At 52.6% G+C, this 109,693-nt stretch carries 121 protein-coding genes, 4 tRNA genes and 3 pseudogenes; 67 read left to right on the top strand and 61 right to left on the bottom strand.

Going from position 1 to position 109,693, the window contains the following annotated elements; all coding sequences use genetic code 11:
* Nucleotides 1–309: 309 nt before the first annotated feature.
* Entirely contained in the window at nucleotides 310–792 is a 483-nt protein-coding gene (locus tag ACGYLY_RS27555) for a DUF3995 domain-containing protein (protein WP_395285977.1), read from the bottom strand.
* An 807-nt stretch (nucleotides 793–1,599) separates the two neighbouring features.
* Nucleotides 1,600–2,226, bottom strand: a complete 627-nt coding sequence (locus tag ACGYLY_RS27550) for a hypothetical protein (RefSeq protein WP_395291314.1) — start codon at nucleotides 2,224–2,226, stop codon at nucleotides 1,600–1,602.
* A 266-nt stretch (nucleotides 2,227–2,492) separates the two neighbouring features.
* Here ACGYLY_RS27550 and ACGYLY_RS27545 point away from each other — a divergent pair, with 266 nt between their 5' ends.
* Entirely contained in the window at nucleotides 2,493–3,143 is a 651-nt protein-coding gene (locus ACGYLY_RS27545) for a helix-turn-helix domain-containing protein (RefSeq protein WP_395285979.1), read from the top strand.
* Between the two features lie 148 nt (nucleotides 3,144–3,291).
* Complete coding sequence (locus ACGYLY_RS27540) at nucleotides 3,292–3,666, top strand: DoxX family protein (protein ID WP_395285980.1); 375 nt, start codon at nucleotides 3,292–3,294, stop codon at nucleotides 3,664–3,666.
* A 587-nt stretch (nucleotides 3,667–4,253) separates the two neighbouring features.
* Here the strand turns inward: ACGYLY_RS27540 and ACGYLY_RS27535 are convergent.
* A complete protein-coding gene (locus ACGYLY_RS27535) occupies nucleotides 4,254–5,609 on the bottom strand; it encodes an FAD-dependent oxidoreductase (protein WP_395285981.1) in 1,356 nt (451 codons plus the stop codon).
* Nucleotides 5,610–5,943: 334 nt separating this feature from the next.
* Here ACGYLY_RS27535 and ACGYLY_RS27530 point away from each other — a divergent pair, with 334 nt between their 5' ends.
* Both ACGYLY_RS27530 and ACGYLY_RS27525 read left to right on the top strand, forming a co-directional pair.
* A complete protein-coding gene (locus tag ACGYLY_RS27530) occupies nucleotides 5,944–6,186 on the top strand; it encodes a hypothetical protein (protein ID WP_395285982.1) in 243 nt (80 codons plus the stop codon).
* 384 nt (nucleotides 6,187–6,570) lie between these two features.
* On the top strand, nucleotides 6,571–7,005 hold the full coding sequence (locus ACGYLY_RS27525) for a DoxX family protein (RefSeq protein WP_395285983.1): 435 nt from the start codon (nucleotides 6,571–6,573) through the stop codon (nucleotides 7,003–7,005).
* A gap of 102 nt (nucleotides 7,006–7,107) precedes the next feature.
* On the opposite strand, the gene ACGYLY_RS27520 is transcribed toward ACGYLY_RS27525, so the two are convergent.
* Nucleotides 7,108–7,181, bottom strand: a tRNA-Thr gene (locus ACGYLY_RS27520).
* 161 nt (nucleotides 7,182–7,342) lie between these two features.
* Here ACGYLY_RS27520 and ACGYLY_RS27515 point away from each other — a divergent pair.
* On the top strand, nucleotides 7,343–7,840 hold the full coding sequence (locus ACGYLY_RS27515) for a hypothetical protein (RefSeq protein WP_395285984.1): 498 nt from the start codon (nucleotides 7,343–7,345) through the stop codon (nucleotides 7,838–7,840).
* A 486-nt stretch (nucleotides 7,841–8,326) separates the two neighbouring features.
* A complete protein-coding gene (locus tag ACGYLY_RS27510) occupies nucleotides 8,327–8,494 on the top strand; it encodes a DUF1931 domain-containing protein (RefSeq protein WP_395285985.1) in 168 nt (55 codons plus the stop codon).
* A gap of 392 nt (nucleotides 8,495–8,886) precedes the next feature.
* Here ACGYLY_RS27510 and ACGYLY_RS27505 read toward each other — a convergent pair whose 3' ends face one another.
* Together ACGYLY_RS27505 and ACGYLY_RS27500 are read right to left on the bottom strand one after the other, a co-directional pair.
* On the bottom strand, nucleotides 8,887–10,320 hold the full coding sequence (locus ACGYLY_RS27505; RefSeq protein WP_395285986.1) for a S8 family serine peptidase: 1,434 nt from the start codon (nucleotides 10,318–10,320) through the stop codon (nucleotides 8,887–8,889).
* 823 nt (nucleotides 10,321–11,143) lie between these two features.
* A complete protein-coding gene (locus ACGYLY_RS27500; protein WP_395285988.1) occupies nucleotides 11,144–11,830 on the bottom strand; it encodes a helix-turn-helix domain-containing protein in 687 nt (228 codons plus the stop codon).
* A 591-nt stretch (nucleotides 11,831–12,421) separates the two neighbouring features.
* Here ACGYLY_RS27500 and ACGYLY_RS27495 point away from each other — a divergent pair.
* Both ACGYLY_RS27495 and ilvC read left to right on the top strand, forming a co-directional pair.
* Complete coding sequence (locus ACGYLY_RS27495) at nucleotides 12,422–12,775, top strand: hypothetical protein (RefSeq protein ID WP_395285989.1); 354 nt, start codon at nucleotides 12,422–12,424, stop codon at nucleotides 12,773–12,775.
* 175 nt (nucleotides 12,776–12,950) lie between these two features.
* Nucleotides 12,951–13,958: a ketol-acid reductoisomerase gene (ilvC, locus tag ACGYLY_RS27490; protein WP_395285990.1), complete on the top strand. Its 1,008-nt coding sequence runs from the start codon at nucleotides 12,951–12,953 to the stop codon at nucleotides 13,956–13,958.
* A gap of 320 nt (nucleotides 13,959–14,278) precedes the next feature.
* On the opposite strand, the gene ACGYLY_RS27485 is transcribed toward ilvC, so the two are convergent.
* The 4 genes from ACGYLY_RS27485 to ACGYLY_RS27470 form a co-directional block, all read right to left on the bottom strand.
* Nucleotides 14,279–14,533, bottom strand: a complete 255-nt coding sequence (locus ACGYLY_RS27485; protein ID WP_395285991.1) for a cyclase family protein — start codon at nucleotides 14,531–14,533, stop codon at nucleotides 14,279–14,281.
* A gap of 449 nt (nucleotides 14,534–14,982) precedes the next feature.
* Complete coding sequence (locus ACGYLY_RS27480) at nucleotides 14,983–15,147, bottom strand: hypothetical protein (RefSeq protein ID WP_395285992.1); 165 nt, start codon at nucleotides 15,145–15,147, stop codon at nucleotides 14,983–14,985.
* 29 nt (nucleotides 15,148–15,176) lie between these two features.
* On the bottom strand, nucleotides 15,177–15,548 hold the full coding sequence (locus ACGYLY_RS27475; RefSeq protein ID WP_395286019.1) for a type II toxin-antitoxin system death-on-curing family toxin: 372 nt from the start codon (nucleotides 15,546–15,548) through the stop codon (nucleotides 15,177–15,179).
* 362 nt (nucleotides 15,549–15,910) lie between these two features.
* Nucleotides 15,911–17,218, bottom strand: a complete 1,308-nt coding sequence (locus ACGYLY_RS27470; RefSeq protein ID WP_395285993.1) for a cytochrome P450 — start codon at nucleotides 17,216–17,218, stop codon at nucleotides 15,911–15,913.
* A gap of 88 nt (nucleotides 17,219–17,306) precedes the next feature.
* Between ACGYLY_RS27470 and ACGYLY_RS27465 the strand changes: the two genes are divergently transcribed.
* A complete protein-coding gene (locus ACGYLY_RS27465; protein ID WP_395285994.1) occupies nucleotides 17,307–17,954 on the top strand; it encodes a helix-turn-helix domain-containing protein in 648 nt (215 codons plus the stop codon).
* 148 nt (nucleotides 17,955–18,102) lie between these two features.
* Nucleotides 18,103–18,318, top strand: coding sequence for a hypothetical protein (locus ACGYLY_RS27460; RefSeq protein ID WP_395285995.1), 216 nt, complete (start codon nucleotides 18,103–18,105; stop codon nucleotides 18,316–18,318).
* An 88-nt stretch (nucleotides 18,319–18,406) separates the two neighbouring features.
* Here the strand turns inward: ACGYLY_RS27460 and ACGYLY_RS27455 are convergent, their stop codons facing one another.
* The gene (locus ACGYLY_RS27455) at nucleotides 18,407–18,652 is read right to left on the bottom strand and encodes a hypothetical protein (RefSeq protein WP_395285996.1); all 246 of its coding nucleotides are present in this window, start codon (nucleotides 18,650–18,652) and stop codon (nucleotides 18,407–18,409) included.
* 202 nt (nucleotides 18,653–18,854) lie between these two features.
* Between ACGYLY_RS27455 and ACGYLY_RS27450 the strand changes: the two genes are divergently transcribed.
* The 3 genes from ACGYLY_RS27450 to ACGYLY_RS27440 all read left to right on the top strand — a co-directional run bounded on the left by ACGYLY_RS27450 (nucleotide 18,855) and on the right by ACGYLY_RS27440 (nucleotide 21,290).
* Complete coding sequence (locus ACGYLY_RS27450; RefSeq protein WP_395285997.1) at nucleotides 18,855–19,022, top strand: DUF1931 domain-containing protein; 168 nt, start codon at nucleotides 18,855–18,857, stop codon at nucleotides 19,020–19,022.
* 134 nt (nucleotides 19,023–19,156) lie between these two features.
* On the top strand, nucleotides 19,157–19,924 hold the full coding sequence (locus tag ACGYLY_RS27445) for a TrkA C-terminal domain-containing protein (RefSeq protein ID WP_395285998.1): 768 nt from the start codon (nucleotides 19,157–19,159) through the stop codon (nucleotides 19,922–19,924).
* Nucleotides 19,925–20,633: 709 nt separating this feature from the next.
* The gene (locus ACGYLY_RS27440) at nucleotides 20,634–21,290 is read left to right on the top strand and encodes a hypothetical protein (protein ID WP_395286000.1); all 657 of its coding nucleotides are present in this window, start codon (nucleotides 20,634–20,636) and stop codon (nucleotides 21,288–21,290) included.
* Nucleotides 21,291–21,320: 30 nt separating this feature from the next.
* On the opposite strand, the gene ACGYLY_RS27435 is transcribed toward ACGYLY_RS27440, so the two are convergent.
* Nucleotides 21,321–22,127 (bottom strand): hypothetical protein, encoded by an 807-nt coding sequence (locus ACGYLY_RS27435; protein WP_395286001.1) that lies wholly within the window; start codon nucleotides 22,125–22,127, stop codon nucleotides 21,321–21,323.
* A gap of 149 nt (nucleotides 22,128–22,276) precedes the next feature.
* Between ACGYLY_RS27435 and ACGYLY_RS27430 the strand changes: the two genes are divergently transcribed.
* Nucleotides 22,277–22,516: a hypothetical protein gene (locus ACGYLY_RS27430; RefSeq protein WP_395286002.1), complete on the top strand. Its 240-nt coding sequence runs from the start codon at nucleotides 22,277–22,279 to the stop codon at nucleotides 22,514–22,516.
* Between the two features lie 97 nt (nucleotides 22,517–22,613).
* Here ACGYLY_RS27430 and ACGYLY_RS27425 read toward each other — a convergent pair whose 3' ends face one another.
* The 3 genes from ACGYLY_RS27425 to ACGYLY_RS27415 form a co-directional block, all read right to left on the bottom strand.
* The gene (locus tag ACGYLY_RS27425) at nucleotides 22,614–24,008 is read right to left on the bottom strand and encodes an ATP-binding protein (RefSeq protein ID WP_395286003.1); all 1,395 of its coding nucleotides are present in this window, start codon (nucleotides 24,006–24,008) and stop codon (nucleotides 22,614–22,616) included.
* Between the two features lie 716 nt (nucleotides 24,009–24,724).
* The gene (locus tag ACGYLY_RS27420) at nucleotides 24,725–25,087 is read right to left on the bottom strand and encodes a hypothetical protein (RefSeq protein ID WP_395286004.1); all 363 of its coding nucleotides are present in this window, start codon (nucleotides 25,085–25,087) and stop codon (nucleotides 24,725–24,727) included.
* Nucleotides 25,088–25,599: 512 nt separating this feature from the next.
* A complete protein-coding gene (locus ACGYLY_RS27415; RefSeq protein ID WP_395286005.1) occupies nucleotides 25,600–25,794 on the bottom strand; it encodes a hypothetical protein in 195 nt (64 codons plus the stop codon).
* 221 nt (nucleotides 25,795–26,015) lie between these two features.
* On the opposite strand from ACGYLY_RS27415, the gene ACGYLY_RS27410 reads away from it, so the two are divergent.
* Nucleotides 26,016–26,585: a hypothetical protein gene (locus tag ACGYLY_RS27410; protein ID WP_395286006.1), complete on the top strand. Its 570-nt coding sequence runs from the start codon at nucleotides 26,016–26,018 to the stop codon at nucleotides 26,583–26,585.
* A 10-nt stretch (nucleotides 26,586–26,595) separates the two neighbouring features.
* Here ACGYLY_RS27410 and ACGYLY_RS27405 read toward each other — a convergent pair whose 3' ends face one another.
* Nucleotides 26,596–27,138 (bottom strand): universal stress protein, encoded by a 543-nt coding sequence (locus ACGYLY_RS27405; protein WP_395286007.1) that lies wholly within the window; start codon nucleotides 27,136–27,138, stop codon nucleotides 26,596–26,598.
* Nucleotides 27,139–27,345: 207 nt separating this feature from the next.
* On the opposite strand from ACGYLY_RS27405, the gene ACGYLY_RS27400 reads away from it, so the two are divergent.
* Complete coding sequence (locus ACGYLY_RS27400) at nucleotides 27,346–27,567, top strand: SWIM zinc finger family protein (protein ID WP_395286008.1); 222 nt, start codon at nucleotides 27,346–27,348, stop codon at nucleotides 27,565–27,567.
* Nucleotides 27,568–27,875: 308 nt separating this feature from the next.
* The gene (locus ACGYLY_RS27395; protein ID WP_395286009.1) at nucleotides 27,876–28,076 is read left to right on the top strand and encodes a hypothetical protein; all 201 of its coding nucleotides are present in this window, start codon (nucleotides 27,876–27,878) and stop codon (nucleotides 28,074–28,076) included.
* A 455-nt stretch (nucleotides 28,077–28,531) separates the two neighbouring features.
* On the opposite strand, the gene ACGYLY_RS27390 is transcribed toward ACGYLY_RS27395, so the two are convergent.
* Together ACGYLY_RS27390 and ACGYLY_RS27385 are read right to left on the bottom strand one after the other, a co-directional pair.
* Nucleotides 28,532–28,990: a DUF86 domain-containing protein gene (locus ACGYLY_RS27390; protein ID WP_395286010.1), complete on the bottom strand. Its 459-nt coding sequence runs from the start codon at nucleotides 28,988–28,990 to the stop codon at nucleotides 28,532–28,534.
* Nucleotides 28,987–29,469 (bottom strand): nucleotidyltransferase family protein, encoded by a 483-nt coding sequence (locus tag ACGYLY_RS27385; RefSeq protein WP_395286011.1) that lies wholly within the window; start codon nucleotides 29,467–29,469, stop codon nucleotides 28,987–28,989. The genes ACGYLY_RS27390 and ACGYLY_RS27385 overlap by 4 nt, the downstream gene beginning before the upstream one ends.
* Nucleotides 29,470–29,763: 294 nt before the next feature.
* Here ACGYLY_RS27385 and ACGYLY_RS27380 point away from each other — a divergent pair, with 294 nt between their 5' ends.
* The 3 genes from ACGYLY_RS27380 (at nucleotide 29,764) to ACGYLY_RS27370 (ending at nucleotide 31,028) form a co-directional block, all read left to right on the top strand.
* The gene (locus tag ACGYLY_RS27380) at nucleotides 29,764–29,943 is read left to right on the top strand and encodes a hypothetical protein (protein ID WP_395286012.1); all 180 of its coding nucleotides are present in this window, start codon (nucleotides 29,764–29,766) and stop codon (nucleotides 29,941–29,943) included.
* Between the two features lie 614 nt (nucleotides 29,944–30,557).
* Nucleotides 30,558–30,642: transfer RNA gene (locus tag ACGYLY_RS27375), tRNA-Leu, on the top strand.
* 125 nt (nucleotides 30,643–30,767) lie between these two features.
* Entirely contained in the window at nucleotides 30,768–31,028 is a 261-nt protein-coding gene (locus tag ACGYLY_RS27370; RefSeq protein WP_395286013.1) for an ArsR family transcriptional regulator, read from the top strand.
* Nucleotides 31,029–31,311: 283 nt separating this feature from the next.
* On the opposite strand, the gene ACGYLY_RS27365 is transcribed toward ACGYLY_RS27370, so the two are convergent.
* The 5 genes and pseudogenes from ACGYLY_RS27365 to ACGYLY_RS27345 all read right to left on the bottom strand — a co-directional run.
* Entirely contained in the window at nucleotides 31,312–31,989 is a 678-nt protein-coding gene (locus tag ACGYLY_RS27365; RefSeq protein WP_395284633.1) for an IS6 family transposase, read from the bottom strand.
* Nucleotides 31,990–32,128: 139 nt separating this feature from the next.
* Entirely contained in the window at nucleotides 32,129–32,596 is a 468-nt protein-coding gene (locus ACGYLY_RS27360; RefSeq protein WP_395285841.1) for a hypothetical protein, read from the bottom strand.
* Nucleotides 32,597–32,783: 187 nt separating this feature from the next.
* Nucleotides 32,784–32,857 (bottom strand) — tRNA-Thr (locus tag ACGYLY_RS27355).
* Nucleotides 32,858–32,933: 76 nt separating this feature from the next.
* Nucleotides 32,934–33,266 (bottom strand): annotated as a pseudogene (locus ACGYLY_RS27350) (helix-turn-helix transcriptional regulator); the annotation flags it as partial.
* Nucleotides 33,267–33,380: 114 nt separating this feature from the next.
* Nucleotides 33,381–33,557: pseudogene (locus ACGYLY_RS27345) on the bottom strand (helix-turn-helix transcriptional regulator); the annotation flags it as partial.
* A 128-nt stretch (nucleotides 33,558–33,685) separates the two neighbouring features.
* Between ACGYLY_RS27345 and ACGYLY_RS27340 the strand changes: the two are divergent.
* On the top strand, nucleotides 33,686–34,243 hold the full coding sequence (locus ACGYLY_RS27340) for an NAD(P)/FAD-dependent oxidoreductase (protein ID WP_395285842.1): 558 nt from the start codon (nucleotides 33,686–33,688) through the stop codon (nucleotides 34,241–34,243).
* A 1,057-nt stretch (nucleotides 34,244–35,300) separates the two neighbouring features.
* Here the strand turns inward: ACGYLY_RS27340 and ACGYLY_RS27335 are convergent.
* A complete protein-coding gene (locus tag ACGYLY_RS27335) occupies nucleotides 35,301–35,936 on the bottom strand; it encodes a hypothetical protein (protein WP_395285843.1) in 636 nt (211 codons plus the stop codon).
* A gap of 194 nt (nucleotides 35,937–36,130) precedes the next feature.
* Between ACGYLY_RS27335 and ACGYLY_RS27330 the strand changes: the two genes are divergently transcribed.
* The 4 genes from ACGYLY_RS27330 (at nucleotide 36,131) to ACGYLY_RS27315 (ending at nucleotide 37,640) form a co-directional block, all read left to right on the top strand.
* Nucleotides 36,131–36,475 carry an SWIM zinc finger family protein gene (locus tag ACGYLY_RS27330; protein WP_395285844.1) on the top strand — a complete coding sequence of 115 codons (345 nt, stop codon included), beginning with the start codon at nucleotides 36,131–36,133 and terminating at the stop codon, nucleotides 36,473–36,475.
* A 103-nt stretch (nucleotides 36,476–36,578) separates the two neighbouring features.
* A complete protein-coding gene (locus ACGYLY_RS27325; protein WP_395285845.1) occupies nucleotides 36,579–36,881 on the top strand; it encodes a CopG family transcriptional regulator in 303 nt (100 codons plus the stop codon).
* Nucleotides 36,882–37,385, top strand: a complete 504-nt coding sequence (locus ACGYLY_RS27320; RefSeq protein WP_395285846.1) for a hypothetical protein — start codon at nucleotides 36,882–36,884, stop codon at nucleotides 37,383–37,385.
* 63 nt (nucleotides 37,386–37,448) lie between these two features.
* Nucleotides 37,449–37,640 carry an SWIM zinc finger family protein gene (locus ACGYLY_RS27315; RefSeq protein WP_395285847.1) on the top strand — a complete coding sequence of 64 codons (192 nt, stop codon included), beginning with the start codon at nucleotides 37,449–37,451 and terminating at the stop codon, nucleotides 37,638–37,640.
* Between the two features lie 1,334 nt (nucleotides 37,641–38,974).
* Here ACGYLY_RS27315 and ACGYLY_RS27310 read toward each other — a convergent pair.
* Nucleotides 38,975–39,595, bottom strand: a complete 621-nt coding sequence (locus ACGYLY_RS27310; RefSeq protein WP_395285848.1) for a thermonuclease family protein — start codon at nucleotides 39,593–39,595, stop codon at nucleotides 38,975–38,977.
* Between the two features lie 565 nt (nucleotides 39,596–40,160).
* On the opposite strand from ACGYLY_RS27310, the gene ACGYLY_RS27305 reads away from it, so the two are divergent.
* The 4 genes from ACGYLY_RS27305 (at nucleotide 40,161) to ACGYLY_RS27290 (ending at nucleotide 41,402) form a co-directional block, all read left to right on the top strand.
* Nucleotides 40,161–40,245: transfer RNA gene (locus tag ACGYLY_RS27305), tRNA-Leu, on the top strand.
* Nucleotides 40,246–40,353: 108 nt separating this feature from the next.
* Nucleotides 40,354–40,635, top strand: coding sequence for an ArsR family transcriptional regulator (locus tag ACGYLY_RS27300; protein ID WP_395285849.1), 282 nt, complete (start codon nucleotides 40,354–40,356; stop codon nucleotides 40,633–40,635).
* A 127-nt stretch (nucleotides 40,636–40,762) separates the two neighbouring features.
* Nucleotides 40,763–40,888 carry a hypothetical protein gene (locus ACGYLY_RS27295; RefSeq protein ID WP_395285850.1) on the top strand — a complete coding sequence of 42 codons (126 nt, stop codon included), beginning with the start codon at nucleotides 40,763–40,765 and terminating at the stop codon, nucleotides 40,886–40,888.
* Nucleotides 40,889–41,108: 220 nt separating this feature from the next.
* A complete protein-coding gene (locus ACGYLY_RS27290; protein ID WP_395285851.1) occupies nucleotides 41,109–41,402 on the top strand; it encodes an SWIM zinc finger family protein in 294 nt (97 codons plus the stop codon).
* 8 nt (nucleotides 41,403–41,410) lie between these two features.
* On the opposite strand, the gene ACGYLY_RS27285 is transcribed toward ACGYLY_RS27290, so the two are convergent.
* Nucleotides 41,411–41,896, bottom strand: coding sequence for a M48 family metallopeptidase (locus ACGYLY_RS27285; protein WP_395285852.1), 486 nt, complete (start codon nucleotides 41,894–41,896; stop codon nucleotides 41,411–41,413).
* Nucleotides 41,890–42,477 (bottom strand): M48 family metallopeptidase, encoded by a 588-nt coding sequence (locus ACGYLY_RS27280; protein ID WP_395285853.1) that lies wholly within the window; start codon nucleotides 42,475–42,477, stop codon nucleotides 41,890–41,892. The genes ACGYLY_RS27285 and ACGYLY_RS27280 overlap by 7 nt, the downstream gene beginning before the upstream one ends.
* A 205-nt stretch (nucleotides 42,478–42,682) precedes the next feature.
* Here ACGYLY_RS27280 and ACGYLY_RS27275 point away from each other — a divergent pair, with 205 nt between their 5' ends.
* From ACGYLY_RS27275 to ACGYLY_RS27225, 11 genes are all read left to right on the top strand, one after another.
* Nucleotides 42,683–43,090 (top strand): nuclear transport factor 2 family protein, encoded by a 408-nt coding sequence (locus ACGYLY_RS27275; RefSeq protein ID WP_395285854.1) that lies wholly within the window; start codon nucleotides 42,683–42,685, stop codon nucleotides 43,088–43,090.
* A 276-nt stretch (nucleotides 43,091–43,366) separates the two neighbouring features.
* Complete coding sequence (locus tag ACGYLY_RS27270) at nucleotides 43,367–43,741, top strand: cupin domain-containing protein (RefSeq protein ID WP_395285855.1); 375 nt, start codon at nucleotides 43,367–43,369, stop codon at nucleotides 43,739–43,741.
* A 292-nt stretch (nucleotides 43,742–44,033) separates the two neighbouring features.
* Complete coding sequence (locus tag ACGYLY_RS27265) at nucleotides 44,034–44,696, top strand: helix-turn-helix domain-containing protein (protein ID WP_395285856.1); 663 nt, start codon at nucleotides 44,034–44,036, stop codon at nucleotides 44,694–44,696.
* Between the two features lie 80 nt (nucleotides 44,697–44,776).
* On the top strand, nucleotides 44,777–45,199 hold the full coding sequence (locus tag ACGYLY_RS27260) for a hypothetical protein (protein ID WP_395291313.1): 423 nt from the start codon (nucleotides 44,777–44,779) through the stop codon (nucleotides 45,197–45,199).
* A gap of 242 nt (nucleotides 45,200–45,441) precedes the next feature.
* Entirely contained in the window at nucleotides 45,442–45,816 is a 375-nt protein-coding gene (locus tag ACGYLY_RS27255) for a transcriptional regulator (RefSeq protein ID WP_395285858.1), read from the top strand.
* Nucleotides 45,816–46,280, top strand: coding sequence for a type II toxin-antitoxin system VapC family toxin (locus ACGYLY_RS27250; protein WP_395285859.1), 465 nt, complete (start codon nucleotides 45,816–45,818; stop codon nucleotides 46,278–46,280). The genes ACGYLY_RS27255 and ACGYLY_RS27250 overlap by 1 nt, the downstream gene beginning before the upstream one ends.
* A gap of 127 nt (nucleotides 46,281–46,407) precedes the next feature.
* Nucleotides 46,408–46,566 (top strand): hypothetical protein, encoded by a 159-nt coding sequence (locus ACGYLY_RS27245; protein WP_395285860.1) that lies wholly within the window; start codon nucleotides 46,408–46,410, stop codon nucleotides 46,564–46,566.
* A gap of 101 nt (nucleotides 46,567–46,667) precedes the next feature.
* A complete protein-coding gene (locus tag ACGYLY_RS27240; protein ID WP_266082512.1) occupies nucleotides 46,668–46,952 on the top strand; it encodes an AbrB/MazE/SpoVT family DNA-binding domain-containing protein in 285 nt (94 codons plus the stop codon).
* Entirely contained in the window at nucleotides 46,945–47,406 is a 462-nt protein-coding gene (locus ACGYLY_RS27235; protein ID WP_395285861.1) for a type II toxin-antitoxin system VapC family toxin, read from the top strand. Before ACGYLY_RS27240 ends, ACGYLY_RS27235 begins: the two co-directional genes overlap by 8 nt.
* A 40-nt stretch (nucleotides 47,407–47,446) precedes the next feature.
* On the top strand, nucleotides 47,447–47,737 hold the full coding sequence (locus tag ACGYLY_RS27230; protein WP_395285862.1) for a hypothetical protein: 291 nt from the start codon (nucleotides 47,447–47,449) through the stop codon (nucleotides 47,735–47,737).
* Between the two features lie 493 nt (nucleotides 47,738–48,230).
* Nucleotides 48,231–49,739, top strand: coding sequence for a HalOD1 output domain-containing protein (locus tag ACGYLY_RS27225; protein ID WP_395285863.1), 1,509 nt, complete (start codon nucleotides 48,231–48,233; stop codon nucleotides 49,737–49,739).
* A 56-nt stretch (nucleotides 49,740–49,795) separates the two neighbouring features.
* On the opposite strand, the gene ACGYLY_RS27220 is transcribed toward ACGYLY_RS27225, so the two are convergent.
* Both ACGYLY_RS27220 and ACGYLY_RS27215 read right to left on the bottom strand, forming a co-directional pair.
* Nucleotides 49,796–50,641: a mechanosensitive ion channel family protein gene (locus tag ACGYLY_RS27220; protein WP_395285864.1), complete on the bottom strand. Its 846-nt coding sequence runs from the start codon at nucleotides 50,639–50,641 to the stop codon at nucleotides 49,796–49,798.
* A 115-nt stretch (nucleotides 50,642–50,756) separates the two neighbouring features.
* Nucleotides 50,757–51,170 carry a DUF2391 family protein gene (locus ACGYLY_RS27215; protein WP_395286014.1) on the bottom strand — a complete coding sequence of 138 codons (414 nt, stop codon included), beginning with the start codon at nucleotides 51,168–51,170 and terminating at the stop codon, nucleotides 50,757–50,759.
* A 692-nt stretch (nucleotides 51,171–51,862) separates the two neighbouring features.
* On the opposite strand from ACGYLY_RS27215, the gene ACGYLY_RS27210 reads away from it, so the two are divergent.
* Nucleotides 51,863–52,366 carry a SprT-like domain-containing protein gene (locus tag ACGYLY_RS27210; protein WP_395285865.1) on the top strand — a complete coding sequence of 168 codons (504 nt, stop codon included), beginning with the start codon at nucleotides 51,863–51,865 and terminating at the stop codon, nucleotides 52,364–52,366.
* 1,828 nt (nucleotides 52,367–54,194) lie between these two features.
* Nucleotides 54,195–54,638, top strand: a complete 444-nt coding sequence (locus ACGYLY_RS27205; protein ID WP_395285866.1) for a hypothetical protein — start codon at nucleotides 54,195–54,197, stop codon at nucleotides 54,636–54,638.
* Here the strand turns inward: ACGYLY_RS27205 and ACGYLY_RS27200 are convergent.
* A complete protein-coding gene (locus tag ACGYLY_RS27200; protein WP_395285867.1) occupies nucleotides 54,626–54,805 on the bottom strand; it encodes a hypothetical protein in 180 nt (59 codons plus the stop codon). The genes ACGYLY_RS27205 and ACGYLY_RS27200 overlap by 13 nt on opposite strands.
* Nucleotide 54,806: 1 nt before the next feature.
* On the bottom strand, nucleotides 54,807–55,061 hold the full coding sequence (locus ACGYLY_RS27195; RefSeq protein WP_395285868.1) for a hypothetical protein: 255 nt from the start codon (nucleotides 55,059–55,061) through the stop codon (nucleotides 54,807–54,809).
* A 118-nt stretch (nucleotides 55,062–55,179) separates the two neighbouring features.
* Here ACGYLY_RS27195 and ACGYLY_RS27190 point away from each other — a divergent pair, with 118 nt between their 5' ends.
* From ACGYLY_RS27190 to ACGYLY_RS27175, 4 genes are all read left to right on the top strand, one after another.
* Entirely contained in the window at nucleotides 55,180–55,566 is a 387-nt protein-coding gene (locus ACGYLY_RS27190) for a hypothetical protein (RefSeq protein WP_395285869.1), read from the top strand.
* Nucleotides 55,567–55,762: 196 nt separating this feature from the next.
* The gene (locus ACGYLY_RS27185) at nucleotides 55,763–57,106 is read left to right on the top strand and encodes a hypothetical protein (protein ID WP_395285870.1); all 1,344 of its coding nucleotides are present in this window, start codon (nucleotides 55,763–55,765) and stop codon (nucleotides 57,104–57,106) included.
* Between the two features lie 3 nt (nucleotides 57,107–57,109).
* Complete coding sequence (locus tag ACGYLY_RS27180; protein WP_395285871.1) at nucleotides 57,110–60,232, top strand: VirB4 family type IV secretion system protein; 3,123 nt, start codon at nucleotides 57,110–57,112, stop codon at nucleotides 60,230–60,232.
* A complete protein-coding gene (locus ACGYLY_RS27175; RefSeq protein WP_395285872.1) occupies nucleotides 60,232–63,813 on the top strand; it encodes a type IV secretory system conjugative DNA transfer family protein in 3,582 nt (1,193 codons plus the stop codon). The genes ACGYLY_RS27180 and ACGYLY_RS27175 overlap by 1 nt, the downstream gene beginning before the upstream one ends.
* Nucleotides 63,814–63,928: 115 nt before the next feature.
* Here ACGYLY_RS27175 and ACGYLY_RS27170 read toward each other — a convergent pair whose 3' ends face one another.
* The 5 genes from ACGYLY_RS27170 to ACGYLY_RS27150 all read right to left on the bottom strand — a co-directional run bounded on the left by ACGYLY_RS27170 (nucleotide 63,929) and on the right by ACGYLY_RS27150 (nucleotide 66,546).
* Nucleotides 63,929–64,375, bottom strand: coding sequence for a hypothetical protein (locus tag ACGYLY_RS27170; protein WP_395285873.1), 447 nt, complete (start codon nucleotides 64,373–64,375; stop codon nucleotides 63,929–63,931).
* A gap of 252 nt (nucleotides 64,376–64,627) precedes the next feature.
* Nucleotides 64,628–64,867, bottom strand: coding sequence for a hypothetical protein (locus ACGYLY_RS27165; RefSeq protein ID WP_395285874.1), 240 nt, complete (start codon nucleotides 64,865–64,867; stop codon nucleotides 64,628–64,630).
* Between the two features lie 135 nt (nucleotides 64,868–65,002).
* Nucleotides 65,003–65,713 carry a phosphoglycerol geranylgeranyltransferase gene (locus tag ACGYLY_RS27160; RefSeq protein WP_395285875.1) on the bottom strand — a complete coding sequence of 237 codons (711 nt, stop codon included), beginning with the start codon at nucleotides 65,711–65,713 and terminating at the stop codon, nucleotides 65,003–65,005.
* A gap of 57 nt (nucleotides 65,714–65,770) precedes the next feature.
* Nucleotides 65,771–66,220 carry a type II toxin-antitoxin system VapC family toxin gene (locus tag ACGYLY_RS27155; RefSeq protein WP_395285876.1) on the bottom strand — a complete coding sequence of 150 codons (450 nt, stop codon included), beginning with the start codon at nucleotides 66,218–66,220 and terminating at the stop codon, nucleotides 65,771–65,773.
* On the bottom strand, nucleotides 66,217–66,546 hold the full coding sequence (locus ACGYLY_RS27150; RefSeq protein ID WP_395285877.1) for an AbrB/MazE/SpoVT family DNA-binding domain-containing protein: 330 nt from the start codon (nucleotides 66,544–66,546) through the stop codon (nucleotides 66,217–66,219). The genes ACGYLY_RS27155 and ACGYLY_RS27150 overlap by 4 nt, the downstream gene beginning before the upstream one ends.
* A 292-nt stretch (nucleotides 66,547–66,838) precedes the next feature.
* On the opposite strand from ACGYLY_RS27150, the gene ACGYLY_RS27145 reads away from it, so the two are divergent.
* The 3 genes from ACGYLY_RS27145 to ACGYLY_RS27135 all read left to right on the top strand — a co-directional run bounded on the left by ACGYLY_RS27145 (nucleotide 66,839) and on the right by ACGYLY_RS27135 (nucleotide 68,366).
* Complete coding sequence (locus ACGYLY_RS27145) at nucleotides 66,839–67,315, top strand: hypothetical protein (protein ID WP_395285878.1); 477 nt, start codon at nucleotides 66,839–66,841, stop codon at nucleotides 67,313–67,315.
* Between the two features lie 76 nt (nucleotides 67,316–67,391).
* Nucleotides 67,392–67,760, top strand: coding sequence for a HalOD1 output domain-containing protein (locus tag ACGYLY_RS27140; protein ID WP_395285879.1), 369 nt, complete (start codon nucleotides 67,392–67,394; stop codon nucleotides 67,758–67,760).
* Between the two features lie 249 nt (nucleotides 67,761–68,009).
* On the top strand, nucleotides 68,010–68,366 hold the full coding sequence (locus ACGYLY_RS27135; protein ID WP_395285880.1) for a HalOD1 output domain-containing protein: 357 nt from the start codon (nucleotides 68,010–68,012) through the stop codon (nucleotides 68,364–68,366).
* Between the two features lie 15 nt (nucleotides 68,367–68,381).
* Here the strand turns inward: ACGYLY_RS27135 and ACGYLY_RS27130 are convergent, their stop codons facing one another.
* The gene (locus ACGYLY_RS27130) at nucleotides 68,382–68,573 is read right to left on the bottom strand and encodes a hypothetical protein (protein ID WP_395285881.1); all 192 of its coding nucleotides are present in this window, start codon (nucleotides 68,571–68,573) and stop codon (nucleotides 68,382–68,384) included.
* 333 nt (nucleotides 68,574–68,906) lie between these two features.
* Between ACGYLY_RS27130 and ACGYLY_RS27125 the strand changes: the two genes are divergently transcribed.
* Both ACGYLY_RS27125 and ACGYLY_RS27120 read left to right on the top strand, forming a co-directional pair.
* On the top strand, nucleotides 68,907–69,203 hold the full coding sequence (locus ACGYLY_RS27125) for a HalOD1 output domain-containing protein (protein ID WP_395285882.1): 297 nt from the start codon (nucleotides 68,907–68,909) through the stop codon (nucleotides 69,201–69,203).
* A gap of 165 nt (nucleotides 69,204–69,368) precedes the next feature.
* Nucleotides 69,369–69,701, top strand: a complete 333-nt coding sequence (locus ACGYLY_RS27120; RefSeq protein ID WP_395285883.1) for a hypothetical protein — start codon at nucleotides 69,369–69,371, stop codon at nucleotides 69,699–69,701.
* 65 nt (nucleotides 69,702–69,766) lie between these two features.
* On the opposite strand, the gene ACGYLY_RS27115 is transcribed toward ACGYLY_RS27120, so the two are convergent.
* The 4 genes from ACGYLY_RS27115 to ACGYLY_RS27100 form a co-directional block, all read right to left on the bottom strand.
* Nucleotides 69,767–70,075 (bottom strand): HalOD1 output domain-containing protein, encoded by a 309-nt coding sequence (locus ACGYLY_RS27115; protein ID WP_395285884.1) that lies wholly within the window; start codon nucleotides 70,073–70,075, stop codon nucleotides 69,767–69,769.
* 173 nt (nucleotides 70,076–70,248) lie between these two features.
* Nucleotides 70,249–70,617 carry a hypothetical protein gene (locus ACGYLY_RS27110; protein ID WP_395285885.1) on the bottom strand — a complete coding sequence of 123 codons (369 nt, stop codon included), beginning with the start codon at nucleotides 70,615–70,617 and terminating at the stop codon, nucleotides 70,249–70,251.
* 685 nt (nucleotides 70,618–71,302) lie between these two features.
* Nucleotides 71,303–71,680 (bottom strand): HalOD1 output domain-containing protein, encoded by a 378-nt coding sequence (locus tag ACGYLY_RS27105; protein WP_395285886.1) that lies wholly within the window; start codon nucleotides 71,678–71,680, stop codon nucleotides 71,303–71,305.
* Between the two features lie 1,150 nt (nucleotides 71,681–72,830).
* The gene (locus ACGYLY_RS27100; RefSeq protein WP_395285887.1) at nucleotides 72,831–73,127 is read right to left on the bottom strand and encodes a HalOD1 output domain-containing protein; all 297 of its coding nucleotides are present in this window, start codon (nucleotides 73,125–73,127) and stop codon (nucleotides 72,831–72,833) included.
* 663 nt (nucleotides 73,128–73,790) lie between these two features.
* On the opposite strand from ACGYLY_RS27100, the gene ACGYLY_RS27095 reads away from it, so the two are divergent.
* Nucleotides 73,791–74,054 (top strand): HalOD1 output domain-containing protein, encoded by a 264-nt coding sequence (locus tag ACGYLY_RS27095; RefSeq protein ID WP_395285888.1) that lies wholly within the window; start codon nucleotides 73,791–73,793, stop codon nucleotides 74,052–74,054.
* 359 nt (nucleotides 74,055–74,413) lie between these two features.
* Nucleotides 74,414–74,785, top strand: coding sequence for a hypothetical protein (locus ACGYLY_RS27090; protein WP_395285889.1), 372 nt, complete (start codon nucleotides 74,414–74,416; stop codon nucleotides 74,783–74,785).
* A 116-nt stretch (nucleotides 74,786–74,901) separates the two neighbouring features.
* On the opposite strand, the gene ACGYLY_RS27085 is transcribed toward ACGYLY_RS27090, so the two are convergent.
* On the bottom strand, nucleotides 74,902–75,243 hold the full coding sequence (locus ACGYLY_RS27085) for an ArsR family transcriptional regulator (protein ID WP_395285890.1): 342 nt from the start codon (nucleotides 75,241–75,243) through the stop codon (nucleotides 74,902–74,904).
* On the opposite strand from ACGYLY_RS27085, the gene ACGYLY_RS27080 reads away from it, so the two are divergent.
* Nucleotides 75,215–75,418 carry a hypothetical protein gene (locus tag ACGYLY_RS27080; RefSeq protein WP_395286020.1) on the top strand — a complete coding sequence of 68 codons (204 nt, stop codon included), beginning with the start codon at nucleotides 75,215–75,217 and terminating at the stop codon, nucleotides 75,416–75,418. The genes ACGYLY_RS27085 and ACGYLY_RS27080 overlap by 29 nt on opposite strands.
* Before the next feature lie 343 nt (nucleotides 75,419–75,761).
* Here ACGYLY_RS27080 and ACGYLY_RS27075 read toward each other — a convergent pair whose 3' ends face one another.
* Nucleotides 75,762–81,317 (bottom strand): GAF domain-containing protein, encoded by a 5,556-nt coding sequence (locus tag ACGYLY_RS27075; protein ID WP_395285891.1) that lies wholly within the window; start codon nucleotides 81,315–81,317, stop codon nucleotides 75,762–75,764.
* Nucleotides 81,318–81,436: 119 nt separating this feature from the next.
* Between ACGYLY_RS27075 and ACGYLY_RS27070 the strand changes: the two genes are divergently transcribed.
* Nucleotides 81,437–81,838, top strand: coding sequence for a HalOD1 output domain-containing protein (locus ACGYLY_RS27070; protein WP_395285892.1), 402 nt, complete (start codon nucleotides 81,437–81,439; stop codon nucleotides 81,836–81,838).
* Between the two features lie 288 nt (nucleotides 81,839–82,126).
* Here ACGYLY_RS27070 and ACGYLY_RS27065 read toward each other — a convergent pair whose 3' ends face one another.
* The 4 genes from ACGYLY_RS27065 to ACGYLY_RS27050 all read right to left on the bottom strand — a co-directional run bounded on the left by ACGYLY_RS27065 (nucleotide 82,127) and on the right by ACGYLY_RS27050 (nucleotide 84,111).
* Entirely contained in the window at nucleotides 82,127–82,360 is a 234-nt protein-coding gene (locus ACGYLY_RS27065) for a HalOD1 output domain-containing protein (protein ID WP_395291312.1), read from the bottom strand.
* Between the two features lie 247 nt (nucleotides 82,361–82,607).
* Nucleotides 82,608–82,943 carry a hypothetical protein gene (locus tag ACGYLY_RS27060; protein WP_395285894.1) on the bottom strand — a complete coding sequence of 112 codons (336 nt, stop codon included), beginning with the start codon at nucleotides 82,941–82,943 and terminating at the stop codon, nucleotides 82,608–82,610.
* A gap of 212 nt (nucleotides 82,944–83,155) precedes the next feature.
* Nucleotides 83,156–83,635, bottom strand: a complete 480-nt coding sequence (locus ACGYLY_RS27055) for a hypothetical protein (RefSeq protein ID WP_395285895.1) — start codon at nucleotides 83,633–83,635, stop codon at nucleotides 83,156–83,158.
* Nucleotides 83,636–83,814: 179 nt separating this feature from the next.
* Nucleotides 83,815–84,111 (bottom strand): HalOD1 output domain-containing protein, encoded by a 297-nt coding sequence (locus tag ACGYLY_RS27050; RefSeq protein WP_395285896.1) that lies wholly within the window; start codon nucleotides 84,109–84,111, stop codon nucleotides 83,815–83,817.
* Between the two features lie 200 nt (nucleotides 84,112–84,311).
* On the opposite strand from ACGYLY_RS27050, the gene ACGYLY_RS27045 reads away from it, so the two are divergent.
* Nucleotides 84,312–85,091, top strand: a complete 780-nt coding sequence (locus ACGYLY_RS27045) for a hypothetical protein (protein WP_395285897.1) — start codon at nucleotides 84,312–84,314, stop codon at nucleotides 85,089–85,091.
* 514 nt (nucleotides 85,092–85,605) lie between these two features.
* Nucleotides 85,606–85,881 carry a HalOD1 output domain-containing protein gene (locus ACGYLY_RS27040; protein WP_395285898.1) on the top strand — a complete coding sequence of 92 codons (276 nt, stop codon included), beginning with the start codon at nucleotides 85,606–85,608 and terminating at the stop codon, nucleotides 85,879–85,881.
* Nucleotides 85,882–85,906: 25 nt separating this feature from the next.
* On the opposite strand, the gene ACGYLY_RS27035 is transcribed toward ACGYLY_RS27040, so the two are convergent.
* A complete protein-coding gene (locus ACGYLY_RS27035) occupies nucleotides 85,907–86,887 on the bottom strand; it encodes a succinylglutamate desuccinylase/aspartoacylase family protein (RefSeq protein WP_395285899.1) in 981 nt (326 codons plus the stop codon).
* Nucleotides 86,888–87,116: 229 nt separating this feature from the next.
* Between ACGYLY_RS27035 and ACGYLY_RS27030 the strand changes: the two genes are divergently transcribed.
* Complete coding sequence (locus tag ACGYLY_RS27030; protein ID WP_395285900.1) at nucleotides 87,117–87,416, top strand: HalOD1 output domain-containing protein; 300 nt, start codon at nucleotides 87,117–87,119, stop codon at nucleotides 87,414–87,416.
* Between the two features lie 274 nt (nucleotides 87,417–87,690).
* On the opposite strand, the gene ACGYLY_RS27025 is transcribed toward ACGYLY_RS27030, so the two are convergent.
* Together ACGYLY_RS27025 and ACGYLY_RS27020 are read right to left on the bottom strand one after the other, a co-directional pair.
* Entirely contained in the window at nucleotides 87,691–88,356 is a 666-nt protein-coding gene (locus ACGYLY_RS27025) for a helix-turn-helix domain-containing protein (RefSeq protein ID WP_395285901.1), read from the bottom strand.
* A gap of 793 nt (nucleotides 88,357–89,149) precedes the next feature.
* Complete coding sequence (locus tag ACGYLY_RS27020) at nucleotides 89,150–89,320, bottom strand: hypothetical protein (RefSeq protein WP_395291311.1); 171 nt, start codon at nucleotides 89,318–89,320, stop codon at nucleotides 89,150–89,152.
* Nucleotides 89,321–90,112: 792 nt separating this feature from the next.
* Between ACGYLY_RS27020 and ACGYLY_RS27015 the strand changes: the two genes are divergently transcribed.
* Nucleotides 90,113–91,075 carry a DUF4184 family protein gene (locus ACGYLY_RS27015; protein ID WP_395285902.1) on the top strand — a complete coding sequence of 321 codons (963 nt, stop codon included), beginning with the start codon at nucleotides 90,113–90,115 and terminating at the stop codon, nucleotides 91,073–91,075.
* A gap of 507 nt (nucleotides 91,076–91,582) precedes the next feature.
* Here ACGYLY_RS27015 and ACGYLY_RS27010 read toward each other — a convergent pair.
* On the bottom strand, nucleotides 91,583–92,092 hold the full coding sequence (locus ACGYLY_RS27010) for a DUF4184 family protein (protein WP_395285903.1): 510 nt from the start codon (nucleotides 92,090–92,092) through the stop codon (nucleotides 91,583–91,585).
* Nucleotides 92,093–92,379: 287 nt separating this feature from the next.
* A complete protein-coding gene (locus ACGYLY_RS27005) occupies nucleotides 92,380–93,114 on the bottom strand; it encodes a hypothetical protein (protein ID WP_395285904.1) in 735 nt (244 codons plus the stop codon).
* A gap of 443 nt (nucleotides 93,115–93,557) precedes the next feature.
* On the opposite strand from ACGYLY_RS27005, the gene ACGYLY_RS27000 reads away from it, so the two are divergent.
* Complete coding sequence (locus ACGYLY_RS27000; RefSeq protein ID WP_395286015.1) at nucleotides 93,558–94,166, top strand: trimeric intracellular cation channel family protein; 609 nt, start codon at nucleotides 93,558–93,560, stop codon at nucleotides 94,164–94,166.
* A gap of 110 nt (nucleotides 94,167–94,276) precedes the next feature.
* Here ACGYLY_RS27000 and ACGYLY_RS26995 read toward each other — a convergent pair whose 3' ends face one another.
* Complete coding sequence (locus ACGYLY_RS26995) at nucleotides 94,277–94,396, bottom strand: hypothetical protein (protein ID WP_395286016.1); 120 nt, start codon at nucleotides 94,394–94,396, stop codon at nucleotides 94,277–94,279.
* A 75-nt stretch (nucleotides 94,397–94,471) separates the two neighbouring features.
* Here ACGYLY_RS26995 and ACGYLY_RS26990 point away from each other — a divergent pair, with 75 nt between their 5' ends.
* Entirely contained in the window at nucleotides 94,472–95,311 is an 840-nt protein-coding gene (locus ACGYLY_RS26990) for a VOC family protein (protein WP_395285905.1), read from the top strand.
* A 119-nt stretch (nucleotides 95,312–95,430) separates the two neighbouring features.
* Here ACGYLY_RS26990 and ACGYLY_RS26985 read toward each other — a convergent pair whose 3' ends face one another.
* Nucleotides 95,431–95,781: a nuclear transport factor 2 family protein gene (locus ACGYLY_RS26985; RefSeq protein ID WP_395285906.1), complete on the bottom strand. Its 351-nt coding sequence runs from the start codon at nucleotides 95,779–95,781 to the stop codon at nucleotides 95,431–95,433.
* A 233-nt stretch (nucleotides 95,782–96,014) separates the two neighbouring features.
* Nucleotides 96,015–96,539, bottom strand: coding sequence for a universal stress protein (locus ACGYLY_RS26980; protein ID WP_395291316.1), 525 nt, complete (start codon nucleotides 96,537–96,539; stop codon nucleotides 96,015–96,017).
* 163 nt (nucleotides 96,540–96,702) lie between these two features.
* Between ACGYLY_RS26980 and ACGYLY_RS26975 the strand changes: the two genes are divergently transcribed.
* Nucleotides 96,703–97,149 carry a universal stress protein gene (locus tag ACGYLY_RS26975; protein WP_395285908.1) on the top strand — a complete coding sequence of 149 codons (447 nt, stop codon included), beginning with the start codon at nucleotides 96,703–96,705 and terminating at the stop codon, nucleotides 97,147–97,149.
* Nucleotides 97,150–97,206: 57 nt separating this feature from the next.
* On the opposite strand, the gene ACGYLY_RS26970 is transcribed toward ACGYLY_RS26975, so the two are convergent.
* A complete protein-coding gene (locus tag ACGYLY_RS26970; RefSeq protein ID WP_395285909.1) occupies nucleotides 97,207–98,478 on the bottom strand; it encodes a nitrate/nitrite transporter in 1,272 nt (423 codons plus the stop codon).
* 433 nt (nucleotides 98,479–98,911) lie between these two features.
* Here ACGYLY_RS26970 and ACGYLY_RS26965 point away from each other — a divergent pair, with 433 nt between their 5' ends.
* Both ACGYLY_RS26965 and ACGYLY_RS26960 read left to right on the top strand, forming a co-directional pair.
* Complete coding sequence (locus tag ACGYLY_RS26965; RefSeq protein WP_395285910.1) at nucleotides 98,912–99,757, top strand: formate/nitrite transporter family protein; 846 nt, start codon at nucleotides 98,912–98,914, stop codon at nucleotides 99,755–99,757.
* Between the two features lie 537 nt (nucleotides 99,758–100,294).
* Nucleotides 100,295–100,462, top strand: a pseudogene (locus tag ACGYLY_RS26960) (IS5/IS1182 family transposase); the annotation flags it as partial.
* Between the two features lie 547 nt (nucleotides 100,463–101,009).
* Here the strand turns inward: ACGYLY_RS26960 and ACGYLY_RS26955 are convergent.
* Together ACGYLY_RS26955 and ACGYLY_RS26950 are read right to left on the bottom strand one after the other, a co-directional pair.
* Nucleotides 101,010–101,846, bottom strand: coding sequence for a hypothetical protein (locus ACGYLY_RS26955; protein WP_395285911.1), 837 nt, complete (start codon nucleotides 101,844–101,846; stop codon nucleotides 101,010–101,012).
* A 789-nt stretch (nucleotides 101,847–102,635) separates the two neighbouring features.
* A complete protein-coding gene (locus ACGYLY_RS26950) occupies nucleotides 102,636–103,745 on the bottom strand; it encodes a helix-turn-helix transcriptional regulator (protein WP_395285912.1) in 1,110 nt (369 codons plus the stop codon).
* A gap of 115 nt (nucleotides 103,746–103,860) precedes the next feature.
* Here ACGYLY_RS26950 and ACGYLY_RS26945 point away from each other — a divergent pair, with 115 nt between their 5' ends.
* Nucleotides 103,861–105,258: a cytochrome P450 gene (locus ACGYLY_RS26945; RefSeq protein WP_395285913.1), complete on the top strand. Its 1,398-nt coding sequence runs from the start codon at nucleotides 103,861–103,863 to the stop codon at nucleotides 105,256–105,258.
* Nucleotides 105,259–105,476: 218 nt separating this feature from the next.
* Nucleotides 105,477–106,760, top strand: coding sequence for a bifunctional metallophosphatase/5'-nucleotidase (locus ACGYLY_RS26940; protein WP_395285914.1), 1,284 nt, complete (start codon nucleotides 105,477–105,479; stop codon nucleotides 106,758–106,760).
* Between the two features lie 47 nt (nucleotides 106,761–106,807).
* Here the strand turns inward: ACGYLY_RS26940 and ACGYLY_RS26935 are convergent, their stop codons facing one another.
* On the bottom strand, nucleotides 106,808–107,659 hold the full coding sequence (locus ACGYLY_RS26935; RefSeq protein WP_395285915.1) for a geranylgeranylglycerol-phosphate geranylgeranyltransferase: 852 nt from the start codon (nucleotides 107,657–107,659) through the stop codon (nucleotides 106,808–106,810).
* A 134-nt stretch (nucleotides 107,660–107,793) separates the two neighbouring features.
* On the opposite strand from ACGYLY_RS26935, the gene ACGYLY_RS26930 reads away from it, so the two are divergent.
* Complete coding sequence (locus ACGYLY_RS26930) at nucleotides 107,794–108,249, top strand: helix-turn-helix domain-containing protein (RefSeq protein ID WP_395285916.1); 456 nt, start codon at nucleotides 107,794–107,796, stop codon at nucleotides 108,247–108,249.
* Nucleotides 108,250–108,301: 52 nt separating this feature from the next.
* On the opposite strand, the gene ACGYLY_RS26925 is transcribed toward ACGYLY_RS26930, so the two are convergent.
* A complete protein-coding gene (locus ACGYLY_RS26925) occupies nucleotides 108,302–108,745 on the bottom strand; it encodes a hypothetical protein (protein WP_395285917.1) in 444 nt (147 codons plus the stop codon).
* Entirely contained in the window at nucleotides 108,742–109,602 is an 861-nt protein-coding gene (locus tag ACGYLY_RS26920; protein WP_395285918.1) for a ParA family protein, read from the bottom strand. Before ACGYLY_RS26920 ends, ACGYLY_RS26925 begins: the two co-directional genes overlap by 4 nt.
* Nucleotides 109,603–109,693: the final 91 nt, after the last annotated feature.

Below are 109,693 nucleotides of genomic sequence, written 5' to 3'. Positions count from 1 at the left end.
CAGCGCCGGTCACAGTCAATGTGGATTCCTTGCTCTGTATAATTGACCAAGCAGATGTATGTTGGCACCGTTTTACCCTCTCCCCTCAGCTGACTGAGGCACCCTAGCTACGAATGGCATGAGGTTAATTATTGCTTTGACGACACCGAGATCTCCTCCTGAGTTGCCGTTGTTCGGTGATTTTTCACTGAAAAGTCGGAGAAGTACATGGGTGATAACCTCAACAGCTTCCCCTACTAGTCATGCATAAGAACGGGACGAAAAGAACTGCCGAATTAACCACCGCTTCGGGCATTTATTTAGATCTTGTTACCGTGAGAGTCGCTGGTAGTTCCACGTCGCCACACAAAAAACAATCCCACCGAGGAGCCACCATGGTCCCCACATAAACGTCTGCCAATGGGCCGTTGTCCATGCTACAGGAGCAGGAAAACCAATGAATCCATCCTCAGTGAGTGCACCCTGAATGATGAAATCACCACCATGGAGAACCAGAAGTACGCTCACTCCCCATGCGAGCATAAGTACCAACCGTCGGGGAAGCTGTTGGCCCCATGACTGAACGAGTGCAAGAGCGAGGACTCCGCCACCGATTTTTGAAATGCCAGTGAGCCAGAGGATCGTGATGAACCAGGGGTCACCCGCAAGCTCTTGACCGAGCGAAACGGTGTTGATTCCTGCCGTGCCATCGAGTGCCCAGTAAAAACTCATTGCGGCAAACACAACCATCCATGCGCTGGCCGTGTACCCAGCCCATACGGGTGGCAACACGTCGTCGATGGGTTTCTCCATCTCTCTATATTTTCAGAGGTAGCTTTGCACGAAATATCTACCTAGTCGATTTTACCAGTTGGTCGAACACCAAACCACCGAGTTCCGTCACTACCAGTCACTTTCCCAGTCTGCTAGTCAAACGATTCACTGGGAGGTTTCACACCGAGCGCAGCGACAGGCAGGCGTCACCAAGTATGAACCTGCAACAGAGGAAATTACGATTGTGCTCACCTGGAAAGCTTACGAACACCACGGGTGGGAGCAATTCAGTGCGACGGTAAATGATGAGTTGGTCCACTTGGTTGAATTGAAATTAGTTTATACAAATGCTAGTTACTGTCGTGGTCTCTTCTTTGATTTCGTAGCTAGCAACTCGCGCTGACTTCTATTCTTATCCCCTGCCATAAGCCATAGTAATCTGCCAATTTCAGCTAGAAAACAGCTATCTATACCGGTGCAGAATGCAGAGCATGCGTCTTAAAACGTGCTTCCAGGAAAAGAGCCGTGCTTACTTCGGATTACTTGCCGGATCGATAATTTGCCTTGCCATTATCCTGGCATACACAATCCTCAAATTCACTACCCCCTCGTTTGATCCCGCTATCGATTCTTCGACCTTTGCTGTCTTCGCTGTTCTGTTTGCAGCAGCAGCTGAGACGCTACCAAAAGCTAACTGTTGAAGTAAGCAAAGATACGAGCCCATTTTCATCTGAATCACCCACGACGGTCATGTATCTTTCAATCGTTTCATAGGAGGCTAGCAAGTAAGACAGTCGGTGGTGTTGTCATCGATATACGTTGAAAATGCTGTCTTATCGCTGATTGTTATAATGATCTCTTCTTAGTCTCAATCGGCATTGACTTACGCTGTTGCAATATCTCACGTATCGTTCTTACTTGACTAGCCCATAAGATGAGTGCACATCCAAATCCGATGATCGACTGCCGGAGTGCAACTGAACTCCCTCCATCCACGATGACTTGTATCGGTACCATCAACGAGATAATTCCAAGGAAACACATTGCACTCCCAATTGCTGCAAATATCGGTGCATCAAAGGCACGAACAAGTCCAAAGAAGTGGAGTCCAACAATGATTGCCACCACTGACGTGATGGCATTCTCAAACCCAGTGCGTGTTAGGATTGTTCCTGCTATTGGAAATGCAAGTACCATCAGTGCTACCGAGATTCCGTATGCACGGGTAGTAAACGGATTTTGCATATGCTCACCGTCCTCTGTGGGCAGCTGTTGTGCTTTCCGATACAAGTATAACGCAAGTGCAAGCAAAGCAAGCGTAACTCCGATCACCACAAATTGCCCCACGGTTTCGTATGGCGCTGGTAAGCCAGCGCTGCCATACAGTCCCCATCCAAGTGCAAACATGGCAGAGATAAACGTGGAAAGTGTGATGCCTTGAAAGGATTGTGCTGTCCATTTAAGTGGGGACATAAATAGTACTACATTGCTATCGCTGATATTAACTGCATCGGATAGGATTATCGCCTGCTAAACCATCCCAAAATACCCTCCAAAGATTCCTCCAAACAGGTAGTACACGCAATATCTTTCGATTTACAGCATGAACAACCGTCAGCGTATCTCCGACGTCAGAAGTGAGTGATTTGCTAAGTACTCGAATGTCATAGACTATCGACAGACCCGAGTCACAGTGCTCTCAACAAAACCATTTGCTGCTGCAGATTGTCCTCTTCGACATGAGATTTGTGACAATTCTTCTCACGCCAACAGAGTCTGCATTTGATCCCATCGTGCAGGCGTTTGCTGGCGACTCGGCAGTGAAACGGCGAGCACTGGATCACATACGGATGCTTGATGATGGAACTGGTGTGCTTCTCGTCCAATTCGACGGAAATCGCGAACGAGCGGAGGCGCTACTAGACGCCCACCCCGATGTTCTCACATACGATATCTCTGAGGTGGACAATAGTCTCTATGCATACGTTCATCAGAAATGGAGCGAGACTGCTACATCGTTCCACTCCATCGTACAGACGCACGGACTCATTGTCGATACTCCGATGACCTTTACTGAAGACGGCGACCTGCAGGTAACACTGCTTGGAGAGCAACAGACGATCCAGACGGCGCTCGCAGAGATACCCGAGACTTTCGACCTCTCTGTAGAAGCCATTGGCGACTATCATCCATCGTCGACACAACTGTTCGCACAATTGACTGACCGCCAGCAAGAAGTAGTGACGGTTGCACTCAAACGAGGCTACTTTCGAGATCCACGAATGGCCACATACAAAGATATTGGTGAAGAACTCGGCTGTGGGCCTGAAACCGTAGGTGAGCACCTACGAAAAGCTCAAGCAACGATCTTTGCTGAACTCGTCCCGTGAACTATCTCATGAGAGAAGTCCTCATCTATAGGTTGAGTGTCGACGATACAGTCTCCACTTCATGTGGCGAGTTGTTTCTCGGTATATAGCCGACCCCATATATGGTGGATCATCCTGATTCTCGCTGCTGGCTTAGTCACAAATGCCTATGAGCACAATTGAAACAGCCATTCTCGTCGTACAAGGACTCCTTGGACTCATTATGGTGGCGTCGGGTGGGGTGAAGTTCATCCGCACTGACTTCCATACAACGCAGTTTGAGCAGTTCAGATACCCACAGTGGTTCCTCGTGGTGACTGGCGGTATCGAAGTTATCGGCGGTCTCGGTCTCCTCGCTGGGGTCGTGTTCGCACCTATACTCGGTGTTCTTGGTGGCTTCCTGATCGCTGCAACGATGATCGGAGCCATTCTGACACATCTCGTTCGGGTTGACGATCCGCTCTCGGCATCAATCCCAGCGGTGGTCTTCCTCGTAGCCGGGCTCATCGTCACGATACCCCGGTTGCTCTCATTCCAGCTATGAGAGTCACGAAAATCCCGCAGACCACCAATATACAGTCCCCATCAACGACAGAGGGCAAAGACGATACCGAATCGGAGGACGGCGATTGTAACGACCTCGGTAGCTTCCCGTGCTGGCCGTGTGTAAGAACTAATCGGAAGGAACTACCGAACTAATCATCGCTTCAGCTCTTTTTATCCATGGCACGCCGATAGTCACTGAACGAAGTTGCTAAACAGTAAGCGAACCAATATCGGCATCCACGGAGAGTCACGGCTTGCATCGGCAACCACGATGGTTACAACGCTCAAGAGCGACATCGAATCCGAGAACGATTACTATGAACCCCCATTCATCAGGCAATAGTATCGACTCAGATGCTCCTCTTGAGTCATGGCCTCTCTTCGATCTCGAGTATACTATCGAACGCACCTCTGGCAGTGAATACGTCCTTGTTCAGCCAGTAACAGGTATCAAGAGCATTTTCTCATCCTGGATTGTCGCCGATGCGGCGACCGCGGTTCCGTTCGAAGAAATTCCTTAGCAACCTCGCTCGTCATTTGGGCACGGCCAATTACCCGATTACGCAGGTGTGCTCGTTTTCGTGGTTACGTGCTGCTTGTCGGTTTGAAAACACGCCACATGATAGTGGGACGTAACAACGTCGAAGACGGCTTTTGCAGCGTGAGGACACGCACGAACGCATCGGTCAGTGCACCATCGGTATGCGCTCGCCGAAACAGCCGAGACATGTACCAATTAAAGACGCTCAGTCCACGAGGTTTACTCCCTTCCGTTTGTGGGAATCCGAAATCGGCTCCAATGGCCATCTTCCATGCATTGTCAATGACTGGTGCAGCACGATCAAAGAACCGAACTGCAAGATCCTCATGGCCTGTCGCAAGCGCCTGATGAAGCACCAACGCTTCGAGGGCAGCCACCGACATCCCTTGTCCATAGATTGGATTGAAACTCGCAACTGCATCACCAATAACGACCAATCCATCAGGGAATCGGTCAAGATCTTCGTAGTGGTACCAGCGATTAGCTGGGAAGGGATAGTGAAAGACCTCGTTACCGACATGGGAATGGTCGTTGAGAAGCTGTTTCAATTCGGGTGTCGGAAGGCTTGCTGCAAAGTCTAACAAATTCTTGTCGTCTTTTGGGGGATGGTCACCATGGACCCCATGTAGATTCACGAGCCAGCGATCACCCTCAACCGGGGCAGCCATGCCACCGCGGGTGCGTGGTGCCTCGGCCATTACGACGAATGTCCGATGGTCGTCAGCAGGTCGCTCAATAAAGATCGAACTGTACGTCACATTGACGTGGACTTCCTCAGCGATGGGTGGCCTAACCCCGTGACTCTTGAGCCACGTCGGAGTTCGGCTCGTTCGACCAGTGGCATCAACAACGAGATCTGCATGGAGATCCTCCTGCTCACCGTCGCGATTCCGGAGTACCACACCGTCTACGACAGTCGCTGCATCGTCGACAAGATAGTCGATGAATTGGCAGCCAGACTGTATGGTAACTCGCTCGAGTTCGGAAACATGATGTCGAACCACGTGCTCGTACAGTGGTCGCGTTGCTGAATAGAGTTTGAACTCTTCTCTTCCAGAGGCAAGAAAATCTCCACGAGTATAGTTGAAGAGATCGGTCTTCCCGTCAATTGTTACAGCACCTGCCGCAAGCAGATCCTCACTATAGCCTGGAAACAAATCCTCTAGCGTCGCTCGTCCAGCCTCCCAGAGCACATGGGGATGACGGGCTTGGGGTACCCCGCGGCGTGCAACTGGCTCGTCGGTAAGTGAGTCACGGTCGATAACCGTGACTGTCTCGAATGCATCTTTGAGAACGCGAGCAGTGATCAAACCCGCCATGCTTGCTCCGACCACTACTGCATGATCTCCTCTCGTAGTGATTTGGCTGCTGTCGTACCGAGGAACAGTTGCCAAGCTCATGAGCGCCAGCCACCTCTCTGTTCACTTTGCGCCAAGACACTGATTGGTCGAAATTGTGATTTCATAAGTTTATATCTCTAGTATATATCGGTTTGTAACATGATAACCCTCTTGGGAAATCACCAGCTCATTTTTCATAGGGAAAATACTCTGCACCATCACTGCTGACTTTAATTCAAGAACAAATTGACAAGACGGCACAGAAACGCGCATAGGCCGAACAATTTTCCTTCGACATCAATGCCTCTGGACTCATCGGCGTCACCAACGAGAGCCACGAGAGTCCCACTGAACACCAATACACGGTCTCCATCGACGACGTGACTCACAACTGATGGCCTGCACGTGCCCGCACCACGTCCACCGGAACGCCTTTTGCAAATCCATGGCCGCCGTCGAAAACGCAACCGACGACGGCACGCTCGACGCCTTCTCATCGGAGGACAACGAAGACGAGCGACTCAGTGGCCCGTACACCGGCTACGACAAGTACGGCACCGTCGATCACACCTACTGGCAGTGTGAAAACTGTGGCGCGGAAGCCACCCGGAAGGACCTTCTCACCGACTGCTGTTAACCCACTCACCGCTTCCATTTATGTCTCGCCAAACAACGCTGACCGAGTGTGCGGTTGGTTCGACCGAACGTGACGCCACACCGACGACTGAGCGCAACCTGCTCGAGCGAGCGAAAACACACGCGGCGGACGTCGCGGCTGCGCATTTTCCTGGACTTCTGCTCGTGCAATTGAGTAGAATATCTCAACTCGAGTGTGACGAACGGCAGGTGCAATGAAATACAACCTCGATCTTTGTATCTATCAACAGGATATATTCAAATCACAGCTGGTCTACTACGCTTTTCCTAAAGTAACACGATTGAATAATACTTGAAAAGGGAAGTAGCCGGAATATTTCTCTGCATCAGGAACTTATTTCTTTTCGTTCGTCAGATTCTAATTATGTCCATCAATCTCTCGATTGGTACGCTTCTGATTCGCCTAGCTGTTGGCAGCATCATGATCGTCCACGGTATTGGAAAACTGTTTTCGATCGGCCCAGCCGCGATGTCGATACCTCAGTTTACGGGATTTCTCACCAGTCTCGGTGTTCCCGCACCATCTGTCGTTGCATGGATTGTTGCACTCGTTGAACTTGTTGGTGGTCTCTGTCTCTTGGTGGGTTTCCTCACCCGGTTTGCCGCATTTGCAGTTGCAATTAATATGTTCGCCGCGACGTTGCTGGTTCATCTTCCAGAAGGATTCTCTGACTCGGAACTCACTATTGTACTGTGCCTGGTTTCCTTGGCCCTCGTGTCGATCGGAGCTGGAAAACTATCGATCGATGAATCCGTTGTCGATAACCAGTCGCATTCGATGCTACCAGTTGGCGAGTGACAGAGTCGTTCCCCTTCCACTTATTCTTGCTTTAGAAACTCTGATTCGTATCGTGTGATACGAATCTAATCGTAGTGCTTGTAGGAAGAAATTGGGAACAAAAGCCTCGGGAGAGATTTGAACTCTCGACTAACTCCTTACAAAGGAGTTGCTCTGCCAGCCTGAGCTACCAAGGCATGAACGGTATCACCACGCACTCAACAAAGGCTTTCTCCTTTCGAGGTGGTAGCAGGTACGATGATAGAGACAACCTGTCGGTAGAACAGATGGCTCGAAACTCTTGATCTCCACCGCCACTGGGAAAGCTCTTTGACCCAATACCAATAAAAGACAGCTTGTGTCCCCCGATAACTCCCCCACCAAGATAGAGGATCTCTCCTTTCTCAACCCGGAGGACATCAAGCTCCAAAATACGCATTTCCTGGAACAGGATGGGATGGAGTATCGCGTTGGACAAGGAATTCTTGATCATCGACTTCGGCATGATATTTGGGTCGTGAGAAATGGGGATATCAAAAAACTCCTGCAACGATTTCCATACGACGAACCACTCCACGACCAATGCGCTTTGTGGATGCAAGCGTTCGTCGGTAAGCACTTTTTCCCGGATGCAAATCACCGAACGGGTGTCGTTATCCTTCGTGAGATTATGGCCGAAAACGATCTTCCTCCGGGTGACTGGGATCCAGAACGAACTCGCCAAGTGAGAGACGAATCGCACACTGTTCGAGGTGAACTACCAACAATTACTCTTGCAGATATTTATCAGAAAGATCCGCTCTATGACGTCTGGCGGCGCTATTTTGACGATGTACTAGAATACGCGAAGAAGTAGTTATTCGTCGTCAGCGTCAGCGAGCGCTGCATACAATGCAGAGTTTTCTCGGACGTCCTTGTTCATCCGACGCTGCGCATCTTCATTCACGGGCATGTACCGTACTACGAGATAGTGCCATATTAGACTTTGTGGTCTGGGACCTGATGGATCGATCAGCAGTGACTCCACTACATCCGAGCTGATGACTGTTCTCATGAGAAGTACGCTAATTTACTCTCCACCCTCCTGGAATCCACCAAATAACCACCCGCGGACTCAATTTCCCACGTTCCAACGTACCCTGCTCATGTCGCTCCTCGAGTCGCTGCTGCACTGGCCGTCGCTCCATCCCAACCGTATCTGCGACCCACCGAGCGGTCACCGCCGGAAACTCGGACTCACGAATCACCCGAAGAATATCGTCATCAGTGATCCGAATTACTGGTCCTTTCTCGACTATTCTGCCACTGTTCTTTTGTAGTATTATATCATCTGAATGCTTGTATGGGCGATTTGATTGTCAAAGCGGCAGTAAAAGAACAGCTCGAAGGACACAATGTGGCGAGTGACTTCTACGATGCACTCGATGAGGAAGTCGTAGCAGTCCTCGACAACGCCGCTCGACGAGCCGAAGAGAACGACCGCAAAACCGTCCAAGCGCGCGATTTGTAGCTGGTCATCGCTGCAACGTGGCCTGATTTTTGCCACTATATAGAATGCACTTCTCTAAGAACTGACCGCTATTTCATTCGAATCCAAATCACCCGGCGCGCCTCGGGCTTTTTCTTGCGAATTTCGCCGTTTTCATGGAAGCGGCTAAGAACGTTATAGGCCAACCATCGCGACCAATTCAGCTCGTCCACGATCTCGCGAGGTGACCACTCTATCGGGTGCTAACAGTCCGTCTCGTCCTGACAGTTCGAACAGAGCCTATTTTCGAGATAGACGTCAAGCATCTGTTCGCCACAGTTACCACACATCTCCTCTACGTCTGAAGAGGTCACTTCACCCGATTATGGCAATCGACAAAAATAGTCACACCAATTTGGGTGACGTCGAACCGTTCAGTAGTTTGTGAGACTTACGTCGCTGTACGTTCCCATGTTTCCGTTCTCCGCACGGATCACGGCGGACTGGGCGTTCACGAATCCGGAACCGACGTTCCACGGCGTGTAGCTATTAAAGCCGTCCTCGGCTTCCGCTGAGACAGTGTTCAGGAGTTCGGCGGGCGTCGGCGACCCGCTGTTGTTCTGCTGGTAGGCATCGACGACGAGGGTGGCGATTCCGGCCACTGCCGGACAGGCCATGCTCGTTCCGCTGATACTGGCATACCACAGGTCTGTGTCGCCGCCCGAAACGTTGAGCGGGTCGGTCGGGTCCATCGTACTGACGATGGCGTTGCCGGGTGCACCGACGCCGGGGCGGTAGACGCCGAGTGGACCGGACGGTGAGCCACCGTTTCGATACTGCTCCAAGTTGTCGAGGGCCGCCTTGCGGTCCCAGTTGCTCGAGTTGGCACTCTGTTTCCGCCCGCGCGAGGAGAAGTCCGTGACCGACTTATCGTCCTTCGTCGCGGCGACGCCGAGCACGTTTGGTGCCTTGGCGTACTGGTTAAGCGTGTTCGTGCTCGGACCGGAGTTCCCCGCCGCGAACACCGGCAGGAGTCCCTGCGTCCACGCTTCCCAGGTAGCGACGTTGAGCGCGTCGTCCGGGTTGAAATCTTCGCCGTTCGAGGAGCCGTAAGAGTTCGAAACGATGGAGATGTCGGTTTCACCCGCCTGCTGGCGTGCGAGCAGATGGTCGTACGCCGCGACCGGTTTGACGATGAGCAGGGTCAGCCCCGCCGAGTAAACCGTGAGGTCGGCGTCCGGTGCCATTCCTCTGTACTGTCCGTCGCTCTGCGTGCCGTCACCTGCGACAGTACCGGAACAGTGTGTTCCGTGTCCGTTGTCGTCGGTGTCCAGATCGCCAGCACGGACCCACAGCGTCGGTGAGCCGAGTGGGTTACCCGCCCATCGCCAATTTGCAACGAGGCCGGAATCGAGGTCGGGATGGTCGCCGTCCACACCTGAGTCGATAACTGTGGTGTGAACGCTGTCCCCCGTGTAGCCGCTCGACTGGACTTCGGAAACCTGCGTCACCTCCCGTGTGTCGTCATTATAGTAGTCGAGTTCAACGTTCTTTTGGACGTATCGAACTGAATCCCAGCTGGCGACCGTCTCCAACTGCCCGACCGAGAGCTCGGTATAGCCGATGGGGAGCACCTCGAACTTGTGATAGCCGTTCTCTAGATTTAGCGTGCCCAACCGGTCAACGTAGTCGTTGCTGTCGAACACGACGAGGGATTGTTGTAGTGCACCCGTCGTGAGGTCGAACGCACTATCGATCTTCCCCTTACCCGCACTCGCGGTGCCGCTGAATGGTATTGTCGACGCGACTGCCGCCGCGCCAGTTGCTTTCAGGATCCGTCGTCTGCTGTGTGCATTGTTATCGTCCATTCTATCTCCGAATCGATGATGCCTAAACTAAAGTATTTATGCTCGAAATTTGACGCGTAATCAAGAAAATCACACAAAAATCCAACTGCCGGTTACAGTGGTTTTGCGTCGTATTGCCGAGTATGTCGCGCGGTTCGAGGTGTTCGTCCGTTTGCCAGCTCTGTTTTCCTGGCGTTTCATGATTCAGTTCCAGCACCGTGAGAGTTTTACTAAGATCGCTTTCGACGATGTAGTGGCGCGGCCCGTTCGTCAGCAGATTCCGTGCACCCCAGTACGCGGTGCCTTCGAGTGCGGACGCCACTAACTCTTAGAGAGTCATCGGATCAGAGATATCGTACGCTCAAACGCTCCATTGATACCAACTGGCGAGCAGCTTCGATTCGTTGAGTTAGATCAACGTCTCTGACTAATCTTCACATCTGTCGGAAGATGTCATAGATTTTGATTCTACATATAGTTGATAATAAGTCTGCCAATTCGTGGTCTCCACCGACGACGTGACGTTCGACACATTCCTATCGGACGACGAGCATCTCAGTAGCCCATACACTGGCTACGACACGTACGGCATCGTCGACCATAACTACTAGAAATGTGAGGACTATGGCGCGGAAGCCACCCAGAAGGGCGCACTCACCGACTGCTGCTAACCTACTCATCTCTTCTATTCATGTCACGCCAAACGATGTTCTTTGATGTGCCCAGCGAACACTGAGCAAGTGCGCGGCTGGTTCGATCGATCATGACGACCCATAATACTGATGTCGTCAACTAGAATCGAAACAACCACAGCTTGCCAGATGATGTACCGAAATTCGAACAGTCAATCATTTTCTGCTGTTTCGATGTCCAATAATGGTCCGAGCGACTGTTCGATAATCATCTTATTTGCCCGACGGAGTCGCTCAGAGGCAGCTTGGTGGCTAACTCCGAGAAGAGTACTGATTTCTTCTTGGTTGATCCCTCGTGGAATCTCATAATAACCATGATTATACGCAATCCGGAGTGCGTCCAGTTGCTCAGGCGTGAGATCAAGATGTGAGTCTCCTGGTGGGTTCACATCCATCATTCTGTCGAGAGTAAAGTTGATATCGTGGTCAGTACAGTAGGTGTCAAACTGAGAAAGGTCTTCTTGGGTGGCAAATCGAAGACGTAACATCCACTCACCATGTTCACCATACCCTTCAACAATTGTTCCTGCTGTCTGAAGCACGCCATCGAGTAAGCTTACGCCAGTTGGTTGCCAGTGGAGACGATATAGCCGCTTTTCCTTCGCAGCGGTCAACAATTCGAATTCTGTGATATCCGGACTCTCGGTGAACGCCTCTTCTATCGCTTCTGGGTTCGGTGCTGCTTCTGTGGCTTCAACCCAGACGAACGGAAGATACTCGTCTTCACGTCCCATCGGAACGATGCGATCGAACTCAATCCGCAAAGCAGGCACTGTTTGGAATATCTGCCCAAAGGCAAACTCATCTGCAGCGAGGTGAATGTCGATTTCGACGGTCACACTCCGATATACGCGTTTAACGACACTGTTCTTTTCGCCCCGTTGTAGGTCCTGCTCCTCAAGTATTTTCGATGCTCCAATTTGTAGAAATCATCAACGAGAACCCCGCAGACCACCAGTACACAGTCTCCATCGACGACGTGACTGAGGAACTAATGGCCTGCACGTGTCTGTCAAAAGCGGGTAGCGTGGATGATGCTAGCCGCTACTACGTATGGGATGCATCCATGGCGCGGTCTACTTCCCAAACAAGAGTCGTCATATAAAAAGAAAAAGGTATGTGTTGACGCAAAACGCGTATCCTGCCCTAAAGTCGGACTGTCCTCACTGAAATGACCGAAGGACTTCAACCGGTCACATCTTCCTCACGCCGTCGATGTGCGGATAGCTGCTTGATCCCAACCGTACTAGCAGCTCTTTGAGTGGGCAGATGAAAACCCGAGTTCACTATCGAGCACGCCGAAATTAGTATTATATATTAACGTAACAACTCCTCGGAAAAGTCCATCCCATTCTCTATCCACACATGCTCCTACGTGGAAATAGTCGTGTTCAATAATATTCACATATTTATCTTTCTAACAAATAGTAATGGCGACGTCAGTAGACGTACTTGGTATCCAAATCGATCTTCATCGGCTTGTTCTCGCTGTAGGAGTCGTCCTCTCGTTTATTGGAATCGGGATCCATTTCGATAGTCAAATCACTCCCGAATTGATGGGCCTGCTGGTAGTAACATGTCTTTGGTTTCTTGTGGGAGCGATCGGCGACGTTCGTGACACGCGTGCCTATTTGATCTCGCTTGGGTTCCTCCTCACTGCATTTGGTGGCCTAGGTTATCTTCGGGGAGAGCAGTCACTCATCGCCTATACCTTCTTGCTTGGTGGACCGATTGTGGTGATCACGGAGGCATATGGAATTGACTCTTCCTCCACGGTCGATTAAACGTAGTTTCAGGTAACAGTAGTGCTAGTAGCTACGAACGATCAACCGACTTGCGGTACCCTCGGTCTCCCCCTTGTAATAGCCTTAGCCTATCCCCCGGGGAAGTGAGACGACGCATTTGAACACGAGACGTAGGAAGTTATATCCACGCCTGCATACATTGTCATTTCGTACCATGACACGGGAAGACACTACTGTTTACGACGATGCGGACGCCGACCTCTCATACCTAGAAACCCGAACAGTCGCGATACTTGGATATGGAAACCAGGGGCGCGCACAAGCACTGAATCTTCGCGACTCCGGTGTCAAAGAGATAATCGTGGGGAATCGAGAAGACGACTCGTCGAGCCGCGCTCGAGAAGACGGATTCCCTGTGTATCGTGTCTCGGAAGCTGCATCGAAAGCGGATATCGTATTCATGCTTCTTCCGGATGAGGTTGCACCGGAAGTGTACGAAAGCGATGTAGGACCCAACCTCGATACGGGTGACGTAGTAACCTTTGCTTCCGGCTACAATGTCACCTACGGCTTCATCGACCCTGATGACGACCTCGATGTGATATTGGTCGCACCGCGAATGATCGGAACGATGGTCCGAGAGCTATACATCGAGGGGCATGGGGCGCCAGCGCTGCTAGCGGTCCATCAAAACCCATCTGGCGACGCAGAGCGAGTGGGACTCGCGGTCGCAAAGGGCATCGGTGCGACACGGTCCGGAGTCATCGAAAGCAGCTTCCAGGTGGAGACCAAGACCGACCTCATGTCCGAACAAGCACTGTTTCCGGTCTTCGTAAGCGCTATGATGAGTAAATACGAGGTAGAACTCGAAGCGGGCGTTCCGCCAGAAGTGATCATGCTCGAACAGTCGCTCTCCCGTGAAATGGCCCACATTTTCCAGAAAGCAGCTACCCAAGGGATCATCGAGCAACTCTCACACCATTCCCGAACCAGCCAGTACGGTCAACTGCGGGGAATCGAGGCTTTCGACCGCGGACCCCTTCAAGAGTACATGCGTGAGTGTATGCAGCAAATCGAGGACGGCTCGTTCGCGACCGAGTGGACCGAAGAACAACGGGCCGATTATCGGACGCTCGACCGCCTCCGGAAGAAGTACGAGGATTCAGAGATGATACGGGCTGAGCAGGGAACTCTCGACGTATTGGGCTTGCGCGAAGACTAGACGAAAAACGAAAGATGAACCCGATCCCTCGAAGCCGATGAGATTGGGTTGGTACGAAGCAGTACTGTTATAAAATTGCGAATGCTCGAACGGACGAGCCACTGGTGCTGTGGAAGTTTAGCGGTGGGTAGAAGAAATATGCTCGACGACTCTCTGCGCCATTGAGTACCTGGTCGAGATTGCGGACCTCTTCGATGGGGATAACATCGTTTTCGAGAAGTGGGAGATGTGACTCGTCAGGGCCAACGTCAGTACTCGGCCCGCGGTTTCATCAACCCATCCGCAGACACTGGTTCCCTCCGTACCCACGGCCTTGGGGTTCAGCTCCCCGAGATACTGTGCGTCTCTGCAGTTAAATACGGGAATTCGAAGAGATACTCGTCGGTGAGACCGTAGTAATCGTCCCACTCTGTGTAAATTATTACCACGTCGCCGTTCTGGATCTCCGATTCGTATGGGGTAATGTCATCGACGGTAATCGCGTCTTTCGGCGTCAAATAGTTTTCGACGACTAAATGACTGCAAAAACAACCGACTGCCGACCGATTGAACGAACTCCGGACTAGTATTTGCATCGACGATTCCTCACCTCGCTCATGTAACTCCTCGAGGCGCTGCTGCACTGGCTGCCGTTCCATCTCGACTATATCTGCTACTCACCGAACGGTCACTATCGAAACCTCGGACGCACGAATCACTCAAAGAATATCGTCATCACTCGTTTGCTCAACAAACCGTCCTGCTCGGGCACACTATGGCACGCATGCAAGCAGGAAGGAGGGGTGGCGAGGGAAAGGGCGTGTGGATCGGGAGTGATGGTGCCAGACCCACGCGAGACCCAGTCAGGGTGTCAGAGGCAACCGCGCCACACCCAGTGGCTTCGTGGGGTTCGGTATATGCTTTGTGCTACTGTTAAAAAATAAGACAGTCAGACAAACAACCATAGATGGGGACTTCACTAGTCAACGGGAGAATTTTCCAATAAGATGTCTACAATAAATATCGAAGGCACTTCAGGTTAGTTCTACTCTTTTGCGAGTTTCTCGTACGTTTCGGCATGCTCTTTCCGCTCAAGCGCTGCCATCGCACGCATCACTTCACGGCGTTCCTGTGCTGTCTCCGCTGCTTGCAGTTGCTTCCGGAGACTGGCACGTTCGGCCTCGAAGTCGGTCGTGCTGTACGAGCTCATCTTAGCGGTAAATATGTCCGTCATGGTATTTAGTCTTCGGGAGCCGCATGCGTTCGACAATACTCGATCACGCGTTCGATATTCACGGCTTGCTCTTGGATCGCAAATTCCTTGAGGATAGTCCGAATCGACTCATCTTCGTACGCAAAGTGGTAGCCGTTTAGGAGATAGAACAGCTCCACTGTGTTGAGTGCCGTTCGCTTGTTCCCATCTACGTAGGGATGATTTGCGACTAAGAGGCGCATCAAGTGGGCGGCCTTTTCGTGGATTGTCTCCGGTCCTTGTCCGAAGAATCCACGTCCTCGAATGTACTCAAGCGCAGATTCAACGTCGTCCGGAGAGTGAACGCCTGGTTCTGTCTCAGTATCGCTTGCAACGATATCAGTATGGAGTGTATGGATGGTTTCTGCGTCCGGATATTACAAGTTAGTCATTATTTCTTGTAACGGGGCCTTCGTCTGTGGATATTTTGTGAGCGTGGCAATCCATCTTACTCTTCTGGAATCCACCAGATAACCACTCGCGGACTCAATTTCCCGCGTTCCAACTCACCACGTTCATACAGCTCCTCGAGCCGCTGATGCACTGGCCGCCGCTCCATTGCAACTGTATCTGCGACCCACCGAGCGGTCACTACCGGAAACTCGGACGCACGAATCACCTGAAGAATATCGACGTCAGTCGTTTGCTCCGCAAATCGTCCCTGCTCGTCATGCTCTGAACGTACCGACGGTCACAAAGCTCGGCAATCGATGACAGCTATCTACCGCTGAGTGACGGTCGCTTTGATTTCGACCGTTGGGCGAAGTGTCAGTGATGGCTGGAACGCCAATGGACCATCAGTGGAGACCTCGAGTGAAACGCGACGTACCATCGTGGCGAGCGCCATCGTCAATTCAAGACGGGCAAATCTCATTCCGATGCAGTGACGCGGTCCACCGCTGAATGGAAAATAGGCATATTCCGGACGGGTATTCGGACCCTCCCACCGGCTTGGATCAAATGTCTCCGGATTTTTCCAGAACCGGTTATCACGATGGAGTACCCACTGTGGAATCATTAGCTGTGCATCTTCAGGAATCTCGTAGTCACCCAGCGTTACCGGTTCGACCGCTTGCCGATTTACCGACCAAATCGGGGGATATAATCGAAGCGTTTCCTTGACGACGTGACGAACTCGCTTGAGGCTCTCAAAATCACTCACATCCGGAAGCCCATCGCCAACAATTTCGTCGACTTCGTTCACCAGTGCGTTTCTGATCTCGGGATGACGACTCAACTCGTACCACGCGTAGGTGAGCGTCACCGCTGAAGAATCGTGCCCCGCAAGCAATAATCCCACCAGGTTGTCTTTTACCTCCGACATCGTGAGCTTGCCGTCGTCGTGTGCGGCCAGCAACACCGAACGAACGTCATTTTCCCCAGCTGGCTGCTTATTGAGCACATCTTCCACGTAGTCATCTAAGCGTGCGACTCGACGCTCAAATCGTCGCTCTGTCGGTGTGGGTACCCAAGATGGTAATAGTTGGCCGAATCGTCGCGGATCTGCTCGCTCGATCAATGCATCGGCGGCATCCATGATGAGATCCTGATTACCGCCTACATCTGTACCGAGGAGTGTCTTACCTAGAATCCTCAATGTAACGAGTCGCATTTCCCGATGGAGATCTACTGTCTCCTCATCCAATTTCTGAATGTGTTCTTCAGTTTGTTTGGCCATCTGCCGCCCAAAGGATGCGATGGTTTCCCACGTGAATGCTGGATGTAGGGCATGTCGAAGTCGTCGCCACCGCTTGCCAGTATTTGCGGTCAGGGCGTTGTCCTCAACTCCACGAAAAGCAATGCGTTGCTCGTGTCCGATCGTAAATTGATCGGACCGTTCAACGAGAACTTGATTGATCAAGTCTGAACCGGTCACCAAATACATCGATCGACCAGGAAACGTGAGCAGGACAATATCACCGAGACGTGCCCACTGCTCTATCGCTTCAAAGGGGTTCTGGGAGAATTCCATCCCGTTGCCTAAAAACGGAACACCATCAGGAGTTGGAGGGTTTGTCGTATCGCTCATACAGAAGAAGATGTTCTATGGGTCCATTGTTCTATGCTGACGTATACGAACCGCTCTTTTATTCCAGCCTCTACCGTGGTTCTTCCCAATGCGATCTGTGACCGTCATCATGCGGCCGGAAACTGGAGCGTTACATCCGCTTGAAAAACAATTGCGCACAGATGAGCGAATTATATGCGAGGCCATTCATGCCGTTGAACCGCTGGACGATGGTACGATTGTCATGCTGACTGAGATCAGAGGAGATCTTGACCAGTATCGAACGATCATGGCAGCGGCGAAGTCAGTCCACGAGTTTGCAGTCTCCGGAGACGGATCTGGCTACTGTTACTGCCGAGTCGATTCATCTCCACTCATTGAGCTCCTCGTTGAGCGCCAACAAACCGAGGGTTTCATCGTCGAATTTCCGGTCGAGATAACCGACGACGGAGGATATCGAATTACGATGGTTGGTCGTGAGCAGGCCTTCGTGAACGCTCCGTCTTCCCCACCCGATGGTATCGAGATGGAGCTCGTCTCCATGGGACCGTATCGCCATCACCTCAACCGGCCCTTCGCAGAACTGACTGACCGACAACACGACGTGTTAGAGACCGCGATTCGTTTGGGGTATTATCAGAATCCTCGGGAGGCGACCCACGAAGATATCGCCGAGAAACTCGGGATTCAACCCAGTACCGTCGGAAAACATCTCCGAAGTATTGAGATGCGTGTCTTCTCTGAATACATTCACTGACTATCCAGCGGGAGAACTCATCTACCGACCAATTCACCGAATTCGAACCTGCGTTTGAGAACTGATACACCTGGAACTCTCCCCACCATCCGAACTCCGAGTCACCCTCCAAGACGAGGATGGTGACGATATCGGGGGCATTTCGGTGATGACCAAAGATGCGGAGGCCGTGTTGGACGGGTTCATGACCACCGATGAGTTCTCTCGTCGAATCGTCTCGACAATTCGATTCTCACCCGATGTTCCGAGGACCATGACGACGCGGGCTCTATCGACCACAACGACCACAACGACCACGACTACCACGACGACAACACCGCCGGACATCCTCATCGACAACCACTACGCCGACAGAAACGAGTAAATCGACGACGACGGCAACGGCCAGAGAAGCACACACGACCGAGTCATCCAGATAGTCAATACCAGTCGATAAACTACTCAGTACGACTCTACTTGAGGAGCTTTTTCACCGTTGATCGCACTTTCGACTTTGCTTTGCGTTTCGCATATTGCTTTGGATTCTTGACCTTCCGTGCGGTTCCAGACGCTTTCGAGACGCCTGTTTTCTTGCGAATCTTCCGCTTTACTTTCCCTGTCGTCTTTCGTTTGGCGTATTTTTTCGGGTCTTTGGCTGCTCTCACGATTTTCTCGGCTTTCGATTTCTTACGACGGGTGCGAAATGGACCGATTTTCATTCTTATTCTAATTGTTTTCATACTCGATAAAGATTACTCTCGTTACATTACGAAGAGAATCGACGTGTATGCGTGAATCATTCAAACCGTTTCTTACTACTGTACGGTGATGATGAGAAATGTATTTCCTAGGCTCATAGTCGTCTATTCTCGACTATTTTGCCGCTGTCTTTTTGTAGTATTCTACCGTCTGAGAACTTGTATGGCTGATTTGATTGTCAAATCCGCAGTGAAAGAACAGCTCGAAGGACACAATGTGGCGAGTGACTTCTACGATGCACTCGACGAGGAAGTCGCCTCCGTTCTCGAGAACGCTGCTCGACGAGCCGAAGAGAACGACCGCAAAACCGTCCAAGCGCGCGATTTGTAGCCGCTCATCGCCTCTTTCGACGCTAATCCTGTGTTGTGCTCGTTGCTACGCATAGACCTCACGTTCTCGAGTGATGAACAACCCGTTCAATCGACCATGAGGTCAAAGTTCCTGCACGTATATTGGCGGAGGGTATGGCTGCCATTTACCCAATCCTCTCACTGTTGCTCACGTTCGCACTTGCCCTGCTGATCATTCGAATCGGTTCAATTGCCCTTCGGATGACCGGCGTGTCACCCGACATTGCATCCTTCCAAGCCGCCTCTGCATTTTCGGGCGCGGGATTTACGACCGAAGAATCAGAAGTGATCACCGCGACACCTGGACGACGTCATATCGCCAAACAACTCATCCGCTTCGGAAGCCTCGGTCTCGTGAGTGCCATCGCCTCACTCGTTCTCTCGTTCACGAACGCGAGCGGTGGAAATCTCACTGGGCTCATCTATATCATCAGTGGGGCAGTCCTTCTGATCCTACTCGCCCGAAGTCAATGGCTCAACCATCTTGCCACTCCGCTTATCGAACGAGCACTTAGCCGGACGACTGATCTCGAACTCCGAGATTACACCCAAGTACTCGGGCTCCAAGAGGACTATCGGGTTGCTGAGGTCGATACCGAAACAGACGAATGGTTGACTAGCGGTACCTTGGCCGAGTTGGATCTCCCAGCCGAAGGGGTCCGTGTGCTCGCGATCGATCGTGCTGATGGCTCATATATCGGGGCACCGGGGCCGGATACCGAGATCAACCCTGGCGATACGGTTGTTCTATACGGGCAAGAACATCGCTTGCAAGAACTATCAGATCGTGATGCCGACGACACCCAGGCACACAAAGCAGGAATCGAAGATCACGAACACCAACTCGAAGCACAGGACCAAAACAACGGGCATAGAACATAGCTTCTCAATTCCTCTCTCCTCGCTCAATCAGTAGCAATTCGGCCTCATCTTGTGTGGCCTCGTACGTGTATTATCCAGCAGTACTGCTATTCCATCCGAATCCAGATCACTCGACGCGCCTCTGGCTTCTTGCGAATTTCGTCGCTCTCATGGAGCCGAGTGAGAACGTTATACGCCGACCGTCGGGACCATCCAAGTTCGTCCGCGATCTCACTCGTCATGTAGGGTTCGAGCGGCCACATGACCGCAAGTACTTCCGCTGGCTTCTGTTCCTGTACGAACTTGCCTCCCTCTTCTCGTCTTCATCAGGTATACTTGCCTGGCCGTCGCTCGGTCTCTCTTCTTAGCACGATGGTGATGTCGGTGTTAGTATTTTATCCTAACCTCCGGCAATCTTGCAACCCCTGATCGCTTTCTTGACTACCTAAACCGACAACCGTCCCATCACTCTACCATTCACCAATAACTGGGACTGAGAACTCCCGTTCGCAGTTATCAATCGGGGAATAGCCGCTCACAGCTGCCAAGTGCAAACTTATAACCGTCTCTACCAACTAGAGATACATACGAACATGGCGCTGGAACAGATACTCACGGTCGAACAATTGGCCGAAACAACGGGCCAATCGGAAGAACAACTCCGAAAAGACCGTGAAGCTGCAGCGAAGATGGCTGGCGACACTGCGGACGAATAGCGTCACGTCTTTTCATGACCGGTAGTGGTTCGACGAACACGATAGACCAATTACTCGGTCATACTGATGGTCCATCGAAGCCAATTGCAGACCGTGATCTGACTCGCGTTCGCTCATCTGCATATATTGTCCACGGCAATTTCGCCAGACTTGATGAGGTCTGTGATGACATTACGACGACTGGACTCATCAGTGTCCCAGAGTCTGCAGCAAAGACAGACGTACGAAATGAAGTTTATCGACGCACTCATAATTATCTCTCGTCGCTCTATTCCTACAACGAACAGATCCGAACCATTCTCAGTAACCGTCTGACCGAGAACATCCACAAAGGCTACTTTTTACCAGCCCGGGACAACAAAGGAACACCGGAGTACGTCCGACGAGGTACCTTTCTCTGGGGACTGAGAAACGACTTTCAGCACGGTGATTATTGGTGCCTATCGATCGAACAACAGGAATCAATGGATGGGCAGGACAAGTACCATTTACTCTTTAACAAGGAACATTTCGAGGCAACTTCAAAAGGTAATCTCGATAGTTCCGGTGACTATCTCGCTCATGCGCCCGACTCTGATTTAGAGTACCCACTGCCGTACATCGGTGATTTTCATCGAAATCTTTTCAACGAATTCGAAACCGCCTTCGAGAATTGGTGTACTCGGAGTTAACCCCCATATCGACTTACTCTGCTGCAAAAGTTATTCTGCAGGCGTCACCTCCTGAATTCGGAGCGAATACTGCTCGGGCAACTCATCAATCGTCACCCGAATCTTCAGCACTCGCTCTTGGGCTGCCAATTCCTCCATCACCACACCCTGCGACCGCTCGAACGACGCATTTCCTGTTTTGATCTCACAGTAATACCTCGCTAGCACACGCCCATCCCACCCATTCTTTGCCCGAACGACACAGTCCGGTGTCCATCGTTTTTCCCCGTCTGGATGGTCAACCGAGATCGGTCTGCCTCTCTCAACCTCAAGAGCTAGCCCGGACGCTAACTCACCGTCATCGAGTTCCAAATCCTGCCGAACGAAGTAGTAGAGAGCGTGCGGTTTCGGTGCGCCCGTCAAAATAGCCTCCCCAAGTGCCCCGTAGAGATTCGCACCAACATCGAACGTCCACGTCTCACCATCTGTTTTAGCCGGTTCCGTAATCGATGGCGTGTGATCAGCAAGAAAATAGGCATTCACATCGCGCGGGTCATTTGCCGGTGCAGCTTGAATCCGCAGTGACCCATCGCCTGTCGACAGCTGACTTGCGTACGCACCGGCCTGAGCCCTTGATCCAAAATCGAGAGTACGACCATGCGCCGTAATGACTTCCGAAAGTGTGGAATTCACCTCGATGGCGTTATCTTTCACTTCAACGGCAAACCCCGTTCGCTCGCCTGGCGTGATTGGATTAGCGGTGTTTTCGTCACTTGCTGTCTCATCCTCCGAAGACCGCTTCACGAGATTCCCCTTGTCGAATTGTAGTTGCACCGTGTCTGACTCAGGATCGGGCATTAAGTCGAATTTGTCACCTCTTCATCTAAAGAGATTCGTCGATGGTTTCAAAAGTACCTTTGTTGGGTTGAAGCTCATCATCACGCACCCCGAGACGAAATTTGACGGGTACTGACGAAACCTCCGAGGGACAATGATAGTCGAAGGACGTGCCCCAACCAGCGAGCGACCCCTACCAACCGGGCGACAGAGTACAGGTCTACGTCTCAGAGACCGATCCCGATAGTGAACACCACGGGCAAGAAGGCACCATCACGGACGTCCTGCAGGACACTCTCGGAGACGAGACTGGGCGCGAACTGGACTCCTATAGCTACCGCATCGAAACCGATGGTGAGGAAATCGATGTCTGGTTCCGGCATCGCGACTTGGTACCGGTATCGACATAGATCCGAGAAATTATCCTCGGAGATAGAAGGTGAGCTTATGGACGTCCTCCAGAAATTCTTCTAAATGTGGTGTTCACATCGCGGTACGCATCGTAGCTCACTCTATACAGTCACTACGAGTCACGTCGTCAAGCGTAAACAATTGGATGTCCTCTCGCTCAGCGACCGTCTCACGAATCGATTGTGTCGCGCCGTTTCGCGTAAAGAGTGCGTATTCTGTAGTGACTGTCTCGCCCGTGTCCGGTGACCACCGAATTTCTTCTGCATGGGTTTCAAGCGATGCGAGTGCATTGTAATCCAGCGGTGCAGTTGTGAATTTACACTCCCCGACGACCATCGTTCCATCCGTAGCAAATCCGACAACATCTACCTCGTGGTTCTTGTACCACCACCGACCGATGTCGAGAAACGTTTTGTCCGGGTACAGGCGGGGCAATCCATCCTGGCAGAGAACTTCGAACTCCGGACTAACGAAATCAGCGAGTTCTGGTTCGATTACTGCCTCGTAGGCATCTTTACCCAACCGTTCATACCGGTCCTCATTCCCATAGACAAAGCGGAACCAGAACCGGAACAGTGGATCGAGAATTCGGTAGCGGCCACGACGTGACTTAGATTTTTCTTCGGTCAGTGGAACTTCCCGTTCGATGAGTCGGAGCCGTTCTAATTTCTGGGTATACGTGGAAATCTGCTTTCCATCGATGCCCACTGCTTGTGCGATTTCGTTCGATGACGTCTTCCCGGCAGCGATCGCAGTGAGGATTGCAAAGTACCGATTTGGGTTTGTGAGCTCGGTGCGCAGGACGTATTCCGGCTCATTGTGAAGGTACCCTCTCTGTGAGAGGACTTCCTCTGTGAGCGTCGTACCGAGGTCGTGGTCGAGTTCGATGCCGTCCAGATAGTACGGTACGCCGCCGAAGATTCCCCACGTATAGATTCGCTCCTCGGGCGAGTAGGTATCAGGAACGAACGCTTGTGCGGCGGTGAAGTCGAGTGGTCGAAGATCTAATTTCTCCGTGAAGCGGCCATACAGGGGGCTGTTCCCCAACAGCGTTGCTTCTTCCATCATACTGATCGACGATCCGACTAAGATGAGTGTCCCTGCGGTATGCTGAAACCGTTGATCCCACAGCCGTTGAATAACCGACGGCAGACTCTCGTCGGCATCGATGAGGTACGGGAATTCATCGAGGACGATGATCCCATCTTGATCACCAAGGTAGCCGAGGAGTGCCTCCCAATTTTGTTTGATCTGCGTGATGCCGGGAAACGATTCGGACGCGACATCGACGAACTCGTCGAGTTGTATTTGTGGTGTTGTCTCCGTTGCCTGATACACAACCGCGTCATCTCTATCCGCGAGTGAGTACTGAACGAGTTGGGTTTTGCCAAGGCGACGACGACCAAAAATGACGATCATCTCGGCTTCACCGGACGTGTAACTGCCCCGTAACTGCGACAATTCGGTTTCCCGATCCACGAAGTGCTCCATGGTCTGGCTTGGTTCCGTACCAGAATAATACTTCCGAATAGCCTATCCCAAAATAGGCTAATTGAAAACTGGCTATCTTACTTTTCTAGAGGTGGTCCTTCGACGCTCTTCCGGAACGCCCGCGACTACTGTGAGATTTCCTCTCTTCTTCACTACCGCGTCTCCACCAATTCGAGGCTGTTTGAAAGCACTGAAAGTATTTACCGTTCCAGTCATTGTCTTTCATCATCACAAATGACGAATAGCGAGGATCAGCACCCAGAACCACACTATCGACTGTTAGCAATCTTCAAAATCTTATTCGTAATTCTCGTCGCAATTGTCATCGGTACTCTTTGGTGGGTGTTGAGCGGCTGTTTCATTGGTTGTCCTGCTGTCCTCTAATCGGTCTACTTTCACAAAGCACACTATGTCCCAGGAGGATTCACTGATTCTCTATTCCTCCGGAATCCACCAAATAACCACCCACGGACTCAATTTCCCACGTTCCAACGCACCCTGTTCATACAGCTCCTCGAGCCGCTGATGTACTGGCCGCCGTTCCATCTCCACTGTATCCGCAACCCACCGAGCAGTAACCGCTGGAAACTCAGACTCACGAATCACGCGGAGAATATCGTCATCACTCGTTTGCTCCGCAAATCGTCCCTGTTCGTCGCATTCACTCTTGTCCTCGGTCAGAGCGCGTACTGAGACTATCACGGAATCCCGATATGTCAATGCCGAAAGAACAGATAGAGGCATGCAATCGGGACATTGAGCAGCGGAATGACCATGAGATAATAGAGAATAGTTGGCTTCCACTCGGAGTGCTTCCGGACATATTGGTGGTCAGAATACACGGCAGGCAGGGAGAGAAGCGCCGCTGCATAACTAATGAGGATGATTCCCCCAGCAAGATACGTCGTCAAATACCCAGAGACATTGAGCGGAACAAATCTGGCGATACTCATTGTAAAGATCGTCACAACGAACCAGAGAGCGAATAGCACAGGAATTGCGAGTATCACCAGCCACCATCCTCTCGAATGAAGATATCGCCTGAACAAACCTCTCGAAAACAGTTCTGTGGAGGCCATAGATGTTGTATTGCGCCCTCAAGGTAAATCCATTCCTAGAGTAATAAGTAACTACTCGGATCCGCCAGCTGACTCAGAACATCACTGAAAGAGCGATTGCACCAAGAAACACGATCCCAAGCGCTCCAAAGAGCTGCATGAGCCGCCGATATGGGGTCGGTTGCTCCAACGAATCACTAGTCGTTGCCCCAATTGCCCACACGAGACATCCGAGACAGACTGCTGTGAACGCTCCAATAGTCGCGATAGCACCCCCACTCTGCCAATTGATCCCACTCGTCCAAATCTCAAAGAGTGACCAAATGGCCCACGCTCCAACCAGCAAGCCAAGCGGGGTTCGCGGTGATCGGTATTCGAAGTTCGTCATTGAGGACAAAGAGACGCTCTATAAGAATAATAGTTCCTACTATTATTGGTAGATAATTACCCCTCAGTTCGTCTATCCCGTTTCAATGGGGCTCACTCTGGGGGACGAAGTCACAGATGCCTGTGCCCACATGGGATACGACCATCTAACCTTCGTCGACTTCCTCACAGACGATCTCCCGGAGTTCTTCGAGCTTGTCGGGCCGATGCTCGGCTAGCACAGCAATGTCTTTTGGGAGTTCCTCGGTGATTCGCTTACTCACGCGATAGACGGCCTGATCGCGCTGTTGATTGGAGGGCTCGCTCTCACCACTAATATGCTCTCGATCGGTCTCCGTCATTATCGCTCGATATCGACTCATTGCTTGCGTTTTCTGATTCAACATAGTTCAATCTATGCACCTCTGCCTACTTTAATTCTATGCACCAATGCAAAGTCGACGGCTTTACTATGCATCAGTGCATAGTTTAGCGTAGGAAGAACGGTGCCCTCGGGCGTGTTGTAGAAACGCGCCGGGTGCGCCAACACCCGGCACCGGTCTTCCAATTGGACCAGAAGACCATGTCAACGAAATCGCCTAGTGAACTTGAAGCTGACGAGACGGCACAGAAACGCGCACAGGCCGAACAATTTACCTTCGACGTCGATGCCCCCGGACTCATCGACGTCACCAACGAGAGCCACGAGAACCCCGAAGAGCACCAGTACACAGTCTCCATCGACGACGTGACCGAGGACCTGATGGCCTGTATGTGCCCGCATCACGTCCACCGGAACGCCTTCTGCAAACACATGGCCGCGGTCGAAACCGCAATCGACGACGGGACGCTCGACGCCTTCCAATCAGAGGACGAAGACGATACCAAATCCGAAGACTGTGACTGTGACTGTGACGGTCTCGAGGACTTTCCGTGTTGGCCGTGCGTGCGAACGGGATGCAAGGAACTGCCGAACGAACCACCGCTTCAGCTGTTTTTATCCATGACACGCCAATTGACGTTCTCTGATATCACCGACCAGCGAACGCTGACGGATAGCGTGAATGCCGCGACCGACGATACGCCCGAGACACCGACGGCCCTCCTCGACCGAGCACAACGACAGGCGGGCACCACGAAGATTGGCATCTAAACTATTCTCATCATGAGTCTGGGAGTTCGTCAACCTGATCATGTGTCCCAGAGATCGTCTCTGTCGTTTCAACTGTCGGTTCTCCCCGTAACCGATCCTGGATATTTGCTATTGCTTTATCGATATTGCCAACTGCGACCGTTAAAACAGGAATTGGGGCGGTTCGTACTACTCTCTCGGCCACGCTACCGAGCAAATATCGTTCATATCCCGTCCGGCCATGGGTCCCCATCACGATGAGATCGATTTCATTTTGGACAGCATATGTAAGGATCTCCGCACTGGGATCGCCCCATCGGATCTCTCGAACGACATCGAGACCAGTGTCAAGGATCCGTTCCTCAACGGCTTTTGTTGTGGCCTGACCATCTTCCTCGAGTGTTTTTCGAACATGATCACGTTCTTTATCCGGAATCGTCAGATAGGCTCGTTCGTCGACTACATACAGTGTATGAACAGTCGCATTATTCTGTTTTGCGAGCTCGAGTCCCTGATCAACGACTGATTCCATTTCCTGGCTTCCGTCCGTTGGAATCAGAATTGACTCGTACATGACCATTGAATAACAGGCAATCATAAGAAATGTTTTCTATGATTTCTGAGGTGAAGATGGTCGACTGAATGGATATCTTGGAAACCATTGTGCCTGCTGAATCGGCGCTAAGACAATCATAGATACGTCGTTTTTCGACTCACCGAGGTCACCAACGAGAGCCACGAGAATCCTGCAGACCACCAGTACACGGTCTCCATCGACGACGTGACCGAGAACCTAATGGCCTGCACGTGTCCGCACCACGTCCACTGTGATGCCTTCTGCAAACACATGGCCGCTGTCGAAACCGCAACCGATGACAGGACACTCGACGTATTCCCATCGGAGGACGATGATACCAAACCCGAAGACTGCGACTGTGACGGTCTCGGTGACTTCCCGTGCTGGCCATGCGTGAGAACGGGACGGAAAGAACTGCCAAACTAACTACCGCTTGGATCCTATTGATCCACGGCGAGTTAATTCCTCTTCTCAGAGAGTATTACCCAATGAATGCTCGCGGAGGGCATCGATACAGTGGGGTTTTCCCCCCTAGCTCCGATATTGAGCGTTCCGATTTCTTGTAAGTAGGACTCAATGAATCATTGCCGACTGCCGCTATTATTCTATTCAGTCATTTACACGAAGTCCTCCTCGAATACCGGGAATATACTTGTTCGAACACGGGCTAACAAAGGTCGCTATTTATGCTTGTGTTTGTAGTCTTATAATCTGACAGGGAAGGGGTGGTCACTGTGACAGCAAGACACCATGGATACCAAACGATAGTTGAACTGTGTGAGAACTGTGGCCGTAATACTGTCCATCAGATTTCGATTGAGATCCGGACGGAAAGTACGAAGAAAGAAAACGCCGAATTCTCGCGCGAACCATACCGAATTGCAACGTGCCAGCAGTGCGGCAGAACGACAAGCCAACGGATGAACAACGCATGAATCTAGTACTGTGAGTTTTCAATAGTTCTTCTCCGTGTCTGTCTCCCATGCATGCTCTCGAATTTCGACCCCATTTGACGTGGCCGATGCTCTCGATACTTCGCAACACTGCGAACGCTTCACTACGCCCAAATGGTGGCTCGTCTGCGAGGATTGCGGCGGACGGATTGGCCGGTATCGCCGCTCGAAAACGGTACGTAATCCCGAACGGTACAGTTGTGGTGAGTGTGGTGGGTCACTACGCGTCGAGAAGGGCGACGGCCACTGAACGAATTCTCGTTTAAATTGTTCTCGCGATAAGGGATAGATACGAGGAAGATTCTCGCGGCTCACTGCTTTCTGCCCGAGTTTCGGTATCGCCTCTGCATCAGATTGAAAGCGTGCAGCAGGTTAGTATATTATACTAATCTTTGTGCTTTAATTCTTGTGCCATCTTGGGACATTTTGGTACGCTCTTAGTCGTTGAGTGCATCGATAGACTCGAGATAGTCACGAATCTCGACTACGAACGTCCGATAGCGTTCAAGATCCTGTAAGGCATTATAGACCGTGTCATGGTCGATAATTCGGCCATATGTATGAGAGAGGACGTTCCGGAATCGAGCCCCCTGCGCCATTTGCTCTGCTGTGGCGGGAGTCAACACGCCGATTTCACCAAGCGCTCGCATCGATTCCGGATTACTTCGTGGTGGTTGCCCACGCTCATACTTTACGAGCTCTTCTCCAATATCGATCGATGCCTCGGTCATCTTCACAAATCTCCGCTCGACAATATCACGGGAATCCGAATTAGCCTTGTATGCTTCCCGACTCAACTGTTGTTTCCGCGCAAGCACTCCCAGACTCTCCTCGATAGTTTCAACCGCAGTCAGAATTCGATTGAGACGATCCGCTGGGAAGTCTTCTGTCGTCATCTCTCTTCCCGTGATCCATCGGTTGCTGGTACAGCCGACCCGCCAAGGTGTTGGTCGATCTTCGCAAGTGCGTCATCGAACCGATCACGCGGCGATCGATTGTCAATGCCCGATTTCGTCACCTCATGACGAAGCTCTTTGGCGTGCTGTTGGTCGCCGACGAGGAGTACACCCTCTTTAAAAATATTCTCCGCAATAGCCGGTGCGAGTGTGTGGATATCCACCAAATCCACATCATCGGTCCCAAGCGTGGCACTCAAGTCGGCACTCAGGCTGAAAAACGCCTCATTGTACGCAGGATCGGCCCGCTGTGTGATATTAAGTTCAACTGCAATGTCGATATCACTCTCTGAATGCAGCGTTCCTGCTGCGTGTGAACCGAAGAGGATTGCGAGTTGCACCGAATGCTCTCGGAGAACCGATTTCAATCGGTTGATCGGAAGAGAGTCATCGATGGAAGCTGTCTCGACGGTTCTCATTATGGAATAGATACGCGCTAGGGACATATAAAAACCAAGCGTAAGCCCATGGCAGCCGTTGTAGGTACCGCTACTGACGGAACACTCGATGCGTTCCCATCTGAGAACAAAACCGACGTGGACAGACCATGAATATCAAAAACAACTGTAGACCGTATTCCTGACGAGACGGCACACAAACGCGCCCAGGCCGAACGATTCTCCTTCGACATCAATTTCCTCGAACTCGTCGACGTCACCAACGAGAGCCACGAGAACCCCGAAGAGCACCAGTACACAGTCTCCATCGACGACGTGACCGAGGAACCGATGGCCTGCACCTGCCCGCATCACTTCCACCGCAATGCCTTCTGCAAACACATGGCCGCCGTCGAGAACGCAACCGACGACGGGACGCTCGACGCCTTCCCATCGGACGACAAAGACGAGCGTATCAGTGGCCCGCACACTGGCTACGACAAGTATGGCAAATAGATCACACATACTGGAGATGTGAGAAGTGTGGCGCGGAAGCAACCCGGAAGGACGCGCTCGCCGACTGCTGCTAACCCACTCCCCTTTTTCAGTTCTGTCTCGCCAAATAACGTGGTCCGATGGTGCCCAGCGAACGCTCAGAGAGAGTGAAAATATTCACATTCCCTCGAATGGGAATCCCGGCCCGAAAGGTCTACTCCAGAGGCATGACAGCGGGAGCGTGCCCCCGTGTGGGCCGGGATTTGTGATACTGTGGGTTGGATGGTAAGCGGGTAGCCGACCTGAGCTGCGTTCACAGCGATCCTGTCGAGGGAGGTTGTCCCCTGACTTCGCTTCGACAGGTGTGGTGGCCGAGTTTCCTCGAGCCAATCCAACGAATGAAGAGACCAGAAAAAGATATTTTGACCAGTCTCTCAAAACCAAACTCTATCAGTAATTCTCGACGGTGACAACCGATTGAGACCTCATCGACCAACCAACCTTCTCATTCAAGTTCTTCCATACTCTCGCTCGTCACAAGAGGTTTAACTGACTGCTCCCGGCACATCGCCATTGCTGAGCGCTCTCCCGCAGGTAGTAACTCACTTATTCCGAACGGAGTAATCACCCGATGGGCAAGGGTTGCCAAGCCAGGCCAACGGCGGTGGGCTTAAGACCCGCTCGCGGAGGCGTCCATGGGTTCGAATCCCATCCCTCGCATCCATCTTCACACTCAACCCGTGACATCCTTGAGAGCGCAGGTCACCCTGACAGATTCCTCTGCCGTATCAACGGTGTCTTGAGTTACTAATCACATGTGATGCCCAATGCAACAAGGTGCACAAATGCCAGACGACGCCGACAATCTACAAACAAAACCGCCGACTGATGTGCTGGCCGAGCTTCCACCAAGTGCGAAATTGGTTGTAAAGGTGCTCGAATATAATGACGATGGACTTACGCAGGGTGAGATCGCCAATAAAGCCTTACTCTCACCCCGGACGGTTCGCTATGCGCCCACGCGACTCGAAGACCACGATCTCGTTGCTTCACGCTTCTCCTTTGCGGATGCACGAAAACGCTGCTATTCTCTTGCTTTCGACTAATACTACTTCGGCGGTTGAGCTTGGCTGGTGTTTCGGCCTCTTTCACGACCCGTGGGGTAGATGCCATTGTCCTGGTGAACGGTCAATTGGTGAGTTTCGAGGCAACATAGTCCGGGGAGATTGTCCCACTCCTCATGAAGGGTCAGCAGTCATCTTCGCAGCAAAAACAAGAGACTGCAACGGCTTCAATTACGCCCATGCTACTCGTCTATCGGCAACCGCCGAAGTAGTACTAAGAACGAACAACAGACATGTGGTGACACTATTGCTTTATCGGCACTGTCTAGTTTAGCTCCTCCTCGACAGGCGTTCGGTTGTTGAGCGATTGATGCGGTCGCTGATGGTTATAGTAATGCACAAACTGTTCAAGCCACTGCTGGACGCTTGGCCGACTGCCCACCCACGACGTATGGAAGCGGTCGACGCGCTGTTTGAGCGTGTGAAACCACTTTTCGATCAGGTTTCGCTCCGTGTAGTCGAGCCGACCGCTCAACCCAATTCGAAAGAGGGCAGTCCGATACCCGTAGCCATCAACGAGAAACACGGTGCCCGAGAGATCGTGTTTCTCGGCCAATCCAGACAGAAACGCAGCCGCCGAATCAGTGCCATGCCGATCAAACACTTCGATACCAAGCAGCAGCTTTGTTTCGGTGTCTATTGCAGCGTACACCCAAGACCATTCACCGTTAATTTTGACAGCGGTTTCGTCCACCGCGACCCGCGTCGGCGTCGCCGACGGCGGGTCGGAGACGCTGTCAGCCAGCCGATGTACCCACTGAAAAATCGCTTGATGTGACCGTTTAACGTCGAACAGTGCTAAAATTGCTTTTGTCTCCCTGAGTGAACAACCAGTCGCATGGAGACGGACGGCGAACGCCCTGACGGGCGTCGCCGTCCGTTCGTTCTCCCAAGTTTCTTCTAAATCCGCGTCTAAGCCTTCTTCGAGCAGGTTTGCGAGCATCTCTAGGCAAGTTACTCAACAACCTGCTCATTCCTCAAGCTGGCTTAACTAGACAGTGCCGCTTTATCGAGAATCTTGATCTTCTTTACATAATGCCTTTCGACGAGATTTGCTCTGATGCTGATAGAACGACCACACGTTACAGATAATAGCCGAGACAGACCCAGGCGAGACCATAGAATCCGACTCCAATCCCAACTTTGAGCGTAATAATCGCCATGAGGAGTACGTCACAGAGTAAGGCAATCGCGAAGAAGCCCGCCAGCCAGCGTGGAACGATTTGAGTGTGCCACAGCAACCGGCCAACACTGCCAGACCCAAGTGCAACAAGGCCGATCCCAATCAGTGCCAGAGCTGCTAAGAGTATGATGATCATGTACCCGGCTTCGATCGCAAACATGTACCCGAGTACCGCCATTACAACTGCCCAGACGATAAGCCCAAGCGCTAATATGAGAAAGCCAGTTTTCTCTACAGCCGTATCCCGATCTTTACTGTGGGTATACAATCGGTCCACACCAGGCAGAAGTAGGAGTGCGCCAATGACGTGAAGATATGGTGGATAGTGAGCAAAGAGCGTATTTGCCAGTGGGATGAGTAGCAGCATTAGTCCACCAAGGATCGTTGTTGCTTTCACAAGTCGTGGGTCGAGTCGCGACACGGTTCGGAGTTGGGAAATTGACATTATCCCACTTCTCTTGAGTAAGATGTTAAATGTCTTGTGACTCGGACAAGGTGATACTAACTACTCGCCTACTAATGCACGGGTTTGCACTATTTAGAACTCGTTGGAAAGCCTTAGGAGAGATTTGAACTCTCGACCGACTCCTTACAAAGGAGTTGCTCTGCCAGCCTGAGCTACCAAGGCACTTCGATATCACTACGCCTTCAACAAAGCCCTTCTCTTTTCTCTCGCCCTCCACCATTGTTGCTCACTAGTGGCGCTAACGCGTTTCCTGTGATAGCTGCAACACCCACTGCGTGAATGCATTCGAATCGATCGGGTCAAATTCTTCTTCAGTGCTGAACAGCGGAGAAAGCATGTCTCCAGCCATGAGCAATGAAAAGTCGAGGTCTTTCTTCCTTGGGAGAAGCAAATACGTTCGTTGGCCGTTGTACGTCGTTTCCTCTCGCTGGATCATTCCCTTTTCCTCTAAGCTGGTAGCCAGTCGACTCCCCGTTCGGCTACTCACCTCCAACTCTTTCCAGAGATCACTTTGGTAGATGCCCTTTTGCTCTGTAATCAGTGCCAGGGTGCGATTTTCACGAGCGCTAAGCGAATTGGCTGACTGTTCTTCCGGGACATCGCTCGTGTTATCATACTCCTCTTGCGTTCGAGTAGAAGCATCATCGTTCGTTGGTTCCAATCTGTACGTTAGGCGTCCATCACTCGTCGTTTGTTCTCGTGTGAGGAGATCTTTCTTTGCAAGTGATGTTGCAAGTCGACTCCCTTTGCGACTTGTGACATTGAGTGCTTTCCAGAGGTCACTTTGGAGAATGCCATCGTGAGAACTGATAAGCTTGTACGCCTGTTTTTCATCCGATGAGAGATCCTCAACCGCGCTCATTTCCGTTCTCTTACTACGTGATCAGCAAACAAATCGCCTTTGATTTGTAATGCTGGCCCTTCCAAAACACAGTCGTATCCCTCTTTATCGGGAGTAAATTTATGCGAAAACCAACCGTACTATCGCCTATGTCCGATGTCACAATCGTCGGTGGCGGTCCCGCTGGGCTCAGTACAGCACTCTTCACTGCAAAAAATGGTCTCGATACCGCTGTCTTCGATACTGATGAAACATGGATGCACAAAGCACACCTGTTCAACTACCTGGGAATCGAGAGTATCGACGGAACCGAATACATGGAGAAGGCTCGCGAGCAAGCCGATGAGTACGGTGTCACCCAGCATCTAGAGACAGCGGTCACGAACATTGAACAGGACGACGAAGGGTTCCATATCACGACTGATGACGGCGAGCATCACGCAACGTACGTTGTTTTAGCGACCGGTGCCGATCGCGATAGTGCCGAGCAACTTGGCTGTGAGTTCACTGATTCGGGGACTGTTTCAGTCAATTTGAGCATGGAAACGAGTATCGAGAACGCCTACGCTACCGGTGCGATGGTTCGCGATCAAGAATGGCAAGCAGTCATCTCCGCCGGTGATGGAGGTGCAGCGGCACTTGACATCCTGAGCAAGGAGAAAGGAGAACACTTCCACGACTTCGATACGCCTGCAGACGCTGAATAGACAATCACCATTGGTGTTTATCTCCGGCCGTATCCCTCATCATGAATTTCCCCGAGAAGAGCGTGCTTGCCGTATTTCGTTTCCATCTCGAACGATGTCTTCACAATACGGGCGGACACGTGGTTTCTTGATGTCATCCGGTGTGAACACACGAACATATTGCTGAGTCACAAACGATCCGCAATTATCACAGTGTGGCATATTTGTTCCATTCGTTAATACTCTAATATAGACTTCGACTATCCAGATCGCACCCAGCCCGTGACGCTACGAGACGGCACAGAAACGCGCACAGGCCGAACAATTCTCCTTCGACGTCGATGCCCCCGGACTCATCGACGTCACCAACGAGAGCCACGAGAATCCCGCAGACCACCAGGACACCGTTGCCATCGACGACGTGGCCGAGGAACTGATGGCCTGCACGTGCCCGCATCACGTCCACCGCAACGCCTACTGCAAACACATGGCCACCGTTGAAAATGCAACTGACGACGGAACACTCGACGCATTCCCCTTGAGGACGAAGAGCGTATCAGTGGCCTGTACACCGGCTACGGCACGTACGGCACCGTCGATCACACCTACTGGAAATGTGGGGACTGTGGTGCGGAAGCCACCCAGAAGGGCGCACTCACTGACTGCTGCTAATCCACTCACTTCTTCTATTTATATCACGCCAACCAACGCTGTCCGATAATGCCCAGCCAACGCTAACCGAATGTGCGGATACGATCGAACGCGCAGACAAACTGACGACAAAGTGCCCTGCTCGACCGTACTCAACAGCATGCGGCAGACGTCGGGACTGCACATTTCCTCGACTTGCCGATTGCTAAGATTGAGTGGATGATAAGCTATGGGCAATAAGGACCGAAAATCGTTGTCTCTGCTGTAAGTAAGCTGTCTCCGTGTCGATGATCTCTGGCCATTTACGAGTTCCTTTACCATGCGGGGATAGTATCACTTCGTTGAAGCAGCTGCTCGAAAGGAGTAATCTTCACCCATCATGTCACAGCGGGTCCGAGGGTAACAATAGATGTCTACTACGGTCTATTCAGGCAAGCAGCACTCCATCACATTCGAGATTGTAGTGAACGGCGTCGAAGATCTGATCGTGAAGTACGGCAATCGGCAGCTTCGCGGGCATTTGCATCCATGTGTCAGTCATCAACGTCGCGTATAGCTCATTTACTGTTTCGTAATACTGCTCGTTGACCATTCGGTCTTCGGTATCTTGGCGAGATCGCAGTGTCTCTATGTCTGCTTGCAAATAGATGATTCGCCATGGTTGTGGAAGCCATTGTGCTAGTGGGCGACCCGCTTGGCCATATACGTCGTAGAGAAATTGGTGGTAATATCGATCAAAAACCACAATCTGATCGGACGAAGACCGTGAGACCACTGCGATTGTCCCCACTGCAAACAGATAGCCGAATATGCCAAATACCAGTCGTTGAAGGAGATAAAGGGGGCTCCAAATGGTCTGTCTTTTCGTCCGTGCTTTTCGTGGGCCGACTTGTTGACGGAGTTGATTAGCATATGGAATACGGTCAGAAAAATAGTAGAGAGAGTGGACGTACTTGGCGTCGTATCCTGCCGCTTGTAGTCTTGTGGTGAGCAGTTGTGCCTGGGTAGTTTTCCCACTGCCATCCGGCCCAACTATCGCAACGATGTGTGCTTTCCGCTGCATTTCCTATTCTTACATATGATAGTCGCTTTAGTGAGCAGTAACCATTTGTGGCCCAGGATGAGATCCTACCTCTAGATTCAACCTCACTATTGCCGAAGGAACCTGATTTCGTTCGTCTCATCCTAGTATGGTGTGTAAAATGATGTTTGCGGCTATCATGATTCACCTCGTCTACAGACCGTGACACTGACGAGATGGCACCGAAACGCGCACAGGCCGAACAATTCTCCTTCGACGTCGATGCTCCCGGACTCATCCAAGTCACCAACGAGAGCTACGAGAATCCTGCAGACCACCAGTACACGGTCTCCATCGACGACGTGACCGAGAACCTAATGGCCTGCACGTGCCCACACCACGTCCACCGCAATGCCTTCTGCAAACACATGGCCGCCGTCGAAAACGTGACCGACGACGGAACACTCGACGCCTTCCCGTCGGAAGACGATGCCGAACCCGAAGACTGTGACTGCGCTGGTCTCGGTGACTTCCCCTGCTGGCCGTGCGTGCGAACGGGACGGAAGGAACTGCCGAACTAACAATGGATTCTGACGCTGATTATTTTCTCTTCATCCACTGGCCCATTTGCTCACTAACTACCGGAGAACCTTTTTGCGTCTGTAGGTACAACGTACCCACAACATGAGCACTCGGAAAGTCAACTTTCGCCTTCCAGAAGAGCTCGTGACTCATGCCGATATCGCTGCTGAAGTCACGCACAAAAATCGAACCGAACTCCTCATCGAAGCGCTCCGAGAGTACCTCAAGGAAATCGAATCAGAAGAGAGCTTTCAGGAAGCAGTCGTTGAACTCTACCTTGCCGACGAACTTGATTTCAAAACACTAACGGACATAATCGGTCGACAGGACGCAGAAGCAGTCCGTACCTCAAAACAACTCCTCGATGAAGGAGACGACCTCGCCGACAAACTTGCAGATCTGTAGATGTTGGTGATCGATACGAGCGCGTTCATTTCTCTCGCGATCGGTGATATCCTCGACGACGTGCTAACCGAATATGATGTCGTAACGACGAGACTTGTTATCGAGGAACTTGAATCGACTGCAGAATATGATGATGTCCACGGTCATGGGGCACTAGCCGTCCTCGAACGTTCCGACTGCTTCGAGATTCTGAATACCTCTGCATCAGAATTTTCTTCGAGCCGAATCGATGCTGGCGAGGCGAGCTGTGTCGCGGCCGTTGATACAACCGATGCAGCGTTTCTCATCACAGACGACTTTCAGGCACTTCCTGAACTCACTACTCTTGTCTCGGCCGATGTTGCTCTTTCACCAATTCTTCTCCGTGCACTCGTCAAACGTGGTGTCCTTACTGATTCTGAAGCTCGATCTGCACTCGATACTATTGCACGTGATCGGGACTGGCTTGGTGCGCCAATCTATCGATATGCACAACGTCTCTTTGACGGTGATCCGGGGACATAATCACCCAAGAACGACTACTGAATACGGATCGCAATAGAACTCGGGAGGAAATACGTCGTCACGATGCATGACGTGATAGCGTGCACCTGCCCGCATCACGTCCACCGCAACGCCTACTGCAAACACATGGCCGCAGTCGAAACCGCAACCGACGACGGGACGCTCGACGCCTTCCCATCGGAAGACAACGACGAGCGTATCAGTGGCCCGTACACTGGCTACGACACGTACGGCACCGTCGATCACACGTTCTGACAGTGTGAGGATTGTGGCGCGGAAGCCACTCGGAAGGGCGCACTCACCGACTGCTGCTAACCTCGTCCCACTTTTTTCATTTCTGTCACGCCAAATAACGTGATCTGATGGTGCCCAGGGAACGCTCACAGAGAGTGAAAATATTCACATTCCCTCGGATGGAAATCTCGGCCCGAAAGGTCTATTCAGAGGCATGACAGCGGGAGCATGCCCCATGTAGACCGGAATTCGTGATGCTGTGGGTTGAATGGTAAGTGGGTAGCCGACCTGAACTACGTTCACAGCTACCCTAGGGAGGTGGTGCCTCTGACGTTACTTCGATTAGGGATGGTGGCCGAGTTTCCTCGGGCCACCGCAACCAATGAACAGATCACAAAAAGCCATTCTGACCAGTCTCTCAAAACCAAGCTCTAACAGTAATTCTCGACGGTGACAACCAATGAAAACCTCATCGGCTGACCGACGTAGCCGCCTATACTCCTTCGCAATCTCATCTGTATGTAGGTTCGAACTGTTCCATGATCTGCAAGCATATCCGTTGGCTTATGATCTTGAATGAACTCCCCCCCATGCTAAGTAGAACACTACTCTTTTTGCGCCACGTATCTGCCTGTCTCGATTTAGTGTTGACGAAGTTAGTAGACTATACTAACATCATATGGCCTCTCAAATACCGCGAATTCGACTGTCTAGTATCGATCATGGCGAACATCCAATTACTTATCCGTATCGCACCCTGTCACACTACATAGTGGACCCACCAGATTCTCAGCAATCACAATCGGAAATCACCGACGACCTCCCAGCTATCGATTGTGATGCGTGTCAATCTGCTCTCGATCCCGAGAGCCAGCACGCCGTGTCATTTCTCCTTCTCGATCAGCTTCGAATTCCTGTGCTCAGTTGTGATGACCATCTTGAGCAGTTCACTTCGATCTGCGGACTCACCTCCGACGACTCAGCAACGCTTCTCCATCACCACCCCGCTGGTGGAATTTCGTGTCCTGGCTGTCGGTTCGCGTCATACTCTATGACTCGATCTCTTATCTCGGTCCAAGATGGGGCAATTGTACCCATTGCATGCCCAGAACACCAGTCAAAGATCATTCAGCGCTTCCAGACAGGGCTTCAGACACACCAACAGTTAACCTCTAGTCTCGGTCCATCCACTAGCTCATTCCTGTAAATTCTACCGTCTCGACCGAAATTGAGAATACTGTTACAGTAGCGAAAACAGAAGGCTAATTAACTGACTATATCTCCGAAAAATAGCGATGTTATATCAACTTTGTTCTGAGGAATTAACGAAGCTGTATAAATAACGTCGAAATCGCTTAGAGCGATTCACAGGCAACGCCGTCATCGTCGCCGTCAAGCCGATGAGGGTCACTCGGATCCTGCTCAAGCACGGCTTGGGCCTGTTCCTGTGTATCGAAGTGACTACAGTCGTAGTCGCCATCCGACGGCAGTGGTGGGATATCTACGCTATCAGATGGCGCCTCTGTCATTTCAGTCGCCGTTGAAGTTGGTTCGGGCGTCGAGGTTGGTTCGTCGAAATCCCACAATCCAACCTCGTTCTGCTGGGCGTTCGCTTCGGCAGTCTCGAAATCGCTTCGTTTCGAGAACGAACTCTCGTACAATCGGGCGTATCCGTCCGTCAATAGCTGTCGGTTGAAGTTCTCACTATCGACGTAGATATAGACCAAGAGTCGTCCATAGCTCCCTCGTCGGTCGGCTTCTGGATCAATCTCTATCCGGACCGTCTTCTCGTCCAATTCGTCAGTCGCAAACCGGCTTGCCCGCTCGCCCCATCCGTAGAGATGGTCGCGTCCAGCCGTCGAATCTGGGATTCCCTCGAATTCACTAGGGTTTGTCCGACTCAATGTTGTTTCTGGCGTGTCAACCCCCAAAAGGCGGAGAGTGTCGGTTTCACCGTTCGGAAACTCGACTTCCATCGTGTCTCCATCGATGACTCGGGTGACAGTGACTGTCCATTCAGTCCCGCTTTCTGGCCCCCGAGATGCTTGCGTTGTCCGTGTTGGTTCCGGTGTAGTTGTCTGCGTTGGTGTCTGAGTCGACGCTGTGGTTTGTGTTGGAGTTGATGACGTCTCCGAAGTTGTGATTGTTGTCGGTTGCGCTGTCGTGGTTTGTTCTATAGTCGTGTTAGCTTGTGCTGCCGTTGAAGATGTCGCTAATAGTGTTGTCGTCGTCTGTGTTGTGCTAGGTGTTTCGGTTGTCAATGTTTGCGTTATCGATGATGATTGTGTAGTATCGGCCGCAGGTGTTGTCGATGTTGTTGTAGTTTCGCTAGTAGTACTACATCCTGCCACGACGAGCATTAGAGCAAGTGCAACCGCAAGTGGTATCTTCGAATAGATCACGTTGTTTATAAAAGCTGTTGAAATAGATAAAACTATGTTTTCTAGACTGGTTCTCTACTCTTCTCAACACGAAGCCATCTCTTAGCGTCCTCCCATAATTAGTAAATCACTTATTCTGACCGCCGTAATCACCCGATGAGCGAGGGTTGCCAAGCTCGGCCAACGGCGGTGGGCTTAAGACCCGCTCGTGTAGACGTCCATGGGTTCGAATCCCATCCCTCGCATTCGGATTCACACCACTGAAACGATATTTGTAGGAGACCAGTTCCAACCCGACAGACGTCTCTGCCATATCAACGGTGTCTTGAGTCGCTAGTCACATTTACTGTCCAATGCAACAATCTGCCTCTACTCCAGACGACATAGATAATCCAGAAACAACCCCACCGACTGACGTGCTTTCCGAGCTTCCACCAAGTGCAAAACTGGTTGTAAAGACACTCGAATACAATGACGATGCGCTCACACAGGGTGAACTCGCCGAGAAATCTCTCCTTCCAGCCCGGACGGTTCGCTACGCACTCACACAACTCGAAGACCACGATCTCGTCAACTCACGCTTCTCGTTTGCTGATGCACGAAAACGCTACTACTCCCTTGCTTTCGATTCGTGATAAGCGAAAAACAGCTATTGATGCTGTTTATTCTGTAACGCAAAACTATTAATTGACTCTCCGAATTAACGACACCATTACTAGTTGCAGAAAGCTTATTCCAGATCTGTTGAAGTAAGAAGGTATAATGAAAACAGCTGATTTGACCATCAAAGCAGTATTGGCAGGTGGTAGTTTACTCTTCCTGCTAGCAATCCTGTTTGGCGGTGATATAGACGAGGATATCGGCGTGTTACAAATTCCAGAACAGTGACCTAGCTCACAAAGTCACAACGTGAACCGCTTGAGTTCGTAATCGTTTGTACATCATCACCAGGGAGAGAACGCGACCACGGCTAGTATTCTTACTCGATAACGACTTCTTGCTGTAGTCGGATGGTACGAGGAGAATCTCTTATTGCCTGTTCTGTTGCTGGATTGTACAGAAACGCGCACAGGCCGAACAGTTCTCCTACGACGTGGAAGCCCCCGGAATGGTCGAAGTGACCAACGAGAGCCACGAGAACCCCGCAGAGCACCAATACACCGTCTCCATCGACGACGTGACGCACGAACTGATGACCTGCACGTGCCCGCATCACGTCCACTGGAACGCCTTTTGCAAGCACATGGTCGCCGTCGAAAACGCAACTGACGACGGGACGCTCGACGCCTTCCCATCGGAGGACGACAACGATACCGAACCAGCAGAGTGCGACTGTGACGACCTCGGTGGCTTCCCGTGCTGGCCGTGCGTGCGAACGGGACAAAAAGAACTGCCGAACTAACCACCGTTTCAGTCGTTCGTAGCTATCTTTTTGAGATTACTGATCCGATCGTCAATTGACGGATGTGTCTCGATGAGTGCTCGCAATCGTCGATGCTCGGTTAGAAACGCCAAATCCCGTGGATGATAGGATTGAGGAGTAAACGCAGAATCGATATTGTTCTCCACTCTGTTCGGGATGACACAAAATTCTTGAATATGATCATGTTGATGCCGGATGTCTACTGTTGGACGCCTGTCTTCCGTTTCACTCAACTTTTCGAGGGCGGAGACCACTGCTGTTGGATTCCCCGTGATTTGAACCGCAGCACGATCAGCAACGAGTTTTCGATACCGGGCAAGTTTGGTCACGATGATGGCACCAACAAACCAGAACAGGAAGAACAGTTTGTGGAAGAAGATGAATAGGAGCGTTATCGGGAACACGAGTCGGCCAAGATTTTGGTTTTCCCCACCGGCATCAGAATCCAATTCATCACCGTAGAACTTTAGCATCGAGGCTGCAACGCCAGCAAGGAGTGTGCCAATCCCGAGATCGTCAATACAGCGCCATCACGATTTACCACGTGCGCGAACTCGTGGGCAATTACGGCTTCAAGCTCGTCGATCGTTAGTGATTCTACGAGCCCAGACGTCACGACAATCCGCGTATTCCTCGGGCGAACTCCAATTGTATACGCATTTGCCACTTCTGACTGTTCAATCTCGATTTCTGGTACTGGGACATCAATCTGCTGTGCGATTCGCTGTACAACCGCAGTTACCCGCTCGTCGCTCATGTCCATCTCTGAGACGTTAAGCCGTTGTTCGATCGATCCACTCATCAAGAATTGAGCGCAGATAAGAAGTCCAACAACGATTGCAGCTAATCGAAGGCTGAATTGTAAGTCCGTGTTTGTGAGAATGACTAGTACGAGTGTCAGAACTACCCCGAACACTACTGTTGCAATGATACTCAATCCGAGAACGAGTGTCATCCGGAGAATTAATCTCCAATCACGATTCCCCTCGAATTGATAATTAACATTTACCATTCGTGGGAAGGGAACCAAGATAAGTCTATCCAGGAAGGGCATAGTGAGCGAACTCGCTCCAGTTTATTTCTATAACATGATGATTGACGTTCTCGGATATCACCGACCAGCGAACGCTCACGGAAAGCGTGGATGTAGCGTAGCGTGTTTGATGGAATAAGAATGGTGTCAAATCGTGGGAGTGGTGTGCTAGCATATATCTATCCTTATGCTTTTGGGCGACGTACATACCACTTGGTGAAGAACCATGGCGAGCACTGCGGCTAAAAGCAATGTCGAACGTGTCCAGCGCGTCTACGACGCGTTCAACGAGGGTGACATCGACACACCGATGGCCACGATGGCTGAGGATATCAAGTGGGTCGAGCCTGAGGGGGACATGTACGGTGGAACGTATCGCGGTCCAGAGGAAGTCCTGGAGAACGTGTTTACCCCTTGTCTTGAGGACTTCGAAGATTTCGAAGTTGACACCGACGAGTTCATCGACGGCGGTGACACAATTGTTGTCCTTGGTACCTTCCGTGGAAAGCACAGAACATCAGGTAATCATCTTGATGTTCCCTTTGCGCACGTCTGCGAACTGGAGGACGGTCGTATGACCCGGTTCATCGACCACTTGGATACGGTCCTCTGGAATGAAACATACGAGGCGTAATCGGGCACAAGGTGGCTCATACCTCGTATTTGAGACTGAAAGTTACTGATTGTCTCAGCAGAGAATTTCACGTTCGGACTCCCGAATAGGATGATTGACCTATTTAGAAGATTCTTTGTCAGTCTCGGTTGTCAAAGACCAGTGAATGCTTACAGAGAAAGTGGCTGCTGTAACCGACGATCCACAAACGACCCAGCAAATGGAAATCGAAGGTAATGCCGGACAGAGATAACAGCTTTGCTCGCATAGCTCCACGTGATGCATGAGCGTGGGACAATGGCTGCAATTGACGTCGTAACACCTGATGATTTGGAAAGAGGTGAGGATACACCCGGCATCGTCCGTGAGGTCGCATTCAAAACGAGCAATAACATTATGATTCGAGCGCATGCAGCCGGTGGGACTACATCAGGGTGGCACCATCACGGAGACCGACACGTCTATGGATACCTCCTCAACGGTGTGGCCGCTTTTGAGTACGAATCGAATGGGCGTGAACGGCAAGAACTCGCCGCTGGTGATTTCATGCATATTCAACCCAAGACGGTCCATCGGGATATCAATCCAACCGAAGAAGAACACGTGTGGCTTCTGAATTTTGTTGGCACCGGACCGCTCGTCGTGAATATTGATGAGCCGAACCCGGAGTAACATCTCTCTGGGTCCTCGTGCCCTATTGACATCCCTCCCACCCTAAAGGGTAGGATTGTGACCCGAAATCTGCATAACTGCCTGTGAATAAAGCAGAAATATTGAGTTAGAAGAGTACAATTATCATGATTTTATCAACTTCCTGTGCTGGCCCTGCGTGAGAACAAAACGGACAGAACTGCCGAACTAACTACTGCTTTTGTTCTTTCCCGCTATGAAGTAAACAGAGGAGTTTTCGACTGCTCGAAACGAATCGCTCACGTCAATACTGCCCCCTACATCCTAACCATGTATGGCGGTCATTGCTGAACTCACCGTTCCAGCAGATGCCTTTCCACTTGGAGAACTCCTAACTGCAAATCCAGACTTGTATATCAATTTTGAGAAGGTCGTTCCTGTCGACAACAACGTTCTTCCGTTATTTTGGGTCTACGGTGATGGTATCAGTACCTTCGAACAACGTGTTCCTGAAAACGAGCATGTACTTGATCTTCAAATGGTCGAACAAACCGCTGATCGGACACTCTACGCGATTGAATGGGTAGTTTCTCCTGGTACCTTCTTCGATGGGCTTGTGGAGACCAACGCCACTATCTTGGATGCAAAGGGTCACGGCAGCCAGGATTGGCGATTCCGCCTGCTTTTCTCCTCACACGAGCATCTCTCGGAGTTTCATACCATTAGTCAAGACAAATCCATCTCGATTGATGTGGATCGCATTTATGCAGTCCAGGATATGGGCGCTAGCTTGGATACTGCCACCCTCTCACAGAAACAGCGCGAAGCTCTCGAGCTGGCAGTGACTCGCGGCTACTTTGACACACCCCGGGGCATCACTCTTGAGGAGCTTGCCGCGGAATTCGAGATTAGCACGCAAGCACTCTCTGATCGACTTCGCCGTGCTACGAAAACAATCGTCGAGCAGGCAGTACGCTTTTCGGGCGAGACAAGCTAACGCTCACACTCCTCATCTCCTGCCCCACTTAAAAACCGTTGATTGAGCAGGAACAGCCACAAGGGAACAAAGAAGCTATCATGGGAAGTATGGGAGAAAAGTGCTGTGAGTACAACGAGGTAAGTGAGAAAGAACTGTACAGAGAATACGAGTCAGTACTGGAAACATGGGTTGGTGTTTCAATCGATGCCGTGTTTACCACACTAGCGAATCAACATCGGCGAAGTATTCTTTACGTCCTGGATGACCATGTGCAACCGATGTCTCAGAGTGAGCTCCTCAATGTCCTCGCAAATCTGAAGTATGGAACGACTGTTGATGAAATTGCACCAACAGATACCGAACGCCTTTCTGCATCACTGCATCATTTGCACCTTCCTCGATTAAAGGATGCAAGGCTAATCGAATACGATCCAAGCGCTGAAACTGTTTCGCTCACGAAAGCTGGAAAATCTTTTTCTCGCATTCTCGACCAGTTCATAAATACAGCACTGCTAGATTGAGGTCGAACTGAACGGAGTGCTTCTGACATACTGTTTTTGAGGGAACGCAACCGACACGGAACGCTCAACGCATTCCCGTCCAAGGACAACAACGAGACCGAACCTGAAGACTGCGACTGTGAGGGCCTCAACGGGTTCCGTGCGTAGGGATGGGACGGAAAGAACTGCCGAACTAACCACCGCTTCAGCGACCATTTGCGTATTCCAATACGGTTAAGGCAATCGGAATGCTATCAATTCTTATGAGCGACCAATCACGCACAGACTCCGGCCACTATGTTGAAACAATCACACTTGAGCGTGTGTTCCGTGTCTTCGATCAAATCGAGGGCCCGACGATCACTTCACGCGACGTTGCCGACGTTCTCGACTGTTCAACAGAGGCCGCCCGACAAAAGCTTGGCCAGCTACATGAGCAAGGGCGTATCCATCGACGCAAATCAGGACGAACCGTCCTGTGGTGGCGGGCGGATGACGCTCAAGCAGCGACAGAATTCGATCCCGATGATCCACTCTTTGCAGAGCCACCATCGTTTGCAAGTGAGGAACCGACAGATGCTGCAAACGTCGACGAATACCTCTATGGTCCTATCGAAGCGGATTCTGACGACGAATAATGCCGACAAATACATCTACCGCTGACGTTGCTCGTTCTCTCTTTGTTGATACCGGCGCGCTCTTCGCCGTCTTCAATCCAAACGATGAACGGCATGATGCTGCTCGCGTCGTCATGCAGAAAATTCGAACTGGTGAGGCTCCATACCGACCGCTCTATATTAGTAGCTTCGCAGTCGGTGAACTCGCAACCCTAATGCTTCGAAAACTAGGCCACGCCGCAGCTGTTGAGGGGATTCAACGCGTTCGTGAATCACCGAATTTGACAATTCTCTATCCTGGTCCAGCAGCGTTCGCAAACACGTGTGCAGAATTTGGCCGGTATGATGATCAGCAAATTTCCTTTGTTGATCACATGACTGGTGTGTTGGCAGATGAACGAGATGCTACCCATGTATTTGCCTTTGACAGTGATTTCCGAACCCTCGGACTCACAATTGTCCCTGAAGATGTTGGAATCCTATGAACGGTACTCGCTTATTCACCTGACTATTCGCGCTTGTTCATTGAGATCGGCGGAATTCTCGGTCATGTAACCGGCAAACTACTGTCCTGTACCTACCCGCATCACGTCAACCACCAACTGCAAACACATGGCCGCCGTCGAAAACGCAACCGACGACGGAACACTCAACGCCTTCCCCTCCGAGGACGACAACGATGCCGAACCGGACAACTGCAACTGTGACGGCCTCGGTGGCTTCCCGTGCTGGCCGTGCGTGCGAACGGGACGAAAAGAACTACCGAACTAACCTTACTCAACCTCCTTTTTTCGTTTAATGACTTGGGCGGAAGTAACGAAAATACTATGTGAGGCACAATGGTTAAGCTCATTCCCACTGTATGTGGGAATATGAGCAAAGTAGACTCAAAGGGACGAATTGTTCTCCCACAAAACGTCCGCCGACGGCTCGGAATTACACCCGGTACCGAAGTCGAAATCCACGAAGAAGACGGGAAAGCAGTTATCGAACCGGAGGACAAACCCGATCAAATCATTGCTGATCTCGAAACGATCATCGAAGATGCCGCGGCACACAGAGACCAATCCGAATACGACGAGCTAGATGTCGAAGCCAAGCACCACGTCGACACTATTCGACGGCAAGCAAATAGCGAAGAGACGAGCGATGAGTGATGAACCGTATCTATTCGATGTTGGAGTAACTGCCCTCGCACATGCAGGGACGCCGGTCAGCGATGTGGCGCTCACCTACGTCCGACAAGCAATTGCTGGGGAGATACAGGCAATTGTCCCGCATGCATCTCTTATTGGCGCTCATCACATCCTCTCATCTGTTTATGGTTTCTCGAACGAGAGAGCCTCTGCGCTCATGCAACGATTCATGGATGCAAAGCGGGTTCATTGGTACGAGGAACTTGCTGAAGACACTGTTCGAGCTGGCTTTGAGTATGCAGGTGAGATGAATATCGATGGCTGGGATGGGTACTATGCACAAGTTGCTATTGAGGAGGGAGCGGAAACAATACTCACCTTAGATGATGACTTCGATCGGCTCGATGAGCTAACCACCGAAGTTATCCTTTCCCCTGAGGAATTTAGAACACTTAACGAGTTTCTGGGCTATTAATTTTTTACAGTAGCTCAATTTCGATGGTAAGTTTTGCTAGATGAACGTCACCAACGGGAACCACGAGAACCCCGCAGACCACCAGTACATAGTCTCCATCGACGATGTGACCAACGAACTGATGGCCTGCACGTGCCCGCATCACGTCCACCGGAACGCCTTCTGCAAACACATGGCTGCCGTCGAGAACGCAACCGACGACGCCGAACCCGAAACTGCGACTGTGAGGGTCTCGGTGGCTTCCCATGCTGGCCGTGCGTGCGGACGGGACGAACAGAACTGCCGAACTAACCACTGCTTCAGTCTTTTTTTTCAATCGTACGCCAGTTGACGTTCTCAGATATCACCGACCAGCGAATGCTCATAGAAAGTGCGGATGCACGGCTAACAGATACGATGTAATTCAGACGACGAAGACAGTACTACTTGAGATAGTCAAGTACAGTTAGTGCGTGACTAAGGTCATCCACTACGCGTTACGAATCTTGGGAGACCAACGCCAACAACAAGCAGTACAAAAAACGAGATCATGAAGGCCATATTTTGAGCGATGCCATTTGATTTCAGTAAGAATTCGACTGCGTATGCTGCGGGGAGGGCTACAACGATAAAGGCAATCGTTATCCAATTTTCACGGCTTACCATCGATATTTCCGAATAAACATTCTATTCTGAAATAATTTTCGTGTAGTAACGATTACGCTGCTGAACTGTTTCTTACCGATTCTACTCAAAGTAATTGGGGAGTAATAAGGTTGTAACAAACTGTCTGGCGGTGTCATGAGTTCGCGGAAGTGGATCACAGCGCAACGTTTACACGGTAGATGGATAAGCTCGATACGTCGCAGTACTGCGAGCGGTGCAGTGGACAACTTCCGCACTTCCAGCGCTTGAGGAACGTCAAACTGCCTGAGAAGACAGTTGTGGGGACTGCGGCGGGTCGCTCTGCGTTGAGGAAGAATTCGACAAAAGCAATATTGACTAGAGTCACCACAAGGTGCCAAGAGACCACACCTCACACCAACAAGCTTTCAATTGTGCAACGCGATAATGTCTCTATTACTATGGTCAGCGAGCAGCACACGATTCGCGAAATATTCCAATCAGAGCACTGCCAACACTTCAGGCCAACTGAAGACGACAGCGAAACCCTCAGTATTCGTCTTAGTGCAGCTATGGGAACTGTTCTGGATACAGACTCACGCACACTTGATCCTCTCTACAACGTGGTTAACCCCGAAGCGCTTGACGAACTATTCACGCTTGATTCTGCTCACCAACTTTCAACCGAAGTCATCTTCTCGTGGCATGATCATGCGATCCGAGTTCGACAACCCGGTGAAATTCACATTACCAACGAACCGCTCGTCCCTGAGCTTGATGCGGATCTTCCATTGGCTACTGAATTCGCTGGCGCTCCATTCGGCTCAACAGATGCAATCACATACGAGTATGCGCCAACCAATGATCTCGGAACAGAAGTCGTCCTCGCTGTTGCGAATGCTATCGGGGTTGACTCTCAAGCGGTGACGGAACGACTCTCTGACCGGATCAATCCAGATGCACTAAACGACCTTTTCCAGCCTTTGGCTGATGGTACACCACGAACCAATGGCTATGTTTCATTCGGATTTGAAGGGTACTTCATCACCGTTTCGGGAAATGGGGTGATTACAATCCGGTCCGAACTTGCCCAACTCAAGGAGAATGGCGGGAATATTCTGGTTGTCGGGGACGTTCCGGGTGACGTTTTCAACGCTGAACGGTCCTATCTCATGAACGAGCCCGATTCGACCCGTTATGATCTATTTGCTCTACTAGATCGCTCTCCAACCGCACTTCAACGCCAAACAACACCAGCTCAGCCACTGCCAGGCACTGTTGAAATCGTTGATTATCAAGCAGCAGTCCGATCAACGGCCGCAGCAACAACCAGCCCACAAGAAAACGCCCAGATCACGCCCATCAGCGGAACTTTAGCTGATCTTCAAACTGCTCTCATTCACTCGGTAGCAATGCAGGAAGAATACGTACGGGATGATCAGTCAATTGATGTTCAACTCTATGTCGATACGCTTCAGCCAGTGATGGAAGCAGCAACGACTGACATTGCGACGTTTCTAATTCACATCTGTCGTGCTGTCCGTGGTATTGAGGGACTCGGCTATTACACGCTGCCACAGGATCGGGATTCACTCCCAATGGATAAAATCGGATCAGTATTCGACGCAACGATTGAGCTTCGTGTGAGTGAACGGGGTCCTGAGCAGCGGTGGATCCTCCCAAAAACAGGATATACGACAGAGTGGTTCCCAATAATCGAGAGTAGGTAGCGAAGGAAGAATAAAATAAACTCTTTGTTAGAAAAGCGACGTCGGGTTGTACCCAGTTACTCCGAGACCTCGATCGATCCTTCAAGCGTTCGGACTGGATACGGCATGTCGATTGCCTCAGCATCAAGCCGTTCTTTTACTGCTTGGACTAACTCTGACCGAATTCGCGTGAAGTTTCCTCGACCAGGCTCACCGATCCAGAACCGAGTTTGCAGGCCGACATACGAATCAGCAAGTTCAGTCACCCGAATATCCGGTGCTGGATCTGCGAGAATCTCTCCGTGTTGCCGAGCCTCGTCGAGAATCACGTCCTTTGCATGGTCGATGTCGTCATCGTAGCCGATTCCGAAGACGAATTTCTGTCGAAGTTTATCATAGGCAACTGGATTCTTCACTGCATCATTCGCCAAATCACCGTTCGGGACGGTGATTCGCTCATTATCGAACGTCCGCACTCGAGTCACACGTAAATCGATGTCCTCAACTTGTCCCTCACCACCACTCCATTCAATCCAATCACCAACCGTAAACGGGCGGTCTTTGAGAATGAAAATCCCAGCAACAAAGTTACCAAGGAGTTCCTGTGCGGCGAACCCAATCGCGAGGACGATTGCACCGGCGAACACACCGAACGCGGCGATAACACCGCCAAAGCCAGCAACCGTGAATGCGAGGGCAATGGCAAGCACCCAGACGAGTATCCCTGCAACATTCTCAGCCAGACTCCGAACAGCTGGGTCATGTCCCTGCTCTTTCAGTACTCGTGTGAGCAGTGGAATGAGAACACTCCGTCCGATCAGATAGACAACGATGAGTATTACGAGGAACAATGCGGCGGGAATCACGTAATTGCTGACGATGGATGTGGTTGTGAGTGTGTTACCCGTTTGTAGGGGGATCATTGGACCCTTACCCAGTACAAAATTCAACACCATAATTCAAATTGAAAATTGAAGAGGCGTCTAATGAGTGTTTTCCCAAATTAGTCTCATTCTTCGGTTCACATTCTTTCTACCCCTAAAAGAGGCTATCCGCTGTAGCAGCACCGACCACACTAAAGATCGCTCCGATACAGATGGCCTTGAACGTCGTAAACCATGTTGCACTAAATGCGTCTGGTGCGTCAAAGACGAATGCAAGAATCGTCACAGAGGTATACGAGACGATGAGCAACGATAGAAACCGAAGCGGTATTCCAGCGATTGCTCGCTCCATCTCCGCCTCACGATCTTCTGCGCGATACAGCGTTCCATAACCGATCGCGAATACCATGAAAATCGTGATCGCTGTCTGGAGGTGATTCATACTCGCGGCAAGTGTCCACACCTCTTCAGTCACGACAAACGGAGCCGAGAGAATGAACCCGCCCACGATCTGTTGAGCAATATCATCGAACCCAAATCGACGGACGTTCGGAAAATGGGATAGCAGTCGGCGAGTCCGTCGAATCGCGTGACGTTGGTTGGATGAATCGACCGTCTCTTCGGCGTCTTCAAGCTGGTCGAGCAACTCCGTTAGCTCCTCTTCATCTGGGTGGGGTTCGTCTGGCATTTTTAGGTGATCACGGTCCACTTTCTTCGCCTTGACTCTCTACATATATATCCCATCCGGCAACTAAATCGCCAAGACTCCTCTACCCTCCACTGCAATGCATTCGGCACTACAAACTAACAGTTAAGAATCGAATCGACGACAACACGCTCAATGCCTTCCCATTCGAGGATGAAGACGATGCTGAACCTGAAACCTGTGACTATGAGATTTTCACCGGCATCTCATAATCGATGAGCCGACTTCATTAACAATATTCTATACAGTAATGATGAATGCCATTATGGCATTTTGGTGATAAAACCTATGTATGTAGAGCAAGTGTCTATGCATTGCTATGGAACTACTACATCGGTTACGCAGTGCCTTTCGTTCAGAAACCCCGTCTCAGCAGACCGAACAGCAGGTACGGGCGTCCGGTGATATTTTTGAATGCGAAGAATGCGGTACCACCTTTATCTCGAAACCATGTCGTTGTTCAAAGTGTGACCAGAGTGACTTCCGGAATCTCGGCAGTTGTTAATCCGATATCTCTTACCGTTCTCATTCTACTGATACAGTTTCTAACTGTTGTGACCGACGATACTCCCGAGACACCGACGGCCCTCCTCGACCGAGCACAGCAGCACGCAACGAACGTCGCCGCAGAACACTTCCCCAACCTGCCGGTCGAAATGATCGACTGGGAGATCTTACACCGAGCGCGACGACAAGCAGGGGTCACCAAGTACAACCCGACAACAGAGGCAATTACAATCGCGCTCACCTGGACGGCTTACCAACACCACGGGTGGGAGCAATTCAGTTCCACCGTCCGGCACGAACTCATTCACGCCTGGCAGTACCATGAGTTCGGTGACGCGGACCACGGCTCGACGTTCGCACAGTGGACGGACGCCCTCAATACCTCGCAACACTGCGAACGCTTCACTACACCAAAGTGGTGGCTCGTGTGCGAGGACTGCGGCGGACGGATTGCTCGGTATCGACGCTCGAAGACGGTACGTAATCCCGAGCAGTACAGCTGTAGCAAGTGCGGTGGGCCACTCCGTGTCGAGAAGGGCGACGGCCACTGACCGAATTCTCGTTTAAGTAGTTCTCGCGACAAGGAATAGATACGAGGAAGATTTTCACGAACTATAGATTTGCTGCTTGAGTCCTTGCTATCGCTTTTGCTTCGGATTGGGAGCGTATTTTAGTTAGTAGCATATACTAACAGACTGAGCTCATTCTGACGACGAGTGACACTCACTAGGTTTCAGTGTGTTGTGATTGTCTCACAACTGCCCTGTACGTATGTTTTCTCGGACATGAACGAGACCGTTGTCGTTGACTCAGTTTCTCCCTGGCACTGGCCCTGTTGTGGTCGGGGCCACTCGTATGTTTGATGCTCCTCCCCCTTAATGTCCATCTGAATCTTCGCTGGTGTTCCACGAAACGGCTTACTGGTCTGGGCATGATCGTAGGCGATCTGGAAGTGTTCTTCTAGCAGGGGTTTGCCAGATTCATCGCGTACAGTGAGGTCCAGTTGGAGTGGTGAGTATCGAACATTTATAATCGTGATTTGATGAGCCAACTGATGGCCCAGCAGCGTCCGTTTGAAACTGCTGCAGCCAGCAAGACCGGCCATAATCCCACCTGTACCTGTTTGGAGAATCTTCCGACGTGTTTGTTGCATTCCTCTAGACCCCAGATATATCCAACGTGGTGTAAGCTTTGTCTCAGTAATAGTCCTCTTTCGGTAAGCACATTCTATTCCAAACGAAGCGAACTGAACTGCTCTGTACTCCCCTGATCGAATGCTCGCTGCCGAGCGAATAACCGCTCCTCGTGACCACTGGACGGCCGGCCGGCAGAAACACACGGGTGCCCACCCAGCTGCAACACAGCGGTTTTCATCTGCTTTTCGCCTGGCCAGACAGCCAGCCTTAGCTCCTGACAGTCCTGCTGGTGAGACACCAGGGTTCCGCTGTAAACAGCGCTCACTCGACAGTCCCACCGTTACTAAATCTAACACTCTCCTGCTGGTACGGAGAGGACAGTCCACCGTGCTCTCGCCTGCTCATCTACTGCTGTACTTGTAGCCTTGGACAGTCCAATATGCTGCCCTGTACCGGTTCAGGCGCGGTACCCTGACTTCCTGTGGATAGTCTGGCAGTGTGTTCACTGCCACCTCCTCGTGCGTTCTGCAGAAGACAGTTGCTCTCCTGTTGGCACCCCAGTATGGCGCCCATGTGGCATCCCACCTTTGCCGTCACATGGGTATTCCGTGGGTACGTGCTCCTGGCACCCCAGCCAGTGCACCAAGACTGGTTGGCTGCGTGTCGCTCATCGGCACCCCTCTCCAGTACGGATACTGGCACTCCTCACATTCAATTCGTGGTTTTCTCATGGCCTGGCAGGGCAGACTGCCCCCTTTTCGTTGTTCAGTCATATTCCTCTGGGTTCGGCACGGCCTGACTGTCCCACGGTCTCACCTTTGGTTCTTCTCCTCGCGTGTCCTCGACTGGACTGTCCCCTCGTCCGCACTCACTTCGTTCTCGTGTGGCGTGACCACCGCGTCTTTCCTCCGGCTCTCCGCCTGTTGGGGTGCCCTATTCACACCACTCTAACTGAATTTTCTCGGGTGACATACTGGCGTGCCCTCTTGCCGGTCACTGGCTCAGTATTTTCCCTGTAGACGATTATTTCTACTCTTTGATATGCTCTTCTGGTTGCTTGCATTCTTTTCTCAACCACCACTGTGAGATCGGGACCAAGTCGCCAGGAGGACCCAGTGTCTCACTGATTCTGTTGTGATTTTGCTTCCGTCCCATGGGTAATTCTGCCTCTATTATTGTCGGGAGGATGAATTTGATGTGCAATTGCCGGTAAAATTTTGACGGTCGTCGTGATAGTGAGAGTATGGACGAACCCAAGTCATGGGATGTTTTGATCGACGAACTCCGTGGCAACCGTGCCGAGCTCCTGTTAGCGATTAACGATAATTATCCGGCCGAGACACCGAAGCGTGAACTTACTGACACCGTCAACTCCGTGAATTATCACCTCGACATTCTCGAAGAGTGGGGTCTGATTACGGTCGTGGCCCACGAGCAACAGGGCGACCGAATTCCTGCCCGAGTGTTCTCTCTTACCGACCGCGGACGTGAGGCAGTCGAGGACCTGCTTGCACAGACTGATGCTCGGCCGATACCGTCGGCTGTTGAGCAGCATATCGAGTCGCTGCGGAGTGACGTCGAAGACGCGAAAGCCGAAGCGCAGGCGGCACAAGATCGAGTGGAGGAACTCAAGGAAGTGGTACAGGAACTCGCGGGAGAAGTTGAGGCGCAGGCTCAGGCGAAGTAGATATTCACAAAGAGGCCGGTGACGATGAGTGCGATAGCTACGGCGGCCATCCCAGGGATGACGAGCTGGAGGACACCAAAGATGATGAAAAGCATCGGGAGCCCTACGGCGAACCGCTTGATGGTCTGAACGATTTTCTGGCTGAACGTGAGGTTCGTGGAACTCATCTCATTCGTCAGTCTCGTTGGATTCATATTCGTCGAACCGCTCTAAAAGTCCTTCGCCGTGTTCTGACCGTGATTCGAGGTCTTTCTTGATGAATTCTTGAAGCCGATCGCCGACTTTGGGGTAACTTCGGGGGACGGTTTGTTTCCAATCTTGCCACGTGTCTTCCTCATCATCGGGTATCTCGAGCGGGTAGGTGATCATTCGTTCGTCAGGTGTTTCCGAGTTAGCCATAAGTATCTTCGTGGTTACCTCCACTATTGATAGCTTACTAAAGGTTAGCCATCGTTATCAAATGATAGCTAATGTTTTGATAGACTACTATGGGTTAGCTATTAGTATCCTCAGGTTATCTTTGAGGACGAGGTCGCCCCGAATGAAACCAACAATCGACCGTCTCGGCGAATTCTTGCACCGATTTACGACCCCCCAAACACTGGCGATCACCGCTGGTGTCGCGCTCATCGCCATTGACCCCGTGGCGGCAGCGGGGGCTTGCGACGTCCCCAATGCGTCGAACGGGATCAACCAGGGCGGGCAACTGCTCCGAAGTATCCTCGTTCTCGCCGGAATTTTCGTCGGTGGAAAATCCATGATTTCCTCGCGCGGTGGGGGGAGTCACGGCAAGGCCGGCTCGCGAAAAACGCTCGGGGTTGCTGTCGGCTTGTTGTTCGCTGGCGCGGCACTCCCGCAACTCGCCGGGTGGGTACTCGGGATGTTCGGGAGTTCGCTTTCCGATGTTGGCCTCGGCTGCATGTTCTGATTCTGAACGCACAGGCTCCCGATCATCCCCCTCCTTCGATCACGCCATGACTAATCACACTGTGTTTCGAGTGCTCTCGTGTCTACTTCTCGTGAGTACGTTTACTGTCGGGCTTTCTGTGGGCCAGTCACCACCGACTGCCACGCCTACGGATAACTCGACGAATGCGAGCACTGGAAACGCGACGAATCAGACGATGACGCAACGACCCGCTGTTAACCCATACGGACAAGGGTATCTGAACAAGACCGGGAAATACAACTCGAATAACAGCACTCTCGGCGTGTATAATAACTCGACGGGAATGCAGAAAGGCGGCGGAGGGTTCATTTATAACTCAATATTGGATGGCTTCCTCACCATTCTGAGTTACTTCGTGAAGGGCCTGTTCTGGCTGATTGACGCCTTTCTGGGGCTCGCTGTGAAGATGATCACGTTCACGCCTGCCCCGCATTGGGGAAGTGGCTGGTACCAGGACCCTGGCAATACGATCTGGCCCGAGAAATACCACGATTGGAAGTCCAACGCCCAGCCATGGACATTCTTCATCTGCATCATGGCCACGGGGATTTACCTCGCACTCGGACAGCGTGGCTTCGGCATCCTTCCCGCCCGGTATGAACGACAAGGATCGAAACACCTCATCCTTGCGTGGGTGATGGCCTTCTGGGGCTGGCAACTCGTCGGGTTCTGGCTGAACATCTCCAACGCACTCGGCCACGGGATAACCGCGGATTTGACTCAGGTATCGATCGCGTCGAATAGCCTCAAAGGCGTGTTGCTGATCGGAATGGTCTTCGTCTTGTTTTGGAACGTCTGGATTTTCCTCGTCATCATCAGCCTCGTCAGCCTCCGATTCATTGGCCTGACGGCACTCACCCCATGGATACCGTTTTTCTTCGCGTTGAAGGCACTCCCCGTTCGTGGGTTGGGGATGATCGGCGATGGCCTCACAAAGTTGTGGTTCATGCTCTCGCTGATTACACTCCCCGTCTCGATCGCCCTGTCAGTGGGTTTCTCGCCGATGACGACGGATATCTTCAAAACCTACGGCATCGGCGGGCTCCAACTCATTGCGATGCAGCTCGGGACGGCCGTCGCGTGTCTCGTGATGCCGTACGTGATGTACCAGAAAGGCGGCCAAGCACTGGCGTCTGTGGGAGTTATTGGGTCGGCACCCACCGCCGACGGCATGAAAGAGTCGTATGCGAACCAGCGTGAGCGAGCGGCAGAAGTCAAAGAGAACACGCGTCAGCGAGTGAATGGAGTACGTGACACCCATCGCGGGTTGCGTGGTGCTGACCCCGTTGGTGATGGTGGCACCGGTTACGCGACGGGACAGGCCGGACGCCAGACCTTCCAGACGTACACCCAGCCGATCAACCAACGGATTCAGAACATCCGTGGCGGCAGTAGCATCGACCCTGAAACTGGCGGCGAAATCCAGCACGGACTTGAGCGCCATTTCCCGGAGAACGACGAGTTAGAACAACTCCGGCAGGACCGCCTGAACGAAATCCGAAACAGACTGCAGGACTAAACCATGAGTGACGACAACAGTGATTCCGGCGGCCGTATCGCCCTTGAAACGATTATCCCACAGGAAACGACCGGGAGCGTCTTCGCAACGGTACTTGGGCTTTCCATCGGGGAGTTAGCCCTCGTCGTCCTCCCGACCGCTCTCTTAGCGTACATCGAACTCACATACGTCTCGGTGCCGGTGATGTGGCTTTTCATCTCGGTGGGGGGACTGGCGGGCGGGTTGTACTTCGCCGTCAAACGAACGCCGTGGTACGCGACACCGCTCGAAACCATCTCGAAAAAATTCGACTACCTTCGCTCGCGCTTCCGCATGCCGCTCGTGGGCCCGAACGCGGCGGACGTTCCCGGTGTGACGGGCGTGCATCCCGAGTATGATGCACTCGAAACTGACGATGGGACACTCTTCACGCACGTCTCGGTCGACCTGCAGAACGTTTCGGAACACGATCGAGCGGAGTGGATTCTCGACGCCGTAAGCCTCGCGAACGGCATCAACAAACACATCGCACAAGCCGAGTCCGACGGCTTCGACGTGAAGATTCACCTGCCACAGACGCCTCCGCGTGATATCTCACAGACGGACGCTCTCGACGAAGCGGCCTTTGACGAGATGTTTCCACAAGTGGCGCGTGACTACGCGAGCGCACAGGCGGATCACTACGTCGAGTGGCTGGCGACGTCGGGGATGATGGAACGGACATGCACGATCGTTGTCTGGATAGCCCCGCATGAAGTTGAGACGCCGACCGCCGATTCGGGATACATCGCACAACTCGCTGATCTCTTTGGATCCAGTGTCTTCACGTCAGGAGATACGACGAAGGACAACCAAGCCGTCGCCCTCGACCGCCGGGTTGAGACAGTACAGAAAGCCATCGCGAGCGTCTCCAAGGGGACGCGCCTCTCTGCCGATGAGAGTGTAGCGTACCTCCGACAGTTCTGGCTGGACGAACAGACGTCGTTCACCTACTCCGAGGTCACCTCTGACGCGCCAATACCAGATACAGCATACGTGAGTGACGAACCCGACGAGAGCGACGAGACAGTCGCCGCCGACGACCAGGACGGATGGACACAGAAACTCCAGCCAGTACGCGACTGGCTCACACAACAGACGTCCTCGAGCGCGCGTGAGCGTGCCATCTATGGTCCGGCGAACGTCGACGAGCAGGTCAACAGTGTGGGTGTCAACGACGACTTTTACACGAGCAGCCTGTGGGTTGTCGGCTGGCCGTCGTCGCCCTCTCCCGGCTTCCTGACCGATGCTCTCACTGTTCCCGGTGTCCGTTTGGACGCCTCATTGTACGTGCACGCGACCGACTACCGCGACAAGATGGACGAACTCGCCACCGACCAGGAGTGGCTCTCGGCGATGGGGATCGAGAAAGAAGGGAAGCAGGCAAAAGCCGACGACGCGGACGTCGCGGCGACACAGAAGATCATCCTCCGAGACCACATGCGCGACAACGGTGTCGAGTGTTCCGAAGTGTCGATGGTCGTCACGATGCGCGCTGACACCCGAGAGAAAGTCTTGCAACTCCGTAAGCACGTCAAGACGGAGTTCCTCGGTCCGAACGATATCGTGGCGACCGAAGCGGACGACCGCCAGCTCGCCGCGATGAAAACCACGAGTCCGACACCGGGGGACGTATTCGACGATGCTTCACAGAACGACACGCGGTTCGAGATGCCCTCCGACACGCTGGGAGCGATGTTCCCGATGGCGGGCGGCTATCAAACACATGAATCGGGAACCATCTACGGGATGGCGCTCGCACGCTCCGGTGCACCACTCGGCTTGCTGCAGGTCGACCGCCGAACGCTCTCCGTTCCGCATCGCTTCTGGGTCGGTCGATCAGGGTCCGGCAAGTCGTTCAACATTAAGGATTTGCTGATTGCCGATATGCTCCGGAAGCGCAACCTCCGGACGATTATCGTCGATATTGCCCGCGGGTTCGATGGCGTGGTTGAGACGTTCGATGGTGGGAAGGTCACGGTCGGAGAGACGAAGATTAACCCGTTCGAAGTCCGTGCTCCCGACGAACACGGGGAGGGCTTCACGGCTGACCTCTCCTCGAAGATCAACCTGATTGCCGATATGTTCTACCTGTACCTGCAGGAGAACGCGACGGACCCCGAGGAACTCCGGGCGACACTCGTCGACTTGATTCGGAAAACGTACTCTCAGGCAGGCATCACCGACGATCCAGAGACGCACTCGAAAGCGAAGTCGCCGACGATGGTCGACTTCTTCAGCGTTCTTGGCGACGCGGCGAACAACCCTGAGGACTACACGACGGAAGGAACGGACGTCGAGGTCGAGGACATGATCGAGCACGCGGGGACGCTCCTCACGGCACTTCGGCCGTTCAAGCCGACACCCGACGACGAACCCGATGCCGCCTTTGAGTGGATGAGCGGCGAGTCTGACGTTGACCTTTCGAGTCGTGTTCTGTACTTCGATATGCAGAAGTTCGAGGGAAAACCCGCCGTCGAGAAGGGGATGGCGATGGCTTACATTCTCTCCATTGCTCCGGAAGTGGCGAAACAGACGAACAACTACGTGGATGTCGTCATCGACGAAGCGCACGATCTCTTCCGTGAAGCGGCACAGGCTGGCCGTCTTGAGTCGATGGTTCGTGCCGGTCGGAATGCCGGGTTGATGTTCGACTTCGTCAGCCAAGCGGACGATGACTTCAACGAGGACGCTGCCAAACGAATCGCCAAACAGTGTGCCATCTCGGGGTGGCAGAACTTCGGGAAGATGGGCCTGTCTGACCCCGAACCATTCGGTCTCACGGATATGCAGGCAGGGCAACTCGCGGGCGGGTTGGCTGCCGGGGACGATAAGCGGACGACCTACAGCGAGTGTCTCGTCGACGTGGACGGCGACGTCTATCGAGTGCGCAAGCGCGTGAGTGACTACGCGAAGGCTATCCTCGACTACCGTGAGTCCGACGATGGCGACTTTGACGACTACCTTGCCCGTGAGTTGGCCGACGATACCAGCGACGACCAGGAGGATAGTGAGACGGACGACACGAAACGGACCGACGAGACTGACGAGGAAGAGAGCAGTAACGAACCACAGTCATTCGCCCCGAAACCATTGGAGGCCGACTAATGACAACCGAAATCAGCGAACTCACCGAACGACTCCGGCAGAACCGCAAGCGAAAGAAGATCGGCGACGTTGAAGCGTTCGAACTCGGGGAGAAAGAACGCGGTATCATCGACCGAGAGAGCGAACTACTCGACAAACCCGTCTACAAGGTACGTCCCTATCGCGGTGAGGGCGGGGTTCGCGAGGCGATCACCCTGTTGAACGGGATGCACGAGACGGCCGGGAGCCCCGAGACACACGCGTTCGAGATTGTGTATGATGAGGAGATTCTCGACTTCCGATTCGTACCGGGATCGGGAATCATCGGGAAGAACCTTCGCGACCAGTTGTTCGAGGATTACCCTGATTCGACCGTCGAACAACTTCCTGAGGCGTTCCCGACGTGGGACGACGATGAGTATGTGGCCGGAGCCCGGATGCACTTCTTCAAGAGCACCGAGTACCCGATCCGGCACATCGATATCGACGGGTTCGGTGACGAAGACGGTGGTCGGAAAAATGTCCGAGATCCGTTCAAGAACATTCTGACGAAGGTCACGGGCGGAAGTACCGATGTCATGCTGCAGGTCGTCTTTCGGCCCTCCCAACAGGGGTTCAGGTACCGCGGGAAAATGGCAAAGGTCGCTGACCGAATGCGAGCGCCGAATACACGCTTCCTGACCGATTACCCCGCGACTGACGTCGAGAAACAAGCCGCGGACATCATCGAGAACCAGCAGAATGAATCGATGTATGAGATTGAGATCCGTGTCATAGCGGCCTCGAGCACGAAAGAGGCCGCTGAAGGCAGGGTACACTCGGTCGTGCATGCGCTCGACGAGTTCTATGAGTCGCACAATAGACAGGGATTCTACGGTACGCCAGTCGGGAATACGACGTTCAAATCGGCACGGAGCGACATGCATTCGTTCCTATCAGCGACAGCCAGCCGGTCGTTCGAGGACTACACATCGATGAAATGCACAGCGTCGGAACTGGCGGGTGTCGTCCATCTCTCCGGCGACGTGAACAACCCGCACATCGATTACTCCGAGTCACGGGCGGGGATTCCCGTCCCGATCGGGACGCCACGCTTTGACTTCACCCGTGCAGGATTAGACGAGACAGCCACGCCATTAGAGCGGCAAGTCGCGATGTTCAACGCAAGCGCCCCCAGAAAACCGTATTGGATTGGAACGGGAGCACGGAAAGGCACCGAGGCAGGCATTCACGAGGATGTGTTTAAACGCCACGTGTTCGTTCCCGGGTCGACAGGATACGGGAAGACAACGCTGTTGAAGAATCTCTTCCGGCAGATGATGGACCGCGGTGTCGGTGGGATGTTCTACGACCCGAAGGGTGACGATGCAGAAGACGTCGTTTCACTCATTCCCAAGGGACGCGAGGACGACGTAATCTACATCGAACTCGGGGGGAACCGCGACAAACAAGTCGGTTTCAACTTCCTTGAAGTGCCGTCAAGTGCCGACCCAGACACGCCCGCGTACAAAGAGGCGGTTGAAGCGTTGGCCGACGACCTAGAGGCACTCATCTCCCTCGCTGGCGGTGAAGAGGACTACTGGGGGCCACGGATGAAGCGCGTCGTCCGGAACATGGTACGCGGGATGGCGAAAGCAGGCTACGATTGCACGCTGCTCGACATGTATTTCGCGCTCGTCAGTCAGGAGCGCCGCGAGCAGTACGCCCAGATGCTCGAGGACGAACGAATTGACTGGATTGTCGAGTACGCCCGTGAGCAACTGGCGGACATGGATGATTCGGACCTCGAACCACTGATTGGACGGCTCCAACAGTGGATCGAGAACCCGATTACGCGGGAACTCGTGTCTTATCCGAAGTCGACGTTCTCCGTCGAAGACGCGATTCGTGATGGGAAAATCATCATCGTCGAGGACAACACGACCTCCGAGACAGTGGGGACGATGGTTGCAACCGCCTTGATCCGTCGTATCTGGGTGGCCGTTCGTGAACAGTCACGGATGGGCGAGAAGCCGCCGATGTTCTACTCCATTCTCGACGAGTTTGATAAGATCATCTCGGCCAACTCGAATATCGCCCGCATACTGTCGTTGGCTCGGTCGAAGAACCTCTCGATTATCGGCGCGTGTCAGGACCTCTCGAACCAACTCGACGGCAAAGAGCAAATCCAGAACGCGATACTCGGTCAGTGTGGGACGATTCTCAATTTCAACCCACAGCGACCGGGAGAGGCACGTCTCATGGCGAAACAGCACAGCGAGGATATCGGCCAACAGGACTTGGCCAACCTCGGGAAGTACCAGCTCTACATGCGAACGGACAACGAGCACGGGGAACCGACGAAGACCTACAAGGTCGGCACGTTCCCCCCGATCGACGAAGTTGAGGACGTTGCCCGGACAGCCGAGGACAGAGAGGCACTCATCGAACAGTCGCTCGAACAGTACGGTGGTGACCGCCGGACGAGCGAGGATCAGAAACGCGATTCCAAGTTCTACGACTATGATGAGACTGACGACGACTACGAACTCACCGAGGAACGCGAGACGCTAATCCTCAAAGCCGCCTATGACCTCGCACTCACTGACGATGAGAACACGGATGGCTACGTCCGCGACGAACGCGTCTGGGAACAGGCGAAAGAGTGGATAGGATTCGACACCCTGCGCGGCACCCAGTTCTGGGGGATGGTTGACTACATCCCCGACACGCGATTAGACCGAAGCGAACGCGACGGGGACATGTACCTCAAATGCACGCCGGAAGGTCGGGCGTTCTTCCTCGCGACGGGCGTGTCCTCAACCTCGGGCAAGGGCAACCATCGCGAACTACTCAAGGACGCCTACGATCCGCTCACCCGTGCCGGGTTGAACGTCCGGCTCCCCATCCAGACGGGAGAGGAAGCCGCCGATGGCATCGCAAAAGTACCGTTTGAGACGACCGTCTCACTTCGGAACGCCGACGAAGTGCGTGCAAAGATAGAAGACGACTATCCGATCTTGTTTGAACTCACTGACGGGGCGGACGTCGCTCTCGAATCCGAGTCATCGACCGGCAAAACGCAACCCTCACAGACACTCGTCAACCTTGGGAAAGCCGTCACGAACGGCCAGAAGTGCGTGTTCTTGTGCCGGGAGAAGACAGCGGATACTGTAGAGGGGACGCTCACGGACCCACCGTTCACGGCGAAAGACGGGTCGTTCTACAATCACTCGGGACATCCGGTACGGATCAACGGGACAACGTTCCCCCGCCCGGATGAGATGACCGAGACGGTCTGGCGCGAACGAAATAACCAGTATGTCCTCGAGGACCAGGACGGACGTTTCTATGCGCGCTTTGACTCACGAGAAGACATCTTCTCGGACGCCAGTGCCTACCCTGAACGGCGGCTCGACGGGGATGGAACGGGTTGTATCACGAAGCCTGTGATTCCCGGCGAATGGTCGAGCGACGACTATGAGATCCTCATCGTCCCCGAAGATGCTACGACGCCGCGGGACGTCGTCGTCCGTCGCAATGGCGAAGACATACCGCTGGTCGAGTTGAACCATGCGAATAAGGAATCGTCGTCGTTCGCCGAGCGGTTAGACGCGATCTAAGGGCGAAAGTGGAGATAACCCACCTGTTGACACAAAAGACGCGGAATCTTGCGTTGCAGGTTACGGATCTCGTCAAGCTGGTTGAACAGGTGACCGAGCCGAGTGACTCCAGTGGCTATGCGCCAGGCATGAGCCTCTGGCCGATGCACGAGAACAGAACCGAGAAGGCTGAGAAGGCAACGAGAAGTCCCACCACCGCTGTAACTTCAGGGATTACTTCACCGCTGTGAAGAATGAACAGGTCAACAACGGCCGCGAGCACGACGACAGCGATGCCTGCCAGCCGAGTGAAAATACCCACCGACGACAGCCAGTGGTGCTCGGCTCGAAGCCATGCACGGAAGGTTCGTGCATTAGTTGTAAGTTCTCGGCTTTGGTACGTTATCCACCCGAACATCGGAATTCCGAGGACCACCATCAGAATGCCTGCGACGATGTCGCCCTCGAGTATCGTCAGAACTGCGCCAACTGGCATGGCTACTGTGATCAACGCGAATAGGGCAGTGATGACGTAGCCGCCGACCGGTTGGTTTACTCGTAGTTTACTGCTTGATGTACTCATAACGTAGAATGAATTATGTTGAATCAAGTATTAAACGTGAGGCCCATAGTGAAAGTGGAACAGACAGACTAACCCAGCACTCGGGAGCGACCTCACAATGTTCCAGTCAGAAAACTGGATTGCGAGATACACCAAATTTATCAGAGTACACCCAACAGATGGAACAGTCACTGGGTGGAACTTGATGACTGGTTGGTAAAAGGCCCGATTTAGTACATTATAATTCCATACCGGAGAAAGATATGATTCTGGTTACGGCCGAGACTTTCCGGGTACTGTCTCCCATACTCGCTCGGTTGCGACGTACTCACCATCCTGCTCTTCGATGTATCCTTCAGCAAGGGCCTCGGCTATCGAATCATCAATATCGCCGTCAAAGCGACCATGCTGGGTTGCAATCACGTCGATGTGATCGCGATCAATTGTCTCACGGTTCTGCCCACCTGTATTATGCTCGATTATCCGAGCTACGATTGCGGCATTCTCGCTCATAATGATACGTAGTGTCTGAACGTCGTTAAATCAGTGGGCGATATTGGTTAGTAGCACATACTAACCTGCGGCCGACTGCTTGTAGGCACACACTCCCGATCGATACAATCACCACTTCGATTCGAGAGCATAGGATTATGACTCGTGCTTCGCATCCCTTGCTCCCCGAACAGTTGCCTCAACCGCTTCGATACCAGCGTCGTGGAGCACATCGCCGACAACGACTGTATCTGGGACATTCGCCATTTCGTAGGCCGAGTCGTAGTCGTGAATCCCGCCCCCATAGAAGAGCTGCGCTGATGAGAGTGCATTCCGTGTGGCAGCGACAACTGCTGGATCACCGAGGGTGCCGGAATACTCGAGATAAACGATTTCCTGTCCGAGGATCTGTTCGGCGAGTTCAGCGTAGGCAACGACGTCATCCGTATCAAGGTCACAGTCCGCTTGCGTGTACGTGGCGACTGCCGACGCGGGATTTAGGACGATATACGCTTCCGGATGCACGGATTCCCACTCAAGATTAGATGAGCGAACCCATTCATGGTGTGCTCCTGTGATCCACATCGTGTCACCAGCATTCAGAACGATCGGGAGCAAGTAGCCAGAGAGTGCCTCGATATGAGGAATCGTTGGGCGATAGGTTGGCTCGACGAATATCGGGATCTCGGCATCAGAGAGTGCATCAAGAATCGGTTGAACACGGGCTTCGGTGACGTTCGTGGTGCCACCGATGATGATTGCGTCGGTCCCCGTGTCAGCAATGCTAGCGTAAGTATCCTCATCGTGGAGTGCTTTATCCGGGTCAACCTTCGTAATGTGGTCCCACTGTGCCCACGCAGCCGCCATACCTCAATGTAGTACGGAGATACGCAAACCGCTTTCCGTCTGTTCGTCTCCCACGTGTCACGCTGGCTCTGTCCGGATCCGTTCGACCGATACATCTACGACGAGCTCCGTGAAATCGTCGTCAGCACCGACCAGAAGCGTTGCATCTTCGGCAACCGCAAGCGCCACAGCATTTGCATCGCCGAGCGCGATCCCTCCCGCTCCTTTCACTTCAGCTGCCAGTGGCCACGACTCGGAGGGAGCACACAGGGTGACACCGCCGTCCACCAAGTCGCGCACGGCCTGTCGGCCGGTCGCCAGTGTCTCTTCTGTTGGCGTTCCTGATGGGGAGCCAGTTTCAAAGCGGGCGATTTTGTACATCAGTTCGGTCGCCGTGATTTCACTGACCGCTACGGCCTCTTCACCCATGTAGACATCCGTCAGGAGGTCGCGGACAGTCTCCCCGCCGGGTTCACCGTAGTAGTACGCAAGGAGAGGTTCCGTATCAAGAACGTAGCGATAGCTCATTCGTCGGTGGTCTCGTCTGTGTCGTCGGTAGCGACGTAGCGCTGGTAGTCACGCTGGTCGGCAGTATCCTCTGCCTGGCGCTCGGCTGCCTGCTCCTCTCGATGGTGCGCAATGACCTCGCCACGCTCGTAGTCTTCCCCCAGTGACCCGAAGCGTTCACTTGGTTTCGGGACTGGCTCGACGACGAGTTCGCCGTCTTCTTCGCGGAAGCGCACACGGCCTGGGATTTCGATGCCGTACTTCTCCCGGAGCGACTTGGGGATCGTCGCCTGGCCTTTGCGGCTGATACGGACGACGTGGTCGCCATTTTCACTCTTACTACTCATAGTTCTTTACTGAGTAGATAGTATGACTTCCAGAATATTAAAACATACGGTGAGAAGGGATTGAGCCCCAAGAACCGTCCACTGCCTCATGTTGCACTAAGCAGACGTGGAAACATCTGCTACCGAAAGAACAACACCGCTAGTCATTACTCGGTAACTCCAAATGGTCGCGTTTGGAACATGCCAGTACCCATGGATAGTACGATACAGCGATGAAGTGCGTATTTGTCCAATATGGTCGGGAAAACAGTGTCTACCGGAATTTTTTTCGTTTGACGCCTCAGCATTGACTATGGCGGGGAACGAGCCACCTCCCGACGAGTGGGAAACCCATTCCAGTCAGTCGGGCGAGGAAAGTGCCGCCGAGCGTGATCTCGACATCGATGTCTCGGAGACCATCCTCGAGTTACAACCCGTCTTCGAGGCGATTGCACATCCACGACGACGCTATCTCGTCTACACTCTTGCCGAAGAGACCGAATGGTCGCTTGATGAGCTTGCGACGAAGCTCGCTGCATGGGAGACCGACACCGTGGAGGCGAACATTGCGACGCTCACACGCCAGGAGATGTACACGTCGCTCTATCACAGCCACGTTCCGAAACTCGTGGATTTGGACGTGATCGAGTTTGATGACGATACCGAAACGATCACCCCAGGTCTGCATGCGATCCAGGTGTTGACCGCGTTGGAGGGCGCCGGTGGCAGTCTCGACACTCGGCAAGAAACGCATGCTCGCAGGGAGTTCGACCGGGAGGACACCCAATAACCCATGGCTGCCCAAAGAGGTATCACTCTCTCGGGCACAACAGTACGATAGGACACGTTCACACGGAGGACGACAGATGACCTCAAGTAATGACCACACGGATGATGGCACCAAACTTGCACCGGATGGAAACCGACCCGACGATCCCGACATGACGTTTGTGACACAGGCTCATTTCGAACGAGAGAGCCACCGCGATCTCACCACCGAAATCATCTTCGCGATCGCGGATGCCGCAGGCGTTGCTCCAGTAGATATCAAAGATCCCCCGTTATACGAGTGTGTGAATATTGCTGCGATTGAAGACGGCTTCTTCGGGCCGGAGGTCAACGGTCACTCACGGGATAGCGAGGGGAGTGTTTCCTTCCGATACAATCAGTATCACGTTGCGGTTGCCAGTGATGGGTGGATTACGGTGTCCGAGCCTGTTGCAGGCGGGGACTGACTCCCCTCTGCCGTTATCGTTTGCGTCAATGGTGGAAAAATATTCAAGTAGCATGGAGTGTCGTTCGAGTAGCGTTCTCTTCCTAGCCAGACCTTTATCTGAGGGGTGCATAGGGTCTCCGACGGAGAAGCAAGGACATACTGTGTATCTGTTTCCAGGTGGCGGAAACAAACCTTTCAGAAACAGTCTGGCTGTTTCACATGTTGTGTGTGGGGTACATTCTATAGTGAGTTCTTCTCTCACCCCACCATGACTGAGCACACACCCCCGTCGGACGATGATCACGAACAGCGAGACGATGACGTCTACCAGACAGAATTTGATCCCATTACAGACAGCGTCAGTGAAGAGTTGATCAGGGCTGTTGCGACATTGAATGACGCTGATCCCGCCGAACTCGCGCTCCTCGCAGAATTTGTCGATCCCGAAGCCCTTGATGCACTCTTCGGACCACGGGCTGCAGGTGACCCGCGTGAGGCGAAGGGACATGTGCTGTTCACGTACGATGCAGATCACGTCAAAGTCGACAGCAGCGGGCAGATTACGGTCCACCAGTCCGACTCAGAATCAGACAGACAACGTTCTCCAAGGGAAGAAGACGGATAGAACGTAGTTTGTGCGCTATTCGTCTGTGGTGAAGTGGATCTCGGTTGGTCGGAGTGTGGAGTCAGTCAGCTCAGCGAGGAGATTATCGTCAAGGTCTCGAATCGTACCTGTGATGTCGAAGGCAATCACATTCTCTTCGACACCGACGTCGAGCGTGTCAAGTTCGAGTTCCGGCTGTTCCTCCAAACGAACCACAAACTCTGCCATATGCTAGCAGATATGATGCCCCTGTATGAGGGTGCCGATGTGGAGCGTTCCCGGTAGAAATGGATACTGACGAGTTTGCAGTAGGAGCCAAACACGATTGTTGGACGGCACAGAAGAGTGCTTCACCGGAAATTGACGGGTTGTATTAAGAAGTGGTGAATGATACTAGATCGGAAACCACCTCAATTGATGAATGGTGCACGCAGATCATTGCGACCACATCATAGCGATCGATGTGCAAGATTCATGAATTGTGTTCAGTTCTATACGTTTTGAGAGAGTAGCTAGAGGCGTTTTGTTTGCAACCACCGAGTAAGCAGCAGGAGTGGAACGATGGGGGAAACAGAAGAATCAGAGGTGTACTATCCACACGAGGACCGATCACTGAGTCATGCGGTATTAAGCGCATTAGGGGAAGCACACGAGACCGCGATCACAGACGCCGAGTTTACCCTCTACGATCATATTGATCCCGACGCGCTCGATTCGTTATTCCAGGCGGATGCCGATGCAACGATTAGGGTTGCATTCACGATCGAAGACTATGTGGTGACAATTTGGGGCGACAAAGGGATTCATATTCATGTCCGAGATGGCGGCGAAGGTGTTCCCGAAGTCGATGACTCCTAACCCACTTGTTGCTTCTGGGATGAGTGATTCGTTTTCTCGACTTCATTGTCCCATGGTAACAATAGACAACCTTGAAGTGGGGTGCTGCTAGAGCATCTAATAGGGAAAACGAGGAGGACAGAGAGACAAAACACTTACCGCAGCGTCGATCACCCCGACAGTAGAATGCCCAGCTCTGATAACCATCATGCACCAACGCTTGCACTCGGAACGGCGTTTGAACTTCTTGCGAACCCGATGCGGCGGCAGGTGATTTATTATCTGCGCGAGCCTGACCAGCATGTTGCATCGGTTGACGAGCTAATCGAATGCGTGCATGCCGAGACCAGCGTCGTGAATTCACCCGAGCGGGTTCGAGCCAAACTTATCCATCGGCATCTTCCCAAACTGGCTGATCATGGGGTTATTGAATTCGATTCCCGAAGTGGAACCGTTCGCTATCGTGATGGGCATCATCTCAACTCAGTTGTGGCATTCGCTGCAGAGCACGAACGATAAATAGAGCGGGTATCCACGTCTCTCAGAGTACATCCGTCTACTGGGTACGGTTCCCAACAGGATGATCAGTTATCATCGATTGGTAGTGTCTGGACATCACCAGTGCTTGTAGCAGTGACCTGATAGCCGCAATATTCGAACTCAATGCGGCCGCTTGTTCGTGACTGATGGTTGATTCGTGAGTCAAAGAGCCTGTCAAGCGCATCCGAATCAATCACCTCGTATAGTGGGGGAAGTGCACTTGGGGCAACGTCTTTCGCGGCAGCGACCTTTCTGACAATGGCGGTCGATAGTGAAACCGCTTCGCCACCATCTGTGAGCCGCGGGTGAGTTGGCTGGATGATACCTGATGGCAAGTCAGTGGAGTTGGTCATGGTGGGACACTCCTGGCAAAGCAGTGTATCTCAGAGTGTTCCGAGGTACCTGCTTTGGCAATTCTGGTGGTATTGGGCGCGCAGACTTAACGTATATGGCCCGGTAGTGATCCTATTCAGGTACTACCGGCGAATTTTGCGAAATTTGGCTCTCACGAGCCTGAATGCACTCTTTAGTCGAAATAGTCCCTTGCAGTCTCAAGCAACTGCATGGCATCGGATGTCATCTCGGTTGCGGTGATGAGATCGCGGTCTGTCCGCTCGATCAGCTCGGCATCGGTCAGGAGTGGTAAGTGACGATGTCTGAGTACAATGGCGAGCTGCTGGCGTTCAGAGTACGTTTGCTGGTCTATCGCATCGATTACGGCTGCTGCGATATCGGCAACTGGCTGTGGGTCGGCCGCGGACTCCAGATACCGTAGTACGTGACGACGATACGGATGGTTCACTGCCCGCAAAACTATATCGAGGTCTGACCGGTGTGGTACGGTTGTTGCTGGCTGATTCGTGTCGTCGTCTGATGGGTGGTAGCGTCCTGACATTAGGAAAGTTACGTGGTGGCAATTGGCATGACTGTCCGCGTATTTGGTGTTGGCCAATTGACAAAGGTCTTTTCTAGTAGTATTGAACCAGTATTTTCATACGAGAAGAATATCCCGCTATCGAAATGCAGCTCGGATGGGAGAAAGCTGCTACCGGTGTATTAGAGAGATAGCGCCCTTTTTATTGATTTACGGGGTGGTGTTTATCGAGGTCGAGATCAGAGTACCGAGCGAGTCGGCAATCGGGATACTCACACTCAGTATAGCAGCGAATCGCAGCTCGTTGGCTTGGTACCTGGAGTACACAGACCCATTCAGCGGGTGTAATTCGTCCGAATAGAACGGTGATTTCCGAGTCACAGAGTCGGGCTCTAAAACAGTCGAGAGCAGAAACCGCTTTCATGTCTGTCTCCCACTGCACCTTATACCGAACGCGGTCAGCACAGACGGTCTGTTTCGAAATTGCACGAAGTGCTGGAGTAGTATTGAGCTGATTGGCGAGCCGGTCACGATCGGCACCATACGCCCAGAATTGCGGAAGGAGACCTGTCTCGGAGGTGCCGAGGGTGGCAAATTCGAGATACGCGTCCAACTCCTGGAGCCGAGGATACAAGAGATTAACATCCTCAGCGGGGAATATGAGTCGGTAGACGCGACACATGCGCTAGTTGCTCTCGAGTGCCAGTCACAAGTATCGACTGGCCGCGTCCTGAAACGAGCTGTCTGACCGTGGTAGGAAGGCGCCACTACAAGCGGATACGATCTTCTCATACGGGCTAGATGGCGGCTTGATCGTAACTGTGCGATCCGCACGGACCGTTACAGTGCATCCGGCGTACTGAAACACTACTTCGCCGGTAGTCCGCGATGTCCCGTTCATCGTATTTGCGAACAGGTTTTCAAGAGCATCAGGGTCGATGACTTCGTACAAAGGGGGCAATTTCTCGCGTGGTATGTCTGTCTGGGCGATGATTGCCTCTGTGATTGTGAGACTCAGTGGTGGATTGTCGAACGACTGTGGCGGTGGTGTGGATTCGGATGTCGCAGTCGGTGTCTCTGGCATGGGTTCTCCTGAAGGACGGAAGGTAACATTCCCGATGAGGAATGAGATTCCAACAGTCACTTTCCGTACTCTATCGCTCTCACTATCTCTCTATACATAGCTCCTTTGGGTAATGTCGTTAGCGTATTCCTGTTCAGATCGGGCTAAAACCAACGAAAACGAGCAATTCGGTATCTTTCACCAGCGAGGAATTGCTTACTGAAACAGCTCTCAAATAGTATCCATTGGTTATATAATGATTCTCCGCATAGGTTATGCTACAGGACACACTGATGCGTTCAATTCCTAACAGGGGAACGGACAACATGTGGGACGGATGAACTGTACCACATGTCCGCGTGAATGGATCCACACGCGGTTGCATGGTCGTCCGTGTCAGAAGGAGTCTGGAGGAATGAATCCATGTCAGATACCAATCGACACTCTAACGGCCCAGACGACGGTGCACCACCAACGAAACCACCGACAGCCACTCGTCCAGTAGCGTCCATCTCTGTCGAATCATTGTGTACTCTCCTTGCAGATCCACGAGTACGGGCTGTTTTGCGAGCGTTTGAACGATCCAGTGAATCCACACTCGACCAGTCGACAGTGGTCGATGCCCTCGTTTCAGAGTCGCCACACGCTCGTGAGGAGGTGAGAATTCAGTTACGGCATCTCCTCGTGCCGAAACTTACCGATGTTGGTGTTTTTGAGCACGAAGCCGAGACGGCTCAAATACAGTATCATCCAGAACCACGGCTATCCAGTCTGCTTGTGCATGCACACAAAGATTCGAGGTCGATCCAAAATCAGCTCTTCGGGGCACTTGGACATCTACAGCGGCGGACAATTCTCTCGGGATTGGTCAATGCTAACGACGCATGTGCACTGACGTCTCTCTCACTCGTGCTCATGGGTGACGAAGAAGATCGAGTCCCCGCTGAAGATTCCGGTCAGGAATTCCAGCGAGCACGGACTGTCCTCGTTCACAAGCATCTTCCTCACCTTGTTACGCGTGATCTCGTTACCTATCAAGAGGAGTCCGAGATGGTTGCACTGACGACAACGCCAGCTGCACGACGGCTTCCGGAGTATCTGGCCACGCTTGACGTCATAGAAATTGAATGAGGGGTGTTGCTGTTCAACGGTCACGACCCGTTGACATGATTTACTCCTCTTTGTCCCCGTTCTCGTCCGCGAGGACACGCGCGTAGAGCCCGTCGTTTTCCCAGATTTCGAGCGTGGCCCCGTCGATCTCGAGCACAACGGAATCGATTGTGGCCGGCCGATGAGTGAATAAATCGTCGAGGGCATCGGGGTCGACGTGATCGTAGAGCCTGAAGTCTGGTGACTGCAGGTCAATCCCGTCGTGATCGGCCAGTACGTCAAGTGCGATGTCACACGCAGTTGGGCTGTCCCGACCGCCTGATGCCTCAGGCCCGCCGTTCGAATCTGAAGAGTTCATGCTTTCTCACGGGTCCTAACGCACGTTGTACGGCTCTGTAGGCCACAATAAAGACACTGGCTAAGATAATCGCTTGGATGAATATCTGAGTTCATCGAAGTAGATCATGATGCAGATCTCCAAATACACGATCTGTCTCTACAGAGTGGTTACCAACCATGAACGCAATCAGAACGGCACCATGTGCGGCACTGATGCCACTGTTTGTCGTGAGAACGGCGAGAAATGGTTACTGCCCGGCACTCGCCTCAACTCGGAGAGGTCCACTGCACTCACTACAGCTGTACTGCTCGGGATTGTGGACGGGTTTCGAGCATCGAGATCGGGCAATCCGACCATCACAGTCCTCGTAGACAACGGGAATCGGTCTATCGGGGCGAACGTTGCTCCGTGGCAGGGATCATGTCGAAGGTACCCGAGTTCCACTGCCGCTTATACACCGAATAGTCAATCGAGGTTGCTCACAATAATACGGTGACTCATACACCCATATTTTGCACTACGCAGTTGTGGACACATCCGATCTCGAGTGACAGACTGCAGTTGAGAAATCTTGGCGCTACCGACAGAGTGTGCCGCCAGTATCGGATCTAAAGTACTCTTCTTCCATGCTAGCATACGCCTCCCCAAAGACTATTTCCTCACCATCCATTCGCAGAGGATATGCCCAGTACCCCACAGTCACATGCAAAGCCGTCTCTCCAAACGTCGCCACCAACCGCCCAATCAATCACCGCAGCGGTAGTCGCGGCCGTGACCGAGGCCAACGGCACGAAACCAGCGACTCCTCTCTACGAGGCGATTGATCCCGATGCCCTCGAAGGGCTTTATCAGCATGGCTCACCAGAAGTGAGCTTTGAGTATATTGGGTATCGTGTTACAATCGGTTCTGATCGAACGGTTTCTGTTTCTAACGTGGATTCCTAGCGGTCACTGATCGCAAGAGACGACTGGTAACCTCGTTCTGTCAGATATAGTTGGGATCGAAATGAACGTGCGTAGTTTGAAGTTAGTATAGTATACTAATGTGTGGTCATGGTCTGATGTTCTTTTAAGTGACAGAGAATCAGTCACCGACGGCTTGCGAAAACAAGGACAAACTAGACGAGTAAAACTATGACATAAGTTATCTTAATGCTCAGAAAACTATTTATAGCTTATTGGCGTCTACTACAGCGTAGCAACCAGCCGCTTATCGATAGTATTCCATCGCATAGTACTCAGCGATAGCGCGGTTCTAGAGTATGCGGCGACGTGGTGCTGCACTTCACCACCGAATGATCACCATGACAAGTGAGAACAATCCATTTGACACGGACAACAATGATCCGACCAGCACTCAACTCACGCGGGTACTCAAAGCACTCAAAGATCCACTTCGACGTGAAACGCTTCGAGAACTTGCTGACCGAGAGGAGGACACGATCTCTGTCGATGCGCTCTGTCGCACGTTCGGAACGGAGTCACAAGCGTTCGAAGGAACGGAATATGAGGGATGGGAGGTTGAGTCACTACGAACGGAGTTGATCCATACACATCTGCCGTATCTGGAAGATCGAAAAGTGATCGAGTACGATGCACGGTCGGAGATGATCCGCTATCGGAGCCATTCGACCATTGAAACTGTTCTCGAATCAGTGGACGATGTACAGCACTGACAGGGGTTTCTCTTGAGACCAGAAGAGGCTCATCCGCTTCCCCGAGACAAAGAGTCGCCATATACGATGCCAATTAAGAATACGGATGAAAGAAACAATGGATCGCCGTGGCGGACTTAGAGCCACTCATCGGGAAGTTCGTCGGCATGATTGTGCATCAATTCGAGAAGGGGCCGAATCTCCTCAAAGCGTGGTCCCTTGCGCACCGTGTTCGTCGCCCGATCCCACTCGATGAACCCTGCATCTTCCAGTTTCGGCAGGTGGGTATGCGTCATTTGGATCTGGAGCGATTCCAGGTCTTCGCCCTCGAACTCAACGTCGGCTGGAATCTGTGGATCGTCGTCATCCTGTGGATTATGTTCTAACAACGCGACAAGCAGTCGTCGACGGTATTTGTTTGCGATCGCGTCTAACACGCTATCTAAGGACGTGGGCGATGGAGTCGAGGGTTCAGTCATAGTTGGAATGGTTTCGATTGTATTTCTCGGGTGGTTCAGTGCTCTTGTCTACGGAAACAGTGGTAGCCAGTGGTTCGACGTGTGCAGCGAGTTCATCGACAGAGACCGGCCCATCGTTTTGGAAGAGGTGGAGCAGAATCTGTCGGTTGGGACGCTGACTGAGGAGAGTGAGTAACTCAGCTAACGCCACAGTGTCGTCTGAAGCGGAAGCCTGGCTCGACGATGAGTAACTGCGTGAATCGTTTCGAGACCCATCAGAGTCCATATCTACAATTCGTCACGCAGTTAAGAAAGAATCATCGCGCAGGAATGCGAACACACGGCAGAAAATTTCGAACCATTGCGACTCAGCGACAGAAACCCATCACACACAGCGACTATGTCGGTACCGGCAGTGGCTACATCTCGACCAGATGGGGAACGAGTGGGACGTATGAAATGTAAATATGAGAATCACCGGTCGCAATAATGTGAATAGACAGCCCGGCAGATAAGAAGGTGCTTATAGTACTTCGTGTTTAGTCGAACACGACCTCCAAGAGCCTGCGTTCAGCACCGCGAAGGTGATAATTGAAGGTTGACTGCGAGAGGTCCAGCGCTGTGGAAAGTTCATTGCCGGTTTGGAGTCGAGGTGATTCGAAAAATCCACTGCGATAGGCCAACTGGAGAATCTCCTGCTGGCGATCGGTAAGTCGCTCGGTGAATGCCGTCTGAAGCGTGTGAGTCGTGTCAGGCGATCGAGTGCGTGTTCGTCGAGCAAGTAGTTCAAGATCGGGAATTGCCTGCTGTCCCGTCTCAACGAAGCTACGGATATCAACCGACGTGGGGACGTCGAGGACAAGCGTTGCGGTCCCATTATCGATCGTGAGCGAGCGCGTCATTGCATCTCGGTCGAGGAACCACGAGGTAAGCGTCGATTCAGAGAGTCGCGCCTTGAACAAGCTCCCGTCTTCACGCTCGGAGAGACAGATCAGCTCTTCGATGGCGAGTGACTGTTCACCAGCAGTCACCAATGCGTCGGTCGAGATGTCCGTTGCAGTGAAAAACACAGTTATCTCACCGTCTGCTCCCGGTACGAGACCCGTAATCTCCATCACACACCCTGTTTGCTGGGCGAGCTGGCACAGGGGTGTGTCCGCTGCTGTCGAGCGGAGTGTGAGTTCGACGACGCGATTCATGTGATGGGCTTCTCTCGTCTCAACGGCATGAATCGCATTGGCGATTGTCCGGCCGAGTTCGGCCAGCACATCGATATCGCGCTCGTCGTGCTGGGGGGTTCCTCTATAGACGGTCACGATGCCGTAAATGAAGTCATCATACACGAGTGGAAGACTAACACACGAGCGCGCACCCAGATCAAGTGCGATCTCACGCCATAGGGAGGCTTGTGCATCGGTCGCAATGTCGTTCACGAGCTGTATGTCCCTCGTTTCAATCGCAGCTGTGAACGGATTCCCGTTAGACATCGGCCCGTCAACCTCCGTCGTAAGGGCGTCCAACGAACGACTGTCGACGCCCGCCCACGCACGTGGTTCAACCGTGTTGTGGCTCGCATCGAATTCACCGACCCACGCGAATTCAAAGAGTTCGGAGTGAGCCAAGCGCTCGCAGACCGCCTCGTCGATCGCCTCGACTGTCTCGGCCTCCACGAGCGCCTGGTCGATCGTCCGAATGAGCGTATTAAGGCTGTCCAGATGCGACAATTCGGTGTTCCGGCGAGCCAACGTTTGTTCGCTCTCGGCGCGGTCCCAGGCGGTTTCAACGGTCGAGGCGATCATCTCGATGAGGTCGAGGAGTCGTTCGTCGAACGTCTCGGAGTGAACCGAGCCGACACAGATGACGCCGTGTCGTCCCAACGGCACGAACATCCGACTTCCCAGTCCGGACGGCCACGGTTCACCGTCGGCAATATCGAGCGCGTTCTCGACATCGATCTCGTCACCGATGAACGTCTGCCAGATCTGCTCGCGAGACACCTCCGCCAGGCGAACGGCACTCAGATCCGTCGCAGGGGCTGCATGCTCGGAGTGTAATTCGATGTCACCAGTTTGTTTGTCGTACCGCCAGAGCGCCGCGTACTCGACATCGAGGATGTCGACGACGAGGTCAGCCACCTGATCACTGATCGTCGCGGGGTCGGCGTCGATCAGTTTGCGGCTCACCTCGTTGAGTCGTTCGAGCGACTGATTGGATTGGGTCAGCGCCCGTTCGGCGCGAGCGCGCTCCACCACCGTCCAGGTACGGTCTGCTACTTCCTCTATCAGTGAGATTTCGGCGTCGCTCCAGTCGTGCGGGTCACTGTGAACGGCGTACAACGCCCAGTCAACGCCTTCCTCGTCAGTCCGGATCGGCGCGCCGATCCAGGCACCGAAATCGAGTTCGAGGAGTGCCTGCCGTTCGGCCTCGGGGAGTGTCGAATCGCTCGCGACGTCGTGGTAGACAGGCGTCTCCGTCCCGATCTGTTGAATTGCTTCGGGGAAGGCCGAGAACGGGTACAGGCCGCTGACCGGGTCGAGGCTGGAAGAATGGTACTCCGGTCCGACCAGCGCCTCTTCCGCGTCGGCATCGAACCGAACGAAGTAGGCCCTGTCGAGACCTAGCTCCTCAGCGAGCAGCCGCGCACAGGCCTCCCCGATCTCCTCCTCAGTGGTGAGTGTGTGTAACTGGTCGCTGAGTTCGAGCAGGAACTGTTCGTGCTGCTCGCGGCGCTTGCGCTCGGTGATGTCGTCGTACAGCGCGGCGATTACGTCCCCCTCGCGGGGGAACATATGCACGTCGTACCACCGGTCGTTCGCGGGGACGTAGGTCTCGACACGCTCGGGTTCGCCCGTCTCGGCGACTCCCCGGCACTGCTCGAAGAGGGACTCGTCTTGCCCAGGGAACACCTCTGTCAAGAGCCGCCCTTCCGAGTCGGCCCGACTGACTCCGGTCAGCGCTTCGAAGGCCTCGTTCAGCTCGAGATACCGTAGATCACTGACCGTCCCGTCGGCGTCACGAACGAGTTCACACAGGGCGAACCCTTCGTCTATCTCCTCAAACAGCGAGCGGTACTTCTCCTCGCTCTCCTCGAGGGCCTCGTAGGCCGCCCGCTGCTGCATGAGGTCGGCGACCTGCCGGGAGATCACGTCCAGCAAGTGGAGGTCTCGCTCGGATGGCTCGTGCGTGTCCGCCCAGTGAGTCGAGAGCATGCCGAGGAGTTCTCCACTTCGCGAGACCAGCGGCGTGGTCTGCACCGATCGGATCCCGGCCCGGTCGAACGCCTCGAGGTCCTCGCCGTCTTCGATGAACTCGCACGACTGGACGTCCGGCACGACGACGCGCTCCTCCGTTTGCAGCGCTCTCCCACAACTGCTCGACGTTTCGACGTCGACCCGGTCCCAGTGCGCGATCATCTCTCCCGAGAATCCACGGTGGACGAACATGTCGAGTTCGTGTGCCTGGGAGTCGAGTCGCTGTATCGTCCCGAACTCGGCGTCCACGAGGTCCATACTGGCTTCGAGGACCGACTCGTACAGGGGCGCTCCGTCGTCGTCTTGCTGGATCGCCTGGGTGCTGACCTCCTGTAGCCGCTTCATGGCGTCCAGTTCGGCAGCGAGGTCCTGCTCGGCCTGTGCCCGCTCGACGGCCTCCCACGTCCGTTCGGCGGCCTCCTCCAGTAATATCCGCTCGTTGTCGGTCCATTGGCGTGGCTCGGCCATGGCCGCTGGGAACGCCCAGATGACTTCGTGTTCTCCCTTCCGTAGCGGTACAGACAGCAGGGCGACGATGTTCAGCCCGGCGTGCAACTCCTTCTCCGAATCGGAAAAGCGCGGGTCGTCGGCCAGATTCGGGATCTGAATCGTCTGCGTAGCGAGCCGTCGCATCACCTCCTGGGAGTCCGAGATCTGGAACGTGCCGGACATCGGCTGCAGGTTCGAGCGGAAACGCTCCGGGCCGACCCGGGCAACTCCCTCCTCCTCGGACACCTTGGCGATCCAGCAGCGGTCGACATCCAGCTGCTCGGCGAGCATCTCGACGGCCGTCTCTTCGATCGACTCCGCATCGGGCTGTGCCCGCAGGGCATCGCTGAACCGGAGCAGGAACTCCTGCCGTTCCTCGCGCTGTTTCTGTTCGGTGATGTCGATACCAGTCCCGAAAACGCGAACCGCCCGCCGGTCGTCCTCGTCTTCCTCGAAGAACACCTCACCGTTCGTGAGCACCCACCGTTCGCCCCCGTCGGGACGCCTCGCTCTGAACTCGAACTCGTAGTCCCCGTCAGACGCGGACTCGAACACCGCCTCTAGCTGGTCGTTGACTGATTCGAGGTCGTCCGGATGGATGCGCTCTTCGAGCAACTTCGCGCCGACGATGGTCTCGTGTTCGTCGTAGCCGAACAGCTCGTTTATTCGCTTGTTTCCGCTCACCAGATCCGTCTCGAGGTCCCACTCGAAGACGGCGATGTTCGCGATGTCGGTCGCGAGTCGAAGTCGCTTTTCGTTCTCACGCAACGCTGCTTCGGTCTCCTTTTGTTCAGTGATGTCCTCGATGAGAACCGCGACCTGCCGACTGTCTGATCCGCCATACGGGAACACGCGAACGTCGAACCACCCGTCGATGAGTGGTTCGCCGGTCGTCTCGACCCGCTGGGACTCGCCCGTCCGAGCGACCTCGGCACAGACGTCGAACCCGGGGAAGTCGCCATCCACATCCAGATCGGACCAACGGGCACCGACCACGTCGGTCACCCCGGTCAGTTCCTCGAACGCGGGATTGGCCTCCACGAAGCGGTAGTCATCCGGCTCGCTCCGCCCACCGACCGTGCCGTCTGTCGTCGAGGCTTCGTCAGCGGCTTCGCCCTCCTCGGGCAGTTCGACGATGCAAAAGGCTTCTTGCATGGACTCGCTGAGCGAGTCGAACAGCGTGCGATAGCGTTCCTCGCTCTCGCGGAGCTCTTCTATGGCCTGTTCGCGTTCGATCTCGGCCTGCTTTCGATCGGTGATATCGAAACTGACACCACGGAGGACTGTCGGATCGTCCGCGGACGCTCGGCCGCGCCAGGAAATCCAGCGAGGCGTGTCGACTCCTTCGAGTTCGACCTCGTCTTGAATCTCTTCACCCGGCTCGAACGAGAACTCCATCGTGTCCTCGGCCTGGTCTGTGCCCTCGTCTGATTCCTTCACCAAGAACTGCTCGACTGGAACTGGCTCGTCTGTCGGTGGCAAGTCGAATAGCGACAGCATCGTGTCGTCGCCGTCCACCGTTCGGGCCTCGAGATCCCACTCCCAGGTCCCCATCTCCGCAGCATTCAGGGCGACCTCTAACTGCTCTTTGGACTCACGGAGAGCTGTCTCGACTTGTACCCGGTCGGTGATATCGACAGAGATGTTGAACACGCCACCAACCGAGCCATCCGCGAGCGGGATCGGGTTGAAACTGGAATCCCACCAGACGTCTTCTATCGCGTCACCACGTTCGATTGGGAGGTATTGGTCTTCGACTCGAACTGGTCCCTCTCCAGCCATGACCTGCTCGTGCATCGGACCAAGAAACTCCCACGCTTCCGGAAACACGTCGCGAGCGGGCCGTCCGAGCGCGTTTGGGTGTTTCTTTCCGATCTGTTCTCGTGCGGCGTCGTTGTAGAGCAGCACAAGATCTTCGCCCCAGTAGATCCCGATGGCCTCGTCCGCACCCAGCATGAGGTCAACCGCCACCCGCAATTCAGTGGGCCACTCCGCCATCGGGCCGAGTGACGTCTCGACCCAGTCAAATTCGCGGATGCACTCGGTCATCTCGCTGTCGGAGAGGAATACGGGCGACTGTCCATCACGAAGTGAAACGGGGGCAGTCAGATCCGACACGCCACCGTTTTGTTGGATGGCATCGTCGACAGGTCGCCAAAAGACCCGGCCCTTCGCGCCGACCTTCTTGGTGTTGATAGCGTCGTCCTCAACAAGCGCGTTGAGTTTGTTGTATATCGTCCGGTCCGTGCAATCGAATTCCTCTGCAACCTCGGGTGTTGTGAATGGTGTGCCGGGGGGTCCAAGAGTGTTGAACACTTTGAGGACAGTAGCGGGTGAGGGTGCCGATGAACTCATAACGTCGTGTTAGCGTGGGGCAAGCAAAAGGATTCGGTCAACCGAAGCAGACAGGTCATGATCCAAAAAACGATTTAACCGACGGTGACGAAGCTACTCACGATCAGGGTGGCACAGTCATGCTGCTCTTTTGGCGCGAGACGAATTCGGAAATAGCTCTCGCCTCAAAGGAACTCACCATAGCAGCGAACCTGTTCAAGGAACAAAGGGAAATGACGGACGACGAGGATGAGTCACTGCCGGACGGGTTCGAAGATGTGTTTCACACACGCTTTTCGAGAGATGAACCGCCGAGTGAGGCAATTGTGCGAGCACTTGCAGTAGCCGAGGGGGTTGTCCCAACGGAGCTTGCGTTACTGTATGAGTCGATTGATCCGGAAGCGCTCGATGCATTGTTCGGGACACCGATAATCGGGCAGGAAGATGGGGGTATGACAGTCGAGTTTTCTGTCTCGGGTCATCGCGTGATCATCAGAGGTGACGGGAGCATCACGATTCTCGTGAAGACAGAGAAAGAGTAATTGGAAACGGTGGTACCTCGTTCACTCTATTTTCAACGTCTTCGATACTCGCAAAGTGCAGAAATTGGATCTAGGAATCGTCTAGTCTCCTGATTAGACGAAGAATGTTTCACTGAGGGAGGCGACTTCCGGATTCCACTGTCACTTATACCGTAAGGAAGCAGGCAACCGCCTCAAATCAAGCAAATTCAAAGAGTACACGATTTAATCTGCAAAAACCAAATCAAGGTCATAATTACACCAGCCGTATTTGTTGTATCGTTCCGATGTATTCACCTACCCAGGTAATCAGTGGTCGCCAAGCAGTGTTGCTTGAACAGCACCCGTCTCCGTGACAACGACTTGGCAGCCACTATACTCGAAGATCACACGGCCATTGGCCCGGACCGTCCCATCCATCAATGGGTCGAATAGCAAATCAAGGGCTTCCGGGTCGATTACCTCGTACAGCGGTCTGAGGTCGCTTGGGGCCACGTCTTTCTCGGCGGCGACGTGCCGAACAATCGTTGTCGACAAGGACACGGTGGCACCGCCGTCAGGGAGTGTTGGGTGGGCGGGCTGAACCGTTTGGGATGGTGAATCAGTTGAGTTGGTCATAACGGATACACCTGACAAAGTAGTGCATCTCATTGTGGCTTGAGGCACTAACTTTGGTGAATCCGTAGGTAGTGAGTGTGGGTAGTTAACGTATGTGGCTCATTGATGACCCCACTTAACCAATTCTGGCAAATATTGCAATTATGAACCACGTCGAAGCAAAATTAGGTACTCACTCGAAATACTCAGCCGCAGTCTCAAACACTGCCACAGCATCCGATGTCGTCGCAGTCGGGGCAACGAGGTTACGGTGTGTCCACTCGATCAGCTCTGCGTCGTTGAGGCGAGGCAAATGGCGATGGATAAGTGCGAGAGCGAGCTGCTGGCGATCGCTGGGCGATTGCTGGTCCATTCTCTCATTCACAGCAGCAGCGATATCTGCAACGGGTTGGGGTTCCGTTACCTGAACAAGATATTGCAAAGTATGACGACGGTATGGGTGATTCACTGCTCGTAACAGCACGTCGAGTTCTGATCGCGATGGAGGAGCTACTTCTGGCTGGTTCATCTTGTCGTCTGATGGCTGGTGACGTCCGGACATTGTTGGCTGTTGTGTGGTAACGATTGGCAATACTATCCGTCCGTACTGTATTGTCCAATTGACAAAGTTCTTTTCTAGTATTATTGAACCGGAATTTCTGTAAGTTACGAATGTTCAATCTTCGAAAAAGTGTGCAGGCGGAGAGAATCCTACACTAACGAATGAGACGATCCTTCTCTTCACCGTTGTTCGAGCGGCTCGTCTGCAAACTCGAGATCAGTCCGCTGGGCAAGTTGACATTCCGAAAATCCACACTCGGTATAACAGCGAATGACCGCTTCCTGGGTTGGAAACTGGCAGAGGAAGATCCACTGAGCGGATGTGATTCGACCGAACAAGAGAGTGGCTTCCACGTCATCGAGGAGGAAATTGAGACGCTCAAGATGGGTCACTGCCTCGGCATGTGAATCCCAATCGATGGCATAGCGCACCCGATCAGGGCACACTGCCTGTTGCGTGACTGTCCGAACGGCTGGGGTCGTGCTGAGCTGCTCGGCGACCTGATCGCGATTGGTGCCATATGCCCAGCACTGTGGAAGAAAGCCCGTGTCAGGTGTGCCAAGTGAGGTGAACTCGAGATGAAGATTCACCGCTTCGAGGCGAGGATGGACGAGGTTTACCTCCTCAGCGGGAACTGTAAGTCGATACACGAGACTCATTTGCTAGGCACTCTCAATCTCGAGTGCGAAATATCGATTGGCTATTTGATTATGAAAAGAGTCAACCGGTGGTTCGATCAGTAGTCATGAACACGTAAAGGGCACCGTCTTTGTGGGCGTGAAAAGAGGATTGTCACCGTCGTCTGTGTGTTTTTGGGTCGTTGTTCTCGGTGACGAGTTCAGAGAGGTGGTGGCGGTGGGGGTGCAGCGTTCTTATCTTCGACGTGGATGTGGATCCAGCCATCGCCATGGATGATGATTAGGAGGTCGCCTGCGCTGAACATCGCCGCGACACGCTCGTCAGCGTGCGGGTGGAATAGCTGGTCGAGAGCATCCGGATTGACGTGGTCGTAGAGCCGGAATTCACCCTTCTGTAAGTCCTTCTCTGTCTGGTGATTGATGGCATCGAGGACAGCATCACTCAATGGACGAGTATCGTCTGGTGCGTAGACCTCTGTGTCGGTGCGGTCGCTCATTGTTTACCTCCATCTGATTCCCCACCAAGGATGTGCTCCGCTCTTATGGCTAATCCATCGAAAAGCCATTCTTGTGTCGTCTTTCTCTGATTGCAGTCGGATGGTCCGAAACATTCCAACGATAAGAATAGAGTACGTAACTAGAGCCCTCAGTATTGAGCCTCTGAACCTATATCCAGTTGAGCAGGTAGTGGCGAAGGATGGAGGCGCAAACACACAGAAACGGGCGGACAACGGATGCACCGATCTTTGCTGCGCTCGAAAAAAGCCGACGACGATCGATCCTCGAACTGCTGATCGACGAGGATACACCACACTTCGAACGAGACCTTGCGACTGCTGTTACCGCGATGGAACGAGATATTCCAGTAGCAGACGTGCCATCTGAAGCGACTCGGAGCGTCCATCTCGATCTCCACCATGACCATTTACCCATATTAGAAGACTGCGGATTCGTTACCATTGAACCGGATAAGAGACGAATCACACCGACGGACCATATTGCATTCACAGATCCGCGGTTCCGGCAAGTGCTTTCCTTAGAGGGAGAACAAGTAGATAGCGTAATTGCTGGGTTGGCGAACAAGCGCCGACGGCTTCTTCTCGCAATTCTCAGAGACCGGCAAGAACCGATATCGCACACAGCCCTTGCCCGGAAAATCACCCAGCGAGAACGCGGCGAATCGGAACGTGCGAAAGCGGTGGTCGATGACATCACTCTCGCATTGAAGCACACGCATCTCCCCTTGCTTGGAAATGCTGATATCATCGAGTATAATCGCGAAGCCGACCGTGTCGCCTACACTGAGTCTCCCACGCTTGAACACATCGTGACGATTTTCCATGAACCAAAGCACGACGTTCTCAGGAAGGTAGATAGATTCTTCGGTGGGTTAGTTACCTCGTACAGGCACGCAACCAAGAGTCCAAGCGAGCCATTTAGCTGGCCCGCCTCATGGAGAGAACCGTATCATGGCTAGACCACTGGTATTGTGGTTATTCATTCTTGCAAATACGCTGTTATTCATCACGAGTAGTATACTGCTCTTGCTGAGTTCATTCGCCTATTATCGGTACCCACGAAGTGTCTCATATCGATATTCAACGATTGGGTTCGGATTCATCGTCCTTGGTGGGCTTGTCCCTCCAGTGTATCGCCTTTTTATCCACAGTAGCTACCGCTTAAACGTTACCGAGCGATTGCTTCTCCAATCGGGAGAAGGAATTTTGTTGGCGATCGGGCTCGGATTACTCTTCTATGCAATCACGCGTCACGACTCACGCTCGCCAGGGAGAGATAACTACTCAAGGGCATTCGAGACGAATCTTTCGGAGATTGATGATTACCGCTACAATCGGTGAGTGGGCTCTCCTCTTACCATAGACGCTTGCGAAGCTGGAAATTCGCCGCTGGTGCTAACAGTCGCCTGGAGTGGCACCTTGAGCCAGGAACTGTTTATTGTCTCTCGCCGAGGAATCAGTTGGCGAAGAGATATGGAAGGCAATCCCGAACGGCGAAAATACTATCCAGGCGATCCGGAGACGTCGCTGAGTGAGGCCGTCATTGAAGCGCTCGAAGCCCATGACAATGCGTCGGTGTCTGCAGATGAATTTATTCTTGAAGAGCAAATCAACCCCGATGCGATCGATTTGCTCTTTGAGGATACGACAGATGTCACGATCTCCGTCCAAATTCATTTGACCAATGTGACTATCGGTATCTGGAGTGACGGAGGAATCGACATTCGTGTCGCAGATAAAATGGAATGAAAGAGAGGAGACGAGCTATAGCGGGCTATTCTTGGGAGTCATATGGCTCGGCAATGTTAGCCAACGTTTCGCCCATGATGATTGTCGCTTCCTGAGTCAGCACGTATAGAATCCCATTTCGGTCTGCACGAATCGTCTGGAGTGGCTCGTATGTGGTTGGATCGTACAATGTACCGAGGAGCATGCCGCTTTCGACTGTTGACCCAACGGTCAGGTCTGGATTCGAGCGAAACAGTCCGGAATCAGACGCGACGATTCGGCCGAGATGGTTCCGAGCAAGTGTTTGTGGGCCGGTATCGACCGACGATTCATCGAGAATGTCGAGATGCCGAAGAACATTTAGAATTCCAGTCACTCCGATTTCGACGGCATCTTCAACGATTTGTTCACTGTAGGCGAGTTCGGGTGTGATGCTTGGTATCCCCTCTTCTACAGCAGCGACCCGGAGTTTTCCGCCGAAACTTCGTCGGTGCCACTCTTCGTTAGCCGCCGCGTGTGCTCGTTCAGTGATCAGAAGTCCCGTGCCGAATACACGCCCAAGCTCTAGCGACTCAGCATGCCCTTCGAGTGCAACGACATGGGGAAGCATATCGGGACTTCCTGTATGAAGGTCGATGATGATGTCTGCTTGGCGAGCATGTTCCCAGAGGCGGGCTGCCATTCGTTCGTGGACACTCCCATTTTTATCGCCTGGCCAGACCCGATTCATATTCGGATTGATCGGATCTAGTTGCTCGGGTGTGATATACGAAACATGGTCAAATGTGATTGGATCAGCGACCGGTATAGCAATTACTGTTCCAGCGAGGTCAGTATCGACAATCTGGTTGTGAAGACGGCGAAGGACTTCTGCACCATTGACTTCGCGTCCATGTTGTGCGGCTTGGAGATAGACAGTCGGCCCATTCTCGGAGCCAGTGTACGTGTGTACTAGTGTTTCGATTTCTGTGCCTGATGGCAACCGGGCAAGTGTTTCGCGCGTCGCTGTGTGTGTAGTGTCCCCCATGATTGTCTGTCTCAGGCGTGGAAGCAGCAACTCCCTTTCGGCTCTCATCTACTTTTACAAGTCTGCGTGAACCACTATTTGGTTAGCACGAGTCAAACGGACATCGTTCTAGAATCAGTTTCTCAACAACGGAGTGGTTCTCTTCGTGAATAATCATAGATCTCTGCCCGCTCTATACGGCTAATTCAGGCACTGTGTTTACAGTTAATGAGCGCCTTAGGAAGATGCTATGACTGAAAAAAGCGATACAGGGCCCGGGAGTGGAGATGCATTCGTTTATCGGCAGCTCACGCCCACGAAGGAGGATGTCCAAGTAGATATTGCCGAAGTGGTAGCGGAGTTAAAGGGAGTTCGTATAGAGGATCTCACGCCGGTGTATTCGGCTGTTGATCACCTCATTGAAACATTGTTTTCTCCGGAACTGCCACCAGAAGCACAGGCAATCATCGATTTTACCTATGAAGAGTATCGGATCGAAATTAATCAAGACGGAGTGGGGATGTTTATGAGAATGAATCCGCACAAATAATATTCACTACCAGTATTAATTTCCGACATTGAATGTATTCACAATCGGTTGAATAGGACTATCAACGCCGTCAAGACTTCGTTGGTTGCTGGATTCACGCTCTTCGTGAGGAACGTTATACTACCGATCGAATGGAAGTTCACAGTAGACAGATATATTCGATCGATTCCCCATCTGATGGTTGATGCGTTCCAACGAGCGTATTCGTAGCTGTGTCTGTCTCATGGTTATACTCCATCACCTTTCGGTTCGAGTTGCGCAGACATAGATGCCATCAGAGTTCGGGTGTTTCTCGGCCAGCAATGAGCATCTGCTCGACGAGTTGGCGGTGTCCACGTCGAAGTCGTTCGGAAATCGCTTGGTGAGAAACCCCGAATTCAGTTGCAAGTTCATCTGCAGTTGTTGTTCGGGGGATTGCGTAGTACCCTTGCAGATAGGCGCGCCGGAGCGTTTCGTGTTGTCCGTCGGTGAGTCCAACTGGTCTCTGGTGAGGCTCTGGAAATTCCTTTAGCGAAGTGATCTCAAGCGAGAGTCCACTGTTCTCGCATTCAGCAAAATAGTCTGAAATATCGTTGTGTTCTGCGAAAAAGATCCGGAATGTCCACTGGCCATTTTCCCCGACAGCCGTCAACACTGTTCCCTGTTTTTCAACGATCCTGTGTACCAATGGTTCGATCCGGGAGTCCCAGTCGAGGTGATAGAGCAACTCGGTCTGACTCGCCAAAATGAACTGAAAACCTGTAACGCTTTCATCAGCGGCAAATGCGCGGTTGACCTGCTCGCGATTCGGCGAGCCAACCCACAGAAAGGCGGTTCTCGGACGATCGTCAGCGATCACAACGGGTTTGATTTCAAAAGTCGTATCGGGCAGTGCCTGAAACGAATGAGCAAGTGCAAAGTCGCCTGCTTCCAATTGGATTTCAACGAGTGTTCCCCCCATAGGATATCTACACTGCACACCCTCCTAATTCTTCAGATAATTAAATTCTCTGCCAAGCTATTATGAAGGTGGAGGTGATTCACGGAGGTCATTAGATTGCGTGGTGCTATTTTATTACTGTATAAATGTCGAACCTGAGAACAAAGATTCTCTTAAGAATAGTGACTTACCAGATTCCACTGCCGCTTATACTGCCCACAGGAAGTCAATCGCCGAAATCGGGTGATTTTGAGAAATCGACCTCGCCGCTGTCGCACTTTCTATTTTGGTTATTAAACCAATCACGCACCGTGAAATGCGTCGAAATTCTAGAAAGCAGACTGTTTATCGCCGATTGTTCGGTAGCGGCCAATCAAGACGGCTACAGCCCGTGACAGAATATACGAATATGAGCAATAGGATCAGATTGGTGTAAAAATCACGGGAATAAGTAGGCAATCGCGGCAAACACGATGAATGCAACCACCGCACCACCGCTAAGGATCGATTTTGAGATTGTCTGGTTCCCGTATAAGATCAAGAGAGTTGCGACACAGAGTCCAAACCCTGCCCGAGAAACCGACTCGACTACGAACGGCGTATTACTACTGATTCCAAGATACAACTGAAAAACAAACAGGCAAACACCAACCGCGATGAGACTCGGCCGGCGTTGACGTGCGGTTTGGTTGGAGGACGTGGCCATATTTTCTGAATGTATCGTATAGGTTAATAAACTAACGTGTTGGTGATTGGCAAGCAATCATCGTCGAGAGACTACTTCGTTAAACCATTGTTCTTGACCAACTCCCACTCAACCAGATGTGAAGACCGCTGTTGCATCCTCAGTGACGCCGGCCAGCAGCCGTCTGATCCCATCATTTTCGAGCAATCGGGGCGCAAGCCAGTCAGCATCACTCTCACCGTCCCATGTCTCGTCCAGGACGATTGCAAGCTCGCTTTGGAACGTATCGAACAAGGGCATCTTACGGAAAATATGTAGTCTCCTCTCTATGGATTGCTGTAACCAATCGCCAGCCAACCCGGAAGGGAATACACGCTTTTCAACAGATACACGTCATTGTCCTAGATTGTTTGTTTCTATACAATCACTACAAAACATATACCAACCCTCGATAAGGACAATTTGTGGCGCGGTTCCCTCTGACATACCCTGAATGGGTTCCCACGTGGGTCTGGCGCCATCACTCCCGATCCACCCCCACCCCCGATCCCGCAACGTCCTCCCTCCTGCTCGAACGCGTGTCATGGGACGAGCAGGAACTTTCATTATCGAGCGATTGGTGCGGTCCCTGCTGGTTATAGTAGAGTAAAAGCCGTTCAAGTCAGCGCTGGACGCTCAGCCGACTGCTCACCTACGACGATGGAAGCGGTCGATAAACTGCCAGTACCGGGCTACACGGATAGTGCTGAACGCACCGAATTATCACTGCTCGCTCGTATCGAGAGTGAATTCCAGTAGCGTTAGTATAGTATACTGACAGCAAGTGATCGACCGATAGCTGGCGCTGTCTTTCGAAAGTAATTGGCTCTATAGACGGTGACGAGCGGGGAACTTCCTCGTAGATAGCCAAGGGCGAGGAATATTATGCGGATACCTATTGGCGACGCCGTAACTAGAGCGTTCGCTGCACTTGCTTTGAATCCGACCAAACCCACGACACCTAATGGGTAGTTTCCTCCTCTCGACCAAGAAGTTGCTTTGAGGTCGCGAAACAAAAAGTACTACCAGTAGACATGAGTAGGAAAGTCGTGTATGCCACTCACCCCGTTTCACTTCGGTCCAACCCTCCTGTTTGGCTATCCACTGCGCCGACGATTGGATTTGGGAACGTTTTTGGTTGCAAGCGTGATTCTCGATGTCCGCGCGATACTCGTTTTCTTCGGTATTCTTTCAGGTCCACAGCATGGATTATTGCACAACACGCTTCTCGGAGCATTCGCTGTCGCAGTCGTGTTTGCAGGGTGTGTTCTACTGTTCGCCCGCCAATTCCCCTGGGTTGCCAACCACGTGAGCTCGCGACCTGAATCAGCACTATGCGTCCTCCTCGCGAGTGTGGCAGGAACATGGTCGCACGTCATCCTTGACGCGTTCACACATCCCGAAATGCAACTCTTCTACCCACTCCCTGGAAACCCACTGTACGGCCTGATTGACCCATTCACTATCTACGGCTTGTGTGCACTCAGCTTTCTTCTGTTTATGGGTTTCGTGGGAATCACGATTCTCCGAACGGTGCGGAACCATGGACTAACATATTATAGATCACAAAATCGGATCTGGAAAGTAAGTGTTACAGTCGGAATCGTAATTGGGGTGACCGTGGGAGTGGTCGCTGCTGCCGGAGCAGTCTCGACAATAAACGCGGTGTCGGGAATCAGGTCCCCTGAGGTCACTGTTGAGCGTATTAACGAGTCACATGCAGCGGTTTCATGGACGACAGACAAGCCGACGACTGGCCACCTCCGAATTGATGTCTCCCATCATTGCGGGCCAGCATGGGGACAGAGAATACCTGCGAAGCGATTCAATGACTCATCGGTCGGAAAAACTCATCTTGTCATCGCTCCGATTTACGATCTACCCTCGGACGTGAATCGAACAATTGGTGCTGGAAAACCAGTGAAATGGTATCAAGTAGAGGCAGTGTCAGTTGGCGAAAGAGAAGTCGTCGGAACTACTGTGATCAATCGCAATCTCAGCCAGACGTGCCAGTGACGCGATCACGGTTGGTCAGTTTGTATCCGCTCCGACTGTAATTTGATCGTATCTTCAGTATTAACGCTCATCACTTATTAGCAAACCCACAGTTTGAGTTGCACTGTTTGACGTTAATTGTCCGAATGATCAATCTTAGAACCGAAGGAAGGAGAACCTAACGCGTCAACACGTGAACCAATGTTAGTCGTCGTTAGCGTCCACGAGGAACGCCGTGAGCCACTCGTCGGGTATCAGGAATAAGGCCCGGAGCGTCATTCAACACCTCCATGTCACCAATCTCGTGCCCGCATGGTCGGAGCGTGATCGCCGTGGGGCCACGAGTCGTACCTTCCAGCACTAACTGACCGCAGTCCGGACAGCGTTTGCCTGTCATTCGGTGACCTTCTCAAGCCGCAGCGATCCACCGCAATCGCCGCAACTGTAAGTCTCCGGATATATTACGTGGTTCTTAGCTCGAGAGAATGTTGGGCGACGACAAGCGACGCACCAGTCCGTCGGTGGGGGTTAATAGCTCATGTGGAAACTGCCTCTTCGCCAGCGGTAGAGATGAATCAGATAGAGAATCCCACCAAAGAGGAATCCGGCGACACAGATAATATAGACGTCAGAGAGAAACAGAAGGCCAAGCAAGGGATTCTCCGTGAGCGGATAGAGGGGCTGCATATCTGCATGCATGATTGCATCGAGAATGAGATGGCTGTAGATCCCAATGAGGCTCGCAGCCACAATCCGATACCATGATCGCTTTTGTGCAAGGCCGAAGAGTGCACCAAGTCGGTTCCAAAATGGCTTCGTCTTGTACATAATCACAGCAAGGAGCCCAGCTAAGAGCGTGCCGCCAAGCACTGTATGCAGGGGACCATGGAGATTCCCAGTGAAGGGCCCGAAATAGATTGCGATTGCCCTCAGATCGACAATCATCGCCCCAATACAGAGCGTTGGGAAATCGAGCCAGCGAAAGAGCGCAACACCAAAGAACACGCCAATACCGAGGTGATAGGGCGTCAGAGGCATATTAACAGAGTAATCACAAATTCATTTAATTGTTACTATGATCATAACTCTCGGTCGGTTCGTGATTGTGGTCACGAATACCGCCATTCTGCAGCACCGATAGCGTACGAATCGTTCGTTATAACCATCTCAGAACCAGTTCGGGGTGAGAACGCGTTGCGCATAGATCGCGAAGGGGGTCCCGGGGGGTGGTTACTTCCGCTTATAATTTATGTCAAAATATATCTTCATGCTGAGGAGAGATAATACAGTAATCATTCAACACGCTATCGCTTTTTTTGATACTTTCACATTGCAGTGGTGTTAGCTACCCAGTCCGGACGCTCTGGCGATGCACCAAGCGTGGCGACTCGATACTCGAAATGGGAGTTCCCGACCTCGAAGACAGCCGTGTGGATGACACCGCGTTCGTCAATGATAAGCCGTGAGGTACTCTTCTTCTGTTGCTGGCTGGAGTTACCAACGAGTGTCGTGAATGTGTGCCCATTGCGGGAAACGACGTTCGTAACGTTGAAACGATAGGATTTGATGGTTTGTTTGCGCAGTGGCGCTTTCATGCGTGCGATATGTGACGGGAGACGTTCAACGGGAACTGTTCCCTGAACGAGAGAGCCGTGACGGAGTGTCGTCGTCGAATTCCCCCAAATTTTGAATCGATTCTTCTCTATGATCGATGACTCACCGGTCTCATTTTTGGAGCGAACTCTCTTCGCCTGAATATGAAACTGTTGGCTGTTGGGTCCGACGACTGTGCGGAACGTCTTGTTCGTCTTCTCGTTGCGGTGGTAGAGGGTGATGGTGCCATTCAGTGTGTACCCCTTTGCATGGAGTGTCTCATTGTGCGCTGTGATGAGTGTTGACGCGTTCGTGACGCCGGATTTGTTGACACCAGGAGGGAGGTTGGCAGTAGATGCGTTGGAGGGGTCGGATGTTGATGACGTTCCAGGGTTGAGTGTGCCGAGACATCCCGAGCTGAGGAGGAGAAGGCTAACAAGCACGACGGGCAGCAGTCTTTGTCTCACATCCGATTGTCAAGTACAAAATATAATAAGCTTTCTCCACGCGTTCAAGATTACTGCCCCCGTTAGTGGTGCACACCACGGACTACGCACAGATTGATTCGAGGGTCCCGGGGTAGGTCCACTTCCGCTTATGGAATTAACCGGCAGTGCATCAGACACCACCACTTCCAGTGTAAACTGCCGATAGAACCGCTCTATCTGCCAGTATCAGCCACCCAGATGTTGATAAATTATATGCCGCGATATCAAAATCCGGCACAGGAAGATGAGACTACACAAGCAACAGAGTACTCGCTTCAATTTCTGGTATCCGTGTAAAACGTGACGCATTATCGAGACTGGGATAGAGACCGAAGACGAAGCGCTCATCAGATCCGTTATCCTGTTTTGAACCAGTGACGCAGGAGATCGCCGAAGCACTGTTCGTTGATCCATTCGCCGTGATGAACACGATTGGGCTCGTTTCGTTCGCGCTGGTTGGCGCAACCAAGGCGATACGCGAGGAATTCGACATGTTCGGAGTCACTGTGATCGGCCTCGCCACGGCATTCGCTGGCGGGATGACCCGTGACCTCCTCGTCAATCGAATCCCGCTCGCACTCAGCTCACCCGTTGAGATGGGTCTCGGCTTGCTCGGTGTTGGACTGGCGATTGGGGTGAGTGCTGCATTCGAGTCAGCCGACACCCATCCACTGATACTGCTCTCGGATGCAATCGGGCTTGCCGCGTTTACCACGACAGGCGCTATCGTTGCAACACAGGCCGATATTCCAGCGTTCGGCGTCGTCGCGATCGCGACAATCAACGCCGTCGGAGGGGGTGCCATCGCGGATATCCTGCTGGATCGCTCACCCTTCATCTTACTCGACGACTTCTACGCCAGTTGTGCGGTACTGGGTGGCAGCACATACTGGGTTGTCCTCACTGCCGGCGGTTCGAACGGAACCGCTGCAGCGGTGTGTGCATTGATGGTCGTTGGAACACGAATTGGTGCACTCATCTACGGATGGTCGCTCCCGACAGCCCAAGAACTGGGATTAACGCGCGAGTAGGACGCTCAACAGCCAAGAAGGGAAAGACAAACAACGCATAAATCTCTCATCATTCGAGTTACCCAAGCCGTTCAGTCATCATTGCCTGGCTACCGTGGGTTGCAGACATCTTACAGCCAGTCTTCACCCCAGGCGTCAAGTGACTCGAACACGGGACAAAGGACGTCCCCCATCATAGTCAGAGTATAATAACTCGTGACCGGCGATTCGAACTCTTTGCACGTCTCGATGGAACTCCTCTTTGATTTGCCTCAGTCAAGGGGCACAGACGGATAAGCAGCGCTCACTTATACTATGGTGACCCAATGAATCCAAACAGACTACCGCCAAGGACACGTATTGGACGAACCGCTCTCCGGGTCTCAGACCTTAAAGAACTAACCGAGTTCTATCGGGATGTCGTCGGTCTCAGTGTACACGACCAATCCGATACCATCGCGATTCTCGGAGTTGACGAAACGCCCCTCCTTGTTCTTGAGGAAGATGCAGATGCACTCACACGACATGAGTCGGCCACGGGGCTCTACCACAATGCATTCAGAGTGCCCTCGCGGGAGGCCCTCGGTGATGCACTCGGTCGGATTCAGGACCACTGGCAACTCAGTGGTGCTTCCGACCACCGGGTCAGTGAGGCCCTCTATCTCACGGACCCAGAGGGAAACGGCATCGAGGTCTACCGTGACTTCCCACGCGACGAGTGGCCCATCGCCGACGATGGAACGGTGCAGATCAGTACTGAACCCCTTGATCTCGATAGTATCAAAGCCGCTGCCGGAGGTGGAACTCAGGCACCTCCGGGAACGGACGTTGGACATGTCCATCTCGAAGTTTCCTCGCTTGACGCATTCAGAGACTTCTATGTTGATACCATCGGATTCGAGGTGCAAACAACCATGCCAGCCGCGCTCTTTGTGTCTGTCGGAGGGTATCATCACCACATCGGCGCGAATACGTGGCACCATCGAACGGGGACAGCAAGTGGCCGAGGATTATCTTGGTTCGAGGTGGTTCTTCCAGAAACACGGGCACTCGACGTGCTCCGAGACCGACTCGTGGACAGTCAGGTTACAGTGATCGAAACGGACGACGGCATCTCGGTCACGGATTCCAACGAGATTGATATTCGGTTCCGAGTTGAGACCTAGTTCGTCGTTCCGACAAAGCCCGCTTGTATAGGTTCCTTCAAAAACAGTTCTCGTGAGGTTCTTGACTCACTCGGCTTGAGACAAGGTACTCAGAGACGCTAACTAATCGGATCTAATTATCAAACAGCCCCAAGATCGGTATAGGTCCAGCGTTCAGATATCAACCCCTGCTCATTGAAATGATGAACATCGGCAAACCCGAATTTGATGTGCTCGTCCCTGAGTATGCCTTCAAACCGTCCACGCACTACGACTGACCGATCGTCTACATGGAGTTCGTCGACAGTATGAGAACCCTCACTAAGAGGACGATGAGTGAGATAAAATTCTTTGAAATCTTGGAAGCCTCGAATCGTCGGTTGACCAGATCGATGATACACAATCTTGGAAGCAAAGAGATCAAACAACGCCTCGTACTCTTCTGCATCGACGTAATCGTAATACGACCGAATCGCTGTTTCGAGTTCCATAATGGTCGCTTAGGTACTAACACAAAATAGTTCCTTTCGAAAACTCATTGAGCGAAGATGGTTGACATCCGCTTAAAACTAAAAATGTTCCTGTGAGCTACCATATTATTTTCACATCAACTGCCCACTCATCGAAGTTCGTCACCAGTCAATTGACAATTTCTATGATGGCTGTTTTGAATGGAGCACCAATTGTTGTTGTAGTCGTGACCAAACCGCGTTGGACAGACGAATTAGGAATCATTGAACTGATGTTCTCGACAGGGATTGTTTTGACACGTTGAGGAGTACTTACTCCGTTCTGAGGCTACATATTTGCTCTCTACTGGCTTCTTTTGGATCGTTAAAACAGGTTGTTCTGCTCGTCGAATTGTCCGCTCTGTAACGCTACCGTGCAGAAGCCGACTGAATTCGGTCCGTCTCTGAGGGCTAAGAATGAGTAAGTCGACCGCTATCTCGTTCGCATAGGCACAGATCTCCCCAGCTGGCATCCCTTCTCGGGTCTCAGTGACGACAGTGATATTTCGATCTTCTGCGACACCGCTGATAAATTCCAAGGCTTCACGTCCTTCGTTGTGAAGCCTTGATCGAGTGGATGTAGGACTGGACTGTCCAATAATTCCTGGTCCACTCTGAACAATATCGATGACATAGAGTACATGGATTGTCGCAGTATGGTAGGCAGCGAGATCAAACGCTTGCTGCATTGCTCGGTGATACCCACTCCCATCCGTAGCGAGAAGGAGCGAATTGAACATGAGTATAATACCAATTTGAATGGAGTAATGATTGTGGCGCCGTATATGCAATGTTGTCAAAGTGCCACCTTTTCTATCTCCCCCACTCATGATTGGCCATCAAGTGGCTGCGAACAACATTATCTGTACCGCAAAACAATATACAAAAAGAACGCACCAACCCATGTTCGATCGAATACTCATCCCAACGGACGGCAGTGATCCAGCCAAACCCGCGGTAGAGATGGCACTCAATCTTGCGAAAGCGCATGATGCAACGCTCCACGTGCTCTATATTGTCGACCAACCTACGTCCGTCTCTGGTATGGGCGAGGGATTCTCTGGCCTAGACGACCTCCTAAATGCGCTTGAAGAACGAGGCCAGCAGGCAACGAAAGAAATCGTCGACCAAGCCAGAGAGCAGGATCTCGAGACGATAACAGCGGTTCGTCGTGGAGAGCCTCACGACGATATCCTCTCGTACGCAGAAGATCACGATATCGATGTTATCGTCATGGGGACACACGGGCGTACTGGTGTTAAACGGGCTCTCCTCGGAAGTGTCACAGAAAACGTCGTGCGTCACTCCGAGATCCCGGTATTAACTGTGCACCGAGACCCTGAAGAATAAGATACGGATTTCAATACTATCTGCCTTTCTCAGCAAGCGTGGGTGGGTTGAAGATATTTAGTGGAGAGCTGCTTCGTCAGCCGTCTCTTCAGGTTCCGGGATCAGCCATTTGAGAGCGGCAGCAACGATGACACAGAGCCCGCTTAAGATGACGAAGACAGCAAACCCTCTGGCGTATCCGATGTGCCCGTAGATGTCCACGAAGAGCCCCATCAGCGGGAGAATAACAAGAGTGCCACCGCCGCCAATGCCACTGATCCAGCCAGAGGCACCACCAACGGCCTCCGGGACGAACTTCGGCACCAGTTCGAACACGGCCGCATTGGCGAACCCCATACCCGTCCCAAGGACCATCATGCCGAGGATTGCTGGCCAGAATCCAGTGGCGACAGTCATGATCCCGCCGCCAATAGCCATAATGCCGAAACTGATGATCGCAACAAGTTCACCGCCGAATCTGTCGCTGACACTGCCTGCGGGAACTCGGATAAGAGACCCGTAGACGATGAAGATGCCTGCCAGCAGGCCAGCTGTCGCGAGCGTGAGCTCGTGGAACTGTTCCCAGTAGGTGGGGAACCAAGCTGACAGGGAAGTGAACCCGCCGCCGAACGAAACCGTGTACAAGAAGACGAGAATCCACGTCCGGCGGTTTCTCGCAGAGATCCTCAACGAATCCCATGTGCCACCCGACGGGAAGATATCTTGTCCGAGCTCGTCAGCGATTTCTTGTGATTCCTCCGGCGTTTTACCCTGCTTGCGGAGCTGGAAGTAGTACGGATCAACCGCGTACACGGCGTAGATAGCGGTAACGACCAGCAGGAACACTAACCAGGTTGAGTAGGCCATTGTTAGCCCCCAAATGCCGATAAGGACGGGGAGGACGTAGACGACCATCCCCGGGCCGATGTTGCCGACGCCGGCAAACGCGCCGAGCGCGAACCCCTGTTTATCGTTGGGATACCAGTAAGAAGTCTGCGTGATCCCGGCGGAAAATGTCGCTCCACCTGCACCTGCCAAGAATCCGAAGAACACCAGCACAGGGTAGAGACTCATGTCGAAGTTCTCTGGATAGGTCAGGAACAGCGTGATAACCAAACCTGCTGTTCCAATGATCGTCGAGGCCATGAGAATGAGCAACGGTTTTCGTCCGCCGACTTCGTCCACCCATGCACCGAAAGGGATTCTGAGAATTGCTTTGCTAAGGTGCGGTGAGCTCAGCAAGAGTCCGTGAAGGACGCCGGCAAGCGCCAAGTGCTCTTCGAGGATTGGTCCTGCCGCCCCATAGAACACGATGGTAGTGAGGCCCGCATAGAAGACGAGCGTGGACATGATGAGCCCGCGTTTGGGAGTCCCTGTGACGTCATGTTGAGCCATGAGTTGCTCTGTTTCAGTCATTACTCAGGAGTGGTTTTCTGTCGTCTGCGAAATTCGATAAGAGATCCACCTACACGGATGGCTATGCGGCATCGACTTCGCTCTCTAGCTGGAGATTGTATTGTACCCATCTTCGTACAGTTTGTGTTTCGGTGATGGACCCCTTGTCTTTATCGAATTATATTTTGAATGTCAATTTTTGAAAACCCGAAATCTGCATTCTCAGTTCCTCGTAGGTAGTGATGAACTAACGTTGATTGGTGGATTGTCAGGTAAATTATTTCTCTTCGCTTCCGGGGTAAGACACAGTCAAATAACGGATTGCATCCCTCTCCGAGCTAAATTCGCCCCCTTTAACATCCATCCACAGAATCTATATTAACAGATAATGAGTTCTGAGTCTGACGGTGAACCATCAGGGGCCTCACTTTCGTATCGAAATATTCTCGAGCGGGAGATGGAAAGTGCGCTCAAGGAGATTCATCGTCCTCCAAAGGGCGTGTTTTTATCTGGGTTATCAGCTGGCCTCAATCTCAGCTTCGGCGCATTACTCATGGCGATGGCTTTGACCTATTCTGGTGGATTTGGGTCAAAACTCATCCAACAAATCACGCTCGGTGCCGTGTCATCGATTGCGTTCTTATTCGTCGTCATTGGCCAAACCGAACTGTTCACTGCTCACTCGACGATGGCGATTCTGCCAGTTCTTGATGACCGAGCGACCATCGGAGAACTTGGTCGAGTCTGGGGTGTAACGTATGTCTCGAATCTTGTGGGTTGTGCATTGTTTGCTGGACTCATCGCTTTCGTTGGTCCACAGATGGGGATCGTCGACGCAGAAGCGTTTGGAACGTTAGCGTCTGCATTGCTCCCCTACGCGTGGTGGGTGATATTCCTCAGTGGTGTAATCGCAGGCTGGCTGATGGGCTTGGTAACATGGCTGTCTGCGGCCAGTCGAGATACTGTTGGTCGTATTCTCTTCGTCCTCATTGGGACTGCAGTCATTGGATTCGGTCCCTTCCATCACAGCATCCTCGGGACAACGGAGGTACTCTCTGCGATATTGCTGGGACAAGGCGTCACGTTGGGCGACTATGGACACTTTATCCTCTGGACGACAATGGGGAATATCGTTGGAGGGGCTGTCTTTGTTGGTCTCATTAACTATGGACACATTGCCCTAGCTGGCGAAAAACAGAACGTCGAGTTTGAAGCAGCAGACCACAACGAGTAATTTCGAACTGAAATTCGAGACTCTATGAGACTGAAAAATCGATTTCTGTTTTTTGGGACGGTGAGTTCGCTCAGTGTGCTGTTACTGGAGACGTTTATTGTCTCTCGAATTCAGCCTTCTCAGTCCTTTACTGAGTGGCATCAAAACCCGTATTTGCTACTCGCCATGGCCACGATGATGGCAATCGCATTTCTGCTGGGACTTACCAAAAGATTCCACGAAATAGTAGTGTTCAGATTTGTCTTCGGAATTGGTGTCTTGCTGTGTTTCACAGCATTGTATAAGGTGGCCATCGCCCCCTCTGAGTGTCTGTTTCAGATTCCGTATGCTCAAGCCGAGATTCCCTGCCGCTATCTTACAGCCTTCTTTGCATTCATCGCTGTGCTTAGCGCTCACTACTATCAGTCTGCATCTCGATTAACCACAAGAGAGTAAGTGCGTTCAAGCAAGGCTGTTAGACGCATTTCGCTCTGTAGGATCATCAGACTGCAACACAGCGACTCGTTATCTCAGTAGAAAGCAACGTAACAGATTGCTCTGGGTTCGGAAATCCGCCACTTCACTTGTCTTGCGGTCGCTACTGCTAAAACAGATATCGCGGACCCAGACGAGCCCACCGACTGAGCGATGCTCATACTTGATATGCTCCGCATCGAACTCAGTAAGTCCGACCGCCAGACGATCGACTTGCTGAGCGAAATGCCGCTGCTGTAGATTCGCAGTACGCGTCTCCCGCAAGGCGCGGTGTAGATTGGAAAACAAGACGCCGTTGAGATGTACTCCAAGCAGACAAACAAACGCTGAATGCACGTCTCTCCGAAGCGCAGGAAGCACAGAAGTACGCGAACAAGGCACGGAAGGAAACTGCATTGCGACCAGCAGAATCCGCTGACAACAACTCTGGCGGCCTGCTGGCACGGCTCCTTGGTCGGTGACTCAGCGCAGGTTCCATTCAACTACCTCGGATCATGTCGTTCACCTCTTCTACAGAAGAAGACGAGATCGGTAGCTGAGTTGTGCGGGGCGAAGAGGCGCGATCGATTACAACATTGTAATAAGGGGGGTTGGCCGAGACAACCCCCCTCGTTTCGCAGAAACAGACGCAGAAAATGACGCACTCCACAGTAGCCGTACAACCGTTACCACCGTGTGTCACCGGCAACGCGGTGTGAATCTCTTGCGGTGGGACCGCCACAGAGGGGGGTTCGTGGAATCCCCGTGATTACAACGTTATAATCTGCTCCGTCCGTGGTTACTTCCCTCCTGTGTTAGCGTCATGGGCGCGCATCCATCCGGCAAGATCGGGATGCGCGAACGAGATCTGGATGTGACGACCTCCAACACCCATTGTCTCTGGTCCGAGATTCTTCGACTCCTTGTAGGTCACACCGGGCACACGCTCGGCCATCTCTTCCATGACTCGATAGCCGTCGTTTTTGTACGCACACCCGTAGTGCGTTGCGACCTTCCGATAATTCATCCGGGCAATCATTGTCTCGTTTTCCGTCGCGAGCTTCTGTCCCGCTTCGAGCACAGCGAGATACTTGTCTTCGATTTGCTGGCTCTCCGCGCGCTTCTCGCGGAAGTTCATGAGCTCGGTATTCTGTTCCGACTGCTGGACCGTCTCGAAGAGTTGCCGACCAACGTTGGACGCTTCCGCGGCAAGGTTCTCCGACTCATCGTCCACTCCGTCCGCACTCTCGTAGTCGCGCACAAGGTTGATGATTCGTGTTATAGACGCCCGTGTCCGAGCGTTCTTCTCTTCATGGTCCACAAGATCGTCGACGTCGTCCTGTATCTCGTCAGTTGTTTCCTCAAGTGCACTCAGGCGGCTCCGATCGTGTGCCCGTTTCTTCTCGGCAGTCTCACGATCTTGCTCTAACGTCTCAACATGCTCTTCTAGCGTATCGATCTGCTCGGCCTGCTGCTGGATCACTGCCCACATCGTTTCGCGGCTTGGGAGCTCCTGCTCAGCCGTACTCGCATTCGATGCGCTCGGCTCAGCCATATCGATCTCTATCGAGGGGGTTACATCGTCATCCGAGATCGCATTCTCGTTATCGTTCTCAGACTCCAATTCGGGAGCCATCAGTGTTCACCTCCGAAATCCGTCGCTCTCATTGGTGTTCCCCCAATGGTGGAAGTCCAAGATCCTCGGGCGACAGCTCTCCTAGCTGATTCGCAACAGATGACATTCCTTGCCGTTCTGGATCGTACAGCTCATACTGAATCAACCACAAGCGAGCCGTCGTCTGAGAGACGTCGAAGTGAGTAGCGGTGCCAGCGATTGTTCCTTCCTGCTCAAAGACAGTCCGCAATTTCTCTGGATCACGGTACGGATGCTGCTTGAGTTTGTTGGCGGTCGTCAACGAGGAGACGCGTTTGGAGAGACTATCAGAGGATGTAGAGAGGTCCGTCGACGACGAACTCGGATGATTCTGCTCTGGAGACGTTACCCACTGATCTAGGCGGCACTGCACGTCCGATGGCGGGGAAACTTTACAAGAGCCGGATTCGTAGTTTCGAGTACTCTGGGACATGATCATAGACTTGTAACTGGGTCATGCTACGCCAGAGACGGTCGGTGCGCCCGCGAACGAGTGCTTAGATCCCACAGACGTTCGCTGATTTGCGCACCGGCGACAGTTGACCCGAGAGCCATGCGATTGGCGGGGTCGCCCGGACAACGTCAACTGACGGCGATCCAGTTGAATGGGTCGGGAACTCACCTCCGGCGTGGCTATTGCTTCTCACCGGGGTGTATTATTTGCATCGCAGTTAACGGTGTTAATTCGTATGAAACAATGAAAATAAAGACGACATTTTTAGATACCACAGCAAAAGCAGACCACAGGAGAAAATATGCGTACAACGACCGCTAGTACGGAGCTAGCTCCAGTTCGGTTGGGTGCTTCGCTTGCTCACGATAGGTTTCGTACAGATCAATGGCCCACTCGACAATGCGATCATCCGTACTCACGACCATCGCAATATGCTGGCCCCGCCCGAACTGATTGTACGCACCGATTGCAACCTTCCGCTCGTCATAGATCCCAATACCAAGCGTATGAGATTGGTCGAGAACCAGTGGGTCATCACCGTCGATGTCCTCATCGTCAACCCGGTACTCAAAATCAGTCGTTTCAAGCATCTTGAAAAATGTTGGCCGATCCACGATGACCTCGTAGTTCGGCCCGATGTTGAATTGCTGAATCTTGTTGTAGGTTTTGAAAAGGAGCGAATTGTAAATAGAACTCATCCCCCGAAATCGGTCGACTTTCCGGTCGTAGAGCGCCAATGCTGTGGTCAAAACGGAAGATGGGCTACTCGGGTTCGAGATGGTTAACTCGGCGTCAGCGAGCGCCTGGATTGGGACGGTCGCATTCTCTGGTGGGAGGCGTTGGAACCAGGGTGCTTTCTCGATAAGTTGCGTGAGCGACTCTGCTAAGTCGGTGTAAGCCGACAGCACTTGCCGACCGGTATCTGTAATCTGGTATTCACCACGACCCCCTCCTACCCAATCTTTCTCGACGAAGTCGGACAGAGCACGCCGAATCGTGGAATCAGAGGGTGGCTCATCGAGTGCTGTTTGGAACTCCTGGACTCGGTACGGTTCACTCGTCAGTGCCTCCAAAATAGGGAGCAGATAGTCGGAACGAGTAAGGAGGCCCAATTCTTCCTCGGAGAGGATCTCAAGACACGTGTCAAACGCATCAAGAAACAAAAGACCGCCAGCGGTCAGCTCGATTTTATTCTCATCGCGATTCACGAATCCTCGATCTTGAAGCACAGCGAGGTGAGTTGAGACCACTTGTCGAATTGAGTCGATCTCATTGGTGATATCGATTTGAGTGACTGGATTTGAGAGCGAATCGATTGTGCGGAGTACAAGAAGACGGTTTGAATCAATCGCCTCGTTGATTTCATCTCGGACAACTAGTTCTTCACCAGACAGCGGATTCGTTGCTCGATAATCCATAGTAGTCATACCGTCATCTCCTACGGTAGTTTTCTATCCATATCATTTATAGAATTACGAATTTGGCTGCATGAATTCAAAATATATGGAAATACAGTCAGTATGTTCAACTAGTTCCTATAAAATGGCAAGAGAGTCGGACCTCACTGGTTTTATTTATGGTGTCGCAGGATACAATATTATGAAATCAAATCTTCGCCATCCTCCAACTCCTGAAGGACATCCTTTTATTGGCCATACGATCGATTTCGCTCAAGGCCCATTCGATTTCGTTGATCGAGCAATCGAAGAGTGTGGCGACGTTTATCGGATGAAATTGCCAGGCAGTCAAGTGTTCGCACTCGCTCATCCAGACTACTTTAAACAAGCCCTGGTAACCGAGATCGATGCCTTTGGCAAGACCGATGATTTTCAAACGGCATTTGCAGATGGTGTACTTGCGGCAGAAGGCGATCAATGGCGTCGACAGCGGGGTGTGCTCCAGTCGTTTTTTACCCGAAGGCAGGTCGCAGAGTACAGCGACTCCATGGTAGCAGCAACACAACGCCGTCTCGAGACCTGGCGCCATCGAGAAATTCGCGACATGGAAACTGAAATGCAGAATCTTACCCTGGAGGTGCTGTTCGCGACACTGTTTGGTCGCGAACTTCAGCCGGGAGAGGGTGACGATCTACGTGCTGCAGCAGATGGTCTCAACAGCTGGTTTGCACCCACCTCCTGGCTATTGCCGAATTGGGTTCCAACCCTTTCTCGTCGTGATTTTAAGCACTCGAAAGAGCGACTTCGGACAGAAATTCGCGAACTCCTCGGAGAGCAACCCCCATCAGATAGCATAGATACCCATCACTCAGAGACGCTTCTCTCGAAACTCAAGGAAGCACGCGAAGCAACGGATGCGAATCAGTTGAGCCAGAAGGAAGTCGAGGGCGTGATGATAACGATGATCTTCGCGGGGTACGAGACAACGGCTTCAGCTCTTGCATTTGCCTGGTACTCACTTGCTATACATCCCGAGATCCAAGACGCATTTCATGAGGAACTTGATTCTGTTCTTGATGGCGATACACCGACACATGCAGATATTGAGAACCTCACACTCACGCGTCGGATTGTGAAAGAGACCATGCGGCTATATCCATCAGTACACACGGTACCACGTCAAACCACTCGAGCCGTCGAAGTCAACGGATATGAGCTGCCGGCCGATGAAGAGGTGCATCTGAGTATCTTTGCTGTCCATCGTGACCAGCGATTCTACGACGATCCGGAGTCGTTCCGACCGGATCGATGGGAAGCAGACTTAGAAGACCAATTGCCCGAATTCGCGTATATGCCGTTTGGTGGTGGTCGCCGGACGTGTATTGGCCGTGACTTTGCGCTGCTCGAATCGACGTTAGTGTTAGCAACGATTGGCCAAGACTGGGAGTTTGAGTGGAAAGGAGAAGACGACTCGATGTCGATTGAACCCGAACTCACGCTTCAAACTCAGGATGGCCTACCAATGTGGATGAAGCGTCGATAAAACAAGTAAATGGTCTCTTGAGGCAGAGAATGGGGTCAGCACGAACTTACCAACTTGGCACCGGTTGAGGCACCCACAGGGTCGGGGATCAGTTTCGTGAAATGAGCGAGTAAAGCAAGGGATCCGTACCGCGATCAATGCGGTCGCTGAGCGTCTGGGAATACATGCTCATCTGAACTCGAACGTTCAAGTCCCCAGAGTCACGACAAACAGATAACATGCCGACGCTTCTCCACTACTCCGACATCGAGAATGCCTTCGACCGTCCCGAACGAGTCGCAAAGCTCGTGGCAACCCTCCGGACGCCTGCCGACGCCGTCGTCGTTGGATCCGGCGACGTGCTCGCTCCCGGCGCCCTCGCGAACGAACACGAAGGCCGCCATGCATTTCCGTTCTTTGAAGCTGCTAATCCAGCCACAGAGACCTTCGGGAACCACGACTTCGATTTCGGTATTGACGCCCTCCAAGCGATCGTTGAGGAATCACCCCAACCATGGGTATCAGCGAATGTCATACTCCCCGATATTGACGTCCCGCAGTCAGTCGTCGTCGAACATACCGGTGGACGTATCGGAATCACTGGCGTTACCGCATCCGACGCTATCGGAGACTGGCTGGAGGGGGTTCGATCCACTGATCCTGTAGAGGCGGCACGGCGGGAGACCGAACGCCTCCGACCGAACTGTGACACCGTGATTCTCCTCGCGCACGTTGGCGATAGGATGACGACTACTCTCGCCCAAGAGACCGCGGCCGACGTAGTATGTGCTGGGCACGTCCACTCCGAGCGCGTCGATCACATAGACAGCACCTGCATTGTGCGGCCTGGAGCAAACGGCCGGATCGTCAGCGCTGTTGATCTCGATACATTGGAAGTGTCCTCTCGCCATGTCCCTGACTGGACACCCGACTCGGCGGTCGGTGATCAAGTCCGTACCCTCCGTGAAGGAACTGGCCTCGACGATATCGTCACCCACGTCGAGACACTCATTTCACGAGAGCGGCAGACCCGCTACAACGGTACCTCGCAAGTCGCCGGATTCGTGGCCGCCGCGACCCGGTGGGCAGTTGACGCCGACGTTGGCATCATCGACTCAGGCGGCGTTCGGGACGGCCCACCGCTGGTTGGCGATATCACCGTCGGCGAAATACGTGGCCTCTATCCCTTTGAGGCACCTATCGCAGTCCTTGAACTGAATGGCTCCCAACTTCGGGCACTAACAAACTCTGCAATCCGAACCGACGAATACCCCGACAACCCCGTTTGGGCTCACTTTGACGGCCTAAACGTTGACTGGACTATGGATGGTCTCCAAGGAGTCACGACACAAAACGGCCCGCTTGTCGGCGACAAGCGGTACACTGTTGCCACCTCAGCGTACGTCGCCGGCAGCGGAACATTCGACGGCGTTACTGATGCTCAGAGTGACGAAGACGGCCCTCTCCACCCGGATGCCCTCGTCGCATACGCCCGTAAGAAGGGCTTCGATACGGTCAGGTAGAAGCATCCCTTTCTTCGTGGGTCCGTGGAGTATTCGATAAGAGGAAGTCATAGAAGAAGCGTCAAGCGGCCACCAATGAATGCCACTGCCGAGATGTACATCCCGTACTTCAACAAAGATTGTCCACCCGTTGGATCATCGAAACTCCGATAGCCGGAGTAGAGCATGAGGAGAACCGCCGGTGCAACCAGCACAAGATACGCGACCCCAAATGTTCCGATGAAGTACGGCACTGGACTCGCGAGCATCCCGACAAGGAGTACTACCATCGCGAGCAACAATGCCGGCTGTCGACCGATCGAGATTGGAAGTGTATTCAGCCCTTCCTCGCGGTCGCCAGCAAGATCTTCGACGTCCTTGATTACTTCTCGTGCGAATGTCGACAGTGCTGCTAACAGGAACAGAACACCGACTGCCGGACTCAGGTTGCCAACTGCTGCTGCACCAAACAAGAATGTACTCCCGCCAAGATACGACACAAGCAGGTTGCCGACGCCTGGTAGCCCCTTGAAGAATTCTGTATACGTGACGAGTGCAACAAGGTTGAGAACTGCGATGATCGTTGCTAGCGTCGGCAGCAAAAGAGCGAGTGTGCCAGCGATAGCAAACAAGACGAGACTAAACACGAGGACAGTTCGCGGCGCGACGGCACCACGCGGAATTGGCCGTTCTGGGTTGTTGATTCGGTCGATATCCCGATCGAAATAGTCGTTGATGGCCATACCCGCACCAGTAGCAAGAATCGTTGTGATGACGGCAGCACTACTCGCGCCAAGATGGGACAGAATTTCGCTGCCTTGAGCAACGAACGCGCCAGTAAACGTCAGTACGCCCGACGCAATGGCATTCCCTGGCCGGGTGAGTTCGAGAAGTCCTCGAATGCGCTCGTCAGATGACACACCACCGATTTTCGTTGCTGCGGCTATAAACAACACGAAACGGATAACATCGTAATCGGGTCAAATAGAATCCCGTCGCACGCTTTTGTTGGTGTGTCGGAAAAACCTATTAGTCATCACTAGATAATGCCGGTATGGAATTAGCAGATGACAAAGTGGCGGGGAAATCGGAATGTTCTGGTGGTCAAGTAGAGAACCCTTCCAGACGAACCCAGGCGTTTCAGCAACTTCTCAAAAGGAGCCCTAATGTGGAACTGACGGACGCAATGGCCACGGTTTGTGGAATCAATAAAGCCGAATTTCGCGTATATTTGGTGATACTCGATCATCCACACTGCTCAATCGCCGAGATTGCAGATGTTCTCGACCGCGATTCTAGTACAATTGGCAAGCAGTTGAAATCGCTGCTCAAACAAGAATTTGTGACTCGGTATCCCCGGAATGTCGCCGATGGGGGTGTCAAATATCTCCATGTAGCTCAATCACTTGCTGAAACCAAACAGCAGCTACAAGACGAGGCGAACGCCTGGATGGACACAGTTCAGTCTCAGCTCATGAATCTTCGAGAAAATGAGCACACATCAATGTAGTTCTAGTTTCGGATTCTGGACCACAAATTCCGGGGGTTCTACCAGTCTAGCCTTATTCAGACTCGGTTACTGACGGAATATCAAGGCGGTCAGCAAGTTCGTCTTCAGAATCGATTAGCAATTCAGCTGCGGCTGCCCAAAAATCGCGATGCTTTTCGATTCCACCTTGTCCTGCGAGCTTTGAACGAGCGTCGAATCGTTCATACATACCGTTCAGGGCATCTGCTCGATCACTGCCAACAGCCATGTATATCCGCTCTTGATTGCGGCTTGCGTTTGGATCTGGATCAGGTCCTGGCGACGAACCCGTGTTACTCGGGTTACCCGAGTTATTCGAGTTACTCGCGTTTTCTGTCTCACTTGCTAAACCCGGGTTATTCATCTCCTCTGTGGTAGACGCGTTTGATGAATCACTCGCTGAGGAAGAGGAGGGTGGCTCAGGAGAGATACGATCCTCAAATCGCTTACCCAGTTCGTTTTGACTGTCGTCACTCATTGATACTCCTCCAGGTGTTCTGCAATTCGATGATACGCATTACGTAGCTCATCGATTTTCTTACGATCCCACGGGTAGTCGCCTAACTCAGGGTTGTAGCTAAACACTGTTGAGTGATTCTCGATTGCGTGTTCAATCGCACTCCGATCTGGAATCTCAAAAACGAAATCTTCGCCGAAGGTCTGATAGAACCAGTCTCGTGTTTCAGTGACGACAGAACCTTGCGCAGGGACTTCGTTCAAGACGGCTCCAAGCGTCCGAATGGAATACTTCTTCGAGTCACCGTCTGTGAATCGATCTTCAAGCGTGTCAATCTCGTCAAACAGAATTTCCAGCGAATCTCTCGCGATGATGTTTGGGTTGGCTGGGAACAGGACGTTCTCAGTTGCGATTAATGCACCATCCGCTAGAGGGCCGAGGTTTGGCGGTGAATCAATGAGAACGAAATCATAGTCATGCTCGTACCGATCAAGTGCCATTCGGAGTGCTTCGATACCGCGTGTCTGAGAATGCAGATGCTTCTCTAAACGGAAGTTTCGAATATGTGCTGGAATAAGATCGAAGCCTTCCGGACCCTCATGAGCGGCACTATCGATGTCCCAATTCGAAACAACGAGTTGGTCAAGGTCGTCTAGCGTTAGATCCCCAAGATCGGCTAGTACATCGAATAATGCAGGGGCGTCACTTTGTCGGTAGCGATCTCGAAGCCCAAGCTTGAGTGTTGTGCCGCCCTGGGGATCAGCGTCGAGGACTAGTACTCGGTGACCGCGGTCAGCAAGTGCTGCAGCGAGATTTTTCGTCGTTACGGTCTTTCCAACACCGCCTTTTTGCTGAGAAACGGCAACTCGAAGCGTCATACAACCACCTCGTAACCCGCGTAACACGGGTTAGTCGAGTTATCTGGGTTAGTCGAGTTATCTGGGTTAGTCGAGTTATCTGGGTTAGTCG

Source organism: Haladaptatus sp. CMAA 1909 (genome assembly GCF_043952005.1).
In the GTDB taxonomy this organism is placed as follows: Archaea; Halobacteriota; Halobacteria; order Halobacteriales; family Haladaptataceae; genus Haladaptatus.
The sequence above is the reverse complement of the archived record's forward strand: the minus strand, read 5'-3'. Positions and strand labels throughout refer to the sequence as shown.

Excerpts from the sequence above, each read along its gene's own strand:
- ACGYLY_RS27300 (WP_395285849.1), top strand. The coding sequence starts at position 40,354 with ATGCAACAATCTGCCTCTACTCCAGACGACATAGATAATCCAGAAACA.
- ACGYLY_RS26920 (WP_395285918.1), bottom strand. The coding sequence starts at position 109,602 with ATGACGCTTCGAGTTGCCGTTTCTCAGCAAAAAGGCGGTGTTGGAAAG.
- ACGYLY_RS26980 (WP_395291316.1), bottom strand. The coding sequence starts at position 96,539 with ATGTTCAATTCGCTCCTTCTCGCTACGGATGGGAGTGGGTATCACCGA.
- ACGYLY_RS27325 (WP_395285845.1), top strand. The coding sequence starts at position 36,579 with ATGAGCACTCGGAAAGTCAACTTTCGCCTTCCAGAAGAGCTCGTGACT.
- ACGYLY_RS27180 (WP_395285871.1), top strand. The coding sequence starts at position 57,110 with ATGAGTGACGACAACAGTGATTCCGGCGGCCGTATCGCCCTTGAAACG.
- ACGYLY_RS27020 (WP_395291311.1), bottom strand. The coding sequence starts at position 89,320 with ATGCCCTTGTTCGATACGTTCCAAAGCGAGCTTGCAATCGTCCTGGAC.
- ACGYLY_RS27260 (WP_395291313.1), top strand. The coding sequence starts at position 44,777 with ATGGGAAGTATGGGAGAAAAGTGCTGTGAGTACAACGAGGTAAGTGAG.
- ACGYLY_RS27015 (WP_395285902.1), top strand. The coding sequence starts at position 90,113 with ATGCCACTCACCCCGTTTCACTTCGGTCCAACCCTCCTGTTTGGCTAT.
- ACGYLY_RS27405 (WP_395286007.1), bottom strand. The coding sequence starts at position 27,138 with ATGTACGAGTCAATTCTGATTCCAACGGACGGAAGCCAGGAAATGGAA.
- ACGYLY_RS27410 (WP_395286006.1), top strand. The coding sequence starts at position 26,016 with ATGTCAACGAAATCGCCTAGTGAACTTGAAGCTGACGAGACGGCACAG.
- ACGYLY_RS26955 (WP_395285911.1), bottom strand. The coding sequence starts at position 101,846 with ATGGCTCCCGAATTGGAGTCTGAGAACGATAACGAGAATGCGATCTCG.
- ACGYLY_RS27295 (WP_395285850.1), top strand. The coding sequence starts at position 40,763 with ATGAAAACAGCTGATTTGACCATCAAAGCAGTATTGGCAGGTGGTAGT.
- ACGYLY_RS27285 (WP_395285852.1), bottom strand. The coding sequence starts at position 41,896 with ATGCTAAAGTTCTACGGTGATGAATTGGATTCTGATGCCGGTGGGGAA.
- ACGYLY_RS27110 (WP_395285885.1), bottom strand. The coding sequence starts at position 70,617 with ATGTCAGGACGCTACCACCCATCAGACGACGACACGAATCAGCCAGCA.
- ACGYLY_RS27540 (WP_395285980.1), top strand. The coding sequence starts at position 3,292 with ATGAGCACAATTGAAACAGCCATTCTCGTCGTACAAGGACTCCTTGGA.
- ACGYLY_RS27480 (WP_395285992.1), bottom strand. The coding sequence starts at position 15,147 with ATGAGCTCGTACAGCACGACCGACTTCGAGGCCGAACGTGCCAGTCTC.
- ACGYLY_RS27035 (WP_395285899.1), bottom strand. The coding sequence starts at position 86,887 with ATGGGGGACACTACACACACAGCGACGCGCGAAACACTTGCCCGGTTG.
- ACGYLY_RS27495 (WP_395285989.1), top strand. The coding sequence starts at position 12,422 with ATGGCGACGTCAGTAGACGTACTTGGTATCCAAATCGATCTTCATCGG.
- ACGYLY_RS27235 (WP_395285861.1), top strand. The coding sequence starts at position 46,945 with ATGAGTGATGAACCGTATCTATTCGATGTTGGAGTAACTGCCCTCGCA.
- ACGYLY_RS27440 (WP_395286000.1), top strand. The coding sequence starts at position 20,634 with ATGACCGGTAGTGGTTCGACGAACACGATAGACCAATTACTCGGTCAT.
- ACGYLY_RS26930 (WP_395285916.1), top strand. The coding sequence starts at position 107,794 with ATGGAATTAGCAGATGACAAAGTGGCGGGGAAATCGGAATGTTCTGGT.
- ACGYLY_RS27320 (WP_395285846.1), top strand. The coding sequence starts at position 36,882 with ATGTTGGTGATCGATACGAGCGCGTTCATTTCTCTCGCGATCGGTGAT.
- ACGYLY_RS27100 (WP_395285887.1), bottom strand. The coding sequence starts at position 73,127 with ATGAACTCTTCAGATTCGAACGGCGGGCCTGAGGCATCAGGCGGTCGG.
- ACGYLY_RS27510 (WP_395285985.1), top strand. The coding sequence starts at position 8,327 with ATGGGCGATTTGATTGTCAAAGCGGCAGTAAAAGAACAGCTCGAAGGA.
- ACGYLY_RS27185 (WP_395285870.1), top strand. The coding sequence starts at position 55,763 with ATGACGCAACGACCCGCTGTTAACCCATACGGACAAGGGTATCTGAAC.
- ACGYLY_RS27230 (WP_395285862.1), top strand. The coding sequence starts at position 47,447 with ATGAACGTCACCAACGGGAACCACGAGAACCCCGCAGACCACCAGTAC.
- ACGYLY_RS27115 (WP_395285884.1), bottom strand. The coding sequence starts at position 70,075 with ATGACCAACTCCACTGACTTGCCATCAGGTATCATCCAGCCAACTCAC.
- ACGYLY_RS26950 (WP_395285912.1), bottom strand. The coding sequence starts at position 103,745 with ATGACTACTATGGATTATCGAGCAACGAATCCGCTGTCTGGTGAAGAA.
- ACGYLY_RS27465 (WP_395285994.1), top strand. The coding sequence starts at position 17,307 with ATGCGATCTGTGACCGTCATCATGCGGCCGGAAACTGGAGCGTTACAT.
- ACGYLY_RS27330 (WP_395285844.1), top strand. The coding sequence starts at position 36,131 with ATGGCACCGAAACGCGCACAGGCCGAACAATTCTCCTTCGACGTCGAT.
- ACGYLY_RS27135 (WP_395285880.1), top strand. The coding sequence starts at position 68,010 with ATGACTGAGCACACACCCCCGTCGGACGATGATCACGAACAGCGAGAC.
- ACGYLY_RS26990 (WP_395285905.1), top strand. The coding sequence starts at position 94,472 with ATGAATCCAAACAGACTACCGCCAAGGACACGTATTGGACGAACCGCT.
- ACGYLY_RS27360 (WP_395285841.1), bottom strand. The coding sequence starts at position 32,596 with ATGCTGCTACTCATCCCACTGGCAAATACGCTCTTTGCTCACTATCCA.
- ACGYLY_RS26940 (WP_395285914.1), top strand. The coding sequence starts at position 105,477 with ATGCCGACGCTTCTCCACTACTCCGACATCGAGAATGCCTTCGACCGT.
- ACGYLY_RS26985 (WP_395285906.1), bottom strand. The coding sequence starts at position 95,781 with ATGGAACTCGAAACAGCGATTCGGTCGTATTACGATTACGTCGATGCA.
- ACGYLY_RS27165 (WP_395285874.1), bottom strand. The coding sequence starts at position 64,867 with ATGAGCGAGAATGCCGCAATCGTAGCTCGGATAATCGAGCATAATACA.
- ACGYLY_RS27455 (WP_395285996.1), bottom strand. The coding sequence starts at position 18,652 with ATGAAAATCGGTCCATTTCGCACCCGTCGTAAGAAATCGAAAGCCGAG.
- ACGYLY_RS27045 (WP_395285897.1), top strand. The coding sequence starts at position 84,312 with ATGGAGGCGCAAACACACAGAAACGGGCGGACAACGGATGCACCGATC.
- ACGYLY_RS27425 (WP_395286003.1), bottom strand. The coding sequence starts at position 24,008 with ATGGAGCACTTCGTGGATCGGGAAACCGAATTGTCGCAGTTACGGGGC.
- ACGYLY_RS27485 (WP_395285991.1), bottom strand. The coding sequence starts at position 14,533 with ATGCAAATACTAGTCCGGAGTTCGTTCAATCGGTCGGCAGTCGGTTGT.
- ACGYLY_RS27255 (WP_395285858.1), top strand. The coding sequence starts at position 45,442 with ATGAGCGACCAATCACGCACAGACTCCGGCCACTATGTTGAAACAATC.
- ACGYLY_RS27535 (WP_395285981.1), bottom strand. The coding sequence starts at position 5,609 with ATGAGCTTGGCAACTGTTCCTCGGTACGACAGCAGCCAAATCACTACG.
- ACGYLY_RS27460 (WP_395285995.1), top strand. The coding sequence starts at position 18,103 with ATGACCAAAGATGCGGAGGCCGTGTTGGACGGGTTCATGACCACCGAT.
- ACGYLY_RS27095 (WP_395285888.1), top strand. The coding sequence starts at position 73,791 with ATGCCCAGTACCCCACAGTCACATGCAAAGCCGTCTCTCCAAACGTCG.
- ACGYLY_RS26945 (WP_395285913.1), top strand. The coding sequence starts at position 103,861 with ATGGCAAGAGAGTCGGACCTCACTGGTTTTATTTATGGTGTCGCAGGA.
- ACGYLY_RS26970 (WP_395285909.1), bottom strand. The coding sequence starts at position 98,478 with ATGTCCACGCTCGTCTTCTATGCGGGCCTCACTACCATCGTGTTCTAT.
- ACGYLY_RS27555 (WP_395285977.1), bottom strand. The coding sequence starts at position 792 with ATGGAGAAACCCATCGACGACGTGTTGCCACCCGTATGGGCTGGGTAC.
- ACGYLY_RS27200 (WP_395285867.1), bottom strand. The coding sequence starts at position 54,805 with ATGAGTTCCACGAACCTCACGTTCAGCCAGAAAATCGTTCAGACCATC.
- ACGYLY_RS27505 (WP_395285986.1), bottom strand. The coding sequence starts at position 10,320 with ATGGACGATAACAATGCACACAGCAGACGACGGATCCTGAAAGCAACT.
- ACGYLY_RS27010 (WP_395285903.1), bottom strand. The coding sequence starts at position 92,092 with ATGCCTCTGACGCCCTATCACCTCGGTATTGGCGTGTTCTTTGGTGTT.
- ACGYLY_RS27220 (WP_395285864.1), bottom strand. The coding sequence starts at position 50,641 with ATGATCCCCCTACAAACGGGTAACACACTCACAACCACATCCATCGTC.
- ACGYLY_RS27160 (WP_395285875.1), bottom strand. The coding sequence starts at position 65,713 with ATGGCGGCTGCGTGGGCACAGTGGGACCACATTACGAAGGTTGACCCG.
- ACGYLY_RS27170 (WP_395285873.1), bottom strand. The coding sequence starts at position 64,375 with ATGAGTACATCAAGCAGTAAACTACGAGTAAACCAACCGGTCGGCGGC.
- ACGYLY_RS27225 (WP_395285863.1), top strand. The coding sequence starts at position 48,231 with ATGGATAAGCTCGATACGTCGCAGTACTGCGAGCGGTGCAGTGGACAA.
- ACGYLY_RS27315 (WP_395285847.1), top strand. The coding sequence starts at position 37,449 with ATGCATGACGTGATAGCGTGCACCTGCCCGCATCACGTCCACCGCAAC.
- ACGYLY_RS27525 (WP_395285983.1), top strand. The coding sequence starts at position 6,571 with ATGTCCATCAATCTCTCGATTGGTACGCTTCTGATTCGCCTAGCTGTT.
- ACGYLY_RS27415 (WP_395286005.1), bottom strand. The coding sequence starts at position 25,794 with ATGACGGAGACCGATCGAGAGCATATTAGTGGTGAGAGCGAGCCCTCC.
- ACGYLY_RS27250 (WP_395285859.1), top strand. The coding sequence starts at position 45,816 with ATGCCGACAAATACATCTACCGCTGACGTTGCTCGTTCTCTCTTTGTT.
- ACGYLY_RS27390 (WP_395286010.1), bottom strand. The coding sequence starts at position 28,990 with ATGACGACAGAAGACTTCCCAGCGGATCGTCTCAATCGAATTCTGACT.
- ACGYLY_RS26965 (WP_395285910.1), top strand. The coding sequence starts at position 98,912 with ATGAGTTCTGAGTCTGACGGTGAACCATCAGGGGCCTCACTTTCGTAT.
- ACGYLY_RS27145 (WP_395285878.1), top strand. The coding sequence starts at position 66,839 with ATGGCGGGGAACGAGCCACCTCCCGACGAGTGGGAAACCCATTCCAGT.
- ACGYLY_RS27055 (WP_395285895.1), bottom strand. The coding sequence starts at position 83,635 with ATGAGTCTCGTGTATCGACTTACAGTTCCCGCTGAGGAGGTAAACCTC.
- ACGYLY_RS27385 (WP_395286011.1), bottom strand. The coding sequence starts at position 29,469 with ATGAGAACCGTCGAGACAGCTTCCATCGATGACTCTCTTCCGATCAAC.
- ACGYLY_RS27030 (WP_395285900.1), top strand. The coding sequence starts at position 87,117 with ATGACTGAAAAAAGCGATACAGGGCCCGGGAGTGGAGATGCATTCGTT.
- ACGYLY_RS27070 (WP_395285892.1), top strand. The coding sequence starts at position 81,437 with ATGCTGCTCTTTTGGCGCGAGACGAATTCGGAAATAGCTCTCGCCTCA.
- ACGYLY_RS27025 (WP_395285901.1), bottom strand. The coding sequence starts at position 88,356 with ATGGGGGGAACACTCGTTGAAATCCAATTGGAAGCAGGCGACTTTGCA.
- ACGYLY_RS27085 (WP_395285890.1), bottom strand. The coding sequence starts at position 75,243 with ATGACTGAACCCTCGACTCCATCGCCCACGTCCTTAGATAGCGTGTTA.
- ACGYLY_RS27545 (WP_395285979.1), top strand. The coding sequence starts at position 2,493 with ATGAGATTTGTGACAATTCTTCTCACGCCAACAGAGTCTGCATTTGAT.
- ACGYLY_RS27140 (WP_395285879.1), top strand. The coding sequence starts at position 67,392 with ATGACCTCAAGTAATGACCACACGGATGATGGCACCAAACTTGCACCG.
- ACGYLY_RS27270 (WP_395285855.1), top strand. The coding sequence starts at position 43,367 with ATGGCTGCAATTGACGTCGTAACACCTGATGATTTGGAAAGAGGTGAG.
- ACGYLY_RS27105 (WP_395285886.1), bottom strand. The coding sequence starts at position 71,680 with ATGCCAGAGACACCGACTGCGACATCCGAATCCACACCACCGCCACAG.
- ilvC (WP_395285990.1), top strand. The coding sequence starts at position 12,951 with ATGACACGGGAAGACACTACTGTTTACGACGATGCGGACGCCGACCTC.
- ACGYLY_RS27470 (WP_395285993.1), bottom strand. The coding sequence starts at position 17,218 with ATGAGCGATACGACAAACCCTCCAACTCCTGATGGTGTTCCGTTTTTA.
- ACGYLY_RS27240 (WP_266082512.1), top strand. The coding sequence starts at position 46,668 with ATGAGCAAAGTAGACTCAAAGGGACGAATTGTTCTCCCACAAAACGTC.
- ACGYLY_RS27335 (WP_395285843.1), bottom strand. The coding sequence starts at position 35,936 with ATGCAGCGGAAAGCACACATCGTTGCGATAGTTGGGCCGGATGGCAGT.
- ACGYLY_RS26925 (WP_395285917.1), bottom strand. The coding sequence starts at position 108,745 with ATGAGTGACGACAGTCAAAACGAACTGGGTAAGCGATTTGAGGATCGT.
- ACGYLY_RS27530 (WP_395285982.1), top strand. The coding sequence starts at position 5,944 with ATGGCCTGCACGTGCCCGCACCACGTCCACCGGAACGCCTTTTGCAAA.
- ACGYLY_RS27000 (WP_395286015.1), top strand. The coding sequence starts at position 93,558 with ATGAACACGATTGGGCTCGTTTCGTTCGCGCTGGTTGGCGCAACCAAG.
- ACGYLY_RS27340 (WP_395285842.1), top strand. The coding sequence starts at position 33,686 with ATGTCCGATGTCACAATCGTCGGTGGCGGTCCCGCTGGGCTCAGTACA.
- ACGYLY_RS27150 (WP_395285877.1), bottom strand. The coding sequence starts at position 66,546 with ATGAGTAGTAAGAGTGAAAATGGCGACCACGTCGTCCGTATCAGCCGC.
- ACGYLY_RS27205 (WP_395285866.1), top strand. The coding sequence starts at position 54,195 with ATGGACGAACCCAAGTCATGGGATGTTTTGATCGACGAACTCCGTGGC.
- ACGYLY_RS27190 (WP_395285869.1), top strand. The coding sequence starts at position 55,180 with ATGAAACCAACAATCGACCGTCTCGGCGAATTCTTGCACCGATTTACG.
- ACGYLY_RS27175 (WP_395285872.1), top strand. The coding sequence starts at position 60,232 with ATGACAACCGAAATCAGCGAACTCACCGAACGACTCCGGCAGAACCGC.
- ACGYLY_RS26975 (WP_395285908.1), top strand. The coding sequence starts at position 96,703 with ATGTTCGATCGAATACTCATCCCAACGGACGGCAGTGATCCAGCCAAA.
- ACGYLY_RS27280 (WP_395285853.1), bottom strand. The coding sequence starts at position 42,477 with ATGCCCTTCCTGGATAGACTTATCTTGGTTCCCTTCCCACGAATGGTA.
- ACGYLY_RS27420 (WP_395286004.1), bottom strand. The coding sequence starts at position 25,087 with ATGGCCTCCACAGAACTGTTTTCGAGAGGTTTGTTCAGGCGATATCTT.
- ACGYLY_RS27090 (WP_395285889.1), top strand. The coding sequence starts at position 74,414 with ATGACAAGTGAGAACAATCCATTTGACACGGACAACAATGATCCGACC.
- ACGYLY_RS27550 (WP_395291314.1), bottom strand. The coding sequence starts at position 2,226 with ATGTCCCCACTTAAATGGACAGCACAATCCTTTCAAGGCATCACACTT.
- ACGYLY_RS27060 (WP_395285894.1), bottom strand. The coding sequence starts at position 82,943 with ATGAACCAGCCAGAAGTAGCTCCTCCATCGCGATCAGAACTCGACGTG.
- ACGYLY_RS27265 (WP_395285856.1), top strand. The coding sequence starts at position 44,034 with ATGGCGGTCATTGCTGAACTCACCGTTCCAGCAGATGCCTTTCCACTT.
- ACGYLY_RS27130 (WP_395285881.1), bottom strand. The coding sequence starts at position 68,573 with ATGGCAGAGTTTGTGGTTCGTTTGGAGGAACAGCCGGAACTCGAACTT.
- ACGYLY_RS27370 (WP_395286013.1), top strand. The coding sequence starts at position 30,768 with ATGCCAGACGACGCCGACAATCTACAAACAAAACCGCCGACTGATGTG.
- ACGYLY_RS27275 (WP_395285854.1), top strand. The coding sequence starts at position 42,683 with ATGGCGAGCACTGCGGCTAAAAGCAATGTCGAACGTGTCCAGCGCGTC.
- ACGYLY_RS27120 (WP_395285883.1), top strand. The coding sequence starts at position 69,369 with ATGCCCAGCTCTGATAACCATCATGCACCAACGCTTGCACTCGGAACG.
- ACGYLY_RS27445 (WP_395285998.1), top strand. The coding sequence starts at position 19,157 with ATGGCTGCCATTTACCCAATCCTCTCACTGTTGCTCACGTTCGCACTT.
- ACGYLY_RS27155 (WP_395285876.1), bottom strand. The coding sequence starts at position 66,220 with ATGAGCTATCGCTACGTTCTTGATACGGAACCTCTCCTTGCGTACTAC.
- ACGYLY_RS27075 (WP_395285891.1), bottom strand. The coding sequence starts at position 81,317 with ATGAGTTCATCGGCACCCTCACCCGCTACTGTCCTCAAAGTGTTCAAC.
- ACGYLY_RS27290 (WP_395285851.1), top strand. The coding sequence starts at position 41,109 with ATGGTCGAAGTGACCAACGAGAGCCACGAGAACCCCGCAGAGCACCAA.
- ACGYLY_RS27450 (WP_395285997.1), top strand. The coding sequence starts at position 18,855 with ATGGCTGATTTGATTGTCAAATCCGCAGTGAAAGAACAGCTCGAAGGA.
- ACGYLY_RS27040 (WP_395285898.1), top strand. The coding sequence starts at position 85,606 with ATGGAAGGCAATCCCGAACGGCGAAAATACTATCCAGGCGATCCGGAG.
- ACGYLY_RS27245 (WP_395285860.1), top strand. The coding sequence starts at position 46,408 with ATGGCCGCCGTCGAAAACGCAACCGACGACGGAACACTCAACGCCTTC.
- ACGYLY_RS27310 (WP_395285848.1), bottom strand. The coding sequence starts at position 39,595 with ATGGAAGTCGAGTTTCCGAACGGTGAAACCGACACTCTCCGCCTTTTG.
- ACGYLY_RS27435 (WP_395286001.1), bottom strand. The coding sequence starts at position 22,127 with ATGCCCGATCCTGAGTCAGACACGGTGCAACTACAATTCGACAAGGGG.
- ACGYLY_RS27050 (WP_395285896.1), bottom strand. The coding sequence starts at position 84,111 with ATGAGCGACCGCACCGACACAGAGGTCTACGCACCAGACGATACTCGT.
- ACGYLY_RS27365 (WP_395284633.1), bottom strand. The coding sequence starts at position 31,989 with ATGCTCGCAAACCTGCTCGAAGAAGGCTTAGACGCGGATTTAGAAGAA.
- ACGYLY_RS27125 (WP_395285882.1), top strand. The coding sequence starts at position 68,907 with ATGGGGGAAACAGAAGAATCAGAGGTGTACTATCCACACGAGGACCGA.